This window comes from Sandarakinorhabdus sp. DWP1-3-1 (genome assembly GCF_049896705.1).
Lineage (GTDB): Bacteria > Pseudomonadota > Alphaproteobacteria > Sphingomonadales > Sphingomonadaceae > Sandarakinorhabdus.
Genome location: NZ_JAFCUV010000002.1, coordinates 275,405 through 383,884, shown reverse-complemented (window position 1 = coordinate 383,884; position 108,480 = coordinate 275,405). Strand labels below are relative to the sequence as shown.

Sequence of the window (108,480 nt, the reverse complement as noted above, 5' to 3'; positions counted from 1 at the left end):
GCCGCCGCGCAACGCGGGTCGCGGGGCTTGCCCAGCGCGAGCCGGTGACGGAGGCGCTGACCGTCGAGCACTGGTTCGACCTGGCGTCGCTCAGCAAGGTCATCGCGACCACGACGATGATCCTGCGCCTTGCGGATGCCGGGCGGCTCGACCTCGACCGGCCGCTGACCGACGCCATTCCCGACCTCAGGCAATATGATGTCGCCAATGCCGCCGAGCGCCGGCTGACGTTTCGCGACTGCCTGGCGCACCGCACCCATCTGCCGGCGGTCGAACCCATCTACACCTATGGCGACGATCCGGATCGGCTGCGCGCCTTCATCCTGCAACGCGAATGGCGGGCCGGCCCGCCGGTCTATTCCGACATCAATTTCCTGCTGCTCGGCATCGCCATCGAAAGGCTGACCGGGGGTCCGCTCGACGCCCGGCCGCTGGCGGCGGGGCTGAGCTGGGGGCCGCCGCCCGGGCCGGCCGTCGCCACCGAGCACTGCCGCTGGCGCGGCCGGGTGCTGAAGGGCGAAGTGCACGACGAGAACTGCTTTGCGCTGGGTGGCCGCACCGGCCATGCCGGGCTGTTCGGTACCGTCACGGCGGTGCTCGATTTCGCCGCCGGCCTCATGGATGGCAGCGGTGCGTCACCGGCGATGCTGGCAGCGATCCGCACGCCGGTGGCCGGCAGCCGCAGTTGTGGCTGGGAACTGCGCCACCCGGGCTGGTCGGGCGGCGATGCGTGCACGCCGGGCACCATCGGCCATACCGGCTTTACCGGCACCGGGTTGTGGATCGATTTCGCCCGGGGCCTGGCCTGGACGCTGCTGACCAACCGCGTCCACCCCAGCCGGCATTCCGACAGCGGTATCGTCGCGCTGCGGGCCGCGACCGGCGACAGCATCGTCGGCGCGTTCGACAGCGGTGCGCCCCGAGCTACAGCATGATCGACGCCGACAGCTTGAAGGTGCGCGGTGCGCCCTGCAGCAGTGCGGCGCCGAAGCTGTCGAACGATGACGCCCAGAACCGGCGATTGGCGACATTGTCGACATTGAACCGCAGCGTCAGCGGCATGTCCCCGATGATGGCGACATAGCGCGCGCCGACATCGAAGCGCGTCCAAGACGGGATGGCGAGGGTGTTGGCGGCGTTGACCTGTTGCTTGCCGGTATGGACACCGCGCCCGGTCAGCGTCAGCGCCGGCAGGAAGGGCAGGTCCCATTCCAGATTGGCGTTGAGCAGGTAATCGGGCACGCCGATGGCGCGATTGCCGTCGTTGGCGCCGCCGGCGGTGTTGCGCAGCTTCGCATCGTTGATGGAGCCGCCGGCGATGACGCGCAGGCCGGCACCAAGCTCGCCGTCGAGGCTGAGTTCCAGGCCGCGGTTGCGCTGGGTGCCGAACACGCCGAAGCGCTGGCCGGCCGCGAGATTGCCTGGCGCGACCGGCACCGCAAAGGCGCTGGGCTGTTCGGTCTGGAAGGCGGCGAGCGAGGCGTTGAAGCGCCCGAAGCTGACCTTCCCGCCGACTTCATATTGCGTCGACCGATAGGGGGCGAAAACCTCGCCGGGGTTGACGATGGTCGGGTCCACCGGTGCGGTCGGGCCCTGCGCCAGGCCCTCGATGCGGTTGGCGAACAGCGAAACGCCAGCGACGGGCTTGATGACGAGGCCGATCACCGGCGTCACGGCCGATTCGTCGTAGCCGCCGGTGAGGCTGCCATCGGCGTAGGAATAACTGTCGATGCCGATCGTCTGTAGCCGCATGCCGGCGGTCAGCAGTACGCGATCGTCGAAGGCGCCGATGGTGTCGGAGACGAAGACGCTGCCGAGTCTGGTGCGCTGGATCGCGAACGGCTCGTCGAGATTGCCACCGACAAAGCCGGTGCCGGGCAACGGGACCGGCGCCGCATTGTAGAGATTGGTGGCGAAGCCAGCAAAGCCGCCGAGGAAATCATAGGCGTTGCGGTTGACCTGCCAGATCTTCGACGCGCCGATATTGACCTCGTGGCTGATGCCGCCCGCCTTCAGCTTGACGCGCAGCCCGGCCTGGGCCGTCTCGTTGTTGTCGGTGCGCGGCACGAACAGTGCGCTTCCGGCTGCGGCGCCGGTGACGGCATCGGTGACGGTGATGCCGCCATAGATACCATCCTCCGACCCGTCGCGGGCGCCGAAGGCGGCATAGAGCAGGGCGTTGTCCGCCAGATCATATTCGCCGCGCACCACGCCGAAGACGTCGCGCAATGTCGAATAGGTCCAGGGCTGGCCGTAATTGGCGTCGGCGGCCGGCACGGCGGGGATCGTGGCGGTCGCGACCGTGACCTTGGGGCGGAGTTGGCGCACCTTGACCTGCTGGAAGGCGAGATCGAGCGACACACGGGCGCGTTCGCCGCGCACGTCGAAGGCGCCGCCGATGACATAGGCGCTGCGGAATTCATCGTCGATCGCGACATCGCCGCTGCGCCCGGCACCGTTGATGCGGACGCCGAACATGCCGTCGGCGGAGCGACGCCCGACATCGAAACTGCCGCCGAAATGCGCGCCGGAGCTGTAATTTGCCGTCACCCGGGTCAACGGCGTGTCGCCGGCACGCTTTGGCACCAGATTGACGCTGCCGCCGATGCCCGAGCCACCGGGGGCTGCGCCGTTGAGAAAGGCGCTGGCGCCGTTGAGCACCTGGACCTGCTCATAGAGCTCGGGCGCAATCAGCTGGCGCGGGGCGAGGCCATAAAGACCATCGAAGCCGACATCGTCACCGAACAGGGTGAAGCCCCGGATGACGAATTGTTCGGCGGCGTTGCCAAAGCCATAGGTAGTGCGCACCGACGGGTCGTTTTCCAGCACCTGGCCGAGCGTCTGCGGCTGCTGGTTGAGGATCAGCGCCTCGCCATAGGATTTGATGCTGAACGGCACATCGCCGGCGGGCTTGTCGCCGAGGATGCCGACGCGACCGGCGCGGATGACCTGGGTCTCGTTGGCCTTTTGCGCGGTGACGACGATTTCGGCCGGATCGGCCTCGGCGGCAGTCGCAGGCGCGCCGAGCATGGTGGCGGCAAGCAGGACAGCGCGGCACGTGTAGGGGGACAATCTGATTACTCCGGTTGGGATGGTTGATCAGCCGCGACGCAGCCAGGCGCGGACGACGATGACGACGGGGACGGCGAGCGCGACCCATGAAACGAAATTGCGCAGGCCATCGCCGGTCAGGGCGCTGACGAGGCCGATGAGCGTGACGCCGGCGATGGCGGCGGGCACGGCGAGGACCGTGCCAAGCCGCCGGGGGCCCGATCGCCGTCGCTGGGTGCCGCTCAAGACGGCATCGCCGCAGCGCCGGTCTCGATTTCGGCAACCCGCGCCGCGGTGCCGCCGCGGCGGCGGCCAAGCCACAGGTAGAGCCCGGAGCCGAGGACGATGATCGTCAGCAGGTCGAGCGCCGCCCACAGCAGCTTCATCGGCAGGCCGCCGTAATCGCCGAAATGCAGCGGTTGGGAGATCAGCAGCGCCTGGGCATACCAGGGCAGCGGCCGTACATCGGTCAGCACGCCGGTTTCGGCATCGACGAGCGCCGGCGTCAGCATGCGTTCGGTCAGCGGCGTGCCGCCCTGGAGGAATACCGCATAATGGTGTCCGGAGCTGAAGGCGCCGCCGGGAAAGGCGATGAATTGCGGCGTGCTGCCCGGCCGGGCGGCGCGCGCCGCGGCCATTGCACGATCGACCGAACCATGCCGTTCGGGCGCCAGCGCCGGTCGCCCGGCATAGGCCGCGGTCATCGTCGCCAGCTCGCCGCGCTGCCACAGCTGGATGATCGGCGTCGCCAGCGTGTTGATGACGCCGGTCAGGCCGACGACCAGCGCCCAGGCCAGAACGACGACGCCGAGCAGGTTGTGATAGTCGAGCCAGCCGACCCGGGCGCTGCGGCGGCTGCGGATCGTGCCGAAATCGAGGCGGCGCATGAAGGGCGCATAAAGCACGACACCCGAGACGAGCGCGATGCAGAACAACAGGCCCATGAGGCCCAGGAACAGCATGCCCGGCAGGCCGAGGAACATGTCGGTGTGCAGTTCGAGCAGGAAATGCATGACGCCGCTGTCCTCGACGGCGCCGGCGGTTGCTCCGGTGGCACGGTCGAAGATCTGGATCGTCATCGTTTCGGGCGGCGCGTCGGGTGACGGCCCGGTGGTGACGGTCAGCAGCGGGCGATCATTGTCGAACGCCATGAACAGCGGCACTTCGCCGGGGCGCTGCGCCAGCGCCATGGCGAGCAGCGTGTCGAGCGGCAACAGGCCGGGGCCGTTGCCCGACGACGCGAGGCCGACCATGCCGACGGCAGGGGCCTGGCCGGTGAGCGCGTCGATCTCGTCATGGAATATCAGCGGCAACCCCGTGACGCAGAGCATGAGCAGGAACGCCGTGCACACGATGCTCGACCATTTGTGGACGAGGAACCAGGCCCGGATCCCGGCCCGTGTCATGCGTCGAACGCAACCGACTGGAGACTTCTGATAATCATTATCGTTAGCGGATAACCGAGCGGCGGCCGCGCGACAACCCGGTTTTATACGGGGTCGTTTCGTTCTGCCTGCTCGACTTCGGGCCCCGGTGCCGTTTATGCCGGCGCATAATGTTCCGGGCAAAGGCGGTTATGGTGTCGCGATTTCCTGCCGCGCTGGCGGCCATGTGGCTGGCGGCGAACAGCGTCGCCGCGCGGGCCGACGATACCCAGCTGTGGGGGTCGCTGATCGCGCAGGGGCCGGTTGCATCCGGGCCGGGCGCCCGGCCCTTCGTGTGGCTGGAGGTGCAGCCGCGTTTCGACGAGAACATATCGCGCCGCGGCGAGCTGATCATCCGCCCGGGCTTCGGCATCCGCCTGGCGCCGGATCTGCTTGTCCTCGCCGGTTACCACTACCAGAATGCGGCGCGCGACGGCGCACCTTCGGTGATCGAGCATCGCATGTGGCAGCAGCTGACGCTGCCCCTGGTCCGCGATCCGGAGCGGATCGTACTGCTGACGCGGCTGCGGCTGGAACAGCGCATCGTCAACGGCCGCCAGGACCTGGGCTGGCGGGCGCGCGCCATGCTCAGGCTGCAACTGCCGCTGTCCGGTCGCGGCAGCGCCGGGCCGCTATTCTGGAGCGAGGCGCTCGTCGGCCTCAACGATACCGATTGGGGCCAGCGCAGCCGCGTCCAGCAGGTCCGGGCGTTCGGCGGCGCGCTGGTACCACTGAATGCGCGGCTCAATCTCGAGGCCGGGTACATGGCGCAAATTCTGCGGGGTACCGGTCCCGACCGCATCAACCACGTCGCCAATATCGCGCTCAACTACCGGCTGGGCGACTGATGGCCGCCTAGAATGGGAAGAAGTAGGGGATGATGGCGACGCCGACCACCCAGGTGATCAGGTTGAGCGGCACGCCGATGCGAACGAAATCCATGTACCGATACTTGCCGAGCTGGAACACGAGCACGTTGGTCTGGTAGCCGAAGGGCGTCGCGAAGGCGGCACTGGCGGCCATCATCACGCCGATCAGGAACGGCCGCGGGTCGACGCCCAGGCTTTCGGCGAGCGCGACGGCGATCGGGGTGACGAGCACGGCGACCGCGGCATTCGACAGGAATTCGGTGGCGAACAACGTCACGCCGTAAAGGACCGCCAGCGCCGTCCAGGGCCCGAATGGCCGGGTGATATCGATGAGCATCGCCGAAGCCGATGCGGCAAGGCCGGTCAGCTCGATCGACAGGCCGACGACGACCATGCCCCCGATCAGCAGGAGAACTTCGGGCCGCAGCCCGGCATAGGCCTCGTCGGGGCTGATCACGCGCAACAGGATAAGCAGGACGGCGCCGGCAAAGGCAGCGGCGGCGATCGGCGCGACGCCAAGGGCTGCGGCCGCGATGACGGCGACGAACACGGCGACCGAGATGGCGCCTTTCTTGACGTCGAGGGGTCGCTCGACGGCAAACAGGGCCAGGTCGCCCAGCGTACCGTCGCCGGTCTGTTCGGGCAGGTCCTCGGATGGCTGCGACGTCTCGTCGTCCCGGCCCAGCAGGCGGCCGCCGGCGAGCATGAGGTAGAGGCCACCGGCCGCAGCGACGATCAGCCCGACGGGGGTGATCTCGAAAATGCTGAAGACCGGCTGCCCGGCGTTGCGGGCCATGTCGTTGACCAGCAGGTTGGTCGAGGTCCCGATGAGGGTGCAGACGCCGCCCATGATCGTGATGTAGCTCAACGGGATCAGGAAGCGTTTCGGCGACACGTTGAGCGAGATGGCCACGTCCCTGACGACCGGTGCCGCAAGGACCACGATCGGTGTGTTGTTGAGAAAGGCCGATGCGCCGCCACACAGCAGGATGACGAGCCACAGGCCAAGCTGGCCGAGGCGGCTGCACAGCGCGATGGCCTTGCGGATCAGCAGGCCGAGGAATCCCGACAGCTCGATGGCATAAGCAATGACGAACAGGCAGGCGAGGGTGATGATCGCCGGGCTGGCAAACGCTGCCTGGACTTCGACCGGCCGCACGACGCCCAGCAGCAGCAGCGCGGCCGCACCCGCCAGTGCCGTCACGTCCGACCGCAGCTTGCCATGGATCAGGACGGCAACGACGACGACCAGGACGGAAAGTGCCGCGATCTGATTGAAGTTCATCGTCTCGAGTGACCTTCACGGCGGCGTGCCGTCAAGTGTCACGTTGCGGGCTTCATCCGGTTCAGAGGCGTGCTATCGTCGGGCTGATGGCATTTCGGGCAATTCTGGAGTCGGGTCGATCGGGCGCGCGCGCCTTGGCGATGCTGTCCGCGCTTCCGTTGGCGGTGACAGCATGTGACCGCAAGGCGCCTGAGCCGCCGGCGACCCCGAAAGCGATCGAAGCGCCGCCGCCCCCGGTCATCAAGCCACCGCTGCCGGCGGCGATCCCCACCCTTGGACGAAGCGACCTCGTTGTTGCCGCTGCGGCCGCTGCATCGACCTTTGCCGAGGGACGCCGGGTGACCGGGAAAGACGCGATGGTCGGACAGCGCTTTGTCGTCCGCATCCCATTCGGGTGCACCGGACCGACCCCGTCGGACGCGCCCGTGCCAGGCCTTACCGGCTGGGCCCCGACCCCCGACGGCAAGGCGATCCAACTGTCGCTCGAGCCGGCGGATTGGGTGGCGGCGCCGCTGTTTGCCGCCCCCGATGCTGCCGCGCGTTGGGAAGCGATCGAAGGTTTCTGGATCCCGCGGCCATGGCTCGCCGCCGAAACATGCCCCCGTCCGGTGGCCGACCAGATTCAGCCGCCGGGTGCGGCTTCACCGCAGTCCGTCGGGCTTGCGGCCGTCTTCGAGCGCGACGGCTCCCGCATCGGCCGGCGCGACGGCCGCGCCTATGTTTCCAACATCAGAAGCACTGGCGAGGGGCCACCCCTGCCGCCGACCGGCGGCTATCGCCTCGTGCTCGCCGGACGCATCGCCGCGTTCCCTGACGGCCAAGCCTTTGCTTGCCGCGCCGCCAGCCCCGACCAGCGGCCGGTCTGTGTCGCCGCAGTCGAGCTCGATCGCGTGGCCTTCGAAGCCGAGGAGAGGGTGATTTCCGAATGGCGCCCGGGCTGACCTGCGCCCGCCATCGGCATGACCGGGCGCAACTGTCGACAGCAGCTTGGCCGTGCGCGGCGGGGCGCCGGGTGGCCTGCTATTTGCCGCGCCGGTCCCGGGCGGCGCGCAATTGCCGGATGTAGTCGGCGACGGCCTGGGGTTCGTAGGGGCGACCGAGGCGCGGGCCGTCATCGCAGATCTGCGCGGCGGCATCGGCAGCGGCCTTGGCGCTGCCGGCAATGGCGACTTCCAGCTCGGGTCGGTTGCGGCGCACCCAGGTAGCGAGACCGAAGCCGTTGAGCGAACCATCGACGGTGGCGCTGCAGAGGATGACGTCGACAGGGTCGACCGCGTTCAGAATGACGAGGGCCTCGTCCGAGGTGGCGGCCTCGATCACCCGATGCCCGCAGTCGCGCAGGAATGCCGTCAGGGCAAGCCGAACGGTGACCTCGCTGTCGACGAGCAGGACCGCCGACGCCTTGCCGGCGGTTTCAACGCTCGCCACGCGACAAGGCCCTTTCCAGCGCGTCGGTGATCTGCAGCATGTCGAAAGGCTTGGCGACAAAGTCCCTTGCGCCGCGGTTGATCGCCTCTGCGGGATGCAGCGTACCGGAGCACAACACAACCGGAAGTCCGGGCCGGTCCTTCGTCACGACCTCGAGCAGCCCCAGTCCATCGAGGCGTCCCGGCATCCTGACGTCGCTCAGCACGATATCGATGGGCACGCCCGACCGGACGACTTCGGCGGCTTCATCGCCGCTTGCCGCACAGATGACGTTGTAGCCGCGGTCGAGCAGTTCGTCGGCGAGCATGGCCCGGATCAGAACCTCGTCCTCGACAAGCAGCACGGTACTCGTCGTGGACAGATCCTTGCCCGACGCAACGTCACCTTCGCTCAAAATCACAATCCGCCCCCACAAGGTCTGAACGCCCGAACGGCGAGGCGGGTCCATGACCATGTACGATACGACATGGCGCACGTTTGAGCGCCGGCGGGCAAATGCTGCAAGTCTGCGACGGCGGGCGACGCCGCGGCACGTTGCCACCACCGCCGGACGACGGCCCGCCGTGGGGCGCGGCGGCGGCCGCTGGTATCAGGGCTGATCGCCACGCCGGCCTGCCCAAATCGGCGCTGCTCAGGCACCGTCCAGTTCGCAGATCGCGGCGATCGTGGTGGACAACGACCAGCGCACGCCTGCGGGGGCATATTCGGTCACCCCGGTGCCGCCCAGGTCGCCAGCCAGGCTGCTGCCGGTCAGGCGCGTGCCGAAACCTGTTCGTGTCGGTGGCACGACCGGCGGGCCGCCCTGCTCCCGCCACGTCAGCTCGACGCCCGGCGAGCTGCCCGGCGTGATCGCCCAGTCGATGGCGACGGTACCGACATCGTTGGACAGGGCGCCGTATTTCACCGCGTTCGTAAACAGCTCGTGCAGCGCCATCGACAATGCCAGTGCCGCCCGTGCCTTGAGCTCGATCGGCGGCCCGGCAATGCTGACCCGAGCGCTGTCGGCAAGATGGACGAGCACCGCGCCTTCGATGATCGCGGCGATCGGCGCCGCCACCCAGCTGGTTTGCGTCAACAGATCATGGGCATGCGCCAACGTGATCAGGCGGCTGCTGATCGCAGCGCTTGCCTCCGCCGGCGTGGCGACAGCACGCAATGATTGGCTGACGATGCCCTGCACAACGCCAAGCGTGTTCCGCACCCGATGCTGGAGTTCGTTGTTGAGCAGCCGGCGGTGTTCCTCCGCCGCCTTTTCTGCCGAAATGTCCCGGACCGTGCCGACCAGCCGGCGGCGTTCACCCGGGGCCTTCAGCACCTGCGCGCGTGAGCGCAGCCAGCGATGCCCGCTGCCGTTTGTGGGGCGGACCCGATATTCGATGTCGAGCCGGTTGTCGCCGCCGTCCGCCAGCGCGGTGGCGACGGCGCCAGCAAAGGCAGCGCTGTCGTCAGGATGGACATGCGCCAGGAAAGCGTCGAACGGCATTTCGGCCGTTTCCGCGTGGCCGAGCAGCTCGCGCGCCCGGGCATCGCCGTAGAGCACGCCCGTGCCTGGCACGGCTTCCCAGGCGCCGAGTTCGGCTGCATCGAGCGCAAGCCGGGCCCGGGTCTCGCTTTCGCGAAGTTCCTTCTCGTCGGCCTGGCGTTGCATGAGCATGCGGCGCAGCTCGAGCTGCGTCATGATCTGGCGTCCGAGCACCTCGAGGGTCATGCGCTGGAGCGCGGTGATGCCGTCGGGACGCGGCACGGTATCGAGAACGCACAGCGTGCCGAGCGGCAGGCCGTCGACCGTCCTCAGCAACACGCCGGCATAGAATCGCAGGCCGCCGTCGACGGCGACGAGCGGGTTGCAGGCAAAGCGCGGGTCTTCCGTGGTATCGGGCACCACCATCAGCCGGCTTTCCAGAAAGGCATGGGCACATATCGAGACGTCGAGCGGCAACTCGCGCGCGCCGATGCCGATTTCGGCCTTGAACCACTGACGTCCTTCGGCGATCAGGTTGACGACCGCGATCGGCGTGCCGAATGTCGCGGCAGCCAGTGCGGCGACATCGTCGAAATCCGCCTCGCGCGGCGTGTCGAGGATGCCGTAGCTGTCGAGCGCGCGCAGTCGCGCGTCCTCATCCCAGGGAAAGCAGCCGGTAGCGAAGGGCGAGAGGAGCTGCGTGACCATGATCGGCGCGATCTACCACACATCGCGCAGGTAAGAACCCTTGGTCATCTCATAAGGCATTGCGGCCATTCGCCTGACCTTTGCCCGAGCTGTATCATTCAAAGTCCGATCGACCGGCGCATTGTCAACGGTCAAGCTTGTCCGCCGCGGGACCGCCATCGAACCTCGAGCGTCTGGTGCACCCGGCAGGAGTCGAACCTGCGACCTCTGGTTTAGGAAACCATTGCTCTATCCTGCTGAGCTACGGGTGCGCGGGCCCAGCCTTTGCCATGCACGGCGCAACTTGCCAACCATCAGCCGTCGGAGCGGACCAGTGGCGTGAACGGCAGCGGCATCACGGCAATGCCATCCTCGGCAAGGGCGCGCGCCTCGGCCGGTGTCGCTTCGCCATAAATGCTGCGCGGCGGCAGGTCGCCATCGTGGAGGGCGCGCGCGGTTATGGCGAAGTCGCCGCCGACATAGTCCGACGCCGCTTCGAGCTTGCGCTGCGCCGCCAGCAGCGCGGCGCGTCCGTCGGCATCGCCGCTGTTGCCCTTGGCGCCGACCGCCGGGGCCATGACCGCCTTGCCGACATCGACATTGCCGCACAGCGGACAGGCGATCAGGCCGCGGGCGCGCTGGCTTTCATAATCCTCGCTGGATCCGAACCAGGCTTCGAAGACATGGGCGCGGTCGCAGCGCAGGTCGAAGACGATCACGGCCGGTCAGGCGGTCGTAACGGTGAAGGCGCGGGCATGATCCAGCGCCGGCACGCGGCCACGCGCCTCCGCCACCAGGTCGAGATCGAGATCAATTACCGAGCTGCCGGCAGCTTCACCCATGTCGAGCAGCACCTCGCCCCAGGGGGCGACGACCAGCGAATGACCATAGGTGGCGCGGCCGTCGGCATGGTCACCGGTCTGGGCGGCGGCGACGACGAAGCAGCCGGTTTCGACGGCACGGGCGCGCAGCAGCACATGCCAATGGGCAGCGCCTGTCGGGCGGGTGAAGGCGGCGGGCACCGACAGGACCGTAGCGCCGGCGCCGGCCAGCGCCCGGTGCAAAGCCGGAAAGCGCAAGTCGTAGCAGATGGTCAGGCCGAGCGTGCCCCAGGGCGTCGCCGCAGCGACGGCGGTGCCGCCAGGCCGATAGGCGGCCGATTCGCGATAGGTTTCGCCGCCCGGCAACTGCACGTCGAACAAGTGGATCTTGTCATAGCGCGCACGGATCTCGCCGCTGTCGTCGATCAGGAAGCCGCGATTGACGAACAGGTCGCCGCCGACCGCCAGCGCCAGGCTGCCGAGATGGACCCAGACGCCGTGCGCCCGCGCCGCCGCGCGCACCGCAGCGAGCACGGCATCGGCGTCTTCGCCGACGACATTGGTGCGCGCGCGGCGGCGATCCTTGTCGAGATAGCCGCTCATTTCCGGCGTGAAGACGATTTGCGCCCCCTGCCCGGCCAGGCCGGCGATCGCCGCCGCCAGCGACACCGCCTCGACAGCCGGATCGATGCCCGTCGTCGTCTGGACGATGCCGATGCGCAGCGTCATGCCGCCAGGAGCGGATCGAGCTTGCCGGCGCTTTCGAGGGCGGCAAGGTCGTCGCTGCCGCCGATGTGGCGCCCGTCGATGAAGATCTGCGGCACGGTCATGCGGCCGCCCGAGCGCTCGAGCATTTCGGCGCGCGCCGGGCCGCCCATCGAGATGTCATGTTCCTCGAACGCCGCACCCTTTTTCGACAGCAGCGCCTTGGCGCGGGTGCAATAAGGGCAGAGGAACTTGGTGTAGATTTCGATCTTGGGCATGGGATTACTCCGGGTCGGCAGCGGCGGCCTGCCTGATGGGTTCAGCTTCGCGCACTGCGCGCGCAAAGGTCAATACGTGGACGTCACGGGCGCCGGCGCGGCGCAGCAGCCGTGCGCAGGCATCGGCGGTCGCGCCACTGGTCATGACATCGTCCACCAGCACAATGCGGCGGCCGGCGACGCGGTTCCGATCCGGCACCCGGAAGGCGCCGCGAACATTGGCGATGCGCGCCTTGCGGCCCATGCCGCGGCTTGCCGGCGTCGGTTTGACGCGTTCCAGCGCATCGATGGCGAGCGGTGCGCCCGAAATCCGTGCCAAGGCGCGGGCCAGCAGCGCCGACTGGTTGAAGCCGCGCCGCCACAGCCGACCGCGGTGCAGCGGCACCGGCACCAGCAGGGCGTCGCCATCGAGCCACGGCGCCGCCGCGCGCGCCATGTGCGGCGCCATCACCGACACCAGATGCTGGCGATCGCCGTGCTTCAGCGCCAGCAGCAGCTTGCGCGCCGGGCCGCCATAGACCAGCGCGGCGCGGGCCGCGGCATAGCGCGGCGGTTCGGCGAGGCAGGCGCCGCATTCGGCAGCCGGCCCCATGTCGTGTTCGAACGGCGTGCCGCAACGGGCGCACATCGGTGCGGTGATGAAGCGCAACTCCTGCCAGCAGGCGACGCAGAAGCGCCCATCGTCGGCTACCATGGCGCGGCAGCCGGGGCAGCGCGGCGGCAGCACCAGGTCGAGGAGATAGCGCAGAATTGACGGCAGCCCCATGCCGGCAATCCTAGGCGCGATCGGCGTTGAACGGTAGCGCGGCGGCGTCTAACGGCAGCGCATGTCCGAACCCTTTGATCGTGCGCTGCGCCGGCGCCGCCATGCCGCGGCGGCCGCGGGGTTTGCGCGCGCCGAGTTCCTGCACGCCGCGATGGCCGAGGAGCTGCGCGAGCGCGTCGCCGGCGTGGCGCGCGACTTTGCCGATGTGCTCGACCTGGGTGGCCCGGCGCCGGCCTGGTCGGGCGCGACGCGGCTGGCGCTGGCGCCGGGCAGCGCCGATGTCGTCGCCGATGAGGACAGACTGCCGTTCGCCGACGCGAGTTTCGACCTTGTCGTGTCGGTCGGCGCGCTGGCCAGTGTCAGCGACTTGCCCGGCGCGCTGGTGCAGGTGCGCCGCGTGTTGCGACCGGACGGGCTGTTCGTCGCCGCCTTTGCCGGCGGCATGACGCTGGCGGAGCTGCGCGAGGACCTGATCGGTGCCGACATCGCCGCGATGGGCGGGGCCGCGGCCAGGATTGCGCCGATGGTCGAGGCGCAGGCGGCGGCGGGGCTGCTGCAGCGTGCCGGCTTTGCCATGCCCGTCGCCGATGTCGAGCGGTTGACGGTGCGCTATGGCTCGCTGTTCGGCTTGCTCGACGACCTGACCGCGATGGGCGCGCGGTCGCCGCTGGCCTCGCGGGTGCCCATCGGCCGCGCCGGCCTCGGCGACGCCGCCACGCGCTTTGCTGCCCGCGCCGTCGACGGCAAGACGCCGGTGACGGTCGAGATCCTCCATCTCGCCGGTTGGGCGCCGGCGCCAGGCCAGCCGGTGCCGTTGAAGCCCGGCAGCGCCACGACCAGCCTGGCGGCGGCGCTCGGCAGCCGCATCGGCGAACCCGGCAAGCGCGACTGACGATGCACCCGTCGCTCGCCGAACTTGGCCCGCGCATCTGCATCATGGGGCCGTCGAACAGCGGCAAGTCCACGCTGGCGCGGTCGATCGGCCGGGCGCGCGATATGCCGGTCGTCCATCTCGACCAGCTGCACCATCGACCAAACACCGATTGGGAGCCGCGCCCGCTCGCCGAATTCATCGCGCTGCATGATGCGGCGATCGCCGGCGAGCGCTGGGTGATGGACGGCAAGTATCGCGTCTGCCTGCCGCAGCGCCTGCAGCGCGCCACCGGGCTGATCCTGCTCGATGTCGGAACCCTCACCAGCCTCGTCCGCTATCTGCGGCGCACCTGCTTCGAAACGGACCGCGCCGGGGGCCTGGAGGGCGGCGGCGAACATATCAAATGGGAGATGCTACACCATATCCTGGTCGCCGGCCGCGCCAGTTGGCGCGGCTATGAGGCGCGGCTGGCCACGGTCGCGCTGCCGGTGGTGCGCCTGCCCAACCCGCAGGCGCTGGCCGATTTCTACCGCGACGAACGCCTGACGCGCTGACAAGACGCAGACATCAGGTCGCGACAGGCGGCCGGCAGTCGGCCATGATGCCATACCGGGGGGGTCGCCATGAGCCTGACGCAACTGATCTACTGGTCGCAGCCGTTCGGTTTCGACGACGCCATGCTCGACGGCATCCTGCTGCAGGCGCGGCGCAATAATCCGCGCGACGGGTTGACCGGTGCGCTGATCGTGCGTGCCGACCTGTACCTGCAACTTATCGAGGGCCCCGAGGCAGCGATCGATGCGACGTTCGCCCGGATCGCCCGCGACGACCGGCATCTGCAGGTCACCAAGATCTGCCACGGCCCTGCCGCCGAGCGGCTGTTCCCGGCCTGGTCGATGCGCGACGACCCGGTGAAAAGCTGGATGTGGACCGCCGCCGACGTCGCCGACGGTGCCGTCGAGCGTGCGACACCGGCCGAGGTGCTGGCGATGTTCGAGCGGCTGGCGGCGGAAACAAGCTAATCCCGGTCAGGGGCGCCGAGCGGAAAATAGTGGCGATAGGGCCGCGCTTCCTCCACGGCGCGAGCGAAGGAGGGCCGCGCCAGCAAGCGGCTGCGATAAGCGCGCAGCACCGGATAGGCCGCGGCGATCGGATGCACCCAGTCGGCGTAGAACAGCGACGGCGCAGCGGCGCAGTCGGCGAGGCTGAAACCGTCGCCGGCGGCCCATTCGCGACCCGCCAGCCGGGTTTCCAGCCACGCATAGGCCTTGTCGAGTGCCGCCGCCGCTTCGGCCAGGGCGACATCCTTGCGGCCGCCGTCGCCGCGCAGTGCCTCGGCGACCGGCACCTGCATGGCCGACATCACGTGATTGTCGAAGAACCGGTCGAGAAAGCGCACTTCGAGCGCCGCCGCAGGGTCGCCGGGGATCAACCGCACCGGGCCGGGGTGATGCAATTCCAGATATTCGATGATGATGGTCGATTCGATGACCGCCGTGCCCGCATCGACAAGCACCGGAAAGCGCCCGAGCGGCCACAGCGCCTTCAGCGCATCGGCGACCCCGGGGGTTTCGAGGTGGCGATATTCGAACCGCAGGTCGTTCTCGTACAGCGCCACCAGCACCTTCTGGCAGTAGGACGAGAAGGGGTGCGAATAGAGCCCGAGCGACATCGGCACACCTCCTAGAGCGCGATCAGCGCGACCTGCCGACCATAGTCCGCTTCGCCGCGATGGGTGGTGCGACGATAACTGAACCAGCGGCCATCGTCGGGATAGGTATCGATGCCGAGCGCGACGACGGTGCGGACGCCGGCATTGGCCAGCCGCATGGCGACAAAACCCTCCAGATCGAACTGGAAATGGCCTGCCCTGCCGCCGCTGAAGAAACCGTCGTGTGCCGGGCTGTCGGCGATGAAGCGGTCGCGAAAGCCGGCATCGACCTCGTAGCTGGCACGCGCGATGCACGGCCCGATGGCGGCGACGATGCGATCACGCCGGGCGCCGAGCCCGACCATCGCCGCGACAGTGGCGCCGGCGATGTCGTGGAGCGCGCCTTTCCAGCCCGAATGCGCCGCGCCGATGACGCCGGCTTCGACATCGGCGAGCAGGATCGGTGCACAATCGGCGGTCAGGATGCCGAGCGCCAGGCCGGGCGTCGCGGTGACCATCGCATCGGCATGGGGGCGTTCGGCATCGGGAAAGGCGGCGGTGACCGGCACGACGATGTTGCTGTGGATCTGGTGCAGCGTCACCAGCGCTGCGCCAGGCGCGACTGAAGTGACGGCCCGGTGGCGGTTCTCCCGCACCAGCGCGGGGTCGTCGGACGAACCCAGCCCGACGTTGAGACTGGCAAAGATGCCATCCGACACACCGCCCTGCCGCCCGACAAAGCCATGGCGCACGCCCAGCGCCGACGCGGTGACATGCGGCACCGTCACAGGATCGCCCGACACAGGACATCCTCGTCGGCCTGGTCGCCGACCATGAAGCGGTACGGCGCGATCTCGACAAAGCCGTGGCGGGCATAGAAGCGCCGCGCCCGCGGATTTTCGGTGAACACCGACAGCCAGATCTCGTGCGCGCCGCGCGCCCGCGCCGTGTCGAGCGCCCAGCGGGTCAGCACGTCGGCGATGCCGACGCCCTGCCAGGGGCGGAAGATGTAGAGCTGGCGCAGTTCCATGGCGGGCTCGCGGGTCTCCGCGGGCAGTTTCAGGCGGCCGATCTTGCAGAAACCGACGGGGTTGCCGCCCGAAAGGGCAAAGTGCACGGCGATTTCGGGATCTGCGAGTTCGGCGCCATAGGCGGCATCGGTACCGCTGGCGAGAAAAGCATCGAGATTGGCGATCGAATAGAGGCTGCCGAAGGTTTCGATGAAGGTGGCGCGGGCGATGCCGCCGAGCACGGCACCGTCCCCTGGGCCCGCATCGCGATAGGTGATCATGTGTCGAACCCCGCCGGTTTCGGCCAGTGCGGCGCCGACAGCGCCATGGCCTTGAACAGATTGCCCATCTGTGTCGGTGCGGTGAGCCGCACCAATGCCGCCGCGATGCCACCTGCCGCATCACGATTGCGCGACTGCAAGGCCGCAGCGCGCGCCTCGATGCCCAGCCGCGCCAGCCAGACCCCCTGCGGCACCGGGCCGGACACCCGCAAGGCGCCGGCGGCGCGGGCGAGGGCGGTGAAGTCGACATGGGCGGTCAGGTCGCTGTCTCCCGGTGCGGCAAAGGGATCGGCCATGCTGTGGTTGCGAAGCGCCTGCAAAGTATCGCCGGCAACCGTATCGGCATAGCCATAGTCGATGATCAGCGCCGCTCCGCCCTGCCGGCGCAGGCGGTCGCCGATGACCGCGGCGATGACGTGGCCGGCGGGCGAGGCTTCGCCGGCCGGCGTGCCGGGTGCGGGAATGACGGCCGCGGCAAAGCCATCGCCGGCAATGGCAGCGGCGCGCTCACCGCCGGCGCCGTCGAACTGGCGAATCGGGAGGGCATCGAAGAATTCGTTGGCAATGATGATCACCGGCAGGTCGTCGGGCACGTCGCTCAGGCTGTCGTACCAGTCCGCGACGACTCGCCCGGCCTGCTGCGCACGCAAGGCCGGGCTGGTTTCGACCAGCGCCAGCGGCGCCGCAAAGCCCGGCACCCGCGCCAGCACACGCAGCGCGTCGGCGATCAGCGTGCCGCGGCCAGGGCCCAGCTCCACGAGCCGCACCGCCGGTCGGCCGGCGCGCAGCCACAGGTCGCCGATCCAGCCGCCGATGATCTCCCCGAACATCTGGCTGATTTCCGGCGCGGTGACGAAATCGCGGCCGAGCGGGTCCGGCCCGGTGTAGTAGGCGGCGTTGCAGGCGGCCATCCAGTGATCGAGCCGCAACGGGCCGTCGCGGGCGATGCGGGCCCGGAGCACCGCGGCGAGGTCGCTCACGCCGGTTTTTGGTCGGCGTCCGGCACTGGCGCCGGCAGCGGCGGCCGTGCCAGTGCCCGCGCCAGCAGGATGGCACCGATGATCGTCATCGGGATGGTCAGTGTCTGGCCCATGGTCAGGCCCGTCGACAGGAAGCCGATCTGGACGTCGGGTTCGCGGAAGAATTCGACGATGAAGCGCGACACGCCATAGGCGACGCCGAACACCCCGGCGAGCAGCCCCGGCCGCAGCCGCGCCCGGGTACCCCAGAACAGCATGGCCATGATGCTGAACAGCAGCACGCCCTCCAGCGCGAATTCGAACAGCTGGGACGGATAGCGCGGTTCCGGACCGGCACCCGGAAAGATCACGCCCCAGTCGGTGCCGGTGGGACGCCCCCACAGCTCGCCGTTGACGAAATTGGCGAGGCGGCCGAGACCGAGGCCGATCGGCGATACCGTCGCGACATAGTCGAGCACCCGGAGCCCGTTGACCCGGTTGGCGAGGCCAAAGCCGATGCAGCCGAGGATGACCCCGGCGATGCCGCCATGGGAAGACATGCCGCCGTCCCAGACCCGCAGGATATTGAGCGGTTGGGCGACATATTGGGGCAGGTTGTAGAACAGCACATAGCCGAGCCGGCCGCCGATGATGACGCCGAGCGTTGCCCAGGTGATGAAGCTGTCGAGCTGCTCACTGGTCATCGGCGATCCCGGCAGCTTGATCATCTTCGCCAGCAGCCACCAGCCGATGACGATGGCGGCGATATAGCTCAGGGAATACCAGCGCAGCGAGAACGGCCCCCAGCCCCCGAATGGCCCGATGGTGAACACTTCGGGACGCAGCGGCAGGGTGGCGAAATCCACGGCAATGTGGGTCAGGTGAAGCAACCTATGCGCCTTTTGTCAGCTTGCCGTGACCGGCGGCCGGCACCATAAAGCCGGAATAACAGAACGCCAGAGGGGAGACACGGCAGATGGCCGACCTGGAGACATTCCGCGCCGAGACTCGCGAATGGCTGGAGGCGAATTGCCCCGCCGAGATGCGCACGCCGATCACCCGCGATGCCGACGTCTGCTGGGGCGGTCGCAAGGCGAAACTGTCCGAACCGCAGCGGCTGTGGATGGACCGCATGGGCGAACGCGGCTGGACGGTGCCCGAATGGCCGACCGAATATGGCGGTGGCGGCCTGTCGAAGGACGAGGCCAAGGTGCTCGACAGCGAGATGCGCCGCATCAAGGCGCGATCGCCGCTGTCGTCGTTCGGCATCTGGATGCTGGGCCCGGCGCTGCTGAAATACGGCAATGAGGCGCAGAAGAGGGAGCATCTGCCCAGGATCGCGCGCGGCGAAATCCGCTGGTGCCAGGGCTATTCGGAGCCGGGCGCCGGGTCCGACCTCGCCGCGCTGCGCACGTCCGCCGAGGACAAGGGCGATCATTACCTCGTCAACGGCAGCAAGGTCTGGACCAGCTATGCCGACAAGGCGGACTGGATCTTCTGCCTCGTGCGCACCGATCCGACGGTCGCCAAGCACCTCGGCATCTCGTTCCTGCTTTTCGACATGGACAGCCCGGGCGTGTCGACCTCGCCGATCAAGCTGATTTCGGGCGCCTCCCCGTTCTGCCAGACGTTCTTCGACAATGTCGAAGTGCCCAAGGAAAACCTGATGGGCCAGGCCGGCAAGGGCTGGGACATCGCCAAATATCTGCTGACCCATGAGCGCGAGATGATCGGCGGCAGCGATTCGACCGGCGGCGGCATGCGCGACGGCGTCAGCCAGATCGCCAAGCGGCAGATCGGCCTCGATGCCGCGATCCTCGCCGATACCGGCCTTCGCACCGACATCGTCCGCCACGAGATCAACGCCTGGGCGTTCGCGCTGACGATGGAGCGGGTGAAGGACGAGGCCAAGGCCGGCCAGGGCGTCGGTGCGCTGTCGTCGATGCTGAAATATTACGGCACCGAGCTCAACAAGGACCGGATGCAGCTGCTGATGAGCGTCAACGGCAGCGATGGCCTGGTCTGGGAAGGTCCCGGTGAAGGTGAGGGCGACCTGGCTCGCAACTGGCTGCGCAGCCGTGCCAATTCGATCGAGGGCGGCACCAGCGAGATCAACCTCAACATCATCGCCAAGCGCGTGCTGGAATTGCCGGGGGCCTGATCGCTCCCCTCCCGCCTGTGGGAGAGGCTGGGGGTGGGGGAGTCTTCACCCGCAAAATCCGTCCGTTCGCAGCATACCCCAACGACCCCTCCCGCAGGCAGGAGGGGAGCAGGAAGAAGTAAAATGGCCCTAGTTCTCACCGACGACCAGAAGATGATCCGTGAATCGGCCGACGGTTTCTTCAAGACCGAGGCCCCCGTGAACCAGCATCGTGCGCTGCGCGATGCCAAGGACGCCACCGGCTTCGACCGCGACACCTGGGGCAAGATGGCCGAAATGGGCTTCGCCGGCGTACTGGTGCCCGAGGAACATGGCGGCGCCGGCTTCGGCCACGTCGCCGCCGGGCTGATCATGGAGGCCATCGGCCGCAACCTCAGCGCCGCGCCGATGCTGTCGACGGCGGTGCTCGGCACCACGGCGCTCGTCGCCGGCGGCACGCCTGACCAGCAGGCGAAGTATCTGCCGCTGATCGCCGAGGGCAAGCGCCTGTTCGCCCTCGCCGCGGATGAGGCGGCGCGGCACAATCCGGCACATGTCACCACCACCGCGACGCCGTCGGGCAACGGCTTCCGGCTCAATGGCACCAAGAGCTTCGTCCTCGACGGTCATGTCGCCGACACGCTGATCGTCGCGGCGCGCACCTCGGGCGATGACAGGGACAAGGACGGCATCACCCTGTTCCTTGTCGACGCCAAGGCCGCCGGCGTCGCCGCCGAACGTCGGTCGATGGTCGACAGCCGCAACGCCGCGCGCATCACGCTTGCCGATGTCCAGGTCGATGGCGCCGATGTGCTGGGCGATGTCGGCGGCGGCTTTGCCATTCTCGAGACGGTACTCGATGCCGGCCGCGCCTGCCTCGCCGCCGAAATGCTCGGCGTGTCGTCGGAAAGCTTCACCCGTACCGTCGATTATCTGAAGCAGCGCGAGCAGTTCGGCCAGAAGATCGGCAGCTTCCAGGCGTTGCAGCACCGCGCCGCACACCTTTTCTGCGAGGTCGAGCTGGCCCGTTCCGCCACATTGCGGGCGCTTGTCGCGCTCGATGAAAAGGACGATCGCGCGCCGATGTTCGCGTCACTGGCCAAGGCCAAGTCCGGCGAAGTCGCCAAGCTGGCCACCAACGAAGGTGTCCAGATGCACGGCGGCATCGGCATGACCGACGATTTCGACATCGGCTTCTACATGAAGCGCGCCCGCGCCGCGCAGGAGACCTTCGGCGACATCGCATTTCACGGCGACCGGCTGGCGCGGCTGATGGGCTACTGACCGTCCTGCCCCCGAGGCGGAGGAAGGACGATGTTGCAAATGGCGCTAGGCATGCCATTTAGGCCGCGACCAAGAGGCGGACCAACCGCCCGCCATCGCCATGCCTGGGGAATGCCATGAAGTCCGCGCTCGATACTGCCCTCGATACCGTCATTTCGGGCATTACCGCTGCCGGCGGGCCGCTGGCCGTCGGCGAGGTGTCGGTGCGCGGCGCCACCCTGCCCGGCTTCACCGCCGCGCCGCCCTCGATGCGCGAATATTTCGCCTTCTTCTTCGCAGCCAACGCCACCAAGGAGTTCCTCGTCTATGGCGATGAACGGCTGACCTTTGCCGAGGTCCATGCCCGCGGGCTGAAGTTCGCCGCCATGCTGCAGCATCGCCACGGCATCGCCAAGGGCGACCGCGTCGCCATCGCGATGCGCAACTATCCCGAATGGGTGGTAGCGTTTGTCGGCGTCCTCCATCTCGGCGCCATCGCCATCCCGATGAACGCCTGGTGGACGGCCGAGGAACTCGACTACGGCCTCAAGGATTCCGGCGCCCGTCTCGCCATCGCCGACGAGGAGCGCGCCCGCCGCCTCGCCACATTGTCGTGCATCGCCAAGGTGCTCACCGTACGCACTTCGGCCGAGGTCGCCACCAGCCTGGGCTTTGCCCGCACCGAGGACGAGCTCGCGGCAGCGCCCGACAGTTGCTGGTTCCTGCCCGAGATCGCGCCGGAGGACGACGCGACCATCATGTACACGTCGGGCTCGACCGGCAGCCCCAAGGGCGCCGTGTCGACGCATCGTGCCATCGTGTCGGGCGCCATGAACTATCTCGTCGCCGGGCTGGCGCTGCTGAACCTGTCGCAAGCGTCGGGCGCCACCATGCCCGACCAGCAGGTCATGCTGCTCAACGTGCCGCTGTTCCACATCACGGGATCGGTGCCGGTGCTGCTGGTATCGGTCGCCATCGGCCGCAAGATGGTCATCATGCACAAATGGGATGCCGGCGAGGCACTGCGGCTGATCGAGAAGGAGCGCGCGACCTATTTCGTCGGCGTGCCGACCATGAGTCTCGAACTGATGCAGCACCCGGACCATGACAAATACGACCTGTCGTCGCTGGTCGACATCGCCAGCGGGGGCGCGCCGCGGCCGGCCGAGCATGTCGAGCGCCTCGCCAGGACCTTCGTCGGCACCAATCCGGTGCAGGGCTATGGCCTGACCGAGACCAACGGCGTCGGCGCCGGTAATTTCCGCGACAATTATCGCGCCAAACCCGCCTCCACCGGCCGCGCCGCGGCGCCGCTCGTCGAACTGCGCATCGACCAGGGCGACGGTCCGGTCGGCGCCGGGGCACCGGCGGGCACCGTCGGCGAGGTCTGCATCCGCACCGTCTGCAACTGCCGCGGCTATTGGAACAAGCCCGAGGCCACCGCTGCCGCCTTTCCGGGTAATGGCTGGTTCCGCAGCGGCGACCTCGGTTACCTCGACGAGGACGGTTACCTGTTCATCGTCGACCGGAAGAAGGACATCATCATCCGCGGCGGCGAGAACATCAGCTGCCAGGAGGTCGAATCGGCGATCTACACCCACCCGGCGGTCGCCGAATGCAGCGTCTTCGGCCTGCCCGACGACCGGTTGGGGGAGATCGTCGGCGCCGTGGTTTTTGTGAAGCCGGGCTCGACACTGGAAGCCGCCGATCTTTACGACTTCATCGCGCGCGACCTCGCCAGCTTCAAGCTGCCGGCAAAGATCTGGCTCAACCCCGAGCCCTTGCCCAAGCTGGGTTCCGCCAAGATCGACAAGGTGACACTGAGGACGCATTATCGCGCGGTGCACCTGGGCAAGGCTGCCTGAGTCGGATTGTTACGGGAGAACGACGATGTTCACCACGATGCTCGAAGGTACCAGGGACGACTGGGGCCAAATCGCCAAGGCGCATATGGAGCACCAGGTGTCGGCGGCACCGCAGCAGATCATGGAGTCGTTGCGCCGACTGGAGACGATCGAAGTCGGTTTCGGCGCCAACCAGCTGCAGCACAGCCTGATGACGGCGACGCTCGCCCGCCGCGATGGCGCCAGCGACGAGGAAATCGTCGCTGCGCTGTGCCACGATATCGGTAAGCTGATGAGCATCCCCAACCACGGCCCGATCGCCGCCGAAATCCTGAAGCCCTATGTTTCCGAGGATCTGTACCACGCCGTCAAATGGCATCAGGATTTCCAGGGCAAATATTATTACGAGTATCTCGGCAAGCCCGCCGACATGCGCGAGCGGTTCAGGCAAGAGCCCTGGTTCGCCACGGCCGAAAAGCTGGTCGACCGCTGGGATGCGCCGGCATTCGACCCGGCGTATGACAGCGACAGCCTGGAAAGCTTCGAACCCGAGGTGACCCGAGTGTTTTCCCGGCCCGTCCGCGCTTATTGATGCATCCGGAACGATCGGGGCTACCCCCGGAACGTTCCTGCACAACGGGCGTTCTTCCGTGGCAGTGCGACATCCGTCGCTCCTTTGCTTCGGAGTCAAGCCATGTTGATCAACATCATCATCACCCTCATCGTCGTCGGCGTGCTGCTCTGGCTGGTGAACACCTACCTGCCGATGGACGGGAAGATCAAAAGCATCCTGAACATCGTCATTGTCATCGCCGTCGTCATCTGGCTGTTGCGTTCGCTCGGCGTTCTCGGCGGGCTCGGCTGATCCTGTTCGGAGCCGATAGCCGCCAAACTGCGGCTGTCGGCTCCCTGCGCTCGATATGAAGCTGGTACATTGGGGACGGGCCCGAACCAGGAGCTCTGTTCCGCTGCCGGTTTCCCATATGCTCGGCCCGGCGATGATTTTGCTGGTCGTCCGCACCTGACGCGGCTCGCTCGCTATTCCCCGATCTGTTCCGGGATATAGTCGCCCTCCGCCCGGTCGGCGAACTTGGTGATCTGCTTGTGGAAGGTCAGCGGCACGCTGCCCGTCGACCCGTGGCGCTGCTTGGCGACGATGACTTCGGCGAGGCCGAAGATCTTCTCGGCCTTTTCGCGCCATTTCAGATGCTTGTCGGCTTCTTCGGGGTCGGGCTGTTTCAGCGCGTGGTAATATTCCTCGCGATAGACGAACAGCACGATATCGGCGTCCTGCTCGATGGTGCCCGATTCGCGCAGGTCCGACAGCTGCGGTCGCTTGTCCTCGCGCGCCTCGACGGCACGGCTGAGCTGCGACAGCGCCAGCACCGGCACCTGCAGTTCCTTGGCGAGCGTCTTCAGGCCGCGGGTGATCTCCGAAATCTCCTGGACGCGGTTCTCGGCGGCGCCCTTGGCCGACCCCTGCAGCAGCTGCAGGTAATCGACGACGATCAAACCGATCTCGCGCTGCCGCTTCAACCGCCGGGCGCGGGTGCGCAGCGCCGCGATGCTCAAGGCCGGCGTATCGTCGATGAATAGCGGCAGTCCCGACAGGTCGCCGGCAGCGCGCGCCAGCCGGTTGAACTCGTCCTGGCTGATCTTGCCCATGCGCAGCGCCTCGCTGTTCACGCCGGATTGCTCGGCAAGCACGCGCGTCGCCAGCTGGTCCGACGACATTTCCAGGCTGAAGAACGCGACCGCGGCGCCGCTCGATTTCTCGGGGTCGATATTCCGCGCCTGGTCCTGAACGAAGCGCTGGGCGCAGGCAAAGGCGATGTTGGTGGCAAGCGCCGTCTTGCCCATCGCCGGACGGCCGGCGAGGATGACAAGGTCGGACTTGTGCAGGCCGCCGATCTTTTCATTGAGGGCGTTGAGCCCGGTCGTATAGCCCGACAGATGGCCGCCCGATTTCATGGCGCGGTCGGCCATTTCGATGGCTTCGCGTGTCGCCTGGCCGAAGGTCTTGACGGCCCCGGCGACTTCGCCCGCCTCGGCGACCTTGTAGAGCGCCATTTCGGCGCTTTCGATCTGCTTCAGCGGCTCGACATCAGTCGAGGTGTCGGCGGCGCTCACCGCCATCTCGCGGCCGACGCGAATCAGCTCGCGCAGCAAGGCCAGGTCATAGATCTGCTGGGCAAAGTCCTTGGCGGCGATCAGCGCGCCCGAATGTTGGGTGAGCCCGGCGAGATAGGCCGGGCCGCCCATCTCGATCATCGCCGGATCGGCCTCGAACAGCGGTTTCAGCGTCACCGGGGTCGCCGCCATCTTGCGATCACTCAGCCGCAGGATCGCCTCGTAGATGCGACCATGGAGCGCCTCGGCGAAATGCTGCGACCCCAGCCGCATCATGACATCTTCGACCAGGCGATTGTCGATCATCAGCGCGCCGAGCAGCGCGGCCTCGGCCTCGAGGTTCTGCGGCAGGGTGGCGGTGTCGGCGGCGGGTTCGACGATGCGAAGCGGGATCGGGGAAATCATGCCGGCATAGTCGCGCAATGCGACGTCCGGGGCAACGCCATGCGCTGCCAAGACCGGGGACAGGTCTGTGGACGAACCGGTATAACCGCCTCCGGCAAAGGGGGTCTGGGGCCAAGGGCCCAGCCGCCGGAGGCTCGTACCGTGACTTTTCGCGCCCACCCCGCTAGACGCCCCCGACCATGACCAACACCGCACGTTCCGCCGCCCGTCTCGGGGCCGTCCAGGCGCTATACCAGCGCGAGATGAACGGCGACGCCGTGCCGCGGCTGCTGCATGAATTCCATTCCCACCGGCTGGGGCAGGAAATCGAGGGCGCCGACTATGCCGAGGCCGACACGGCGTTCTTCGACGACCTGGTGACCGGCGTTGCGGCGCGGCAGGACGAGCTCGACGCGCTGGTATCGGCGGCGCTGGCGACGGGCTGGACGCTCGACCGGCTCGACAAGCCGATGCGGGCGCTACTGCGCGCCGCGACCTATGAGTTGGTGGCGCGCGCCGATATCGCGGCCGCCACCGTGATCAACGAATATGTCGACGTGTCCCACGCCTTCCATGCCGAGAAGGAGGCCAAGTTCGTCAACGGCCTGCTGGACACGGTGGCGCGGCGGGTGCGCGGCTGACATGGCCGAGCGCGACTTCATTCGGTCGCGCCTCGCTCCCCTTGCCACCAGTGCCGCGGCGCGTGGCCTTGCCGACGATGCCGCCGTCTGGGCACCGCCGCTGGGCCGCGAACTCGTCTTTACCCATGATGTGCTGGCCTGCGGCGTGCATTATCTGCCATCCGACCCGCCATCCGACATCGCCTGGAAGCTGCTGGCGGTGAACCTCTCCGACCTGGCCGCGATGGGCGCAACGCCGGCGGGTGTGCTGATGGGGCTCGGGCTGTCGCCGGCGGAGGATGACGGCTGGCGAGACGCCTTTACCGCCGGGCTGGGCCGGGCGCTCGATCACTTCGGCGTGGCGCTCTGGGGTGGCGACACGGTCACCGGGCTTGCCGCGGCGGTGCTCGGACTGACAGCGGTCGGCCATGTCGCGCCGGGCCGGACGCTCGGCCGCAGCGGCGCGCAGCCTGGCGATGACGTCTGGGTGTCGGGGACGATCGGCGATGCCGGGCTGGGTCTGGCGATCGCGCAGGGGCTGGCGCCGATGGACAAGCGGCTGCTCGCCCGCTTTCGGCGACCGGAGCCGCGGCTGGCGTTGGGCCATGCGCTGATCGGGGTGGCCAGCGCCTGCATGGACGTGTCGGACGGCCTGCTGATCGATGCCGACCGGCTGGCGCGCGCGAGCGGCGTCGCCATCACGATCGACCTGGCGACGTTGCCGGTTTCGACACCTGCCGCGACCGATGCCGAGCGGTTGGCGCGGGCCACTGCCGGCGACGACTACGAGCTGTTGTTCACCGCCGCGCCGGGTGCCGCCATCCCGGCGGGCAAGATCGGGGTCACGCGGATCGGCACGGTAGGCAATGGCGCCGGGCTGTCGCTCGCCGGCGGGCTGGTGACGCCCGCACGACTTGGCTGGGAACATTAATCGGGGCGCCGCTTGCCTTACCCCCGGCGCTTTGCCATGACCTTGACGAACGGACCGGCGCTGCGTCGCTTCGACGCGGAAATCACGTCGGCGAACGCTTGGGGACCTGGCCTATGAACACCGTGCTGATCGCGATCCTCTGCGGTGTCGCTGCCGTCCTCTATGGCATCATCACCTCCCGGCAGGTTCTTGCCGCCTCGCCGGGCAACGCCCGCATGCAGGAGATCGCCGCGGCGATCCAGGAAGGTGCCAGCGCCTATCTGACCAAGCAGTATACCGCGATCGGCATCGTCGGCGTGATCGTCGCTGTCGTCGTCGCGGTATTCCTCGGCGTCTATCCCGCCATCGGTTTCGTCATCGGGGCGGTGCTGTCGGGTGTCACCGGCTTCATCGGCATGAACATTTCGGTGCGTGCCAATGTCCGCACGGCCGAGGCCGCGCGCAACTCGCTGCAGGCCGGGCTGACCATGGCGTTCCGCTCGGGTGCCGTCACCGGCATGCTCGTCGCCGGCCTCGCCCTGCTCGCCATCGCCGGCTATTTCTACTTCCTGACCTCGACCGGCCTCGATGCCACCAGCCGCGAAGTCATCAACGCGCTCGTCGCGCTCAGCTTCGGCGCCTCGCTGATTTCCATCTTCGCGCGGCTCGGTGGCGGCATCTTCACCAAGGCCGCCGATGTCGGTGCCGACATGGTCGGCAAGAACGAATTGGGCTTCGACGAGGACGACGATCGCAACCCCGGCGTCATCGCCGACAACGTCGGCGACAATGTCGGCGATTGCGCCGGCATGGCCGCCGATCTTTTCGAAACCTATGTGGTCACCATCGGTGCCACCATGGTGCTCGTCGCGCTGCTCGTCGGCGGCACCGATGCGGCCCGGTTGATGACGCTGCCGCTGCTTGCCGGTGGCGTCTGCATCCTGACCAGCATCATCGGCACCTATTTCGTCCGGCTCGGCGGCGGGACCATCATGGGGGCGCTGTACAAGGGTTTCATCGCCACCGCGCTGCTGTCGGTGCCGGCGCTGTATTTGGCCACCAACATGATCTTCCCCGACATGAACGCCGTGATTTCGGTCAAGGTCGCCAGCGCCGAAGCTGCCGCCGCCGTCGCCGCGCCGACCGATTTCACCGCGATGGCACTGTTCTACTGCATGCTCGTCGGGCTCGCGGTGACCGGGCTGATCGTCTGGATCACCGAATACTACACTGGCACCGAATATCGCCCGGTGAAGTCGATCGCCAAGGCATCGGATTCGGGCCATGGCACCAACGTCATCCAGGGTCTGGCCGTGTCGATGGAATCGACCGCGATGCCCACCATCGTCATCGTTGCCGGCATCATCGCCAGCTTCCAGCTTGCCGGCCTGATCGGCATCGCCTTTGCCGCCACCGCCATGCTGGCGCTGGCCGGCATGGTCGTCGCACTGGATGCCTATGGCCCGGTCACCGACAACGCCGGCGGCATCGCCGAAATGGCCGGCCTGGATGGTGAGGTCCGCGAACGCACCGATGCGCTGGATGCGGTCGGCAACACCACCAAGGCTGTCACCAAGGGCTATGCCATCGGCTCGGCGGGTCTCGCTGCGCTGGTGCTGTTCGCCACCTATACCGAGGATCTGCGCCAGTTCTTCGCCGATGTGCCGGTCGATTTCACCCTGTCGAACCCCTATGTCGTCGTCGGGCTGCTGCTGGGCGCGCTGCTGCCCTATCTGTTCGGCGGCATGGCGATGACGGCGGTGGGGCGCACGGCGTCGGCCGTGGCGCAGGACATCCGCGCCCAGTTCAAGGAGAACCCCGGCATCGCCGATCGCAGCGTGCGGCCGGACTATGCCCGCACCGTCGGCCTCGTCACGGCGGGTGCGATCCGGGAAATGATCATTCCGTCGCTGCTGCCGGTGCTGGCGCCGGTCGTTGTCTATTTCGTCATCACAGCCGTCTCGACCCAGGGTAACGGCTTTGCGGCCTTGGGCGCACTGCTGATGGGCGTCATCGTCTCGGGGCTTTTCGTCGCCATCTCGATGACGTCGGGCGGCGGCGCCTGGGACAATGCGAAAAAGGTCATCGAGCAGGGCGCCTATGGCGGCAAGGGCTCCCCGGCCCACCAGGCCGCGGTGACCGGTGACACCGTCGGCGACCCGTACAAGGACACCGCCGGCCCGGCGGTGAACCCGATGATCAAGATCACCAACATCGTCGCGCTGCTGCTGCTGGCGGCGCTGGCGGGGCACTGATCGTTTCCACCTACCGCGTCGAAATGCTTTCAAACCGGTAAGCATGTTGTAGCCTGCGCATCGGGAAGGTGGGCATGCAGCGACAGGTGATCACGCCGGGCATCTGGTGGCAGGCACGCCGGCTCGAGGCGTCGGCCCTGACGCCCGGGATGAGGATCGTGCGCTGGGCCTCCCTGGTCGCCGTTCTGTTGAGCGCGATCACCGTCGCCTTCGACTGGAGTGCGATCGTTGCCGTGCTCGCCGCCCCTGGAGCACTGCTCGATCGCCTGCTGGCTCTGGCGCTCCAGCAAAAGCTGCAGGTCGTGCTGCTGATGCTGTCGGCCGCGCTGCTCGTTGCCAATGCCAAGCAGGCGGCCTGGCTCGAGCCCTATGGCGAACAGCAACTTCTCAATACCGAATGGGGACAGGCCAAGATCGCGGCCATCGTCATCAAACCGGCCAATCCGGACGAGCGCATTGTGCATCGGCTGCGAGCGGGATGGCACAACAAGGCTTGGAACCGGCGGCTGGTCGAGCTGTCATTCCTTGACGACGCGTCGGCTGGCCCGCGCTGGTCGCTGGCTGCGGCGCCCTGGGTACCGGCCGATCCCCTCGACGAGGACCTGCGCCGCTATGCCATTCGCCGGGTACTGCGTGCCGGCGCCAGACTGACCAACGACCCCAAGCTACGCCTCGCCGGTGATCTGGACCTTCGTTGCGCATCGGGGGACACGGGTTCGGGCCGTAACCTCATCCAAAATACGGATTATGTCGCGTCCCTGGCCACCGACCAGTTGGCGTTCACGCGGGTGTTCCGCGCCGCCAGTGCCGAACAGGTCATCCATGATCCGATCGCGGCGTTTCTGGCGCCGGTCCTCAGCGGCAGCCGATACCGGCTCCGCCGCCTGTCGGAATGCGTCAACATCTCAAACCAGCTCGGGGCGTCGACGCTGGCATTCACGGTCGATGGCCATCTGCTGCTGACCAGCCAGACACCGCGCAATGCGCAAAGCCAGGGCATGCTGGCCCCCAGCGGCTCGGGCTCGATGGACAAGGGCGACCTTGGCGGCGCCGGCGAAGGCACCCTCATCACGCTGGTGCAGAATGCGGCCGCGCGCGAGTTGCTGGAGGAGTCCGGCGTTGGCCATCGGCTGCCGCCCGGCATGACCCTCGCCGCGTTTGCCGCTGACCATGTCCGGGTTTTCGGTTTCGGCCGCATGATCCACCGTGCCGGAAAACCCGAATTCTATTGCCTTGCGGTGCTTCCCTTCACGTCGGCCGAAGTCAACGGCATGGACGTGCTCGCCCGCGAGCGGCCGTTCACCGACAAGACCGAGATCGTCGGGATTTGTCCGGTCGACCCGGCCGCGCCGATCGGCCCACAGCTGATGAGCCTGTGCCGCTTTTTCACGTCTCCGCAGGCGGGCGGTCAGCAGGGACAGCGGGCATCATTTCCACTCTACCACGCCCTTGCCATGTTGCAGGAGATCATCGCGGATGGAGGCATCCACGGGGACAGCCTGGCCAGCTTCCTGCAGGCACGACTGGCCCGTCGTTGAACAGCGACGCGCTCCTGGAAGCGCCGGTCCGTGCCGCGGATTGCCCGGGGACCCGACTTCTGTTAATGAGCAGGGGTCCATCGGCAAGGGAGGGGCAAAGATGACCAGTATCGCATTGCTCGCTGTCTCCCGGCGCCGCGTTGGCCTGCGCCGCAAGTCGGCCTGACTGGCCGCCTGGCGCGACAGCGCCCGACCGATCCGGTGCTGCCGCGCCACCCCCTCCACCGATAGACCAGAGGCACACGCGCTACAGCCGCGTGTGAAATGAAATGAACCCGTCGCAGGATCGCGACACGGCCCCGATGCGGCACGTGTTCGCCTTTGTCTTCCATCATTGGGCGCAGCAGCGTGGCCGCGCGCTGGTGATTATCGGCGCCATGTCGCTGGCCACCGTCACCGAGATCTTCGTGCCGGTGGAGGCCGGCAAGCTGGTCGACGCGCTGGCAACCGGCGCCGCCGGGCGCGACGCGGCGCTGTCGGCCTTTGCCACCATGGCGGCGCTGGGTGGGGCCATGGTGGTGCTGCGCCATATCGCCTGGTGGAGCGTCGTGCCGTTCACGCTCGGCATCATGCGCAACGTGGCGCAACAGGCGTTCCACCGCGTGCAGCGGCTGTCGACCGACTGGCATGCGAACAGCTTTGCCGGTTCGGTGCAGCGCAAGATCACCCGCGGCATGTGGTCGTTCGATTCGATCGACGATGTCGTGCTGCTGGCGCTGCTGCCCTCGCTGACGGTGCTGGTCGGATCGATGCTGCTGCTGGGGGCCCGGGCGCCGGTGCTGGGCGCGGTCATGGCGGTCGGTGCCGTCGCCTATATCGCGCTGACGGTGACGCTGGCGGCGCGCTGGATCGCGCCGGCATCACGGCTGTCGAACGCTCTCGATACCAGGATCGGCGGCGTGCTCGCCGATGCCATCGGCAGCAATGCCGTGGTCAAGGCCTTTGCCGGCGAGGCGCGCGAGGACCAGCGGCTGTCCCGCACGGTGGCCAAATGGCAGCAGCGGACGCGCCGGACGTGGAATCGCCATACCTATGCCGGCACCGGGCAGCTCGCGCTGCTGTGGTTGATGCGGCTGTCGGTGACCGGGACAGCGCTTTGGCTGTGGTGGCAGGGCCGGGCGACGCCGGGCGACGTGACCTATGCGATCACTGCCTATCTGGTGGTGCATGGTTACCTGCGCGACATCGGCCAGCATGTGCATCACCTGCAGCGGGCGGTGAACGAGATGGAGGAACTGGTCGCGCTGCACGATGTGCCGCTGGGCATCGCCGATCATGACGGCGCGACGCCGATCGCGGTGCCGAACGGGGAAATCCGTTTCGACAATGTCGGCTTCCGCTATGGGCCGCACGTCGCGCCGCTGTACCAGGGGCTCGATGTGGTCATTCCGGCGGGCCAGCGGGTCGGCCTTGTCGGGCGATCGGGATCGGGCAAGACGACCTTCGTCAAGCTGATCCAGCGGCTTTACGAGGTGACCGATGGCCGGCTTACCATCGACGGCCAGGATGTCGCCATGGCGACGCAGGAGTCACTGCGCCGGCGGATCGCCATCGTGCCGCAGGAACCGATCCTGTTCCACCGCAGCCTTGCCGAAAACATTGCCTATGCCCGGCCCGAAGCGAGTCTTGCCGAGATCGAGGCGGCGGCGCGGCTGGCCAACGCGCATGATTTCATCGCGAAACTGCCCAAGGGCTATGGGACACCAGTCGGCGAGCGCGGCGTCAAGCTGTCGGGCGGGGAGCGGCAGCGTGTGGCGCTGGCACGCGCCTTCCTCGCCGATGCGCCGATCCTGATCCTCGACGAGGCAACGTCCAGCCTCGATTCGGAGAGCGAGAGCCTGATCGCCCAGGCGATGGAGCGGCTGCTGGTCGGCCGCACCTCGATCGTCATCGCGCATCGGCTGTCGACCGTCAGGAACCTCGATCGCATCCTGGTCTTCGAGGCCGGCAAGATCGTCGAGGACGGCACCCATGATGGCCTGCTGCAGCGCGAAGACGGCCATTACCGTCGGCTTTTCGACCATCAGGAGGGCAATATCATCGCGCTGGCGGCAGAGTAGCCGCCGTTACCGCAGGCGGCGCGCCAGCCAGGCCGCCGCCTGCCCCGGCGTCTGCTTGTCGGCGTCGCGATCGGCCTGCCAATTGGCCTCGCGCATCAGCTCGACCGGGATGCGGTGGTCGAGGCCAGCCAGCCTGGCCGCCAGGTCCGACCGGCGCGGTCCGACCAGCAGCAGTGCGTCATAGGCCGGCAAGGCGCCGCGCGGGTCGGTGAGCAGCACCAGCCTTTCGGCGGCGATGCGACCGTCTGAGGAAAAGGCGGTGATGACGTCGGCGTCGCCGCCGGTCAGCGCGCGGACCATCAGCGTCGGCGTATAGGCGGTCAGCGCCTTGAATTTCAGCCCATAGACGCGCTGCAGCGCTGCCCATTCCGGCCGCTGCTGGAACTCGATATCGGTGGCGAGGCGAAGCTGGGGTGCCCGGTCGGCGAGATCGGCAAGGCTGGTAATGCCGAGCCGCGCGGCGGCATCGCCGCGCATGGCCAGCGCATAGGCATTTTCAAAACCCAGAGAGGCCGCGACCTGCACCTTGTGCCGCGCCGGCAACTCGCGGCGCAGGATCGCGAGCATCTCGGCGCGCGGCTCCGCGTCGGTCCGATGCAGCACCGCATCCCACAGCGTGCCCGAATAATCGATATAGACATCGATATCGCCGGCAGCGAGCGCCCGGAACGCGACCGCCGAGCCGAGGCCGGAGCGCACCGTCGCCGGGATGCCCTGGGCCCGCAGCCGTTCGGCGATAAGTTCGGCGAGGATATATTGCTCCGAAAAGTTCTTGGCCCCGACGACGACCGGGCGCGCAGCGCTGGCTGGCGGCCGGGCGCTCGCCTGCCAGCCGAGCACCGCGATGACCAGTACCACGAGCAGCGCAAATCCGGTCGCCGCGCGACGCGGCTGCCCCCGCGCCAGCCCGGTTTCGGCCTGCGCCAGAGCCACATCGACGATGATCGCCAGGCCGGCCGCGGCCAGGCAGCCTGCGGTGACCAGCGTCCAGTCTTCCAGCTGCAACCCGGCAAAGATCAGGTCACCCAGGCTTTTCTGGCCGACAGTGGTGGCCAGGGTCGCGGCGCCGATCGTCCAGACTGCGGCCACCCGCAGCCCGCCCATGATGATAGGCGCCGCCAGCGGCAATTCGACCTGCAGCAGGCGCTGACGCCGCGTCATGCCGATGCCATCGGCGGCGTCGAGCGTTTCGGGCGCGACGCTCGCCAGCCCGTCGCTGCCGCCGCGCAGCAGGGGCAGCAGCGCGTAGAGCGCCAGCGCCAGCAAGGATGGCAGCAGGCCGAGCGCCGGCACACCGAACCCGGCCAGCCGTTGCGTCAGCCCGCCGACAAGCAGCAACAGCGGGTAGAACAGTGCCAGCAGCGCCAGCGCCGGGATCGTCTGCACGACGCCTGCCGCCGCGAGCACCCCGGCGCGCAGCCGCGGCCGCGCCGCCATCAGCAGCACCAGCGGCACCGCCACCGCGATCGCCAGCGCCAGCGCCGCCGCCGACACGCCGAGATGCGCCGCCAGCCGGTCGGGCAGCATGGCGAGGGCGCGGGACCACTGCGCGTTCATCGCGGCATCGGAACTTGCGCATTCATGCGGGCAGAATCCCTGCGATGCGCCGCGCCTGGTCGACAGGCGCCGCGACAAGCGCCTGCACCGCCGGATGCGTGCTGCGCACCAGTTCGGCCGGCGTGCCGTCGGCGACGATCCGCCCGCAATCGAGAACGATGATGCGATCGGCCCGGGTCAGCGCATCGGCGAGGTCGTGGGTGACCATGACGATGGTCAGGTCGGCCACGCGATGGAGCTCGCCGAGCTTGTCGCCGAGGCTGGCGCGCGTTTCGGGGTCGAGCGCGCCAAAGGGTTCGTCGAGCAGCAGCAGCCTGGGTTCGGCGGCCAGCGCCCGCGCCAGTCCCACCCGACTCGCCTGGCCGCCCGACAGCTGGCGCGGGTAGCGACCGGCGAAATCCTGCGGCAGCTCGACCAGATCGAGCAGCGCATGCACGCGGGCCGCCATCGCCGCCGCATCGGCCCCCAGCAAACGCGGCACTGCGGCGATGTTTTCGGCCACGGTCCAGTGCGGGAACAGCCCGACGCCCTGGATGGCATAGCCGATGCCGCGACGCAGCGCCGGCGCGTCGGCAGCCGCGATGTCGGCGCCATCGATCCGCACGGCGCCGGTGTCCGGGACCAGCAGCCGGTTGGCCAGCCGCAACAGCGTCGTCTTGCCGGCCCCCGACGCCCCGGTCAGCGCCACGAAGGCGCCGGCGGGGATGGCGAGGTCGATGCCGTCGAGAACCGCGTTGCCGCCGCGGCTGATGCCGATGCCGGCGAATTCGAGGCGGGGAACGGCCATTTGTGACGACCTTGGCGGCACCGCGCCGGCGCGGCAAGCCGCAGCAGCGGGCTGGCGCCATCGGCGGCTTTCGGGCAAGGCGACGCGCGTGCCCCTGTCCCAGCTTTCGCCCTTCCTGCTGTTCGTGATCGCCCTCGCCGCCGGGGCGCTGGCGGCGCTCGGTTTTGCGCCGTCCGATGCCTGGCCACTGACGATGGTCGGCATCGCCGTGCTGCTGGCGCTGATCGATGCCGCCCCGACGCGTCGCCGCGCGGCGCTGTGGGGCTGGCTGTTCGGGGTCGGCCATTTCAGCCTGGGGCTGACCTGGATCGCCGAGGCCTTTACTTATCAGGCCAAGATGCCGGCGGCACTCGGCTGGGTGGCGGTCATCGGCCTGTCGATGTTCCTCGCGCTTTACGTGGCGCTGGCCGCGGTGCTGGCGCGGACGCTGGCGCGGACCGCGGCCGGGCGCGTGCTGGTGCTGGCGGCCGGCTGGATGCTCGGTGAATGGCTGCGCAGTTGGGTGCTATCGGGCTTTGCCTGGAACCCGCTGGGGGTCGCCTGGCTGTCGGCGCCGGGGGTGGCGCAACTGGCGGCATTCGGCGGCTCGCTGGCGCTGTCGGGGCTGATGGTCGTCGCGGGCGGCGCGCTGTGGCTGGCGTCGCGCCAGGCCGGGCGAGGTGCCGCGGCCGGTGGCGTGCTGGTCGCGGCCGCAGCTGTTGCCGGGCTGGTGCTCGATCGGCCGGTCGAAGCGCCCGACAACCCGATGGTCTATCTGATCCAGCCAAACATCGGTCAGGGTGACAAATACACGCCGGGTATCGAGGCGGCGCATCTGCAGCGCTACCTGGTGATGACCCGCGCGGCGCTGGCGGAGCGCGGCAGCCGGCGCGGTGCGCTGGTGCTGTGGTCCGAATCGTCGGTGCCTTATCTGGTCGAGGAAGATCCGCAGGCACGGTCCGTGCTCGCGTCTGCTTTGGGCTCCGACGACCTGCTGCTCTTCGGCGGCGTGGCCGCCATCCGCGACGCACGCGGCGAGATCGTGGAATTGACCAACAGCCTGTACGTCATCGACGCCCGCGGCCGCCTGCACGGCCGCTACGACAAGGCGCATCTGGTGCCGCTGGGTGAGTATGTGCCGGCACGCGCGCTGATGACCCGCATCGGCCTCGCCCGGCTTGCCCCGGGCGACATCGATTTCCGCGCCGGCCCCGGCCCGCGCACTTTGGCGCTGCCCGGCGGCTTCGGCAGCGTCGGGGGGCAGATCTGCTATGAAATCATCTTTCCCGGCGCCGTGGTCGACCCCGCGCGGCGGCCGGGCTGGATCGCCAACATCTCCAACGATGCCTGGTTCGGCGGCAGCGGCCCGCCGCAGCACCTGGCGCAGGCCCGGATGCGCGCCATCGAGGAAGGCCTGCCGATCGCCCGTGCTACGCCGACCGGCATCAGCGCGGTCATCGACGGCCGCGGCCATCTGTCGGCCGTCATTAGCCCGCGCCAGGCCGCGACCAGCGCGGCACGACTGCCGGCGACGCTGCCGCCGACGCTTTTCGCCCGCCATGGGCACCTGATCAGCGGCGGATTCGGGCTGTTGCTGCTGGTGGCGGGGCTTGCCGTGGACCGGCGGCGATCGAGGGCCGACCAATAGTTTCTGTCATATAAAGCTATCTTTATGCCCCTTGCGCCAAGGCGCGCTGCCGCCTAGACGCCGACGGCTAGTTTTTACGAAATGGACCAAACCCCATGGCGCGTTCCTCCTTCCTGTTCACCAGTGAATCGGTCTCCGAAGGCCATCCCGACAAGGTCGCCGACCAGATTTCCGATGCCGTCGTCGACCTGTTCCTGTCGAAGGACCCCGAAGCCCGCGTCGCCTGCGAAACGCTGACGACCACCAATCGCGTGGTCCTCGCCGGCGAAGTCCGCGGCCAGGGCATGATCGACAAGGACGGCAACTGGGCGCCGGGCGCCCAGGAGGAAATCCAGACTGTCGTGCGCGATACGGTGAAGCGCATCGGTTACGAGCAGGATGGCTTTCACTGGCAGAACCTGCACTTCGAAAACCATCTCCACCCGCAGTCGGCGCATATCGCCCAGGGCGTCGATGCCAGCGGCAACAAGGATGAAGGCGCCGGCGACCAGGGCATCATGTTCGGTTACGCCACCGACGAGACGCCCGACCTGATGCCGGCGACGCTGTACTATTCGCACAAGATCCTGGAGCGTATGGCCGCCGACCGCCACAGTGGCAAGGCGCCGTTCCTGGAGCCCGACGCCAAGAGCCAGGTGACGCTCGCCTATGAAAACGAAGTGCCGGTGCGCGCGACGGCGCTCGTCGTGTCCACCCAGCACGCGGTCGATTATTGCCAGCCCTGGGAAGACGGCGCCGACAAGGGCGGCGATGCCGGCAAGTACGCGACGCTGCGCGATTATGTCATGTCAGTGTTCCACGATGTGCTGCCCGACGGCTTCATCACCGACGAGACCGTCATCCACGTCAACCCGACCGGCCGCTTCGAGATCGGCGGCCCCGACGGCGATGCCGGCGTCACCGGTCGCAAGATCATCGTCGACACCTATGGCGGTGCCAGCCCACACGGCGGCGGCGCGTTTTCGGGCAAGGATCCGACCAAGGTCGATCGCTCGGCGGCCTATATCACCCGCTATCTCGCCAAGAACGTCGTCGCCGCCGGCCTTGCCCGCCGCTGCACGATCCAGTTGAGCTATGCCATCGGCGTCGCCGAGCCGTTGAGCGTCTATGTCGACCTGCATGGCACCGGCACTGTCCCCGAAGCGACGCTGGAGGAGGTGCTTCCCAAGCTCGTCCGCCTGACGCCGCGCGGCATCCGCACGCACCTTGGCCTCAACAAGCCGATCTACCAGCGCAGCGCGGCCTATGGCCATTTCGGCCGCCAGCCCGAGGCCGACGGCGGCTTCAGCTGGGAAAAGACCGATCTCGTTGAAAAGCTGAAGGCTGCCGTCGCCTGACAATGGCGTGAATTTGCGGTAAACTGCGTCCTTCCAGTGATGGGAGGACGCCGATGTACCGTGCCGTTGTCTTGGGCTTGCTGGCGATGCCGGCGCTGGCCGCGTCGCCGGCATTCCCGCCGGCCGATACTGCCGCCATCTACAAGGCGGCCGGGTTCGCCATGAAGGGCAAGGCCGTCGTCGATTGTGCCGCCGGCGATGCCAGCTGGCCGCGCTCGAACTTTGTCATCGAGGCGATCGACCTCAGCGGCGACGGCAGGCCAGAGGCCGTGCTGAGCGAAGGCAACATTGCCTGCTATGGCCGCGACGAGACAGGATTCACGATCCTTGCCCGCAATCCAGACGGCAGCTGGCGCAAGATCGGCGCCAGCACCGGAGGGATCATGCCATTGAAGACGCGCCACAACGGCTGGCTCGATATCGAATATGGCGGGCCGGGGCTGCAGAAGCAGCCGGTCATGCGCTTCGACGGCAAGGTTTATCGCTAGCGGCCCGCCCCCGCGACCCGGCTATTCCGCCGCGATCGCGCGCGCCCGATTGTACGAATAGGAGAATTCGGCACCGTCAAGGTCGATGACCGGGAATTCGTCGCGTTCGCGCCAGTAATCCTGGCTATGCTGCCATTCGCGCTTGTTGCCGCGCTGCGGTAGCTGGCCCTGGCCACGCAGGATGTAATTGGCGTTGAAATCATCGGTGTCGATCCAGCTCGACAGCGGCATGTTATGGTCTTCGGGGCGCAGTTTCGGTACCACCGCGGTTGCGCCCTTGGCCTGCATATGGGCGAGCAGCCGGCTGACGAAATGGCTGATCATGTCGGCGCGCAAGGTCCAGCTGGCGCGCAGATAGCCGAATACCCAGACCATGTTGGGCACGCCGGTGAACATCATGCCGCGATAGGTCACGGTCTTGCTGAAATCGAGCGGCTCACCATCGATGCTGAACTGAATGTCACCGAGCACGCACAGGTTGAAGCCGGTGGCGGCGACGATGATGTCGCCGTCGACCGTGGTGCCGTCCTTCATCAACAGGCCGGTTTCGGTGAAGGTCTCGATCTCGCCGGTCACCGCCCCGGCCTTGCCTTCGCGGATCGCCGTGAACAGGTCGCCATCGGGCACGAATGCCAGTCGCTGCCGCCACGGGCGATAGTTCGGCGTGAAATGCTTCATGTCAAAGCCCTCGGGCAGCAGCGCCTGGACGCCGCCGATCAGCTCGGCGGCGACGACATCGGGCTCCTCGGCGCAGCGGCGGACGGTGACGTCCTGGTCGAAATTGACCTTGCGGCGGACGATCTCGTGAATCCAGCTCTCGTCGATCGCCAGTTGCCGCAGCATGTCGGCGGTTTCGTTGGCGTTGCTCGCGGGGAAGAAATAGGTCGGCGAGCGCTGCACCATCGTGACATGCGCCGCGGTCTTGGCCATCTCGGGGATCACGGTGGCGGCCGTGGCGCCCGATCCGATCAGGATGACGCGCTTGCCGGCGTAATCGGTGGTCTCGTCCCATTCCTCGGTGTGGAGGATCGGGCCCTTGAACCTGTCCATGCCCGGCCAGTCGGGCATGAAGCCCTGGCGGTGGCGGTAATAGCCCTGGCACATCCACAGGAAATTGGCGGTAAACGTGCGCGTCTCGCCCGACGCGATGCGCGCGACCAGCGTCCAGGTCGCCGTCTCGCTCGACCAGCTGGCAGTCTCGATGCTGTGGCCATAATGAAGGTTGGGGCCGAGGTCGTTCTCGTCGATCATCTCGCCGAGATAGGCCTGGATTTCGGCCGCCGTGGCGATCGGCGGGCCGACCCAGGGCTTGAAGTGAAAGCCGAAGGTATAAAGGTCGCTGTCCGACCGGATGCCGGGGAATTTGTGGGTGAGCCAGGTGCCGCCATAGCTGCCTTCGCGCTCGAGCACGGCAAAGCTGGTGCCGGGCAGATTGTGCTTGAGGTGCCACGCGGCGCTCAGCCCGGAAATCCCGGCACCGACGACCAGCACGTCGACATGCTGCGTGTCGGCAGCGACGCTGGCACGGGTCATCGTATCGGTGTCAGACATGGCACTCTCCCCATCATATGTCGGCTGAGACTAGCCCGGCGAACTGGCGTCGCCTTGATCGACATCAAACCCCGCATGCTTTCCAAATGCAATCCGCTGCGGCATGGCGGCAGATGATGCTTACCGATCCCGCTACCACCCGCCGCCTGTATGGCCGCCGCACCGGTCACAAACTGCGCCAGGGCCAGGCGGCGCTGATGGAAGAATTGCTGCCGCAGCTGACGTTGCCCGATGCCGGCAGCCTCGATTCGCAGCGTCTGTTCGGTGACGACCGGCCGCTGTGGCTGGAAATCGGCTTTGGCCGCGGCGAGCATATGGCCGGGCAGGCGCTCGCCAACCCCCAGGTCGGCATCATCGGCGCCGAGCCCTTCCTCGATGGTATCGTCGGCGCACTGATGGAGATCGAAGGTCATGGCCTGACCAACATCCGGTTACACAATGGCGACGCGCTCGACGTCATCGACCGCCTGCCCGATGCCAGCCTCGACCGGGTGTTCCTGCTCCATCCCGACCCCTGGCCCAAGGTCCGCCATGCCAAGCGCCGCTTCGTCAACCCGGGGCCGCTGGCGATGGTGGCGCGCGTGTTGAAGCCGGGCGGCGAGTTTCGCGTCGGCACCGACCATCCGGTCTATTGCCGCTGGGCGCTGATGCAGATGGCGAAATCCGCTGATTTCGAATGGCTTGCCGAGACCCCGCTCGACTTCCAGGTCCGCCCCGACGACTGGCCGCAGACGCGATACGAGGCCAAGGCGCGACGGCTGGGCCATGAAGTCTGGTATTTCCGCTTCCGCCGCCGCTGATTGACCCCCGGGGCTTTGCGCTTTAGCCGTCGTTGCCATGACAACAGCCTATCTCGACTTCGAAAAGCCGGTGCAGACCATCCACGCCCGCGCCGCCGATTATCGTGCCGCCGGCGACGAGGCGGGCGCCAAGCACGCCGAGGGCGCTGCCCGCCGGCTGCTTGCCGAAACCTATGCCCGGCTGACGCCCTGGCAAAAGACGCTGGTCGCCCGCCACCCGAGCCGTCCGCATTTCGGCGACATGGTGAAGGCATTGGTCGAAGATTTCACGCCGCTCGCCGGCGATCGTGCCTTCGGCGAAGATTTCGCCATCATCGGCGGGCTTGGTCGGTTGCGGGGATCCGCCACGCCGGTGATGGTCATCGGCCATGAAAAGGGCAACGACACCACCACGCGCGTGAAGCACAATTTCGGCATGGGGCGGCCCGAAGGCTATCGCAAGGCGATCCGCCTGATCGAGCTTGCTGGCCGTTTCAACGTGCCGATCGTCACGCTGGTCGATACCGCCGGCGCTTTTCCCGGCCTCGATGCCGAGGAGCGCGGCCAGGCCGAGGCCATTGCCCGCGCCACGGAGGCCTGCCTGGCGGCACCGGTGCCGCTGATCGCCGCGATCACCGGAGAGGGCGGCTCGGGGGGCGCCGTGGCGCTCGCCGCCGCCGACCGGGTCATCATGTTCGAACACGCGGTCTATGCGGTGATCTCGCCAGAAGGCTGCGCCAGCATCCTGTGGCGCACCGCCGACAAGGCCAACAGTCATGCCCCCGAAGCCGCCGAGGCGATGCGCGTCACCGCCGCCGACCTGAAAAAACTCGGCGTCATCGACACCATCGTCACCGAGCCGCTGGGCGGCGCCCATCGCGACCCGGCGGCAGCCATCGCCTCGCTGACCATGGCGATTGCCAGCGAGCTGACGCCACTGCTCGCCATGGCGCCGCGGGACCTGCGCAAGGCGCGGCGCGACAAGTTCGTCGAGATGGGGCGGCACCTCTAGCCATGCCGCGGATCGTTTATGTCGCGGCGGCGGCACTTGTCGACAGCGCCGGCTATGTCCTGGTGGCGCAGCGGCCCGAGGGCAAGTCGCTGGCGGGACTTTGGGAGTTTCCCGGCGGCAAGCTCGAGCCCGGCGAAACGCCGGAGGTGGCGCTGGTCCGCGAGTTGGGCGAGGAACTCGGCATCAACGTTGTCCCGGCACAGCTGCGGCCGCTGTGCTTTGCCAGCCATGCCTATCGCGAATTCCACCTGGTGATGATGGTTTATCTGTGTCGCGCCTGGCTGGGCGAGCCGCTGGGCTTCATCGACCAGCCGGTGCAATGGTGCTCGCTGGAAGAGCTGGCGGCACTACCGATGCCGCCGGCCGACCGCCCGGTGCTGGCGGCGCTGGCCAAGGCGCTCACGCCCGGCGATTGACGGCTCGCGCCAGGCTGACCCTTCGTGTTGCCGTTGCGTGACGGCGCGGCTATGGCCAAGCCCAGTTGCACGGGGACGCACTCGACATGAAAATTCTGGCCGGCAACGGCAATCCTGAACTGGCACAGGCCATCGCCGATTATCTCGACATGACGCTGACCAGCGCGTCGGTGCGGCGCTTTGCCGATGAGGAGATCTTTGTCGAAGTCCATGAGAATGTCCGCGGCGAAGACGTTTTCGTCGTCCAGCCAACCGCTGCCCCCGCCAACGACAATCTGATGGAATTGCTGATCTGCATCGATGCGCTGCGCCGCGCCTCGGCCCGGCGCATCACCGCGGTGGTGCCCTATTTCGGCTATGCCCGGCAGGATCGCAAACCCGGACCGCGCACGCCGATTTCGGCCAAGCTCGTTGCCAACCTGATCACCAAGGCCGGTGCCGATCGCGTGCTGTCGGTCGATCTCCACGCCGGCCAGATCCAGGGCTTTTTCGATATCCCGACCGACAATCTGTACGCCGCCCCCGTCATCGCCGCCGATATCGAATCGCGTCTGGCGCGGCAGGACCTCGTCGTCGTGTCCCCCGATGTCGGCGGCGTCGTGCGCGCCCGGGCCCTGGCCAAGCGACTGGGCAACGCCCCGCTGGCGATCGTCGACAAGCGCCGCGAACGCGCCGGCGAATCGGAGGTGATGAACATCATCGGCGATGTGCGCGGCAAAATGTGCGTGCTGGTCGACGACATCGTCGATTCGGCCGGCACGCTGTGCAATGCCGCCGCCGCGCTGCTGGAGGCCGGCGCCACCGGCGCGACCGCCTATGTCACCCATGGCGTGCTGTCGGGCGGCGCCGTGGCACGCGTCGACGGGTCGGCGCTGACCGAGCTGGTCATTACCGATTCGATCGCTGCCGTCGCATCGGTACGGGCGGCGAAAAAGATCCGCCGCATCACCATCGCGCCGCTGCTCGCCGAAGCGATGCGCCGCACCAGCGAGGAAAGCTCGGTCAGTTCGTTGTTCGACTAGCGTCAGTTGCCAGTGGTGCGGTTGATAACCTTGCCGTCGGGCAGATAGACCTTCTCGGCCGTCACATACTCACCCTTGGGCGTGCAGATGCCGCCCGGGTCTCTGGCCCGCATTCTGGCGCAGAAATCGGTATCCGGCCGCTGCGCCTGGGCAAATACCGGGGTCGCCGCGACCGCGACAGCGATCAACAGGGTCGAAAGAAAGGTCTTGGTGGCCGTCTGCATCCGTGTTCTTTCAGGGGCCGTCGTCTGCCCAATGATGCTTTTATAACGTCACTGCTTTCGGAGCCATGAATATTCGGCGGCTATGCCGTGACACGCCGGGCGCCGGTCGCTAACCCTCGCTGCCGATGACGTCTTGCGATGCCCCATTGCCCGATACCCTGGCGCCCGACGCCAGCCGGTTGACGGTCGACACGGCGGCGCTGGTCGCCAACTGGCGCCGTTTCGCCCGGGCCGGCGCAGCGGCGGCCTGCGGCGCAGCGGTCAAGGCCGATGGCTATGGCCTCGGCGCCCGCCCGATCGCGGCGGCGCTGGTCGCGGCCGGCTGTCGCGACCTGCTCGTCGCCCATTGGCACGAGGTGGCGGCGCTGGGGCCGCAACCAGATGGCGTGCGCGTGGCGGTGCTGCACGGGGTCATGCCCGGCGACATGGCGCGGGCACTCGCCTCCCCCGCCGTGCCGGTGCTGGTCACCGCCGGGCAGGTGCAGGCGTGGAAGGTAACGGGCCGGCCGTGCGACGTGATGGTCGACACCGGCCTCAATCGCCTCGGCATCGACATTGCCGAGGCTCGCTCCGGCCTGCTCGACGGCCTCGCAATCGACACGCTGCACAGCCATCTCGCCTGCTCCGAGACACCCGCCAGCCCCGCCAACGAAGCCCAGCGCGCCGCGTTTGCCGACATCGCCGCCGTCGTTCCCGCACGTCGCCGGGCACTGGCCAATTCGGCCGGCATCGGCCTCGGCCCGGGCTGGCATTTCGATCTGACGCGGCCCGGCATCGGGCTGTATGGCGGCGGCGCGTCGCCCGATGCGCACCCGCTGGCGCCCGTCGCCGGCATCGCGACGCGAATCATCCAGCTGCGCGACGTGCCGGCGGGGGCGAGCATCGGTTATGGCGCGACCTATACCGCCGCAGGTCCGTTGCGCGTCGCCGTCGTCGCGCTCGGCTATGCCGACGGCTATCCGCGGTCGCTGTCGGATCGCGGCCGGGCGCTCGTCGACGGCGTGCCATGCCCGGTCGTCGGCCGTATCTCGATGGACCTCACCATCATCGACGTCAGCGCCGCCCCCGACCTCGCCGAAGGCGACTGGCTGACGATGGATTTCGACCTCGCCGGCTCGGCCGCGGCGAGCGGCCGCTCCGAATATGAGTTGCTCACCGGCCTCGGCGCTCGCTATGCCCGGGTGCATACATGAATCCCGTCACCACCATCGTCCATGCCCTGATCGCGCTCGGCAGCGTCATCATCGGGCTGTTCGGCGCCATCGGCCGGCTGGCGCGTTTTGCGCTGGCGGTCGTGACGCGGCTGGTGCGGCCGCCCTATTATCCCGCACAATTGTTCGAACAGATGCTGGTCATCGGCTATTTTTCGCTGCCCGTCGTCGGCCTGACGGCGCTGTTCACCGGGTCGGCGCTCGCCCAGCAGATCTATATCGGCGGCAGCCGCTTCAACGCGTCGTCGACCGTCCCTGCCGTCACCGTCATCGGTATCGTCCGCGAGCTCGGCCCTGTACTCGGCGGGCTGATGGTGGCCGGCCGCGTCGCCAGTGCGATGGCGGCGGAGATCGGCACGATGCGCGTCACCGAGCAGATCGACGCGCTGACGACGTTGCGCACCGATCCCTTCCGCTATCTCATCGGTCCACGCGTCGTCGCGGCCGTGCTGGTCATGCCGGTGCTGGTGCTGGCGTCGAACGCGCTCGGCGTCATGGGCGGCTGGCTGCTGGCGACACAGCGGCTCAACTTCAATTCGGCCGCCTATCTCAACACCACCGCGCAATATCTGAAATGGGACGACGTCGCCTCATCGATGGTCAAGGCGGCAGTGTTCGGTTTCTTCATCGCCTTGATGGGCTGTTATCACGGCTATCATTCTTCGGGCGGCGCCGCCGGCGTCGGGCGGGCAACCACCAATGCCGTCGTTTCAGCCTTCATCCTGATCCTGCTGTCGAACCTTATCATCACCGTGATCGTCTTCGGATCATGAGCGCCGACATCACCCTTGCCGGCGTCAGGAAGCAGTTCGGCCGCAAGGTCGTCCTCGACGGCGTCGATCTCAGCGTCAGCAACGGCGAATCGATGGTCATCATCGGCGGCTCGGGCACCGGCAAGTCGGTGATGCTGAAATGCATCCTGGGGCTGCTGCGGCCCGATGCCGGCAGCATCCGCGTCGACGGCGTCGAGAGCGTCGGGCTGAAGGGCAAGGCGCTGGCCGCCCATCAGGCGCGGTTCGGCATGCTGTTCCAGGGCGGCGCCTTGTTCGATTCGCTGCCCGTCTGGCGCAACATCGCCTTTGCCCTGCCGGGCAATGCCGCCAGCCGCCGCGCCGCCGCGATCGACAATCTCGCCCGCGTCGGCCTGGGCGCCGATGTCGCCGACCTGCGCCCGTCGGAACTGTCGGGCGGCATGCAGAAGCGCGTTGCGCTGGCCCGCGCCATCGCTGCCCGGCCCGAAATCCTGTTCTTCGACGAACCCACGACGGGCCTCGATCCGATCATGGCCGATGTCATCAACGATCTGATCCGCACGCTGGTCACCGACCTGAAGATCACTGCGCTGACCATCACTCACGACATGGCGAGCGCCAGGAAAATCGCCGATCGCGTCGCCATGCTGTACCAGGGCCGCATCGTCTGGCATGGGCCGCGGGGCGACCTCGACAGCTCGGGCAACGCGTTCGTCGACCAGTTCGTCCACGGCCGTGCCGAAGGGCCGATCAAGATGCCGGTGCGAACCCTGTGACGCCATTGTCGCCCGGTGCATCCGAGCTGTCGGCGCTGCTCGCCCGCGCCGCCGATGGTGATGCGGCGGCGTTCCAGATGTTTTATGACCGAACCGCAACGAAGCTGTTTGGCATAATCCTGCGTATCTTGGTCGAACGAGGTGAAGCCGAGGATGTGCTGCAGGAGGTTTACGTGACGGTGTGGCGCAAGGCGGCCGCCTTCGACCCCGCGCGGGCCAGCCCTGTCACCTGGGCCGCCACCATTGCGCGCAACCGCGCCATCGACCGGCTGCGCGCCCGCGGCAACCGGCCGTCGGCACCGCTCGAAGATGCCATGACGGTGACCGACGATCGCCCCGGTGCCGACGAGCTGCTGGCCACTGCCGGGGAAGCCACCCGGTTGAACAGCGCACTGGCGACCCTGGAGCCGCGCCACGCTGCCGCCATCCGCAGCTGCTATTTCGAAGGCGTGACCTATGAGGCGCTGGCGCAGCGCGAGGGCGTCCCCGTCGGCACGCTGAAAAGCTGGGTGCGGCGCGGGCTGCTGCGGCTGCGGACGGAACTGTCATGACCGGGCCTGCCGACATGAACGACGCGCTGCCCGACGGCATGACGCCGGATGCGGCACTGGCGCTCGATTTCGCGCTTGGCGTGCTGCCGCGTGCCGAACATCGCGCCGCCGAGCTGCGACTGCTGTCGGACCCGGATTTCCGCGCCGCAGTGGAGGCCTGGCAGCGGCAATTGTCGCCGCTGGATGCCGGGACACCTGGCGTGGCGCCCCCGCCGCAGGTCTGGGAGCGAATCAGCGCCGACATCGCGCCGGCACCTGCCCGCCAGCCGGCCAGACCAGCGCGGCGCAGCCTGTGGGACAATGTCGCACTCTGGCGTGGCTTTGCCTTTGCCGGCGTCGCCGCCGCGGCTATCGCGATCGCCCAGGTCGGACCGCCGCCGCCGGCCCCGGGCGCGCCGCCGCAGCTGCTCGTCGCAGCGCTCGCCGGTGCCGACGGCACGCCGCTGCTGTCGGCCGCCTATGATCCGTTGCGCGGCGCCGTGGTGCTGACGCCGGCGACGCAGCGCGACGACAAGGGCAAATCCGCCGAACTATGGGTAATCGAAGGCGAAAAGCCGCCGCGCTCGCTGGGTGTCATCGATATCCAGGGGCCGAACGCCCATGCGATTTCATCGAAGCGCCTCGCCGGCCTCGCACCCGGCGCCACGCTGGCGGTCTCGATCGAACCGCTGGGCGGCTCGCCGACGGGCCAGCCGACCGGGCCGGTCGTCGCCACCGGCAAGCTGGTTCCGGTCTGACCGGCAAGGACTCTGCGACATTTCGCGCCCGTCACGGATCGCAACTTCCGTCATTGTCCCTGCGTAACTGAACCGTCCGACCTCGGACCCGTGTTTCAAGGAGACTGATCGATGACTGCCACCACCAGCCTGCGGATTGCCATGCTCGCCGCTGCCGCCCTCGGCCTCGGCAGCGCGCCGCTGGCCGCCAAGACCGCCGCCACCAAGACCGTGATGGTCGGCGGTGCCGCGATGTACCCGACGAAGAACATCATCGAGAACGCCGTCAATTCCAAGGATCACACGACGCTCGTCGCCGCGGTCAAGGCTGCCGGGCTGGTGGAGACGTTGTCCGGTCCCGGGCCGTTCACGGTGTTCGCGCCGACGAACGCCGCCTTTGCCAAGCTGCCGGCCGGCACCGTCGAGAGCCTCGTCAAGCCCGAGAACAAGGGTACGCTGACGACGGTCCTCACCTATCACGTCGTCGCCGGCAAGATGGGCGCCAAGGACATCCTCGCCGCCATCAAGGCCGGCGGTGGCAAGGCCGTGTTGACGACAGTGCAGGGCGGCAAGCTGACCGCCTCGCTGATGGGCAAGACCGTCATGCTGACCGACGCCAAGGGCGGCATGTCGCACGTCACCATCGCCGATGTGAACCAGTCGAACGGGGTTATCCACGTCGTCGACACCGTGCTGATGCCGTAAACGCCTTTACCGATTGCGTTGCTCGGGCGGGCGGGTCGAAAGGCCCGCCCGCTTCGTTTCAGGGCAGCACGTTGACGCTGTCCCCCGGTGCCAGCAGGTCAAGCCAGCCCGCCAGGATCGCCCGCTCCACGGCGATGCAACCTTCGGTCGGGCGGCGGTCGGGCTGGGTGCAGTGCCAAAAGATCGCGCTGCCCAGTGGCGCCACCGGCGGGTTGTCGTTGTGGCCGAGCACGATGACGATGTCATAGGCGTGGTCATCGCGCCACAGCCGTTCGGCGCTGAAACCGTGGGGATGGCTGACGGGGCGATTGTACGCCGGATCGGCAGCAGCGTCGGACCAGCCGTCATCGGCCCGCAGCCAGCGCCACGGCAGACGCGTCGCGGGGGCTGCTGTCCTGTCGGGTCGGAGCAATGCTGCGCGCACCGGCCAGACGCCGAGCGGCGTCGCGCCATCGCCCTCGCGTTTGGCAGCGGCTGCGACGGCACCGCCCTTGCCGAACACGGCGGCAATCGTCTCGCCGAACGCCGTGATCGTGCCCGCCGCGACCGATGCCGTCAGCATCACAGCAGATGGCCCTGGCGATCGCGCTTGGTGCCGAGATAGGCGATGTTGTGCGGATTGGGCGGCATGCTGTGCTCGACGCGGGTGACCTTGAGACCATGCGCCGCCAGTCCGTCGACCTTGAGCGGATTGTTGGTCAGCAGCCGTACCTCGCCGACGCCGAGCTGCTGCAGCATCGCCGCGGCGAGGGTGAAATCGCGCTCGTCGGGCTCGAAGCCCAGCCGCGTGTTTGCATCAACGGTATCGAAGCCCTGGTCCTGCAGCGCATAGGCGCGCAACTTGTTGAGCAGCCCGATGCCGCGACCTTCCTGCTGCAAATAGAGCAGGATGCCACCGCCGGGGTTGGCGGCGATGGCGGCCAGCGCCGCGTGCAGCTGCGGGCCGCAGTCGCATTTCAGACTGCCCAGCACATCGCCGGTCAGGCAGGCGGAGTGTAGCCGCACCAGCACTGGCGCGGCGCGCGACGGATCGCCGATGACCAGCGCCAGATGTTCCGGGCCGCCGTCGCCAGGCCGGAACGCCACCACCTCGGTATCCTCCGCCGGCGCCAGCGGCAGGCGGGCGCGCGATGAAATCCGGACATCGGCGACGAGCGCCGGCAGCGCCAGCACTGCCGCGGTATCGGCAACGACCACCGGGGCGGCGCCGGCGATCGGCACGGCATAGACCGCCGGCAGCAGCGCCGCATGTTTCGCCAGCGCGATCGCCGCGCGCGCCGATTGGCGGTCGTCGCCGAGCGCCCGCGTCGTGAACGGGCCCTTGAACGGCGTCGCCAGGTCGAGCACCGGGTCGGCGACGGCGCGCGAGCCGGCGAGCTCGAGCCAAGTTGGGCGATCGACCCAGACCGGCTCCGGATCGTCGACCGCCGCCGCCAGCTGGTTGGTCAGGTTGAGCACCGCGCCGCGCCGCGCTGTGATGATCAGCCCGGCACGCGCCTGCGCCTCGAGCACCGCCAGCGTCGCCGCATCCGCCAGCTCCGCCGACAGCACCGCCAGCGTGCCGATGCCGACGATGCGGCCGCGGCGCAGCGCATCGCCCGCCGCCTCGGCGCGCCAGCCCGCGTTGCCGCTCACAGGTCGAGCGTCAGCAATTGTGGAACATGGTCGGACGGCTTGCCCCAGTCGCGCGCGTCTTCGATGACCTCGAATCGATTCGCCAGCGGCGCCAGCTCCGGCGACACCCAGATATGGTCGAGTCGCCGCCCGCGATCGGACAGCCGCCAGTCGGTGGCGCGATAGCTCCACCAGGTGAACAGCCGCTCCGGCGGCGCGATGAAGTGCCGGCCCATGTCAACCCAGTCGTGGCTCTGCTGCAGCGCCGCCAGGGCGGCAACTTCGATCGGCGTGTGGCTGACGACATCGATCAGTGCCTTGTGGCTCCAGACATCGCATTCGAGCGGCGCGACGTTGAAATCGCCGACGATGACGCTGGCATCGCGCAGTGATTCGGACCAACGCGTCATGCGGCCGAGAAATGCCAGCTTCTGCGCGAACTTGGGATTGAGCTGGGTGTCGGGCACGTCGCCACCGGCGGGGATATAGACATTCTCGATGAGCAGCCCGGCGCCGGGGCCGACCGCCAGCCGCGCCCCGATGTGGCGAGCCTCGCCATTGTCCTGCCAGTCGTAACGTCGTTCCTCGCGCATCGGGATGCGCGACAGCGTCGCGACGCCGTGATGCATGCGCTGGCCGTTGAGCAGGCGATAGCGATAGCCCATCGCCTCGAACATCGGATGCGGGAAGGCATCGTCCATCACCTTGGTTTCCTGCAGGCATAGCACGTCGGGCGCATGATCGCGCAGGAAGCGCTCGACGATGTCGAGGCGGAAACGCACCGAATTGATGTTCCAGGTGGCGATACGCAGGGTCATGGCCAGCGTGTAGGGGATGGCGGCGCCATCGTCACCTGTCGCTTGCGCGCGACAACCGGCAGAACCAGAACGCAAATAGACCCCCTGCTCCGGGGGCATGGAACAGGGGGCCATTTTTGCGCTCGTCACGCAGCAGGTGGCACTGGGTCGCAACCAGATAACAGGGGGCAAACTCCGGCTGCGGTGCCAACCGCCCTTGCGTTATGCCCCCGCGGACATTGACCCGACATGAACGATATTCAGAAAGATACGGCTCGTCGCCCCGATCGATGCAACTCATCGCTGAAACGCCATGTTTCGTCGCGAGCGTTATGATTTCATTAACTGTCTTTCGCGGCTGGGCCGGTTATGAGGACATATATGACCAGACCTCGTGCCCTGCCGGCCTTCGCCGCCTTCAACGCCATCGTCGCCCTGGCTTTCGGAACATTCGCCGCACACGGCATCAAGGATCCGCAGGCGCGCGACTGGATCATGACCGGCGTGCTGTTCCAGTTGCCGCATGTCGCCGCCGTCTTCGGGCTGCTCGCCTGGCGCAATTCGCCGCTGGTCGTGCGGCCGGCCTGGGCGCTCAGCATCGGCAGCTTCATCTTTGCCGTCGATCTCGATGCGCTGGCGCTCGGGGCACCGCGCATGGTCGCCGCCTTCGCGCCGATCGGCGGCTCGCTGATGATGATCGGCTGGTTCTGGATCGCGATCGTCGCACTGGTCATCGACAAGATCGAGCCGGAGTAACCCGTCTGCCATCCTGGCGGAGGCCGGGATGAGTGCTCTAGTCCCGATAGCTTGGATCGATCCGGTCGAGCTTGCGGATCAGCGCCGGCCACGCCAGCCCATTGGCCAGCATCCCGATCCCGCGCGTCTGGCCGGCGACCTTTTCGGGCGTACCCTGCGGCGGCATCGACAGGCCGTCGCGGCCAGCCGACAGGGCCGCCACCTGGGCCTCGCAGGCGCGTTCGATGAAATACAGCCGCAGGAAGCATTCGGCGACCGTCGCGCCCACGGCCAGCGTGCCGTGGTTGCGCAGGATCATGGTATTCTTGGTGCCGATGTCCTCGACCAGGCGCTCGCGCTCCTCGAGGTCGGTCGCGATGCCTTCATACTCGTGATAGGCGAGGTCGTGGCGGGCGATCAGGGCCGTCTGGGTGATCGGCATCAGCCCCTCGGTCATCGCGCTGACGGCCTGGCCGGCGCGGGTGTGGACGTGCATCACCGCCTGGGCATCGTCACGCGCCATGTGGATCGCCGAATGGATGGTGAAGCCCGCCGGGTTGGTGATGTACGGCGTCTCCATGACCGGATGGCCTTCGACATCGATCTTGACCAGCGACGACGCGGTGATCTCCTCGAACATCAGATTATACGGGTTGATCAGGAAATGATGCTCCGGCCCCGGGATGCGCGCCGAAAGGTGCGTGAAGATCATGTCGTCCCAGCCGTACAGTGCCACCAGCCGATAGGCGGCGGCGAGATCGACGCGGATCTGCCATTCTTCCGGCGTGACCTGGTCCTTGACGGTAGTGACCGGCTTCAATTGCGTAGCCATGCTGCGACTCCCAAGACGATTTTTGTCAGCCTGCCCCATTTTTGACGGCGCGGGAATAGGCACCGGTACGGCAGGCATCCGAACAATGGCGGACATTGTCCCAGTCGCGCGCCCATTTCTTGCGCCAGGCGAACGGCCGGCCGCACGTCGCGCAATCCTTCTTGGGCAGGTCGGCCTTGCGGCGCATCTTGGCCATATCCAAAGCTTACCTTAACAATTGTCACAAACCCGGCCTAATCGCGCCGGCGAACATCATATCCGGGGTGGACCAAATGTATCCTGCTATCGATCGTCGCGCCTTCCTTGCCGCCGGTGCCGCGGGGCTGCTGCTGCCGACGCGGCCGGCGCTGGCCGGACTTTGGGCCGACAAGGGCTTTACCCATGGTGTCGCCTCGGGCGCGCCGGGACCCGACTCGATCAAGCTGTGGACGCGTTATGCCGCCGCCGATGGCCGCGACACCGTGCTTAAGGTCGATGTCGCCACCGATGCCGGCATGGCCAACATCATCAAGCGCGCCGAAGCCACCGCCGGCCCGGCCAGCTGGGGCACGGCGCAGGCAGTGATCACCGGCCTGCCGAGCGGCGGCTGGGTCTTCTACCGCTTCACCGCACCCGACGGCAGCGTGTCGCCGATCGGCCGTACCCGCACGTTGCCCGTCGGTCCGCTGGCGCGCTTCAACATCGCGGTGTTCAGCTGCGCCAACAAGCCGTTCGGTTGGTTCAACGCCTATGCCCATGCCGCGGCGCGCAACGACATCGACCTGATCGTCCACACCGGCGACTATCTGTACGAATATGCCCGCGGCACCTATCCGAGCGCCGCCGAGTCGATGCCCGGCCGCGAGATCGAACCGGCGAGCGAGATGGTCCGGCTCGACGATTACCGCCAGCGCTATGCCAGCTATCGCGTCGATCCCGGCCTGCAGGAGCTGCACCGGCTGTTCCCGATGATCAACATCTGGGACGATCATGAAGTCGCCAACGACACCTGGAAGGGCGGCGCCCAGAACCACCAGCCCGAGGAAGGCGACTTCGGCGCCCGGCTGTCGGCCGCGACCCAGGCGAATCGCGAATGGTTGCCCCAGCCCGACCGTATGTACCACCGTTATGACATCGGCAACCTTGTCAGCCTGTTGACGCTCGACACCCGCAATACCGGCCGCGACAAGCCGCTGGAGCTCGGCCCGGCGCTGAAGGAAGGCAAGGCCGGCCTCGTCACCTTCCGCGACGGCGCCTGGAGCGATGCCGGCCGGTCGCTGCTCGGCGCCGAGCAGGAGGCATGGTTCGCCGACACGATCAAGGCATCGGTGAAGGACGGCCAGAAATGGCAGCTCGTCGCCCAGCAGATCGTCATGGGCAATCAATTTGCGCCCAAGGATGGGATGAGCCTGGTCGGCGCCGACGCCGACAAGCGCATCCAGGGGTATGTTGCCGCCGGCGTCATGGCGGCCGCGGCGGGTATCCCCAGCAACATGGACAGCTGGGGTGGCTACCCTGCGGCGCGCAAGCGGCTGTTGAAGGCCGCTCAGGTGGCCAATGCCGACATGGTGGTGGTGTCGGGCGACAGCCACAATGCCTGGGCCTTCGACCTCGCCGAAGGCGGCAAGCCGGCGGGTGTCGAGTTCGCCGGCCATTCGGTGACCAGCCCGGGCTATGAAAGTGCGCTCAAGGCCGATCCGGCGCGGGTCCGCGACGCGCTGGTGGCCGCCAGCCCGGAGATGACCTGGTGCGACACCAGCCGCCGCGGCTACATGACCGTCGCCTTCACCCCCGAATCGGCGCGTTGCGACTGGGTGTTCATGTCGACGATCAGGGAGCGGACGACGACGACCGGCACGGGCCAGGCTGCGACGGTGCAGCGCGGGCGCCGCAAGATGGTGCTCGTATAGCGCTTGCCCTGTCGTCCCGGGCTTGACCCCGGATAGCGGAGCAGCGAGGCAAGGCCGGTGATCGCCCTGCTTGCATTGCTCCTCGCCGCGACGCCCGGCCCGGTCTGCAACGCCGTCTGGCGCGATGATGCCCGCAATCGCGACGTGCCTGTGCGCGTCCGGATGCCCGCCGGCACCGGCAAGGTGCCGCTGGTGCTGTTCAGCCATGGCATGGGCGGGGACACCAGCGGTGGCACGCTATGGGCCAGCGCCTGGGCGGCGCGCGGCCTTGCCGTCATCCAGATGCAGCATGCCGGCAGCGACATCGCCGTCTATCGCGACGCGCCGACGCCGGCCGATGTGCCGGCGCGGGTACGCGGCGCCGCCACCGCCGAACAATTGCTGGCGCGGGTGGGGGACGCGCGCTTTGTCCTCAACGAGGTAGCGCGACGGCCGCGCGGGGGTGCCTGCAACCTGGCTCGCATCAATCCCGACCGCATCGGCTTTGCCGGCCACAGCATGGGCGCCTGGACGGCCCAGGCCCTCGCCGGGCAGCGCTGGGGCGGCGGCGTGACGCTGGCGGATCGCCGCATCCGCGCCGCGATCGCGCTCAGCCCGTCGGCACCGTTCGTCGGCGATCCAGCCGAAGCCTTTGGCAAAATCGGCATGCCGTTCCTGTCGATCACCGGCACCGAGGACGGCGCCCCGGCCCTGGCGTCGGCCGAAGTGCGCGCCGCCGCCGAGGCGGAGCGCACCGCGCCCTATCGCGCCATGCCACCCGGCGACAAATATCTGCTGGTCTTCGCCGACGCCGACCACATGGTGTTCAGCGGCAACGCCCGCCGCGCCGAACGCACGGTCGACCCGCATGTGAAGGCGGTAACGGCAGCAGCGACCACGGCCTTCTGGGGCGCGACGCTGCTCGGCTCGGCGAAGGACAAGGCGTTCCTCGCCAAAGGGCTGAAGGCACAGCTGGCGCCGGGGGACCGGCTGGAAACGAAGTAGCCGGCGGGAGAGATCGACTCCCTCAGCCCGCCACGACTCCCGCCAGGAATTCCTCGACATCCGCCAGCGGCACGTCGCGCGCCACGAACGCCTGCCCGATGCCGCGCGCCAGGATGAACGGCAGCATGCCGGCCTTCATCTTCTTGTCCTGCCGCATGTGGTGCACAAGCGTATGCGCCGGCGCGGCGAGCCCGAGCGCCTGCGGCGACAGGGTGAACCCGCAGGCAAGCAGATGCGCCCGTACCCGCGCCGTATCGCCCGCCGGGCACTGTCCGCGCTTCGCCGACAGGTCGAACGCCAGCGCCATGCCCAGCGCCACGCCTTCGCCGTGCAGCAGCCGGTCGGAAAAGCCGGCTTCCGCCTCGAAGGCATGGCCAAAGGTGTGGCCGAGGTTGAGCAGCGCGCGCACGTCGCCGGTCTCGCGCTCGTCGGCCGCCACCACCGCCGCCTTGGCCCGGCACGACACCGCGATCGCCTGCGCCTGTGCCGCGGCATCACCGCCCAGCAGCGCGGCGGCATTCTGCTCGCACCAGGCAAAGAACGCCGGGTCGCCGATCAGGCCGTATTTCACCACCTCGGCATAGCCGGCGCGCAGTTCGCGTGGCGGCAGCGTCTGCAGCACCTGCGGGTCGATCAGCACCAGCGCCGGCTGGTGAAAGGCGCCGACCAGGTTTTTGCCCGCCGCGGCGTTGATCGCCGTCTTGCCGCCGACCGACGAATCGACCTGCGCCAGCAATGTCGTCGGCACCTGCACGAACCTGCAGCCACGCCGAAGGATGCTGGCGGCAAAGCCGGTCAAGTCACCGATGACGCCGCCGCCCAGCGCCACCACGGCATCGCCGCGCTCGACGCCCAGCTGCAGCAGCCGTTCGGTGACATGGGCGAGCGTCGCCCAGTCCTTGGTCGCCTCCCCCGGCGGCAGCACGATCTCGTCGACGGCAATGCCCCCGGCGGCCAGCCCGGCCGCAAAGGCCGGCAGGTGCAATGCCGCGACATTGCTGTCGGTAACCAGCGCCAGCCGGCCGCGCGGCGCTAGTGGCCCGAGCAGCGGCGCCGCATTGCCGAGCAGCCCCGGCGCGATATGGATGGAATAGGCACGCTGGCCCAGCGGGACTTCGACGATCATGCAGGCGTTCCGCGGTTGGCCGCGGCGAGCGCGCGGACGATGGTGTCGACAGTTTCGCCGTGCGGCCCGGCCTTGCTGGCGATGCGCAGCTGGGCGGCGGCGTAGATCGGGTTGCGCACCGCAGCCAGCGACCGCAGCACCTCGCCGGGATCGCGGCCCTTCAGCAGCGGGCGGGTGTTGCGGCGGCGGACGCGGTCGACCAGCGTCGCGATATCGGCATCAAGCCAGACGACGAGCGCGCGTTCGAGCAGAAGTGCGCGGGTATCGTCCTGGATGAAGGCACCGCCGCCGGTGGCGATGACCTTGGGATCACCATCGACCAGGCGGGCGATGACCCGCCGCTCGCCATCACGGAAATGCGCCTCGCCGAAACGTTCGAAGATTTCGGCGACGCTCAATCCGCTCGCGGTCTCGATTTCGGCATCGGCATCGACGAAGGGCAGCCCCAGCCGCAGCGCCAGCCGCCGGCCGATTGTTGTCTTGCCGGCCCCCATCAGGCCGACAAGCGCCACCGGTCGCGCCGCGGCGGCGCGCAGATCGGGGTCAGCGCCCGGGATTTTGGCGTCGCACTCCATGTCGCCCCTCGCTATACACGGCGCGCGGCGCGGTGACAGCGGCCGTGACAGACGCGCAAGCACTTGCCCGAGGTTGGGGCGTGGAGATCGATGTTGCGGAATGAGGCGGTGGAGGCAAAGCGACAGGCCGAACCGCGCCGCCGTGCCTCGCGGGCCGCGCCCTGGCTGGCCGCCGCCGGCATCGCCGCGCTGGTCGCGCTGCCGGTCATCGGCCAGCAGAGCGACACCCAGCCCGCCGTGCCGCCATCCGAAACCGACACCGTGGCACCTCGGTCGCTGCTGCCCGACAGTTTCGATGCGCCGCCGGCGGTCGTTGCCCCGGCGCCCGACCTGCTGCCCGGCGATGCGACGGTCGTCACCGACGCGCCAGCGCCTGACCCGCTGTTGCCGGCGTTGCTACCGGCGGCGCCGCAGCAGGCCGATCCCTTTGCCATGACGGCGCCGACCGGGCGCGACATCACTGTCTTCGGCCCCTTGACCACCGCGGGCGGCGGCTATGGCCTTGCCACTTTCACGGGTTCGCGCGGGGCGTTCCTGTCGAGCCTTGCCTATCGCATGCAGGCACCGATCGCGTCGCGCTGGGCCGCCATCACGCTGCGCCGCGCGCTGCTGAGCGAAAGCGCCGCGCCCTGGGGCATCGTGCCCGGCGACTGGGTCGCGGCGCGGGCCTGGCTGCTGATGCGGATGGGGGAGATCGACGGCGCCAAGGCGTTGACCGACATGGTGCCCGTCGATCGCTATAGCCCCAACCTGTACCGGGTGTCGGCCCAGGTTTCACTCGCCGCCGCCGACATCAACGGCCTGTGCCCGATCGCCGGCACCGGGCGGCTGCTGTCGCGGGACCCGCTGTGGCAACTCGCCGTCGGCATGTGCGCCGCCGTGCAGGGCGACGACATCACGGCCGCGCGGCTGTTCGATGCGCTGCGTGCCGACGACAAGATCGTCGAACCCTTCGACGTGCGATTGGGCGAACGCGTCGCGACGATCGCCGGCGGGGCCGGCCGGGCGACCAATATCGACTGGAACGAGGCACCGGCGCTGACGCCTTACCGCTATGGCGTGGCGACCGCCGCCGGCGTGCAGGTGCCGGCCGACAAGCTGGCGGGGCTGGGTCCGGCACGATTCGGCTGGCTGGTGCGGGCTCCGGGCGTCGCGGCGGATGTCAGGCTGGCGGCGCTGCGCCCGGCGGCGGTGCTCGGCACCGTGTCGGCGGCCGAGCTGGCCAGCGGCATCGCCGCGCTGTCGCCAGGCGACGCCGATGCCGACACGCCCGGCGGCCGGCTGCGCACCGCCTTTGCCGGCGCCAGCATGACCGACCGCCGCAATGCGCTGAAGGCGATCTGGGCCAGCGGCGGCCTCGACGATCGCTATGGTGCACTGCTGGAATCTGCGACCGCCGCGGCCAGGCTGCCGATCAGCGCCGACAGTGCCGCCGACAGCGGCGACATCGTCGCGGCGCTCGTCGCCGCCGGCATGACCGACGCAGCGCGGCGCTGGTGGCCGATCGCCGACAAGGCCGATGCCAAGGTACGCGCCGCCGCCTGGGCGGTGCTGGCACCCGTCGGTGCGGCGCCGGCGACGGCATCAGCCTTCGACAGCTGGCGATCGGACAGCGGCGCCGACGATCGCCGTGCCGCGATGATGCTGGCCGGCCTGGCCGGGATCGGCATTGCCCGCGGTGGGGAGTGGGACGGGCTGCGCGCCGACCTGCTGCCCCGCGCTGCCAACAGCTGGACGCGGGGGATCGACGCCGCCGCCGCCGCCGGACGGACGGGGGAGGTGGCGCTGCTCGCCGCCACCGGACTACAAGGCGGCTGGGCCGATGTGCCGCCGCTGCACCTTTACCACATCGTCGCGGCGCTGGTCCGCGTCGGCCGCGGCGACGAGGCCCGTCTGATTGTTGCGGAGGCGATGACCCGGGCATGACCGCAGCGGGCCCCGATGATGCCCGCCTGATCGCCCTGTTCCTTGACATGCTGGCCGCCGAACGCGGCGCCGCGCGCAACACGCTGCTCGCCTATGGCCGCGATCTCGAACAGGCCAGCGCCTGGCTCGATGGCCGGCTGGGCACCGCGCAAGCACCCGAGCTGGCGCAGCTGTCGGCGCACTGGGCCGGCTTGGCGCGGGCCTCGGCGGCGCGCAAGGGCTCGGCGGTGCGGCAGTTCCTCGCCTTCCTGCAATCGGACGGCATCCGCGCCGACAATCCAAGGCGCGACCTCGCCGCCGCCACCGCCGCCCGGCCGCTGCCGAAAACGCTCGACCCGCGCGATGTCGACCGGCTGTTCGCGGCACTCGCCGACCGGCTGGCGGCGCATCCAGGCGACCCGCGCACGCTGCGCCTCGCCGCGCTGATCGAGCTGCTTTACGGTTCCGGCCTGCGCGCCACCGAATTGGTGTCGATGCCGCGCCACGCGGTGCGCCCGGGCCGCGGCTTCATCGTGCTCGCCGGCAAGGGCGGCAAGGAGCGGTTGGCGCCGATCGGGTCGCGTGCCGAGGCGGCGGTGGCGGCACATGCTGCGCTGGTGCCGATCGCGGCGCGCCATCTGTTCCCGTCACGCAACGGCACGCACCTGACCCGGCTGCGGCTCTACCAGCTCGTCAAGGAACTGGCGGCGGCGGCCGGGATACCCCCCGATCGCGTGTCGCCGCATGTGCTCCGCCACGCCTTTGCCACCCATCTGCTCGAAGGCGGCGCCGACCTCAGAACACTGCAGACGCTGCTAGGCCACGCCGACATCGCGACAACGCAGATCTACACCCATGTCGCGTCGAAGGCGCTGGTCGAGCTTGTCAACGCGCGCCACCCGCTTGCCGACCGGAAAGCCTAGACCTTGCAGCCCTTGGCCCGCGCCGTGCCCTTCAGATAGGCGCGCCGCACCGATCCCGCATAGATTGCCGCCTGGGCGTATTTCTGGCGCGCCTCGGCACCCGACAGTCGGCGGATGACGCCGGAGAACGGAATGATGCCGCCGGCCGCCGATTCGCCGAGCGACAGCGCCTGTTCGGCGGGCGTCTTGTCCTTTTTCTGAAGTTGCGGCGAATCGACGTCGGGGCCCAGCACGCCGGTCAACTTGGTGATCGCCGTCTTGTACTGGGCACAGGTCCGGATGCCCTGCAGCGAATAGGGCGCGTCCATGATGCGCTCGATTTCGGGCGCCACCTTGGGCTTGATGATGTTGAGATCCTTCAACGGCCGCGAGCCGATGTTCTCCATCGTGTCGCCGACCTTGTCGATGTCGCTGCGCGGCTTTTCCTGGTTCTGGTCTTGGGCAGCAACGGGGACAGCAACGATCAAGGCTGCAAGTGCGAAAAGTAAAACAGTCCGGGACATGTCTGGTGACTCCTGTCGGTGATGCGAATGCTATGGCGCGACGCGCGGCAACTCAATGTGAACGGTCATAACGCGCCGCCAACAAACATGCTCCCGCCTGGCCGAGCCGTCGTGCACCCGTGCCGTACACCCTTGCCGCCGGCGCCGGCGCGGACTATAGGGCCGTCATCTCTACATGGGTAACCGCATGGAGGTCGGCCGGGAACGTTCCCGTCCGCCGCCGGAGGTGCTTGCAGGAACCGTATTGACCGACACCGCCCGCCTCGACGCGACGCTGAACGCCATCATCGCCCCCGTGGTCACCGACCTGGGGTTCGACCTGGTGCGTGTCCAGCTGTCGGGCAAGCCCGGCGACATGACGCTGCAGGTGATGGCCGAGGACCGCAGCACCGGCCAGCTGACGCTCGAGCAGTGCGCCGAGATCAGCCGCGCGCTCGACCTGCCGCTCGAGGAAGCCGACCCGATCGACGGTGAATATGCGCTGGAGGTGTCGTCGCCCGGCATCGACCGGCCGCTGACCCGGCCGACCGACTGGGACAAGTGGCACGGCCATGAAGTGCGGCTGAAGCTTGACCCGCCGGTCGACGGCCGCGCCCGCGCACACGGCGTGATCGAGGGCCGCAAAGATGATATGGTGACGCTGATGGTGAAAAGCGTCGGCCCGGTGGTGCTGCCGCTGGCCGCCATCACTGCCGCCAAGCTGGTGCTGACGCAAAAGCTGATCCAGGCGTCGAAGCCGCTGGATGCCGGCGGCGCCGACGAAGTGATCGAGACCGAAGACGCCGACAACGACAACGACGCCACCAACGATTCTGCCGAGGACTGACACAATGGCTACCGCAGTCACTGCCAACCGCGCCGAACTGATCGCCATCGCCGACGCGGTGGCGCGCGAAAAGTCCATCGACCGGACCATCGTCATCGAGGCGATGGAAGACGCCATCCAGCGCGCCGCCCGTGCCCGTTATGGCGCCGAGAACGACATCCGCGCCAAGATCGACCCCAAGGGCGGCGAAACCCGGCTCTGGCGCGTGCTCGAAGTGGTCGAGGAGCCCGAGGATTTCTTCAAGCAGGTGTCGCTGAAGGACGCGCTGAAGAAGGACAAGACCGCGGCGCTCGGCGATTTCATCGTCGATCCGCTGCCGCCGGTGGAATTCGGCCGCATCGCCGCCCAGGCCGCCAAGCAGGTCATCGTGCAGAAGGTCCGCGATGCCGAGCGCGACCGCCAGTATGAGGAATTCAAGGACCGCGCCGGGGAGATCATCACCGGCCTCGTCAAGCGCGCCGAGTTCGGCCATGTCGTCGTCGACCTGGGGAAAGCTGAAGGCGTCATCCGCCGCGACCAGCAGATCCCGCGCGAAGTGCTGAAGCCCGGTGATCGCGTCCGCGCGCTGATCGCCAGCGTCCGCCGCGAACCCCGCGGTCCGCAGATCTTCCTGTCGCGCGCCGCCGGTGATTTCATGAAGAAGCTGTTCGCCCAGGAAGTGCCCGAAATCTACGACGGCATCATCGAGATCAAGGCCGTCGCCCGCGATCCCGGCAGCCGTGCCAAGATCGGCGTCATCAGCCGCGATTCGAGCATCGACCCGGTCGGCGCCTGCGTCGGCATGAAGGGCAGCCGCGTCCAGGCGGTCGTCCAGGAATTGCAGGGCGAGAAGATCGACATCATCCCCTGGTCGCCCGATGTCGCGACCTTCGTTGTCAACGCGCTGCAGCCCGCCGAGGTCAGCAAGGTGGTCATGGACGAGGAAGACAATCGCATCGATGTCGTCGTTCCCGATGACCAGCTTTCGCTTGCCATCGGCCGCCGCGGCCAGAATGTTCGTCTCGCCAGCCAGCTGACCGGCCGTCAGATCGACATCATGACCGAAGCCGACGAGTCGGAGCGCCGCCAGAAGGAATTCACCGAGAAGTCGGCGATGTTCGAAAGCGAGCTCGACGTCGACGAGACGCTGGCGCAGCTGCTGGTCGCCGAAGGCTTCAGCGAGCTGGAAGAAGTCGCCTATGTCGACCTGTCGGAAATCGCCGCCATCGAAGGTTTCGACGAGGATCTCGGCGGCGAGCTGCAGAAGCGCGCCATCGAAGCGCTCGAGCGCCGCGAAGCCGCCGCCCGCGAGGAGCGCACTGCGCTCGGCGTCGAGGACGATGTCGCCGCCATCGAGGGGCTGACCGAGGCCATGCTCGTGGCGCTGGGCAAGAAGGGCATCAAGACGCTCGACGACCTGGGCGACCTTGCCACCGACGAGCTGGTGTCCAAGAACATCGGCGTGCTGCGCGACTTCGGCATTTCCGAGGATGACGGCAACCGCATCATCATGGCCGCGCGCGCGCATTGGTTCAGCGATGAATCCGCCGGGGAGGACGCACCCGCGGATGGAACACGATGAGCATCTGACGGCCGACACTGCCAACGTTTTGGGCCCTGCCGATGCAGGGCCCGAGCGTCGTTGCGTCCTGACCCAGGCGCATGGCCCCCGTGCGTCGCTGATACGGCTTGCCGTCGGACCCGACGAGCAGGTCGCGCCCGATTTCAACGGCAAGCTGCCGGGCCGCGGCGCCTGGATCGTCGCCGATCGCGCCATACTCGACGCCGCGATGACAAAGGGCAAGTTGAAGGGCGCGCTCGCCCGCGCCTTCAAGTCCAATGCGCTCAGGTTACCCGAAGACCTTGCCGACCAGATCGCCGCCGGGCTGGAACGCCGCGCGCTCGACCGGCTGGGCTTGGAAAATCGCGCCGGCAACCTGATATGGGGACATGAACGCATCGGCGAGGCGATCATCAAGGGCAAGATACGGCTGCTGATTCACGCCGGCGACGCCCGTCCCGACGGCGTCGGCAAGCTGGAGGCCAAGCGCCGCGGGGCCTCCCCCGGCACGCCATCCATCGTGCTGCCCGTTGGACGGGACCAATTGTCGATGGCCCTTGGCCGCGAGAATGTTGTACATGCCGCGATATCCGACGCTGTCAGCGCCGCGCGGGTGATGCAGGCGCTGGAACGCTGGGCAGCCTTCAACGGCGGCAAGGTGCACAAGGCAGACGACGAAGATGACGAAGAACAGGTCGCAGCGGCAGTTGCCGTGGCGGCCGCTGAAAGGCATTAGGCACGACTTGATGAGTGACGACAACAAACCCAAGCTCGGCATGCGAGCCCCCCTCGGCCTGAACAAGGCCGTCGAAGTGGGCAAGGTGAAACAGAGCTTCAGCCATGGCCGCACCAAGCAGGTCGTCGTGGAAGTGAAACGCGCGCGCGTGCTGCATCGCCCCGGCGATCCGGCACCCGTCGTCGAAGCGCCGGCACCCGTTGCCGCGCCGACGCCGCCGCCGGCTTCGCCGGTTTCGGCACCCGTGGCCCGCGCGCCGGAGCCGACGCCGGCTCCGGTTGCAGCGCCGACTCCGGCCCCGGTTGCGGCGCCGACTCCGGCGCCGGTGGCTGCCGCCCCGGCCCCCGAAGTCACGCCTGCGGCCCCCGCGCGCCCGGTGCCGCCGCCGGTGATGTTCCGCCCTGTCGAGCGCCAGCCGGCCCCGCAGCCCAAGGCGCCCGAGCCGGCGCCCGTCGTTGCCAGGGTCGAAACGCCCGCTCCGGCCCCGACGCCAGCGCCCGCCGCCGCACGCCCAGCTGTCAAGCCGCCGGTGCGTCCGCCGGTCCAGGAACAACGCCGCCCGGCCGCCACCGACCTGATGACCCGGCAGGAGCGCCAGGCGCTGTTGCTGCGCCAGGCCGAGGAAGACCGCCTGCGTTCGGCCGAGGAAGCGCGCATCCGCGAGGAAGCCGCCAGGGCCGAAGCCGCCGAAGCCGAGCGCCAGCGCCTCGAGGAGAAGCGTGCCCGCGAGGAAGAAATAGCCACCCGTCCCGATCCGGTGCCGAGCGACACGCCACAGACGCTGGTCGAGCTCGACGAGGAAGAGGAGCGGCTGCGCGTCCGCGCGCTGCCGGGTCGCAAGCCCGACCTCGCCGCCAAACCGGCCCGCCTGCGCATGGGCGACGATCGCCGCCAGTCGGGCAAGCTGACCGTCACCCGCGCGCTCGACTCGGATGACAGCGTCCGCACCCGTTCGCTCGCCGCGCTGCGCCGCGCCCGTGAAAAGGAACGTGGCCGTCTGGGGTCGCAGGCCAAGCAGGTCCGCGACGTCACTGTTCCCGATCGCATCACGGTCGCCGAGCTGGCGCACCGCATGGCCGAGCGCACGTCGAACGTCGTCCGCCTGCTCGCCCGCATGGGCGTGCCGTCGGCGGCCGTCGACGAGATAGACCAGGATACCGCCGAGCTGGTGCTGACCGAATTCGGCCACAACATCGTCCGCGTGTCCGAATCCGACGTCGAGATCGGCATGGTCGGCGGCGCCGATGTCGATGATCACCTGCTGCCGCGGCCGCCGGTCGTCACCATCATGGGCCATGTCGACCACGGCAAGACGTCGCTGCTCGATGCGTTGCGCGGCACCAATGTCGTCAAGGGCGAGGCCGGCGGCATCACACAGCACATCGGCGCCTATCAGATCACGACCAAGTCGAAGGAGAAGATCACCTTCCTCGACACGCCGGGACACGAGGCCTTCACCCAGATGCGCGCCCGCGGCGCCAGCGTGACGGACATCGTCATCCTGGTGGTGGCGTGGGACGACGGCATCATGCCGCAGACCATCGAGGCCATCCAGCACACCAAGGCTGCCGGTGTTCCGATGATCGTCGCCATCAACAAGATGGACAAGACCGGCGCCAATGCGGAAAAGATCCGCCAGGCGCTGCTGCAGTACGACGTGCAGGTCGAATCGATGGGCGGCGAGGTCCAGGATGTCGAAGTTTCGGCGACCCAGAAGACGGGGCTCGACGAGTTGATCGAGAAGATCCTGCTGCAGGCCGAAATCCTCGAGCTGAAGGCCAACCCCGATCGCGCCGCCGAAGGCAGCGTCATCGAAGCGCGTCTCGACAAGGGCAAGGGCGCGCTGGCGACGGTGCTCGTCCGCCGCGGCACGCTGAAGCGTGGCGACATCTTCGTGATGGGCCAGGAATGGGGCAAGGTCCGCGCGCTGGTCGACGACAAGGGCACCCAGGTAAAGGAAGCCACGCCTTCGATGCCGGTGGAAGTGCTCGGGTTGACAGGTGTTCCCGCCGCCGGTGACCCCGTCACCGTCGTCGAGAGCGAAGCCCGGGCCCGCGAGGTCGCCGACTATCGCGCCGGCCTCGCCAATGCCAAGCGCATCGAGCAGGAACCAGCCAACCTCGAGACGATGTTCTCGGTGCTGCGCCAGGCCAAGGCCCAGGTCTATCCGCTGGTCATCAAGGCGGATACGCAGGGGTCGGCCGAAGCCATTGCCGGGGCGGTCAACAAGATCTCGACCGATCTCATCAAGGCAAAGGTGCTCGCCGCCGGCGTCGGTGGCATCACCGAATCCGACGTGACGCTCGCCAAGGCCAGCGGCGCGCCGATCATCGGCTTCAACGTTCGCGCCAATGCCAAGGCCCGCGAGATCGCCCAGCGCGATGGCGTGGCGCTGAAATATTACGACGTCATCTACGACCTGATCGACGAAGTGAAGGCGGCGATGGCCGGCCAGCTGGGTCCGGAGGCACTGGAAACGGTCGTCGGCCGCGCCCAGGTGCTCGAAGTCTTCCAGGCCGGCAAGACCGGCAAGGCGGCCGGTATCCGCGTCACCGAAGGCTTCATCAAAAAGGCCCTGCGCGCCCGTGTCATGCGCGACGATGTCATCATCTACACGGGTGTCATCGCCTCGCTGCGCCGCTTCAAGGATGATGTCGCCGAGGTCAAGGCCGGCCTCGAATGCGGTATCACGCTGGAAGCGTCCTCGGACGTCAAGGCGGGCGACGTGGTCGAGACTTATGAAGTCGAGATGCGGGATCGGACACTCTAGCGCGGCCGTGCGCAGCGACCCGATTGCGCAGCGATCGGGGAGCAGTGCGCGGACTCGCGCGCGAGCGGCCGGCGGGGCGGCCGGATAACTCCGCCCGAACCCGTCCGACGGCGCGGCTTTGCCGCGACGCCCTTCTTTTTACTTTGAGCTAGGCATAAGTTTCACCATGGCCCGTGCCACCCCCGATTCCCAAGGCCGTTCGATTCGCCTCCAGCGCATCGGTGAACAGGTGCGCCATGCGCTCGCCGACGTCATCGGCCGCGGCGAGCTGCGTGACGAGTTGTTGCAGCGGACCATCGTGTCGGTCAGCGAGGTTCGCGTTACCGCCGACCTGCGCCACGCCACGGTGTTCATCAAGGCGCTGGGTGGCGGCGACGACCAGGCCGTCGTCAAGGCGCTGGCCAGCCACGCCCGATATCTGCGAGGCGAGGTCGCCCGCCAGATGGTCACCAAATACACCCCCGACCTGCGCTTCCGCGCCGACGAAAGCTTCGACGCCGGCGCCCGCATCGATGCCATCCTGCGCCAGCCGTCGATCGCTCGCGACCTGGAGCCGGCCGCCAAGCCGCGTCGCCTGTCGGACGTGCGCAACGAGGAAGACGCGCTTGACGACGACGGCTGAGCTGCACGTCCCGCTCGCCGACGGCACGCTGCGACTGGAACCGCTGGCCGAGACGCATCGCGAAGGCCTGCGCGCCGCCTGCGCCGCCGATAGCGAAATCTGGGCGATCTATTCGGTGTCGCTCCATGGCGACCATTTCGATCCCGGCTTCGCCATGCTGCTCGGCCGCGCCGCCTATACCGTGTTCGACGGCGACACGCTCGTCGGCTGCACGTCCTGGTACGACCATGACGCGCCGAACCACGCCGTCGCCATCGGCTTCACCTATCTTCACCCGGCAGTGCGCGGCAGCGGCTTCAACCTGCGGCTGAAGCGGCTGATGATCGGCCATGCCCGCGCCTGCGGCATCGTCCGCATCGTCTTCGATGTCGACGTGCGCAACACCCGCTCGCAAGCCGCGGTGCGCAAGCTCGGCGCTCGCCTCGACGGCATATTGCGTTCCAACAAGATCACCTGGACCGGCCATGTCCGCGACACCTGCGTCTTCTCGCTGCTGCCGGGCGAGGGATCCGACCTGCTTCGCGACGCATCTTGACCATCAACGGCTGGATCATCCTCGACAAGCCGCTGGGCCTGTCGAGCGCCCAGGGCGTGGCGGCGGTGAAGCGCATTGTGCGGGGTGTTGGCATCCGCCCTGATCGCATCGGCCATGGCGGCACGCTTGATCCGCTGGCCACCGGCGTGCTGCCGATCGCCATCGGGGAGGCGACGAAGCTCGCCGGGCGGATGCTCGATGCCACCAAGGGCTATGACTTCACGGTCAAATGGGGGGTGGCCACCACGACCGAGGACGCCGAGGGTGCCGTCGTCACCACGTCGGACCTGCGGCCGACCGAAGCCGCCGTCGCCGCGATCCTGCCGCGCTTTACCGGCCCGATCGCCCAGGTGCCGCCAGCATATTCCGCGCTGAAGATCGACGGCCAACGTGCCTATGCCCTGGCGCGGGCGGGCGAAACGGTGGAGCTCGCCACGCGTCATGTGACAATCCACGACCTGCACCTGCGCGAATCGACCCCCGAAGACGCGACCTTTTCGGCAACGGTATCCAAGGGCACCTATATTCGCAGCCTCGCCCGCGATCTTGCGCTGGCGCTGGGCAGCGTCGGGCATGTCACCATGCTGCGCCGCACCCGCGCCGGGCCGTTCCGGCTCGATCAGGCGATATCACTGGACAAATTCGAGTCGCTGGTGCAGGGGGCGCAGCTAGAACAGGTTCTCCTGCCACTGATGGCGGGGCTGGACGACATCCCGGCTCTCGCTATCGATCCCGAACAGGCGGCGGCACTCCGACAGGGGCGCAGGCTTTTCGGGCACCCCGCCTCACCCGGCACCTATCTCGCCTGCCTCGGACCTGTTCCCGTGGCGCTGGTCGAGATCGACCCAGAAGCGGTCCGGGTGCTCCGCGGGTTCAACCTCGAATAACAGGAGTATCCGATGTCGATTACCGCAGAACGCAAGGCCGACGTCATCAAGGGCAATGCCCGCGCCGCCAACGACACGGGTTCGCCCGAAGTCCAGGTCGCCATCCTTTCGGAGCGCATCGCCAACCTGACCGAACATTTCAAGACGCATGCCAAGGACAATCACAGCCGTCGCGGCCTGCTCGTCCTCGTCAACAAGCGCCGCTCGCTGCTCGATTATCTGAAGAAGATCGACAGCGCGCGTTACACCGATCTCATCGCGAAGCTCGGTCTTCGCAAGTAACCCGAACGGCCCCCGAACGGGGGCCGTTCGTCTATCCGGGTGCCGGCGATGGTCGCGGGCCCCGGACGGCAGGCACGGACCGCTGACGCGGCTGCCCGCCACACAGGCCGCGGGCCTGCAACCAGCCCGCACAGCGTTGCGACAATAGGGTCGCAGCGCGCACACGAAAGACGAACCATGTTCAATATTCATAAGCAGGAAATCGAATGGGGCGGCCGCAAGCTGACCCTCGAGACCGGCCACATCGCGCGCCAGGCCGATGGCGCCGTCCTCGCCACCTATGGCGAAACCGTCGTGCTCTGCGCCGTCACGGCCGCCAAGAGCGTCAAGGAAGGCCAGGATTTCTTCCCGCTGACCGTTCATTACCAGGAAAAATATTCCGCCGCCGGCCGCATCCCGGGTGGCTTCTTCAAGCGCGAGCGTGGTGCCACCGAGCACGAAACGCTGACCAGCCGCCTGATCGATCGCCCGCTGCGCCCGCTGTTCCCGGAAGGTTTCTACAACGAGATCAACGTGATCGCCCAGGTGCTGAGCTATGACGGCGAGAACGAGGCCGACATGGTCGCGATGATCGCTGCATCGGCCGCGCTGACCCTCTCCGGCGTGCCGTTCATGGGCCCGATCGCTTCGGCGCGCGTCGGTTTTGTCGATGGCGAATATATCCTCAACCCGACCAAGGCGCAGATCGCCGCCGGTCGTCTCGATCTCGTCGTTGCCGGCACCCATGACGCCGTGATGATGGTCGAATCCGAAGCCAAGGAGCTTTCGGAAGACGAGATGCTCGGCGCCGTGATGTTCGCCCATCGCGGCATCCAGCCGGTGATCGATGCGATCATCGGGCTCGCCGAAAAGGCTGCCAAGGACCCCTGGGAACTGGCCCTGCCCGACAACACCGCGATGCTGGCCCAAATCCGCAAGGCTGTCGGCAAGGACATTACCGCCGCCTACAAGCTGACCAAGAAGTCGGATCGCCAGCAGGCGCTCGGCGATGCCAAGGCCAAGATGAAGCCGCTGTTCGCGGATGCCGACAGCGCCACCCAGCAAAAGGCCGGCAAGCTGTTCAAGAAGCTTGAGGGCGAGATCGTCCGCGGCGCCATCCTGAAGGACGGCAGCCGCATCGACGGTCGCGACACCAAGACCGTGCGCCAGATCGAGGCGATGGTCGGCTTCCTGCCGCGCACCCATGGTTCGGCGCTGTTCACCCGCGGCGAAACCCAGGCGATCGTTTCGACGACGCTCGGCACCGCCGATGCCGAGCAGATGATCGATGGACTCGATGGCCTGCGTTACGAACGCTTCATGCTGCACTACAACTTCCCTCCGTACTCGGTGGGTGAAGTCGGTCGCTTCGGCGCTCCCAGCCGCCGCGACATCGGCCATGGCAAGCTTGCCTGGCGCGCCGTCCATGGCGTGCTGCCGACGAAGGAAGCGTTCCCCTATACGATCCGCGTGCTGTCCGACATCACCGAGTCGAACGGTTCGTCGTCGATGGCCACCGTCTGCGGCGCCAGCCTCGCGCTGATGGACGCCGGTGTCCCGTTGACGCGCCCCGTTGCCGGCATCGCCATGGGTCTGATCCTCGAAGGCAAGAACTTCGCCGTCCTGTCCGACATCCTGGGTGACGAAGATCACCTGGGCGACATGGACTTCAAGGTTGCCGGCACCTCGGAAGGCGTCACCGCCCTCCAGATGGACATCAAGATCGCCGGCATCACCGAGGAGATCATGCGGGTCGCGCTGGACCAGGCCAAGGCCGGTCGTGCGCACATCCTGGGTGAAATGGCCAAGGCGCTCGATCACACCCGCGAAGAAATGTCCTCCCACGCGCCGCGCATCGAAACGATGCAGGTGCCCAAGGACAAGATTCGCGACGTCATCGGCACCGGTGGCAAGGTCATTCGCGAAATCGTCGCGACGACCGGCGCCAAGGTCGACATCGAGGACGACGGCACCGTCAAGATCGCGTCTTCGGATCCGGAAAAGATCGCCGCCGCCCGCAAGTGGATCGAAGGCATCACGATGGAAGCCGAGGTCGGCAAGATTTACACCGGCAAGGTCGTGTCGATGGTCGATTTCGGTGCGTTCGTGAATTTCATGGGCGGCAAGGACGGCCTTGTCCACATCTCGGAAATCAAGAACGAGCGGGTCGCCAACGTCAAGGACGCGCTGACCGAAGGCCAGCAGGTCAAGGTCAAGGTCCTCGCCGTCGACGAACGCGGCAAGGTCCGCCTGTCGATGCGCCTCGTCGACCAGGAAACCGGCGAGGAAATCGCCGACACGCGTCCGCCGCGTGAAGGCGGCGACGACCGCGGCCCCCGTGGTGATCGCGGCCCGCGCCGTGATGGCGGCGGCCGTGACGACCGTGGCCCGCGCCGCGATGGCGGCGATCGTGGCCCGCGTCGTGACGGCGGCGACCGTGGACCCCGCAGCGAAGGCGATCGCAGTCCCCGTCCGGAGCGTGCGCCGCGTGAAGACGCTCCCCAGGAAGGCGGCAGCCTGCCCGACTTCCTGACCGGCTCACGCGACTGATCTTCGGCCCAGGCTGAATTGGAAAAGGGCTGCCCCGAAAGGAGCGGTCCTTTTTCACGTCATTGACTCACGTGCACGGCGCAACGCGTCTACCGGACCAGCCTTCCGGACGCGAGTTTACCGCGGGGCGGGCCGGCCATCGCGCGTCGCCGCAAAATCGACGACGCACATCGACCCATAAACCGGATGCGGACCGCAGCCGACGCCGGCATGGCGAAAGCGCGGGTCGAAGATCACGGCGCGATGCCCGCGGTTGGCGACGCCATCGTCGATAATCAGCTGGCGCACCACGGCGATCGGGTTGTTCGACCCATAGGCGATGGTTTCGGCGACATAGACGCCGCCGCCGCGCCGCGCGACACGATCGCTGGGGCTGCCGCCGTCGGCGGAGATATGCCCGACTTCGCCACGCCTGCTCTGCGCCGCGACATGGTCGACGGCGGCGAGCGTCAGCACCTCGGCTTCGGCCAGCGGCGACAACGGCGGCTGGCGCTCGACGAAGCGGATCGCCTCGTCGACGGCGCGCACACCCTCAACCGTGGTGCGATAGCCCGGGTCCGCCGGGTCATCGACGACCAGCCCGCGGAAGCTGCGGCGATAATCACGCAACACCTGCGCATAGGCCTGCGGCTGGGTGCGTGCATAGTTGATCTCGTCGAGAACCGCCGCATCGAGGGTGAGCGACGCGGCCGGGCTGCCGGCCAGCATCGCCATCACCGCCACTGCCAGCATCCGCATCCGCTACCTCGTCGATCCCCGCAGCCGTTACGCACGATCGCGGCTGAACCGGCGATGGCTGGCGGAATCAATCGATGCGGTAGTGGATCGGCTTGAAGCTGCCATTGTTCGATTGCAGCGCCGAACAGGCCGTCAGCCCGATGATCAAGTCGGTTTCGGCTTCGAGCACGATCCGGTCGCCGGCCTTGCTTAGCGGCGGCAACACCTTCAATTCGCCGGTCGTGCCGTCGACGGGCACGTTCATGAACAGGTTGAACGCCACCGGAATGCGATCCGGCACGATGCCATAGGGCGCCAAGGCCTCGGCCAGGTTGCCGAAACAGCCCCGATGCGGCTGTTCATCGCCATAGATGATGCGGAACGTATCGCGCGAGCACGGCGTCAGCAGGAAATCATGACGGCCGACCGTATCTTCGACGATCCGCAGCAGGATGTTTGACCGGTTCGAATAGATGGGATCGGGCGTCGTCAGATAGATGCGGCTGAGATAATCGAGCGTCCGGCCCGACGAGATCACCTCGTCGATGTCGTCCCGCACGAAGGCCAGCAGGTCGGCGACCTGTTCGCCCTGCGGATCGATGACGGTCAGCCGCTGGCCGCGATCGAGCGTGAAGGCCGCGCCGCTGCGCGGCGGAATCTCGTGCATCAGGCCTGTTCCATCTCGGCACCGGCACCGCGCCCGGCATAGGGGCATTTCCAGTCGCTGCCGACGGCCCGGCCGCTGTACTGGCGTGCTTCCGACGAATCGCCGTGGCGTGCCAGCATCGGATTCATCGAGCCGGCAAGCGCCTCGTCGCGCTGCAGTATCTTGGCGCGCAGCCCCTCATAGCGCTGCTGCCGGCGCAATTCCTCGAACTGGTCGTGGAGGTTGAACACCAGCGCCGGACGTTCGAAACGCCGCGCCGGCCGGCTGGCGCCAGGATGCAGGCCGACGACGAAAAACGCCTCCCCGCCAAAACTCAGCGAGAAATGCGGATCGTCGGGATCGTCGCTGACCCGCGGGTCGTGCGGCTGGCCGAACCAGATCGCGTCCTTGTCGGACAGCGACTGGACGCGCTCCCACAAATGCTGCTCGAACACCGACTCCTCGATTTCATCGGGGCCTTCGAAGACGACAACAAGGGACTGGAACAGTTCAGGCTCGGCGCGATAGTCGTTGGCGAGCGCGGTCAGCTGGGGCAGGATCCGCAAGTCGTCCCAGGCCGAGGTCAGGCTGCGGGCCACGACAATGCGCATGCGGCCCTTGCCAAGCGCCGACTTCGCGCCGACGCAGGGAAATTCGGGATTGCGGACGAACTCGCGAAACCTTTCCGCGAGCGGGTGGTCGTTGTGGGGGATCATGAAAGTCTCCTGACCACGCGAAACCAACAAGGACGCCAGATGTTCCCTTGCATGAGCCCCCTGTGGCCGTGCGCCGCGCATGATGGACTTGCGCTTTGTTCACAGTTGGGCCTTACAACAGCGCAATGCGCGCGGGGGCGCCAAGCTGGATTCAAAGACAATGCTCAACGGGCTGAAACAGATTGCGATGGGCGGCCGCCAGGTGTGGCCGCTGGTCGAAGGCGGCAAGGGCGTCGCCGCGACCAACCATCTGTCGTCGGGCGCCTGGGCCTTGGCCGGCGGCGTCGGCACGATCTCCGCCGTCAACGCCGACAGCTATGATCCGACCGGCCGCATCATCCCCCAGGTCTATCGCGCGCTGACCCGCCGCGAACGCCACGAGGAACTGGTCGATTATGCCATCGAAGGCGCTGTCCAGCAGGTGCAGCGCGCCTATGACATGGCATCGACCGAACTGCAGCGCGGCATCGGCGCCATCAACATCAACGTGCTGTGGGAAATGGGCGGCGCCCAGCGCGTGCTCGAAGGCGTGCTGGCGCGCACCAAGGGCCTCGTCAACGGCGTCACCTGCGGCGCCGGCATGCCGTACAAGCTGAGCGAAATCGCCGCCCATCACGAAGTTTACTATTACCCGATCATCAGCAGTGCCCGCGCCTTTCGCGCGCTGTGGAAACGCGCCTATTCCAAGGCGTCCGAATGGCTGGGCGCGGTCGTTTATGAAGATCCCTGGCTTGCCGGCGGCCACAACGGCCTGTCGAATGCCGAGGACCCGCGCGTGCCGCAGGACCCGTTCCCCCGCGTCCGCGACCTGCGCGCCACGATGCGCGAGGCCGGCATCCCCGATTCGACCCCGATCATCATGGCCGGCGGCGTATGGGCGCTGCGCGAATGGACCGACTGGATCGACAACCCGGAGCTCGGCCAGATCGTCTTCCAATTCGGCACAAGGCCTCTGCTGACCCAGGAAAGCCCGATCCCCGAAGGTTGGAAACAGCGGCTGATGACGTTGGAGGAAGGCGACATCCTCCTCCACAAATTCTCGCCGACCGGATTTTACTCGAGCGCAGTGCGCAACCCGTTCCTGCGCAACCTCGAGGGCCGTTCCGAACGCCAGGTCGCGTTCTCCACGACGGCAACGGGCGACCACCAGTTCCAGCTCGACGTCGGCGTCGGTCGCAAGAATTACTTCGTCACCCGCGACGACCTGCTGCACGCCCGCAGCTGGTACGGCGCCGGCTATACCGAGGCGCTGAAGACCCCTGACAACACGCTGATATTCGTGACACCGGACGACAAGGCGGTGATCCGCAAGGACCAATCGGACTGCATGGGCTGCCTGTCGCAATGCGGCTTTTCGAGCTGGGCCGACAACGATACCAACACCACCGGGCGACTCGCCGACCCGCGCAGCTTCTGCATCCAGAAGACGTTGCAGGACATCGTCCATGGCGGCGATACCGAGCAGAATTTGATGTTCGGCGGTCATTCCGCCTTCCGCTTTGCCAAGGACCCGTTTTACTCGAACGGTTTCGTACCAACCGTGAAGCAGCTCGTCGACCGCATCCTGACCGGCGACTGATCGCGGTTTAACCTTTGCGCTCGCGCTGGCGAATGACCGGGCTGTGGCAGGTCGCTCGCAACATGTGACGGCACCGGGCCGGGAAGGTGGCAGCGATGTTGGCGGCATTTGCATCGCTTGCCGTTGTCCCGTCGAACCCTAGGCTGGCGGCGATGACCGGCATTGCCGATACCGATCCGCACGGCTGGGGTGCGCTGATGTCGGCCGCCCAGGCCGGCGAGGCGGCGCCCTATCGCCGCCTGCTCGCCGAACTGCGGCCCTGGTTGCTGCGCTATTTCGCCCGCCGCTTGCCGCCGTCGGCGGTGGAGGATGCCGTGCAGGACACGCTGGTCGCCATCCATGCCAAGCGCCACACCTGGGATCCGGCGCGCCCGTTCGGGCCGTGGCTCGCCGGCATCGCCCGCTACAAATGGATCGACCGGCTGCGCAGTGCCGGGCGCCACGCCGCCGACGCACTGCCGGAGACGCTGTCAACCCCCGACCATGAAGCGGCGGTTACCAGCGCCGCCGCGCTGCGCGGGCTGATGGCGACGCTGAAGCCGGCACAAGCGGAGGTGATCCGGCTGGTCAAGATCGACGGCCTGTCGATCGAAGAAGCGGCGGCGCGCACCGGGCAGTCGGTGGCGCTGGTCAAGGTCAACATCCATCGCGGCCTCGGCCGACTGGCGCGATTGGTCGAAGGTAGCAACGATGCCGACTGAACTGACGCCGCGTGACCTGCTGATCGACGGGCTGGTGGCCGACCTGCGCCCGGTGCAGCCGCGCCGCTGGACCCGCGACGCGCTGCTGATCGTGGCGCTCATCCTGGTCGAGATTCCGCTGCTCATCGCCCTGCGCGGCATGCGGCCCGACATGCCTGCGGCAATGGGCGAGATGGCGTTCTGGTGGAAGCTGGCGGCGCTGGCGAGCTTTGCCGGCCTGTCAGGCGCGGCACTGCTGGTCTCGCTCGACCCGGCGGTGACCAACGGCCCGCGGCTGGCCCGGCTGTGGCGGGCGCTGGCCATCGTCGTGCCGGTGGCGCTGGGGCTCGGCTGGTTGATCGACGCGGCGACGCGGGGGCCGTCGCTCACCGCGCGGCTCGACTGGCGGGAGGGCGTGGATTGCCTCATCAGCATCTTCCTCCTGTCGCTGCCGATGATCGCCGCGCTGGTGGTGCTGATGCGGCGCGGCGCACCGACGAGGCCCGAACAGACGGCGCTGGCGGCCGGGCTGGCGGCGGCAGGCTTTGGCGCCTTCATCTTCGGCTTTCACTGCAGCCATGACGACCCGCTTTACGTCGCGGTCTGGTATGGCGGCGCCGTACTGGTGGTGGCGCTGCTCAGCCGCTGGCTGCTGCCGCGGCTGGTGCGCTGGTAACGGCCAGCCGCGAGCTGCGGCAAGGATCGGCCCGCCCGGGCCGGCCTGGACAAATATCGCGCTGCTGAGGCCCGACACCCGCGCCGCCGGCACGGCATAGCGGGCGCTGCCGCCGCTCCAGCGGCCGATGCGGACCAGTTCGCGCACGATATTGCGGTGGGGCAGGGTCCGGCCGCCGTTCTCGCCGGCCTTGATCGCCACCGCGACGCTGCGCGGGTCGTACCGGACCAGCCAGACATCCACGGGCTTTGCCGCGCTGCCGCCGAGGACGACCGTGTCGCCGGTCAGGCGCAGCGTCGGGCCGGCGTTGCCCCGGTCCGACCTGGCGATCAGCGCCGGCAGCGGCGCCAGCTTGTTCCCGAAGACTGTGGCGCGGCCGTTGACGACGACCTGCGGCGTCCAGACCTGGGCATTGCCGAAGGCCTCTCGGCGCGCTGCTGACGCACGCTGCGCGTTCGTTGCGCTGCGCTCCGGGGCGCTAGGCCCACCCCTCCAGCACCTGGTCCGGCGGCCGATGCCCATCGACCCAGACCCGGATATTGGCGATGACCTTCTCCCCCATCGCCTGGCGCCCTTCGAAGGTCGCGCTGCCCATGTGCGGGATCAGGACGACGCCCGGCAATTCCATCAGCCGCTGGTCGATCGCCGGCTCGTTTTCGAACACGTCAAGGCCGGCGCCGGCGATCTTGCCCGCCGCCAGCGCCTCGCACAGCGCATTTTCGTCGACGATCTCGCCGCGCGCCGCGTTGATGATATAGGCCTGCCGCTGCATCAGCGCGAATTGCCTGGCGCCGATCAGGTGATGCGTCTCGGGCGTGTGCGGGCAATTGATGGTGATGATGTCAACCCGCGCCAGCATGGCGTCGAGATTGTCCCACCAGGTCGCTTCCAGCTCAGCCTCCACCTCGGGCGGCAGGCGGTGGCGGTTATGGTAATGCACCGTTAGCCCGAAACCCCGCGCCCGCGTGGCAATGGCGCGGCCGATCCGGCCCATGCCGATGATGCCGAGCCGCTTGCCGGTGATGCGATGGCCGAGCATCCCCGTCGGTGACCAGCCGTGCCATTCGCCGGCGCGCACCAGCTTCTCGCCCTCCGCCAGCCGGCGCGGCACGCTCAGGATCAGTGCCATCACCATGTCGGCGGTATCGTCGGTCAGCACGCCCGGCGTGTTGGTGACGACAACCTTGGCGGCGCGCGCCGCGCCGAGATCGATATGGTCGACGCCGACGCCGAAATTCGCCAGCAGCTTCAGCTTGCCGGTTTCGCTCGCCGCCGAAAACACCGCGGCATCGACTTCGTCGGTGACGGTCGCCACCAGCACGTCGCTGCGGCGCGCCGCATCGGCGAGCTGTTCCTGCGTCATCGGTTCGTCGCCCAGATTGAGCTCGACATCAAAAAGCTCGGCCATCCGTGCCTCGACCGCCTGGGGCAGGCGCCGTGTCACGATGACCTTGGGCCGGGGACGCACGTTGGGAGCAGGCATGCCCAAAGGGTTGCCCCGTGCCGCCGGGTGCGTCAAGACATGGCGGTGCGCCACTGCCTCTCGACCGCCGTTTCTGGCCTGATCGCCGCCGCGGCGGTGGCGTTGCTCGGCGCCATGCCGGCTCGCGCCGCGGATGAGCGTGCCGACGGCACCACCACCCTGCCGATCCCGCGGTTCGTATCGCTGAAATCGAACAGCGCGATGATGCGCACGGGACCCGACGACCGCCGCTTTCCTATCGCCTGGGAATACAAGCGCCGCGGCCTGCCGCTCGAGATCATCCGCGAATACGGCATCTGGCGCCAGGTCCGCGATCCCGACGGCACCATCGGCTGGATGAACAAGTCGCTGTTGACCGGGGAACGCACCGGCTTTGTCACCGGCGGCATCCGCACACTCTACACCTCGCCCGACCTGCAGGCCCGTGTCGCCTGGCGTATCGAGCCGGGCACCGTCGTCACCATCACCCTGTGCGAAAACGTCTGGTGCCGCGTCTCCAACGCCGGCCGCTCGGGCTATATCCTGCGCAACCAGCTCTGGGGCACCTACCCCAACGAGGCGATCGGCCGTTAGGGGGTCGTCCGCCGGAACTTGATGATCCGGCCGTCGGGCGCCTTCAACATGGCGGCGCCGGTCCCGTCATAGGTGACCGTCCGCACTGCCTCCAGCGCGCCGAGAAACTTGCGCTCCATCTCCATCAGCGCCGGCGCGCACGCCATCATGGTGCTCGTGACAGGGCCCAGCGTCACCTTTGCACCGTCCTGCCGCCACGCGCCGCTGTAGCGGTTGCAGCCCGATCGGCCGCTGATGATGCCGGTGCCATGGTCACCGGGATCAAAGGTCAGGTCGACGCGGGCATCATCGATGACGCCGCCACCGTTGAGATCCTCCACCAGCCAGGGCCCGCCCTCGAGCGTGCCTGCGACCACCGGCTGCTGCCCCTTGGCGATCGCGACCGCCTTGCTGCAACCGCCCAGCAGCACGGGTGCCAGGACCGCCGTGCCGATCACCACGGCACACATGGCACCCACCCGCATCACGGGCGCGTGCACAAGAGGTCGGCCAGATAGTAAAGGCCGCGCTCGCTTTCGAGAATGAAGTTGGTGGCGCTGCGATAGCCGGCGCGGCGGCACAGGTCCTCCGCGGTCCGCTTGGCGCACCGCACCTCGGGCGCGCCGCTGGGGCAGGCCAGCGCACGTTCGCCGCCGAAGCGCGGCGCGGCGAAGAACCGCGCGTTAGTGCCGGCCAGCGAGGGCCCGCCGGGCGCAACCCCGGGCGGTGGCACGGCGGCACCGCTGCCCGCCTGCAGCCCGCGCACGGACCGGATGTTGAAGTTCAATCCCAGTGCGGCATCGACCGGATAGTCGGCGGCCAGTTCGATGCAGCGCCCCTTGAAGCGCGGTTCGGAGCACACCAGCCAGCGGCCGACGGCCTTGACACTGTGCGGGCCGAAGCCGGGCCGCACATCGCCTTCATCCATCGTGTAGGTGACGCTGTTGCCGCGATAGAAGGGCTTGGCGAACAGCGTAAGCGTCGCCGGTTGCGCAGACCGGGGCAGCGCCCGGGCAGCATCCGGCTGCGCCATGCTCGCGGCGAGCATCAGCATGGCAACGATGAAGGCGCTCCGGCCGGCAACGCTGGCGGTCGCGTCCGGCAAGGCCCGCGGGGCCGGCAGCGACATCAAGGCTTGCGGACTTTCAGCTCGTCGCGGATTTCGGCAAGCAGCACTTCGGACGGAGTCGGCCCGGCTGGCGCAACCTCCGCCGGCTTCACCAGCTTGTTGGCGGCCCGCACGATCTGGAAAATGATGAAGGCGATGATCAGGAAGTTCAGCACCGCCGTCAGGAATTTCCCATAGCCGAACATCGCCACGCCGGCCTTTTTCAGCGCGTCGTAATCGTTCGGCGACCCGGTATAGCCGGCGGGAATATCGCCCAAAACGACGAAGTGGCTCGAAAAATCGACGCCGCCGGTCACCGCGCCGATCAGCGGCATCAGCAGGTCGTCGGTCAGCGAGCTGACGATGCCGCCGAACGCAGCGCCGATGACGACCGCGACAGCCAGGTCGAGCACGTTGCCGCGAGCGATGAAGGTCTTGAACTCCTGGAACATGGATATCGCACCCCTATTGCAATCGCATGCGGCGCACTATGTATGCGGCCGTCCCGGTTCGGGTTGTGCCACGGTCGGCGCCGAACCGGAACGGGAATTTTGCGATGCCGCGCCGCGTGCCGGCCATGGAGGGGTAAGGTTATCATGGGACGTATCGCCAATCGCGCCACTCGCGCCACCCGCGCCGCGCTGCTTGCCGGCCTCGCACTCGGCCTGTCGGCCTGCGGCGTCAACACCGTCCCCACCAAGGAAGAGGCGGTGAAGGCGAAGTGGGGCGACGTCGAAAACCAGTACCAGCGCCGCGCCGACCTGATCCCCAATCTCGTCGCCACGGTGAAGGGCTTTGCTGCCCAGGAAAAAGATGTGCTGGAATCGGTTACCCGGGCCCGCGCTAGCGCCAGCCAGGTCACCCTCGACCCGTCGAAGCTGACCGATCCCGCGCAGGTTGCGGCGTTCGAGCAGGCGCAGGGCCAGGTCGGCAGCGCGCTCGGCCGCCTGCTCGTCACGGTGGAGAAATACCCCGAGCTGAAATCCAACGAGAATTTCCTGCAGCTGCAGTCGCAGCTCGAGGGCACCGAGAATCGCATCACCGTCGCCCGTCGCGACTATAACGCCGCGGTGCAGGACTATAACACCGAGATCCGCACCTTCCCGTCGATGATCGCCGCCAAGGTCATCTATGGGGCAAAGCCGATCGCGCCGTTCAAGGCGACGACCGTCAATGCGAACACGGCGCCGACCGTCGCATTCTGACGTCTTGCTGGCCGGCGCATGCCGCCGGCCCATCATCCGGGAAAAGAGGACGCTTGCCCATGGTTGCCGGGCATTTCGACGGGACCGCCGCCATGCCGCGTGACGGGGCGGCGGCGCGCGTCCTGCTCGTGCTGGCGCTCGTGCTGGGCCTCCTCGCCTGGCCGGCGCTTGCCGCGCCCAGTTTCCCAAAGCTGACCGGTCGGGTTACCGATGCCGCCAACATCCTGCCGGCCGCCACGGTCGCGGCGCTTGATGCGCGTCTCGCCGAACTGGAGACCACCACCACGACCCAGTTGGTTGTCGCCACCGTGCCCGATCTCCAGGGTTACGAAATCGACGAGTATGGCTATCAGCTCGGCCGGGCCTGGGGCATCGGGCAGAAGGGCACCAATAATGGCGCGCTGCTGATCGTCGCGCCTAACGATCGCAAGGTCCGCATCGAAGTCGGCTACGGCCTCGAAGGCACGCTGACCGATGCGCTGACCTCGCAGATCATCCGGCGCAACATCATCCCCTATTTCCGTGCCGGTGACATGGCGGGCGGCGTCAACGCCGGTGCCGATGCGCTGATCAAGCTGCTGGCGCTGCCACCCGAACAACAGGCGCAGGCGGCCGCCCAGGCCGCGGCAGCGCGGCCGGCGCGCGGCGAGGGCGGTGGCGGCTTTCCGCTGGGCACCATCGTCTGGATCGTCATCATCATCATCTGGCTGCTGGTATCGGTATCGCGCGGGCGCCGCGGTCGCTCGTCCGGCCCGGTCATCCTGTGGGGTCCGGGCCTCGGCGGCTGGGGCGGCGGTGGCGGCGGTGGCTGGGGCGGCGGCGGTGGTGGTTTCGGTGGCGGCGGCGGCAGCTTCGGCGGCGGCGGTTCGTCGGGAAGCTGGTAGATGCTGTTCACCGATCCTGATCGCGCCCGCATCGCCGAGGCCATTGCGACAGCGGAATCGCGCACCGCGGGTGAAATCGTCGTCATCGTAACGTCGGAACGGCAACGCTATCCCGCCACGGCGCTGTCGGTTGCCGCGCTGCTGGCGCTGGCGCTGCCCCTTGTCATGCTGCTGGCGGGCTGGTCGCCGGCCGGGCTGTTCGCCGATTGGGGCGATGCGGCAGCGGTCGACAACGTGCGCCACGCGCTCGAAACCGTCGTGTTGCTGCAGGCGCTGGTCTTCGTCGCCGTTCTGGCCGCCGTGTATTTCACCGGGCTCGGCCACACGCTGACCCCGCGGGGGCTACGCCGCGACCGCGTCCACCGCGCCGCGATGACGCAGTTCAAGGCGCGCGGGCTGGAGCAGACCAGCGGACGCACCGGCGTACTGATCTACATCGACGAACCCGAACATTTGGCCGAAGTCATCGCCGACACCGCGATCTATGCCAAGGTCGCGCCCGATCATTGGGTGGCGACCATCACCGCGCTGATCGACGGCATGAAGGCCGGGCGGCCGGCCGATGGCGTGGTCGCGGCAGTCGGGCTCGCCGCCGATGTGCTGGCGGCGCATTTCCCGTACCAGGCCAATGACGTCAACGAACTCGCCGATCACCTCATCGAGCTGTGACGCTCAGGCGTCGGGCGATCCGCGCCGGGCCGTGAAGACAAAGGCCGGCGGCCAGTTGCGCGGCTCGAAATCGACCGCGACATCGCCGAACGACCGCCGCAACTCGCGGAGCCAGCGTGTCGAATATTGATAGCCGACCATAGCCGCGCCGGGTGCCAGCACCCGGGCGGTCGCCGCCAGGATGCGCAGGCGGACACGCGGCGGCATGATCGAAAACGGCAGACTGGAGATTGCCGCATCGCAATGCTCTATCCCGGCGGCGGCCAGTGCCGACGCCACGGATTCGGCCGAGTCATGGACGACGGTAAGGCGCGGGTCGGGGATGGCGCGGCGCAGGAAGGTCACGAAATCTTCGTTGATCTCGAACGCGAACAGCCGCGCATCGGGGGCCATCTGGGCCAGGATCGCCCGGGTCACGACGCCGGTGCCGGGGCCATATTCGACGATCACTCGCGCCGTCGACCAGTCGAAACCGGCGAGCAGGCGCTGGGTCAACCGCCGCGAGCTCGGTATCATCGAGCCGATGCCGCGCGGATTGGCAAAGAAATGCCGCGCGAACAGCAGGCGCGGCCGGGCGCGGGTCACGGCTGCGATCACCAGCGGGTCGTGGCATGCCGGCGTTGGCTGTGCCCGATCATGCTGCGGCGCTGGACCGCGCGGCGGCACGCTTGTGCCATTCCGGAATCCAGGTGGCGCCAGCGGGCGGAGGCTGTCCCACCGAGGTGCCGAATTCGATAAAGGCGAGCAGCAACAGGTCGGCCAGGCTGTGGCGATCGCCGCATACCCAGGTACGGCCCTGCAACTGGCTGTCGAGCCACAGCAGCTTTTCCTGAGCGATGGCCTTCAGCTCGGCGGCTGCCTCGATGCTCAGCAAGGTCATGCGGCTGGCAAAAAGCCCGCGGCCCTCGACGGCGCGGAACGATGTCGTCATCGGCTCGACGATGGCAAGGTCAATGCGCCGCGTCCACATGCGGGTTTCGGCGCGATCCTCCGGCGTGGCGCCGATCACGGGACGGGCCGGCTGCACATCCTCGAGATATTCGACGATCGCCATGATCTCGGCAATGCAAGTGCCATCGTCGAGTTCCAGCGCCGGCAGTCCACCGGTCGGAACCTTGGCGAGATAGGCCGGCTGCCGGTTCTCGCCGCCCATCAGGTCGACGGTCACGGTATCGATCGTCATCTGCTTTTCGGCGATGGCCATCCGCACAACGCGCGGATTCGGCCCGATCGAATCATGCAGCTTCATGCCCTGTCTCCCAAGCGCCAGTACAGGCTCGCCGGGTTTCATGGGCAGACGGGGCGCTGCCGTCAACAGCAACGCCCCGCTGTCACGCGCTTTTAACGACGCACGTACCGCCGACGGCCATCGCGATCATAGCGATAGGGGCGGCCATCGGGTTCGTAATAGGTCCGATAGCCTTCGCGGTCCTCGTAACGATTGCGATCGTTGGTGACGGCGCCGATGATGGCACCCGCCGCCGCGCCCAGCGCCGCGCCGGCGACGACATTGCCGCCGGTAAGCGCCCCGACGGCCGCGCCGCCGGCCGCGCCGATGCCAGCACCCTTCAGCTCACGCGAGGCGCGCTGGTTGCCATACTGATCGGTGGTGCAGGCGGCGAGCGATGTCGCGGCGGTGAGCGCCAGCAGGCTGTTGCGAATGACGTTCATGGCTTGACCCTCTTTGTCGTTTAGCAAGGGTTTGAACCAGCAAGCCGGCGGAATGGTTCCGGGGCCGACGCTAACGAGCCAGTGCAGCGGCATTGCGCGCCTGGCTGGCGGCATCGATCGGCCAGCCTCGGATGACGACGGCGGCGCCCAGCGCCAGCAACGCCGGCGGGAACACGAACAGCGCCACCAGCCCGTCGATCGCGGCCGGGGTATTGGCCCCGCCGCGCTGCGGATCAAAGCCGATCAGGCCCAGTACGGCATAGCTGGCACCGACCGGAATCGCGTAGCCGAGCTTCTGCACCGCCACCAGCGCCGCATAGAACAGCGCGGTGCGATCCTGGCCGGTGCGCACCGTCTCGGCCTCCGACAGATCGGCCAGCATCGCCCGCATCAGGAACGCCGGCGCTACGGCGGGAAGCCCGGCCAGCGCCATGCCGAACGCCGCAATCGCGAACTGCTCGCGCGGGATCAGCATCGTGGCGGTCTGCAGCACCGCATAGATCAGCAGTGCCCAGGTGATCGCGCGGTGCTTGGAATAGCGGCGGGCGATGCGTACCCAGAACGGCGCTGCGACCAGCCCGGCGGCAAAATAGAACAGCAGCAGCGTGCTCGCCTGCGCCGGTGGATAGCCGCGCGCCGCTTCGAAGAAGAACAGCAGCAGCGCGCCCGACAGCCCGGGTGCAAGGCTCGACAACAGGTCGGCGAGCAGCAGCCGGCGCAGCAGCGGCAGCCGCATGACGCCGAAGATGTCGCCGATGCGGTGATGGCCGCCGGCGATGCGGTCGGGCTCCGGCACCCGCATGACGTTCCACAGCACCGCCAGCGGCAGCGCGATGATGATCGTCCAGCCCATCGCCTGCACGCCGACCGCCGCATCCTTGCTGCCGGCCAGGGCCTGCGCCGCCGGCGGCACCGCGAGAATGAGGAACAAACCGGCGAGATTGGTCATCTGCCAGGCACCGAAGATGCGCGACCGTTCGTGATAATTGTCGGACAGCACCGCCCCCCAGGCGGTGTGGGACACCAGCGCCGCCGAAAATCCGAGGTACATCAGCAGCAGCCCGGCAAGCGCCCGCGGCGGCCCCAGCCCCGGCGACGCCATGAACACCGCATAGACGCCGGCCATCATCATCGCCGCACCGGCGACGAGCCAGGGCCGGAAGCGGCCGAAACGGCTGTGCGTGCGGTCGACAAGATGGCCAATGACCGGATCCATCGGCACGTCGATGATGCGGACAAGGAAAAACAGCAGCCCGACGACGGCAATATCGAGGCCCAGGGTGCCGGCATAATAGGGCGGCAAGTAAACCACCACCGGCAGGCCGACCGCGGCGATGGGCAGGCACGGTGCGACAAAGGCCGCGAGCGTCCCGTTCTTTACTTTCACAAACCCTCCCAAGGTCGGCCATCCTTGTGGCGGCTCGATGTTTCAGGCGCAAGCCAAGCCTTTGCCGGAGTCAAAATCCCGCCTAGGCTAGAGCCAATCGTCCGTTAACCCTGGGGTCCGTCTTGAAAATCACTCTCGTCCTCGCGGCGCTCGCCACTGCCGCGCCGGCCACTGCCGAAACGCTGGCGATCCGCGCCGGCCGGGTCATCACCGACGCCGCCAAGCCGGCACGCGGCGCCTCGACGATCATCGTCACCGACGGCCGCATCACCGCGATCAACGACGCCGCCGCGCCGATCCCCGCCGGCGCCACCGTGATCGACCAGTCCAGCCGCACACTGCTGCCCGGACTCATCGACGCCCATGTCCATCTCGGCGGTGGCCCCGACAAGCCATTCTGGAACGAAGCCATCGAAACCGACGAGCACCAGGTTGCCAACGGCCTGTCGAACGCCCGCATCACCGCTCGCGCCGGCTTCACCACCGTTCGCGATCTCGGTTCGGCGAAGGCGGCGGGCTTTGCCGTCCGCGACGCCATCGCCGAAGGGCTGTTCCCCGGCCCGCGTATCGTCGAGGCCGGGACCGCCATCTCGATCATCGGCGGCCATGGCGATGTCTCGGGCTATCGGCCGGAGGTCAACGCCGCACTGGCGTCGAACAACACCTGCACCGGCGCCGACCAATGCGCCGCCCGGGTGCGCGAGGCCTCGCAGCGCGGCGCCGATGTCATCAAGATCACCGCCACCGGCGGCGTGCTCAGCCAGCAGGGTCGCGGCCTCGGCCAGCATTTCACCGATGCAGAAATGGCGTCGATCGTCAGCACGGCGCATGGCCTCGGCCTGAAGGTCGCGGCCCATGCCCATGGCGCCCGCGGTATCGAGGCCGCCGCCCGCGCCGGGGTCGATTCGATCGAGCATGGCACCTTTGCCGACGCCGCGGCGATCAAGGCGATGGTCGCCAACAACACCTGGTATGTGCCGACGCTGATGGCGCTGGTCGGCATCGAGGACCGGCTCGGCAAGAGCATCTACACACCAACCGTCGAGAAAAAGGTGCGCGAGACGCTCGCCATCCGCGGCCAGGCGCTCGCCGCCGCGGTCAAGGCCGGGGTGAGCATCGCCTATGGCACCGACAGCGCCGTCTATGAACACGGCCGCAACGGCGAGGAAGCCGGCCAGATGGTCAAATACGGCGGCATGACCCCGCGCGCCGTGCTGGTGTCCGCGACCAGCGGCGCCGCCGAACTGCTCGGACTGTCGAACGAAACCGGCACGCTGGCGGTCGGCAAGGCCGCCGACATCATCGCCGTCGACGGCGACCCGCTGGCCGATGCCGGCGTGCTGGCCAAGGTGAAATGGGTGATGGCGCGCGGCAAGGTCATCGACTGACCGGCCCGGACGGGCTTGCGCCCGCCTGTCGCTGTCCTGTAACAACAACACACGTCTGTTCGGAGTCCGTACCCATGCGCCTGCGTATCGCGTTGCTGCTCGCCGCCTGCCTTGCCTCGCCATCGCCCTTGGTCGCCCAGCCGGCGGCGACCGCCGCCGCGCCGGCCAGCAAGGCCGCAACCGACCTGCGCGCGCTGTTCAACGCCAGCGACGAGGCCAGCTTGGCCCGCAATCCGATTTTCGGCATCTTTCGCGGCGACCTGCGCCGCGCCGACCAGTTCGGCGACTTCATCTCCGACGCCTATATCGCCGCCGAGAAAAAGGCCGTGGAGGACGACCTGAAGGCACTCGCCGCGATCGACCGCAGCGCCCTCGATGCCAATGACAAGGTCAGCTACGACGTCTTCAAATGGCAGCGGAGCAACGATCTCAAGGGGTTCGATCCGGCGATCATTGCTGCCACCATCGGCCGGCCGATCGATCATTTCACCGGCTTCCACACGTTTTTCCCCGAGCTCCAGTCCGGCGAGGGCGCCGCGCCGTTCAAGACCGTCAAGGATTACGAGGACGGGTTGAAGCGCATCGACGGTTTCGTGACCTATCTCGATGCTGCCATCGGCCGCTTCCGCCAGGGTGCCGCCGCCGGCGTGGTCCAGCCGAAGCTTGTCGTCCAGAACGTCATCGATCAGCTCGACAATCTGTTGGCGCCCAAGCTCGACGACGCGGTGATGATGAAGCCGGTTGCCAAATTCCCGGAAGGCCTCGCCGCCGCCGACCAAGCGCGGCTGAAGGCGGCTTATTCCGCTGAAGTCGGCAACAAGGTCAATCCGGCGCTGACGCGCCTGCGCGACTATCTCAAGACCGAATACATGCCGGTGGCGCGCAGCACGGTCGGCCTGTCGGCGATGCCGGGCGGTGACAACCTGTACCGGTACCTGATCGCATCGACGACGACGACCGACATGACCGCCGACCAGATCCACAACATCGGCCTTGCCGAGGTCGAGCGCATCACCAAGGGCATGGAGGCAGTGAAGGCCCAGGTCGGCTTCAAGGGCAGCAACAAGGAATTTTTCGAATTCATCCGCACCGACCCGCAGTTCAAGCCCAAGTCGAAACAGGACCTGACCGACCGCTATTATGCCGTCGGCAAGCGCGTCGACGCGGTCGTCGGCAACCTGTTCTCGACGCTGCCAAAGGCGCCGCTCGAAATCCGCCCGGTGCCGGCGTTCAAGGAAAAGACCGACGCCGGGGGCAGCTATCAGCAGGGCACGCCCGACGGCTCACGGCCCGGCGTCTTCTATTTCAACACCTATGACCTGCCGTCGCGGACGACCCCGGGCATCGAAACGCTCTACCTCCACGAAGCCGTGCCGGGCCATCATTTCCAGATCAGCCTCGCCCAGGAGAATACAAGCCTGCCGCCGTTCCAGCGCTTTGGCGGCAACACCGCCTTTGTCGAAGGCTGGGCGCTGTATGCCGAGAGTCTCGGGCCCGAGCTCGGCATGTTCAAGGATCCTTATTCGCTCCAAGGCCGCTATGACGACGAGATGCTGCGCGCCATGCGCCTCGTTGTCGATACCGGCCTGCATTCCAAGAACTGGACCCGCGACCAGGCGATCGCCTACATGCTCGACCACAGCGCGATGGGCAAATCCGACGCCACGGCCGAGGTCGAACGCTACATCGCCATGCCGAGCCAGGCACTGGCCTACAAGATCGGCCAGCTGACCATCAGCCGCCTGCGCGCCAAGGCTGAAAAGGCATTGGGCCCGAATTTCGACATCAAGGGCTTTCACGCCCAGGTGCTGATGACGGGGGCGCTGCCGATGGCAGTACTGGAGAAGAAGGTGGATGATTGGGTCGCAGCGCGGCAACGCGCAGCGTAGCTGCGCGCGACTGGCGCAAGACCGGCCGGCGGGGCGGTCGGCCTCCGCCGGCCGGACCCGTCCGACGTCAGCGCGGGCTTTGCCCGCGCCCTGCCTGCGCTCCGCCCTAACCCAAATTCCCGAATGCCTGCAGCCGCCTTGCCAGCACCTGCGCCGCCTTGGCATCGCCCGCCTTCAGCGCCGCGGCCAGCTGCACGCCCTGGCCGCGCACCAGCGCCTCATAACCGTCCCGCGCCAACAACTGCCCGATGCCCTGCAGCGCCGCCGCCGCCCGCTTCGCATTGCCCTTGTCGAGGTCCATGAGCGTCATGGCGTAGAAAACGCGGTGCACCGGCTGCGTCGGCTCGAGGCGGAATGCCTGGGCGAAGCCCTTGTCGAACTCCGCTTCCTTGGCGCCGAGCATCGTGCCGGCCATGAAGCCGCCCAATGTCGCGATCGCGCCGCCGTGCCAGCCGGCGACCGCAGCCCAGGCCAACGCCATGTCGGGATGCGCGGCCTTGACCGCTTCGAAGCGCTTGCGGGCCTCCTTTCCGAGCCCCGGGGAACGCGTCAACTTGGCGCGGTAACCGATGGCGACGGCTTTTTGCAGCTGCGCCTCGGGGTTGGCAGGCGCCTTGGCCAGCGCCGCGTCGAAGTCGCGTTCGGCCGCGGCGACCAGATCAAGCGCGCGCGCCTTGTCCCGCGTGTCATAGGCCGCGATCGCCAGCTGCGCCCGGCCGGCGAGCAGCAGGCTGGCGACGGTATTTTCGGCGCGCCCCTGGGCGGCGGCGGAAGGCCAGCGTGCCTCGCGGAACGACGCGGCGGCATCGGCCAATGCGGGCGTGGCGAGCGTCAGCAGCAATGCAGCAGCAAGCGATTTCATGCGGCGTCCTTCGCAAGCGCGCCGGCGATCAGCGCGCGGGTTTCATCGAGCCCGTAGAGCGCGATGAACGACCCCATACGCGGCCCCTGTGAACTCCCGATGAGCGTTTCGTAAAGCGCCTTGAACCACTCGCGCAGGTTTTCGAAGCCGGCGGCCTTGCCGGCCTCATAGACTTCATACTGATAGGCCTCGGCCTCGGCACCCGGCCCGACAGCCGCCAGCCGCGCATCGAGATCGGCCAGCGCCGCCGCCTCCTGCGCGGTCGGCGCGCGGCGCCGGAGCGTCGGCACGACGAAATCGCGGGCATAGCGCGCGGCATGGTGCACGAGCCGATCGAGCGCCGGATGCGTCGCCGGCCCGGTGCCCGGCGCCTGGCGTGCGACATAGGCCCAGAGCCGGGCCGGATCATCGGTGGCTGCGACTGACGCAAGGTTGAGCAGCAGTGAAAAGCTGATCGGCAGGTCGGCGGCCGGCGGCGTGCCTTCGTGGATATGGTGGACCGGGTTGCCGAGTTGCTGCTCGATCGGCTGGCCGGGATATTTGCCGAGGAAATCGCCATATTCGTCGATGGCACGCGGAATGACGTCGAAGTGCAGCCGCTTGGCCTTGCGCGGGCTCTGGAACATGTAGAGCGCCAGCGACTCGGGCGGGCCGTAGTCGAGCCATTCCTCGATCGTCAGGCCGTTGCCCTTCGACTTGGAAATCTTCTGCCCCTCGGCATCGAGAAACAGCTCGTAGTTGAATCCCGCCGGAGGCTCTGCGCCGAGCACCCGGGCAATCCGCCCCGACAGCAGCACCGAGTCGATGAGGTCCTTGCCGGCCATCTCATAATCGACGCCAAGCGCCACCCAGCGCATCGCCCAGTCGACCTTCCACTGCAGCTTGCACGCGCCGCCGGTGACCGGGACAGTTACCGTCTCATTTGTCTCGGGGCGGATATAGCTGACCGTGCCCGCCGCAGCATCATGCGCTACGATCGGCACCTGCAGCACGATGCCACTGACCGGGTCGATCGGCAGGAACGGCGAATAGGTCGCCCGGCGCTCGGGGCCGAGGGTGGGCAGGATGACGTTGATGACCGCATCATAATTGGCGAGGATCTTTAGCAGCGTCGCGTCGAACATGCCGGACCGATAGCATTCGGTCGACGAGAGGAATTCATATTCGAAGCCGAAGCCGTCGAGAAACGCCTGCAGCCGGGCGTTGTTATGCGCGCCGAAACTTGGGTGGGTGCCGAATGGATCGGGCACCTGGGTCAGCGGCTTGCCGAGATTGGCGCGAAGCAGCTCGGGGTTGGGGATGCCGTCCGGCACCTTGCGCAGCCCGTCCATGTCGTCCGAAAAGGCGATCAGCCGCGTCTTGACCCCCGGCGCCATCGCCTCGAAGGCGCGCCGCACCATGGTCGTGCGGGCCACCTCACCGAAGGTACCGATGTGCGGCAGCCCCGAGGGGCCGTAACCGGTCTCGAAGATGACGCCGCCCTCGGGAAAGTCGTCCGGATAGCGCGCCAGCAGCTTGCGCGCTTCTTCATAAGGCCAAGCCTTGTTTTCCAGCGCTGCGGCACGAAGTTCGGTGGCGTTGCTCATCTGTTCCGTCTAGTCCTTGTCCTCATGTTCTGTGGCGGCTCAACCTTGCAGGCGCAACCCTCGGGCGTGGCATGAGCTATCCCGCGCTCACCGCCACCCACGCCGGGGTGTGGATCGCCGATGCCGACGGTCGCACCACCGGCGTCGGCCGAGGGGAGGCGATCCGCCGCGCCGGCGACACACCGCACCTGCTGCTCAATGCCCCCGTCGTCGCCAGCCGTCTCGGCTATCCCGAACTGTCGGGCCTCGACCTGCTCGAACTGTTCGCCTTCATCCACCCGGCGCGGTTCGCGGTGCCGACGCCGCGCGGGCTGGCGGCGGCGCTTGGGCTGGATCCGCCGCAGGGCGACAGCGATGCCGGCTTCCTCGCCCGCGCCGCGGCGGCGCTGCTCGACACCGCCGATGATCCGGCCTGGCCCGAACGCCATGGCGCCTGGAGCATCCTGCAATCGCTCGGCCGCCAGCGCTGGGCCTGGGCGCCGGTGCTCGCCCGCCGCATCCGCAAGCCCGACGCCCCCGAACGATCGGTGTTCACCACCCTGCCGAAGTGGGAGGAGGAAGCCCCCCGCCCGGCGCCGCACACCATCGCGCTGACCGACAACGTCATCGACGCCCGGCTCGACGCCATGCTCGGCCCGGGTGCCGAGCGCCGCGAGGGCCAGCGCGCCTATGCCCATGCCGCCGGCGCCGCCTTCCAGCCGCGCCAGAGCGTCAACGCGCCGAACATGGTGCTGGCGGAGGCTGGCACCGGCATCGGCAAGACTCTCGGCTATCTCGCCCCCGCCAGCGGCTGGGCGCGGGCGGCGGAGGGCACCGTCTGGCTGTCGACCTATACCAAGGCGCTGCAGCGGCAATTGGACCAGGAGGCGGCGCGCGCCTACCCCGACCCGGCCGAAAAACGTACCCGCGTCGTCGTCCGCAAGGGCCGCGAGAATTACCTCTGCCTGCTCAACCTCGAGGACGCCGTTCAGGGCGGCTTCGCCAATCGCGCCCAGGTCTTTGCCCAGTTGGCGGCGCGCTGGGCCGAATACAGCCGCGATGGCGACATGGTCGGCGGCGACCTGCCTGGCTGGTTGCCGGCGCTGTTCGGGCGAACGAGCTTTTCCGGGCTTACCGACCGACGCGGTGAATGCATTTATGCCGGCTGCCCGCACTACCGCATCTGCTTCATCGAGCGGGCGACACGCGCCAGCGCCCAGGCCGACCTCGTCATCGCCAACCATGCGCTGGTGATGATCAATGCGGCGCGGGGCCGGGCCGAAGGCGTCGCGCTGACCCGGCTGGTGTTCGACGAGGGGCATCACCTGTTCGACGCCGCCGATGCGACCTTCGCGGTCGAACTGTCGGGCCGCGAGGCCGTCGAGTTGCGCAACTGGCTGCTTGGCCCGGCCACCGCCAACCGCGGTCGCCGGCGCGGGCTGGCGGCACGTCTTTCCGACATCGCCAGCTATGACGAACCGGCGGCAGCGGCGATCGAACGCATCGGCGCCGCGGCGCGCGTGCTGCCCGGCGACGGCTGGCTGCAGCGCGTCGGCGGCGGCACGCCGGAGGGCCCGCTGGAGACATTGCTCGCCGCCGTGCGCGGGCAGGTGCTGGCGCGATCGGAGGGCAAGTCCGGCACCGACGCCGGCTACAGCCTCGACACCGAAGTCGCCGAGGTGCTGCCCGCCGTTGTCGAGGCGGCGGGGGAAGCAGCCTCGGCTCTCGCCCGCATCAGCGCGCCGATGGCAGCGCTCAAGACGCGGCTCGAAGGCTTGCTCGAGGATGCGCCCGACTGGCTCGACGGCAGCGCCCGGGCGCGCGTCGATGGCGCCATTGCCGGGCTGCGGCTGCGCGCCGAGACGATTGCCGCCTGGACCGGGCTGCTGGCGCGCCTGGGTGGCGCCGCCGACCCGCAGTTCGTCGACTGGTTCGCGCTGGAACGAATCGACGGGCGCGAGTTCGACGTCGGTATCCACCGCCACTGGCTCGACCCGATGCAGCCCTTTGCCCGCGTCGTCCTCGAACCCGCCCACGGCGTGCTCGTCACCTCGGCCACCCTGCGTGCCCGCAGCGACGGCGACGATTGGGCCGATGCCGATGCCCGCACCGGCGCCAGCCAGTTGACCCTCCCGGCCCGCCATTTCGCCGCCACCAGCCCGTTCGACTATGCCGGCAACGCCCGGGTCCTCGTCGTCACCGACATCAAGCGCGGCGACAATGCGGCGCTCGCCCATGCCTATCGCTGCCTGATCGAGGCCGCCGGCGGCGGCACGCTCGGCCTGTTCACCGCCATCGCCCGGTTGAAGGCGGTGCACGCCCGCATCGCCGATCCGCTCGCCCGCGCCGGGCTGCCGCTTTATGCCCAGCATGTCGATCCGATCGAAACCGGCACGCTGGTCGATATCTTCCGTGCCGAGCCCCGCGCCTCGCTGCTGGGCACCGACGCGCTGCGCGATGGCGTCGATGTGCCCGGTGCCTCGCTGCGGCTGGTGGTGATGGAGGGCGTGCCCTGGCCGCGGCCGACGGTGCTCCACGCCGCCCGGCGCGCGGCCGGCGGCGGCACCGCCTATGACGATCGCGTCACCATGGGCCGGCTGGCGCAGGCGTTCGGCCGGCTGATCCGCCGCGCCGACGATCGCGGCACCTTCGTCCTCATCGGCCCGGCCGTGCCGTCGCGGCTGCTGGCCGCCTTTCCGCCCGGCACGCCGATCGACCGCGTCGGCCTCGACGCGGCCGTCAGCCTGGTGGCAGCGGCACATCATGGCTTGCCTCTGCCCGCCGACCCGCGCCAAGGTGTGGCGGGGACCAGCCGCTAGGGATTTCGGGTGAAGACGCTGACGTTGCTGCGGCACGCCAAATCCGGGTACGATGATCCGCTGCTGCGCGATTTCGACCGGCCGCTGAACGATCGCGGCCGCCAGGCGGCGACGGTCGTCGGCAAATGGCTGCGCAAGGCCCAGACCCGCGGCGACATGCCGGAATTCGACCATGTCGCTGCCTCGCCGGCCGTGCGCTGCAAGCAGACGATCGATGGCGTCGAGGTCGGGCTGCGCGGCCGACTGGCGCCGATCTACGAGACGCGCATCTACCTCGCCTCGTCCGCGACGCTGACCGAGCTCGTTGCCGGCTTTGCCGACCATCACCAGCATGCGCTGCTCGTCGGCCACAACCCGGGCCTCGAAGACCTGCTGCTGGAGCTGGTACCGCCCGGCGACCCGCTGCGCGCCGAAGCCGAATTGAAATACCCGACCGCGACGCTGGCCCGACTCGACCTGCATATCGACAATTGGGCCAAGGTCGACGGCGGCCGCGCCACGCTGACGCATTTCATCCGCCCGCGCGATCTCGATCCGTCGCTGGGCCCCGACGATTGATTAACCACGATTGTAGCTAAGTCGCGCGGCGCCACCGCCGTGATACGGGGTAGATGCAGTTTCGTCCGGGGGGCGAGCCACCGCCGCCGCGCACCCCTCGCGCGGCGGCGGTTTTCTGCTATTGGAGCGCCGTCGCGTTCCCGCGGCCGGGATCGTGTCTGCATGCCGAGGTGGTTGATTGCCGGATTTGTCGTCATGATCGCCAGTGCCGCCGGCGCCGCCCCGCCGGGTGCCCCCAAATCCGCCGCGCCGCTGCCGCCACCGGCGCCGCCGATCGTCATCGCCCATCGTGGCGCCAGTGCCGACCGGCCCGAACACACCCTCGCCGCCTATACAAGCGCCATCGAACAGGGTGCCGACTTCATCGAGCCCGACCTGGTGCCGACCCGCGACCACCAGCTCGTCGCCCGCCACGAGAACGAGATCTCCGGCACCACCGATGTCGCCGCCCATCCCGAATTCGCCGGCCGCAAGACGACCAAGACCATCGACGGCGCCAGCGTCACCGGCTGGTTCACCGAGGATTTCACCCTCGCCGAGTTGAAGACGCTGCGCGCGCGTGAACGCCTGCCGCAGCTGCGCGCCGCCAACGCCGGCTTCGACGGGCAGTTCGCCATCCCGACGCTCGACGAGATCGTCGCGCTGGCCAAGGCCGAAAGCGCCCGCACCGGCCGCACCATCGGCATCTACCCCGAAACCAAGCACCCGAGCTATTTCCGCGGGCTGAACCTGCCCCTCGAGCCGGTGCTGCTGGCGACGCTGGCCCGCACCGGCTGGACGACCGCGGCCAGCCCGGTGTTCATCCAGTCGTTCGAGGTCGGCAATCTGAAGGCGCTGCGCAGCCAGACCAAGGTGCGGCTGATCCAGCTGGTCGATGCCGGCACGTCGGCCGACGGCGCCAGCTATGATGCCATGGTGACCCCCGAAGGCCTGAAAGCCATCGCCGCCTACGCCGATGGCATCGGTCCCAATCGCGACCGCGTCATACCGCGCAGCGCCGCCGGCGACCTGGGTGCGCCGACGCCGCTCGTTGCCGACGCCCATGAAGCCGGGCTGCAGGTCCACCCCTGGACCTTCCGGCCGGAAAACTACTTCCTGGCCAAGGCCTTTCGTTCGGGCAGCAACCCGCAGGATCGCGGCGACGCCGCGGGCGAAATCCGCGTCTACCTCGAAACCGGCATCGACGGCGTGTTCAGCGACCTGCCGGCAGCGGCCGTGGCGGCCCTGTCACCGCCGCAATAGCCAAGGGCGCCCTCAGAAAGAGCGGTCACCCCGGCGAAGGCCGGGATGACGGACTTCATTTCTGGCCACGCAGGTTCAGGCGTCGGGCCAATCCGCCAGGAAGTTGATGTTCGCCATCGCGATCGGACGGCCACGGTCGAACTGCCAGGCGCGGCTGCTGACATTGATGATCCGACGTCCCAGCCGCGTCACTTCGGCGGCGGCGATGGTGTCGACCGGCGTGCCCTCGCGCATGAAATCGGCGGTCACCGTCACCGGGCGCAGGCGCGGCAGCTTGTCGGCGTCGGGCTGCGCCACGATCACCGCCGCCAGCCCGGCGATCTCCAGCAGGCCGGCGATGGCGCCGCCGTGCAGCCGCCCCGGCGCCCCCACCAGCCCGATGCTGAACGGCATGATCAGCCGGACCTCGCTGTCGTCCTGTTCATAGCGCAGGTCGAGCAGCCGGGCGTAGGGCAGCATGTCGAGCCGCCCATGCCGTTCGTCGCGCAACGCGCGGGCGAGCGCGGTGCTGGTCATGCCGGCACCTCCACAGCGCGGCTGATGATGAAGGTGCCCGCCATGTTGGCGATCGGCCGGTCGGGATCGCCGTCATGGGCGATGCCGCGGACAAAGGCGATCTGGCGCGTCAGCCGATAGCAGCTGGCGCGGCCGACCACAGTGGCACCCGTCGTCGGCCCTCGCAGATAGTCGATCCTGAGGTCGATAGTGGCGATCGGCGCGAACTCGCCCAGCGCCATGTGCACCGAAAAGCCCGCGGCCGAATCCATCAGCGTGAAGATCGCCCCCGATGCGATGATGCCATAGTCGGGGTCGGCGAGCTGCTGGTCGGCGAACGGCATGGCGAGTTCCGCCCAGTCCGGGCCATGGGTGCGATAGGCGATGCCGAGCGCCGCCAGATGCGGCACGCCCGACAGGAAATGCTGGACGAAACGCTGCTGGCGCTCTTCCGCCGTGCCCCGATCGGTCACGCCGCCTCGCGGGCGAGATCGCCGATGCGCGCGACCATCGACGCGAGACCCTGGGTACGATTGGACGACAGGTGCTTCGACAGGCCGAGGGCATCGAGCCTTGTCCGAATCTCGGTGGTGTCGATTTCCGCGGGCGCCCGGTCGTCGGCAAGCATCAGCACCAGCGCGACCAGCCCCTTGACGATGGCGGCGTCGCTGTCGGCGGCGAAATGCAGCCGGCCGGCGGCGTCGGCTTGCGGATGCAGCCAGACCTGGCTGGCGCAGCCCCGCACCCTTGTCGCCTCGGTCTTGAGCGCGGCGGGCATCTGCGGCAAGGCGCGACCGAGGTCGATCAACAGGCGGTAGCGGTCGTCCCAGTCGTCGAGGGCCTCGAATTCGGCCTCGACATCGTCGAAGGTGGCGATGGTCATGCGGGCGGTTTGCGACCCGCGACGCGGCGGGTCAAGTCAGAGCTCCACCCCTGCGGCGATGGCTTCGAGCTTGCGGATGCGTTCCTTCAGGTCGGCGAGGTCGATGCGCTGGCCAATGGCCGGCAGGTCGGCGGCGTGGCCGCGGCCCTGTTCGAGCTCATGGGTGCGCAGGCGCAGCCAGCCCGCCCAGGCCCAGGCCGAAAAGCCGGCGACAAGGCCGAGCCCGGCAAGGCTGGCGGTGCTGAGCACCAGGAGCGATTCGATGGGTGGCATGGTCTGATCCTCCCTGGGTTCGGGGTCACTGGTTCTTGAGAGCGTCGATCTCGTCCGACAGGCGCTTGGCCGGGTCGGTCGCCAGGCGTTCGAGCACCTGGATGCGATCGTTGAGGCGGGTGACTTCGGCGCGCAGCCGGGCGGCTTCGACGTCGTCGACCTGCTGGGCCTGCATTGCCTCCATGCGCCGGCCCTTCCGGCCACCGCCGCCGATGTTGACGCCGTACTTGGCGCTGGCAACGCGGCCGACCGTGACAATCGCGACGATCAGGACAACCATTTCAAACGGATTCATTGTAACTCTCGCAAGGCTTGAGGGGTGCGACCTTCAAGGATCCTAGTTGATCTGTTTGGGCGGCAGGCGGTCGATCTCGTCCGCCAGCCGGCTGCCGCGGTCGGTGGCGATGCGTTCCAGCACCTCCAGCCGGTCCTTGACGCTGCCGACCAGCGCCCTGAGCTCGGCATTCTCCTGCGCCAGCAGCTTGACGCGCTCCTGCGTCTCGCCACTGCTGGCCGGCAGCAGGGGCTTGCCCCAGCTGCTTTCGAGCGGATAGCCGTTCTTTACCTTGATCCAGGTCGTCATCACCCAGCCGATGGTGCCGATGAAGACGGCGCTGACGCCGATGGGGGCAAGTGCCTCGATGATGCTGGGGTCGAGTGGCATGGCGCTGTCCTCAATTCAGCTTGGCGGGGGCGCCGCGCAGGTTCTCGATTTCGAACGTCAGATCGTCTCGGCGATCGGTGACGATGCGGTTCAGCGTGGCGACATGGCTCTCCAGCCGTTCGATCTTGGCGGCATATTGCGCCGCCTGTTCGCCGGCGACGGTGGCGGCGAGATCGAGCTGCTTTTCCTTCAGCTTCATCCAGCGCTTGGCGACGCTCCCCAAGATGGCAGCAAACACGATCGCCAACACGACGAAGGGGAACAAGTCGGAAGCATCGACGAACATGATGGCTACTCCTTGGCCGCCGAGCGCAGCGTCGGAACGTCGCGCAGGCTCTCGATCTGCGCAGTCAGCCCTTCGTTGCGGTCGGTGACGATGCGATTGAGCACGGCGACATGTTCCTCCAGCCGTTCGATCTTGGCGGCATATTGCGCCGCCTGTTCGCCGGCGGTGCGGGCGGCGAGGTCCATCTGCTTTTCCTTCAGATCGGCCCAGCGCTTGAACATCTTGTTGCCGATGCCGCCGACAATGGCGACGATCGGGATCGAAACCCCCAGGATCGGGATGAGAAGGGCGAGTTCGCTCATGTCGGTGATTCCCCGTTGGCCGTGCGTCAGCGCAGCTTTTCAATCTCGGCCGACAGACGGTTCGGCGTGTCGGTGGCGATCCGCTCGAGAACCGCGGTGCGTTCCTCGATGCGGCCGATCTTGTCGCGCAGCATGGCGTTTTCGCGCTCGAGGATCGCGTTCTGCCGCTCCAGCTCGCCATCGGCCTGCTTGTGGGTTGTCCCGCCCCACTCGTTCTCGATCGGATAGCCGTGGCGGGCTCGGATGGCCGTGGTGATGACCCAGGCGATGAAACTCATCGCGATGATGGCGAGGACGAAAGCTGGCGAACCGAACGACATGATGTGTCTCCCCCGACCGGCGCGTTAGCGCAGCTGGTCGATTTCCTTGGCAAGGCTGCTGTTCGACGTCGTCACATAGGCCTCGATATCGCGCAGCCGGCGGTCGGCGTCGCGGAAGGCGGCGTTGACATCGCGGACGGTGCGCTGCGGCGAGACGCGGACACTCTTCCAGAATTGCCGGTCTTCCAGGCTCTCGTTGTAGAGCATCGAGGGCTTGGGATCGGCGATGAAGCCGATGGCGAGATAGACCAGCGGCAGGAAGCCGACGCCCATGATGGTCAGGGCGGCAAAGCCGACGCGGACCCAGGTGGCTTCCCAGCCGAAGTAATCGGCGATGCCCGAGCAGACCCCCATGAAGCGCTTGTTGCGCTTGTCGAGGTAGAAGCGGGTGCGGCGAACGCTCATGGTCGGTGTCCCTGTGCGACTTGTGTCAGGCGGGCTGGCTGTCGGCGACGAGGCCGATGACCAGATAGATGAGGATGGGCGAGCCGAAGCCGAGCAGGCTGGCGGCGACGAAGCCGACGCGGAGCCAGACGGTCTCGATCCCGAAATAGTTGGCGAGACCGGCGCAGACGCCCATGATCTTGCCGTTGGCCTTGTCGAGCCGGAAGGGAGAGTTCAGAGCCATCGTCTTGTCCTTTCTGCGCTTTTCAGCGCTGAAACTTGCTGATCTTGCCGGTGTCGTCGCTGGCCGACAGGTCGGTCAGGCGACCGTCCTTCCAGGTCGGGTCCTCGGCGGCGATGATCCGTTCGATCGAATTCAACCGGCCATCGAGGCGCCGTGCCATCTCGTGGAGATCGTCGAGCAGCATCTCGTCCTGCTGGCTGATGCCGCGACCCGATTTCCAGCGGGTCAGATAGTGGAGGATCATCCACGGCAGTCCGATGAACAGCATGCCGACGATGACGATGGGGAGGAGCACGTCTTCCATGACGATCAGCCTTCCGTCTTGCCGAGCCGCGCCTTCATCGCCGCCAGTTCGGCGGAGACTTCGTCGTCGGCGGTCAGGTCGGCGAACTCATCGGCGAGCGTGCGCGGCGGGCCACCGATCGACAGCGCATCGGCGCGGCCTTCGGCCAGATCGGCGCGGCGCTCCAGGATCTCGAAGCGGGCGAACGCCTCGTCGACCCGCGGGCCCTTGGTCATCTCGATCAGCTTCGACCGGTTGGTCGCCGATTCGATGCGGTTGAGGATGACATTCTGGCGGGTGCGCGCTTCACGCAGCTTGCCCTCCAGCTTGTGGATGTCGGCCTCGTTGAGCGCCAGGCCCTGGTCGAGCGCGGCGCATTCGCCCTGCATCTGGTCGACAAAGCTCTTGGCCTTGCCCTTTTCGACGAGCGCGGCCTTGGCCAGGTCCTCGCGGCCCTTGCTCAGCGCCAGCTCGGCCTTTTCGGCCCAGCTCGCCTGTGCCGCTTCGGCACGGACGATGGCGCGGCGCATCTCCTTCTGATCGGCGATGGTGCGGGCCGCGGAAGCGCGAACCTCGACCAGCGTTTCCTCCATCTCCATGATGATCATGCGGATCATCTTGGCCGGGTCTTCGGCCCGATCGAGAAGGTCGGTAACGTTGGCGGCGATGATATCGCGGGTTCGCGAGAAAATGCCCATGATCGAAAGCTCCAGTTCTAGTGCAAGAGGTGGGCCGGCGGGGAGGGCGGGGAGAGGGGGCATCCCCGGCCGTGGCCCGCCGGCCATCGTCAGCGCGTTACGCAACGCCGACGATATCCGAATTGGCGGCAACCTGCACGCCCGTCGTGATGGCGGGGGCGGTTGCGGCCAGGAGGAAGGTGCTGCCCATCAGGACCGCGGCGACGACGCCAACCAGGTTGCGGAAGGCGGCGGTGGTGTTGGACAGATTGATCATCGAAGTCTCCTGTGGGTTCAAGGTCTGTGGCGCCCGGCGGTTCGTCCGGTTGCTCATGCCAAGAGCTTTGCATGAGCCGTGCCAAGTGGCATTGATCTTGTAACTTGCTGATATTATTGAAATCGCACGGACCTCAAACGATTTTTCAGTGTGAACGCTTGCTGAATGTTGGGAATTTGCACTAACTTGCAGTCATGGCCAAACCAGCCCCGCTGATCGGATCGTCGTCGATCTTTCTCGATGCGGTCGAACGCGCCTCGGCGGCGGCCCCGCTGAACCGTCCGGTCCTGGTCATCGGGGAGCGCGGTACCGGCAAGGAGCTGATCGCCGAACGCCTGCATCGCTTGTCCCCGCGCTGGGGCGGACCGCTGGTTTCACTGAATTGCGCGGCACTTCCCGAGAACCTGATCGACGCCGAACTGTTCGGTTACGAGGCCGGCGCCTTCACCGGCGCCCAGCGCGCCCGCGCCGGGCGATTCGAGGATGCCGATGGCGGCACGCTGTTCCTCGACGAGATCGCCACCCTGTCGCCGGCGGCACAGGAACGCCTGCTGCGCGTCGTCGAATATGGCGAATTGACCCGCATCGGTTCCAACCGCGCCATCGCCGTCGATGTCCGGCTGGTCGGCGCCACCAACGAGGACCTGCCGGCGCTGGTCGATCGCGGTCGGTTTCGCGCCGATCTTCTCGACCGCCTGAGCTTCGAGGTCGTCACCCTGCCGCCGTTGCGGGAACGCGCGGAGGATATCGAGGTCCTGGCGCTGCATTTCGCGCGGCGCATGGCGGCCGAGCTCGGCTGGTCGGGCTTTCCGGGCTTCACGGCCAAGGCCACGGCCTGCCTCAACGAGCATCCCTGGCCGGGCAACGTCCGCGAACTGAAGAACGTCGTCGAACGCTCCCTCTATCGCTGGGGCGATGCCGAAACGCCGGTCGGCCGCATCATCGTCGACCCGTTCGAAAGCCCGTGGCGGCCGCTGGCACTGCCCGGCATCTCCGCCGCCCCCAGCCGCCAGCCGATCGACCCGCGCGGCGAAACCGCCGCCCAGCCGCCCCCGACACTGCAGAGCGTGTCGGATTTCCGCGCCGCGGTGCATGCCTATGAACGCGAGATCCTGGTCGCCGCGCTCGAACGCTGCCGCCACAACCAGCGCCGCACCGCCGCCGCGTTGGCGCTGAGCTATGACCAGCTGCGCCACGCCATGAAGCGCCACGAACTGCTGACGGCGGAGCCCAACGGTTAGGTCGCGCCTAATCCTCGAACTTCACCCCGTGCTTCATCAGCAGCGGCAGCTGCGTCAGGATGAAGGCCATGGTGATGAAGATCGAAGCCGCCTTGAACCAGGTCCACTGGTCGAAGGTCAGCACCTGCCGCAGCACCTCGTTGGCGACCATCATGCCGAGGAAAAACAGCGCCCAGTTGCGGTTGAACTTCATCCAGCCGGCGGCGTCCAGCGTCGGAAACGCATCGCCGAACACCAGCTTCAGATAGGGCTGCTTGCGGATCATGCCGACCAGCAGGATCAGCGCGAACACGCCATAGGTGATTGAAAACTTGATCTGCAGGAACTTCACGTCGCGCAACCACAGCGTGATGCCGCCGAGAATCAGCGCGATGACACCCGAAAAGATCAGCACCGGCGGGATATGCCGCGTTTTCACCCAGGACACCGACATCGCCACCGCCATCGCCACCATGAAGGCCAGCGTCGCGGCAAAGGGCCCGCCCAGCTTGTTGGCGACCAGCAGCACCACCAGGGGACCATAGTCGATCGCCAGTTTGAGGCCGGTCGGCAGGGCGGGACGCTGGGGCGCGGGACGGGGGGCGGCTTCGGTCATCGCGCTTCCCATAGGGCGATTCGGAGACAAGCGAAACCGCCCGGTCATCCCGGCACAGGCCGGGACCCATGAACCACCAACGATGCCGCACGAGAGCCGCCGGCGGGATGACAATCGAGACGGCCGCAGCTAGCGTGCCGCCGTGCCACCCGAACCCCTGATCGTTGCCGACCTGGCGTGCCGCCGCGGCGACCGGCTGCTGTTCGAGGGGCTGTCGTTTCGCGTCGAACCCGGCACTGCACTGCACCTCGAAGGCCCCAACGGCAGCGGCAAGTCGAGCCTGTTGCGCCTCCTCGCCGGCCTGCTGGCACCCGCCGCCGGGAGCATCACCGGCGGCGGCAGTCGTGGTTTCCTGGGGCACGACGTCGCGCTGAAACCTCGCATGACGCTCGGCGAGGAACTGGCGCACTGGGCCCGGATCGACGACGGCCGCCAGCGATTGCCCGGCGCCATGGCGGCGATGAACGTCGCGGCGCTGATTGAGGTGCCCTGCAAGCACTTGTCGTCCGGCCAGCGCCGCCGGGCCGGCCTGGCCCGAGTGCTGGCCAGCGGCGCCGACCTCTGGCTGCTCGACGAACCGACGGCCGGGCTCGACACGGCGTCGGCGGCGCTGCTGGCGTCGGCCATGGTCGCGCACCGCGCCACCGGCGGCATGATCGTCGCGGCGGTGCACGGCGACATCGGCCTCGATACCCCGCAGCGTCTGCAGCTCGGCTGATGTTCCTGACCCTCGTCCGCCGCGACCTGACGCTCATCGCCCGCTCCCCGGCGCTGTGGATGCCGGTGATGTTCTTCGTCCTCGTCGCCGCGCTGTTCCCCTTTGCCGTCGGCCCCGATGCCCGTCTGCTCGGGCGGATCGCACCGGGCGTCGTCTGGGTCGCGGCGCTGCTTGCGGCGCTGTTGCCCGTCGAAACGCTGGTCGCACCCGATCTCGATGACGGCACGCTCGACCAGCTGGCGTCGCGCGGCATCGCCATGGAACTCGTCGCCGCCGCCCGTATCGTCGCGCACTGGCTGGGCTTTGCGCTGCCGCTGCTCGCCGCGCTGCCCATCGCCGCCATCCTCGTCGGCATGGACAGCACCACGGCCAAGCAGCTGGCGCTGGCGCTGCTGCTCGGCACGCCGGCGCTGGCGGCGCTGGCGGTGGTCGCCGCCGCCCTGACCGCGGGGCTGCGCGGCGGCGGTGCGCTGGCCGGGCTGATCATCCTGCCGCTGGCGCTGCCGATCCTGATCTTCGGCGTCGCCGCCGCAGCGCCGGGCGCCTTGAAGCTGCTCGCCGCCGCCAGCCTCGTCTCGATTGCCGTCGCGCCTTTCGCCGCTGCCGCCGCCATGCGCCAGGACTGACCAGCCCAGCTTATGCCGGCATCCGCCGACAGCGGGTTTCGCGCCGGCCGCTTACCGCCTAAAGCCCCGCCCATGGCCACCACCGTCCTCGACCCGCCCGCCGCGGCGCCGGCGCTGCCGCACCGGCTGGCCTTTCCCGCCATGGTGCTGGGCAGCGCCGCGCTGGCCTTCGGCCCCTGGCTGGTCCGCCTGGCCGATGTCGCGCCGGTATCGTCGGCGTTCTGGCGGCTCGGCCTTGCCATCCTGCCGCTGGCGCTGCTGGCGCGCTTCATCGGCAAGCCGATGGCCGTCGGCACCGTCGATCGCCGTGTGCTGCTGCTCGCGGCTGTCGCCGGGCTGTTCTTCGCCGCCGATGTCGCGCTGTGGCACTATGGCATCGTTCGCACGACCCTCGCCAATGCCGCCTTGCTGTCGAATGCCGCCAGTTTCCTGCTGCCGATCTGGGGCTTCGTCGTGCTCGGCCACCGGCCCGGTCGCAAGGCGCTGTTCGCCATCGGGTTCGCGCTGGCCGGAACGCTCCTGCTGGTCGGACGCAGTGCCGAGCTGTCGCCGCAGCATCTGGCCGGCGACCTTTTCTGCCTTGGCGCGGCGCTGCTCTACACCGGCTATCTGATCGTCATCGACCGGCTGCGCGGCACCGTCGCGGTGTTTCCGCTGCTGGGGATGGCGACGGCCTTTGGCGCGGTGGGCCTGCTGCCGGTCGCGCTGCTGCTCAGCGACGGTGCCTTCTGGCCGCACGACTGGACGCCGCTGCTGCTGCTGGCGCTCGGCAGCCAGGTTATCGGCCAAGGGCTTGTCGTATTCGCCGTTGGGCATCTGAAGCCGCTCGTCGTCGGATTGACGCTGCTGGTGCAGCCCGCCGTCGCGACCGCCATCGGTGCGCTGCGCTTCGGCGAAGTCCCTGGCCCGGTCGAGCTCGGCGGCGCCGCGCTGGTGGTCGTGGCGCTGGTCCTCGTCCGCCTGCCCGAGCGCCGCTAGGCGGCCACCCGCTCCCGCGCTGCCGCCAGGATCATGTCGCTGGCCTTCTCCGCGATCATCACCGTTGCGGCATTGGTATTGCCGCTGACGAGGCGCGGCATGACCGACGCATCGACGACGCGCAGGCCGTCGACGCCGCGCACCCGCAGCTGCGGGTCGACGACGCTCATCGGATCATCGGCGCGGCCCATCTGGGCGGTGCCAACGGGGTGGTACAGCGTCGAGCCGCGCTCCTGCGCATAGGCGAGCAGCGCGGCGTCGCTTTCCACCGCCACGCCCGGCCAGGTTTCCGCCGCCATCCACTGGCTGAGCGCCGGTTGCGACGCCAGCTTGCGGGCCCAGCGCAGCCCCGCGACGATGGTCGCCTGATCGACGGGGTCCGACAGATAGTTCGGCCGGATCGACGGACGATCGAGCGGTGCCGCCGTCTTGATGTGGATCGTACCCCGGCTCTCAGGGCGCAGCTGGCACGGCGCGATCGTCAGGCCGGGATGCTTTTCCATGACCATCTGGCCCTGGTTCACATACGCCTCGACGTCCATCGATCCCGGAAGGATGTGATACTGGACATCGGGACCCGACAACCCCGGCCGGGTGCGGACATAGGCCTGGATATGCGCCGCCGACAGCGTCAACAGCCCTTTGCGCTGGGTCGCATAGCGCGCGACCTCGCGCACCAGCCGCCAGCCGCGGCTCAGCTCGTTGACCGAGATGCAATCCTTCAGCTTGAACGCCGTGCTGACCATGTAATGGTCCTGCAAATTGGTGCCGACACCCTTCAGCGCCTGCACCACCGGCACGCCCGCCGCCGCCAGCACCTCGGGGTCGCCGATGCCCGACAGCTCGAGCAGTTGCGGGGAATTGACCGCGCCGCCCGACAGGATGACCTCGCGCCGCGCCCTGGCCTCGATGCTGCGGCCGTTCTGGGAATAGCGCACCCCCGTCACCCGCTTGCCGTCGAAGGTCACCCGTTCGGCCTGGGCATGGATCTGCAGCGTCAGGTTCTTGCGGGCCAGTGCAGGCCGCAGATAGGCCATCGCCAGCGACCAGCGGCGGCCGTTCTTCACCGTCATCTGGAAATAGCTGATGCCGTCCTGCGCCTCGCCGTTGACGTCGTTGTTGTAGGGGATGCCGGCCTCGACACCCGCCTTGATGACGGCATCGGAAATCGGATGGCTGTCGCGCGGGTCGGACACGTTCAGAGGGCCGTCGCCGCCGTGCCATTCGTCCTTGCCCAGCCGTTCATTGCCCTCGGCCCGGCGGAAATACGGCAGCACGTCGCTGTGGCTCCAGCCTGTGCAACCCAGTTGCGCCCATTGGTCGAAATCCGCCGCCTGGCCGCGCACGTACAGCAGACCGTTGATCGACGATGATCCGCCCAGCACCTTGCCGCGCGGCCAGACATGCGGGCGATTGCCCGATGTCGGGTCGACCTCGGTTTCGTACAGCCAGTTGACCTTGGGATCCTTCAGCGTCGTCGCATAGCCGATGGGAATATGGATCATCGGGTTGGTGTCCTTGCCGCCCGCCTCGAGCAGCAACACCGTCGCGGTACCGTCGGCGGTCAACCGGTTGGCAAGGACACAGCCGGCGCTGCCGGCGCCGACGACGATATAGTCGAATTCCTGCATGGCGATGTCCCCGTCGCCTTGTCGGCGATCGCGGGCAGCATACAGGGCGGCCGGCGCGGGGCCAGCCCCCATGTCGACGCCCATTCAGGCCAGGCCGGGGCCGGCGTCACCGCCGGCCCCGATCCGGTCAGCCGGCGACGACCGGGGTACGGGCGCGACGCCGCATGCCGGCGCCGACCAGGCCAAAGCCGAACACGATCATCGCCCATGCTTCGGGTTCGGGGATGAAGCTGCCCGCACCGTCGCCGGGAATGGCGACGGCATTCACGCCGATGTTCGCCAGCAACGTGCCGCGCGTCGGCCCGTCGTTGCGCACGGTTTCGGCCGTGAAGTCGCCGAAGCCGAACGCGCCGTTGGTCGAATAGATTTCGAACAGGCCAAGATCACGCCCCGAGAACGGCTCGTCGTAGTTGAGGTCGGGGCCGGTGTAGGTGAAGGTGACGTTGGCCAATGTCGGATCGTCGGTGGGCAGGACATTGGCAGGGGTGAGGCCGAGCAATTGCGTCGAGAATTCGAAATTCGCCGGCAGGTTGCCGACGCTGTCGAACCCGGCGATGTCGTAAAGTGTGAAAAAGCTGCCCGACAGCGCTGCCGCGTCCGAAGCCAGCGTCGCGCTGTAGGTGTACAGATAGGTGCCGTTCCCGGCATCTGTCGGATCGCCGACAAGTGTCGGGATGATGGCGGCATTGGCCGATGTCGTCGCAAGCATCGCTGCGATGCCAAACAATAACTTTTTCATGAAGTCCTCCATGGTTAGTCCCCATGGCGATACTTTGCAATTGCCGTACCATATTTGTTGGCGACGCGTGATGAAGTCGCTAACGTTCGATATAGCCGTCGTATTGGCGATAGTCTTTTCGGCTCGCGGACAATTACGCCTGCAAACATTGTAAAGTAGCTCGACACCCTGTTACGCCACTATAATTAACCGTTCTCGTTGTGCTCGCCGAAACTACCCAGATATGTCGCACGCGCACTGCTGGCGATCGATTCGACATCGTTCTCGCAATGACCGACAGCAGATCACGCCGGGGGGTGCCGTCATTCCTTGGCTGTCGCCTTCTTGCGCGGCGCCTTCGCCTTGGCGGGCGCCGCCTTGGTCGCCGGCTTCTTTGCCGCAGCACGCTTGGCCGCGGGTTTCTTCACCGGCTTCTTGCCCTTCGACGGCATCGCCGCACGCGCGTCGATCAGCGCTGCCGCATCGGCCAGGCCGATGGTCATGCCGTCCTCGGTCTTCGGCACCGTCGCATTGGTGGTGCCATCGGTGATGTACTGGCCGAAGCGGCCAGCCATGAGCTTCATCATCAGGCCCGATGCCGGATGCGCGCCGATTTCGCGCAGCGGCGCCATCGTGCCGCGCGCCCGCGGGCCGGCGGCGGCCGCCTCCGCCAGCTTGACGACGGCGGCGTTCATGCCGGTCTCGAACACTTCGGCGGTCGACGTCAGCCGCGCATATTTGCCGGCATGCGCCAGATAGGGTCCATAGCGGCCGATGCTGGCGGTGATCGGCTCGCCGCTTTCGGGGTGCGTGCCGACCGTGCGTGGCAGCGACAGCAACTGCAGTGCCAGCGGCAGGTCCTCGGGCCCGGAGACCGGTGCATCCTTCGGGATGGACGCGCGCGGCGGCTTTTCGGCATCGCCGCGCTGGACATAGGCGCCGAAGCGACCGGCGCGCAGCGTCACCGGCTCCCCCGTTTCGGGATCGCTGCCGAGCAGCACGGGGCCCGCGTTCTCTTGCGCCCCTCCCTCGCCCGCGAACTGGCGGGTATAGCGGCATTCCGGGTAGTTGGAGCAGGCGACGAACGCGCCGAACTTGCCGGTCTTCAGGCTCAGCCGGCCGTTGCCGCAGGTCGGGCACAGCCGCGGGTCGCTGCCATCGGCCTTGGGCGGAAACAGCATCGGCGCCAGGAACTCGTCGAGCGCGACCGTCACGTCCGACGGCTTCAGCTCGAGGATTTCCTTGGTCTTGGGCTCGAAATCGTCCCAGAAATCGCGCAGCACCTTCAGATAGTCGAGATCGCCCGCCGACACATCATCGAGACGCGTCTCGAGGTCGGCGGTGAAATCATAGCCGACATATTTTTCGAAGAAGCGTTCGAGGAACGCCGTGACCAGCCGGCCCTTTTCCTCCGCCCAGAAGCGGTTCTTTTCGACCCGCACATAGGCCCGGTCGCGCAGCGTCTGCAGGATCGCCGCATAGGTCGACGGCCGGCCGATGCCGAGCTCCTCCAGCCGCTTGACCAGCGACGCTTCCGAAAAGCGCGGGGGTGGCTCGGTGAAATGCTGCTTGGCGGCAACGTCGGCGACCTGGCAGCGATCGCCCTGCACCAGCCGCGGCAGGCGCCGGCCCTCATCGTCGTCGCTGTCGGACGGCAGGTCCTCGTTGGTCTCGGTGTAAACGGCGAGAAAGCCCGGCGACAGCACGACTTGGCCAGTGGCGCGCAGTCCGGTGGTGCGCGCCTCGTCGAGCAGGTCGATGCTGCTCCGCTCC

The 108,480-nt window shown here is 67.9% G+C and carries 119 protein-coding genes, 1 tRNA gene and 1 pseudogene (2 of these 121 only partly in view); 59 read left to right on the top strand and 62 right to left on the bottom strand.

Going from position 1 to position 108,480, the window contains the following annotated elements:
• Positions 1 to 935: the 3' portion of a serine hydrolase domain-containing protein gene (locus ACP7AI_RS11295; protein ID WP_426167370.1), read on the top strand. The gene continues 100 nt to the left of window position 1, outside the view; the window shows 935 of its 1,035 coding nt (coding positions 101–1,035); its start codon lies off the left edge, out of view; the stop codon is at positions 933 to 935.
• On the opposite strand, the gene ACP7AI_RS11290 is transcribed toward ACP7AI_RS11295, so the two are convergent.
• The 3 genes from ACP7AI_RS11290 to ACP7AI_RS11280 all read right to left on the bottom strand — a co-directional run bounded on the left by ACP7AI_RS11290 (position 925) and on the right by ACP7AI_RS11280 (position 4,457).
• On the bottom strand, positions 925 to 3,030 hold the full coding sequence (locus ACP7AI_RS11290) for a TonB-dependent receptor (RefSeq protein ID WP_426168322.1): 2,106 nt from the start codon (positions 3,028 to 3,030) through the stop codon (positions 925 to 927). The genes ACP7AI_RS11295 and ACP7AI_RS11290 overlap by 11 nt on opposite strands.
• A gap of 69 nt (positions 3,031 to 3,099) precedes the next feature.
• Positions 3,100 to 3,297: a hypothetical protein gene (locus tag ACP7AI_RS11285; protein ID WP_426167368.1), complete on the bottom strand. Its 198-nt coding sequence runs from the start codon at positions 3,295 to 3,297 to the stop codon at positions 3,100 to 3,102.
• Complete coding sequence (locus tag ACP7AI_RS11280; RefSeq protein WP_426167366.1) at positions 3,294 to 4,457, bottom strand: PepSY-associated TM helix domain-containing protein; 1,164 nt, start codon at positions 4,455 to 4,457, stop codon at positions 3,294 to 3,296. Before ACP7AI_RS11280 ends, ACP7AI_RS11285 begins: the two co-directional genes overlap by 4 nt.
• 173 nt (positions 4,458 to 4,630) lie before the next feature.
• On the opposite strand from ACP7AI_RS11280, the gene ACP7AI_RS11275 reads away from it, so the two are divergent.
• Positions 4,631 to 5,323, top strand: coding sequence for a DUF2490 domain-containing protein (locus ACP7AI_RS11275; protein ID WP_426167364.1), 693 nt, complete (start codon positions 4,631 to 4,633; stop codon positions 5,321 to 5,323).
• Between the two features lie 7 nt (positions 5,324 to 5,330).
• Here the strand turns inward: ACP7AI_RS11275 and ACP7AI_RS11270 are convergent, their stop codons facing one another.
• Entirely contained in the window at positions 5,331 to 6,629 is a 1,299-nt protein-coding gene (locus ACP7AI_RS11270) for an SLC13 family permease (protein WP_426167362.1), read from the bottom strand.
• An 8-nt stretch (positions 6,630 to 6,637) separates the two neighbouring features.
• Here ACP7AI_RS11270 and ACP7AI_RS11265 point away from each other — a divergent pair, with 8 nt between their 5' ends.
• The gene (locus tag ACP7AI_RS11265) at positions 6,638 to 7,570 is read left to right on the top strand and encodes a hypothetical protein (protein ID WP_426167360.1); all 933 of its coding nucleotides are present in this window, start codon (positions 6,638 to 6,640) and stop codon (positions 7,568 to 7,570) included.
• Between the two features lie 79 nt (positions 7,571 to 7,649).
• Here ACP7AI_RS11265 and ACP7AI_RS11260 read toward each other — a convergent pair whose 3' ends face one another.
• The 8 genes from ACP7AI_RS11260 to ACP7AI_RS11225 all read right to left on the bottom strand — a co-directional run bounded on the left by ACP7AI_RS11260 (position 7,650) and on the right by ACP7AI_RS11225 (position 12,776).
• The gene (locus ACP7AI_RS11260) at positions 7,650 to 8,057 is read right to left on the bottom strand and encodes a response regulator (RefSeq protein ID WP_426167358.1); all 408 of its coding nucleotides are present in this window, start codon (positions 8,055 to 8,057) and stop codon (positions 7,650 to 7,652) included.
• Positions 8,044 to 8,511: a response regulator gene (locus ACP7AI_RS11255; RefSeq protein ID WP_426167356.1), complete on the bottom strand. Its 468-nt coding sequence runs from the start codon at positions 8,509 to 8,511 to the stop codon at positions 8,044 to 8,046. Before ACP7AI_RS11255 ends, ACP7AI_RS11260 begins: the two co-directional genes overlap by 14 nt.
• A gap of 177 nt (positions 8,512 to 8,688) precedes the next feature.
• The gene (locus tag ACP7AI_RS11250) at positions 8,689 to 10,227 is read right to left on the bottom strand and encodes a sensor histidine kinase (protein ID WP_426167354.1); all 1,539 of its coding nucleotides are present in this window, start codon (positions 10,225 to 10,227) and stop codon (positions 8,689 to 8,691) included.
• A gap of 174 nt (positions 10,228 to 10,401) precedes the next feature.
• Positions 10,402 to 10,478 (bottom strand) — tRNA-Arg (locus ACP7AI_RS11245).
• A 42-nt stretch (positions 10,479 to 10,520) separates the two neighbouring features.
• A complete protein-coding gene (locus tag ACP7AI_RS11240; protein ID WP_426167352.1) occupies positions 10,521 to 10,925 on the bottom strand; it encodes a DUF1178 family protein in 405 nt (134 codons plus the stop codon).
• 6 nt (positions 10,926 to 10,931) lie between these two features.
• Positions 10,932 to 11,750, bottom strand: coding sequence for a carbon-nitrogen hydrolase family protein (locus tag ACP7AI_RS11235; protein WP_426168319.1), 819 nt, complete (start codon positions 11,748 to 11,750; stop codon positions 10,932 to 10,934).
• Positions 11,751 to 11,752: 2 nt separating this feature from the next.
• Entirely contained in the window at positions 11,753 to 12,010 is a 258-nt protein-coding gene (gene grxC / locus ACP7AI_RS11230; RefSeq protein WP_426167350.1) for a glutaredoxin 3, read from the bottom strand.
• A 4-nt stretch (positions 12,011 to 12,014) separates the two neighbouring features.
• Positions 12,015 to 12,776: a ComF family protein gene (locus tag ACP7AI_RS11225; protein ID WP_426167348.1), complete on the bottom strand. Its 762-nt coding sequence runs from the start codon at positions 12,774 to 12,776 to the stop codon at positions 12,015 to 12,017.
• 61 nt (positions 12,777 to 12,837) lie between these two features.
• Between ACP7AI_RS11225 and ACP7AI_RS11220 the strand changes: the two genes are divergently transcribed.
• From ACP7AI_RS11220 to ACP7AI_RS11210, 3 genes are all read left to right on the top strand, one after another.
• Positions 12,838 to 13,668 (top strand): class I SAM-dependent methyltransferase, encoded by an 831-nt coding sequence (locus ACP7AI_RS11220; RefSeq protein WP_426167346.1) that lies wholly within the window; start codon positions 12,838 to 12,840, stop codon positions 13,666 to 13,668.
• 2 nt (positions 13,669 to 13,670) lie between these two features.
• Positions 13,671 to 14,204 (top strand): AAA family ATPase, encoded by a 534-nt coding sequence (locus ACP7AI_RS11215; protein WP_426167344.1) that lies wholly within the window; start codon positions 13,671 to 13,673, stop codon positions 14,202 to 14,204.
• Positions 14,205 to 14,273: 69 nt separating this feature from the next.
• Entirely contained in the window at positions 14,274 to 14,672 is a 399-nt protein-coding gene (locus tag ACP7AI_RS11210) for a BLUF domain-containing protein (protein ID WP_426167342.1), read from the top strand.
• On the opposite strand, the gene ACP7AI_RS11205 is transcribed toward ACP7AI_RS11210, so the two are convergent.
• The 5 genes from ACP7AI_RS11205 to lgt are packed head-to-tail and all read right to left on the bottom strand — an operon-like array spanning position 14,669 to position 18,441.
• Positions 14,669 to 15,322, bottom strand: coding sequence for a glutathione S-transferase family protein (locus ACP7AI_RS11205; protein ID WP_426167340.1), 654 nt, complete (start codon positions 15,320 to 15,322; stop codon positions 14,669 to 14,671). The genes ACP7AI_RS11210 and ACP7AI_RS11205 overlap by 4 nt on opposite strands.
• 11 nt (positions 15,323 to 15,333) lie before the next feature.
• Positions 15,334 to 16,104 carry a peptidoglycan editing factor PgeF gene (pgeF, locus tag ACP7AI_RS11200; protein WP_426167338.1) on the bottom strand — a complete coding sequence of 257 codons (771 nt, stop codon included), beginning with the start codon at positions 16,102 to 16,104 and terminating at the stop codon, positions 15,334 to 15,336.
• Positions 16,086 to 16,592, bottom strand: coding sequence for a GNAT family N-acetyltransferase (locus ACP7AI_RS11195; protein ID WP_426167336.1), 507 nt, complete (start codon positions 16,590 to 16,592; stop codon positions 16,086 to 16,088). Before ACP7AI_RS11195 ends, pgeF begins: the two co-directional genes overlap by 19 nt.
• Entirely contained in the window at positions 16,589 to 17,572 is a 984-nt protein-coding gene (locus ACP7AI_RS11190) for a class I SAM-dependent methyltransferase (RefSeq protein ID WP_426167334.1), read from the bottom strand. The genes ACP7AI_RS11195 and ACP7AI_RS11190 overlap by 4 nt, the downstream gene beginning before the upstream one ends.
• Complete coding sequence (lgt, locus tag ACP7AI_RS11185) at positions 17,569 to 18,441, bottom strand: prolipoprotein diacylglyceryl transferase (RefSeq protein ID WP_426167332.1); 873 nt, start codon at positions 18,439 to 18,441, stop codon at positions 17,569 to 17,571. The genes ACP7AI_RS11190 and lgt overlap by 4 nt, the downstream gene beginning before the upstream one ends.
• Positions 18,442 to 18,527: 86 nt before the next feature.
• Between lgt and ACP7AI_RS11180 the strand changes: the two genes are divergently transcribed.
• The 5 genes from ACP7AI_RS11180 to ACP7AI_RS11160 all read left to right on the top strand — a co-directional run bounded on the left by ACP7AI_RS11180 (position 18,528) and on the right by ACP7AI_RS11160 (position 23,663).
• Positions 18,528 to 19,712 (top strand): acyl-CoA dehydrogenase family protein, encoded by a 1,185-nt coding sequence (locus ACP7AI_RS11180; protein ID WP_426167330.1) that lies wholly within the window; start codon positions 18,528 to 18,530, stop codon positions 19,710 to 19,712.
• 123 nt (positions 19,713 to 19,835) lie between these two features.
• Entirely contained in the window at positions 19,836 to 20,975 is a 1,140-nt protein-coding gene (locus ACP7AI_RS11175) for an acyl-CoA dehydrogenase family protein (RefSeq protein ID WP_426167328.1), read from the top strand.
• 116 nt (positions 20,976 to 21,091) lie between these two features.
• Positions 21,092 to 22,819 carry a class I adenylate-forming enzyme family protein gene (locus tag ACP7AI_RS11170; RefSeq protein ID WP_426167326.1) on the top strand — a complete coding sequence of 576 codons (1,728 nt, stop codon included), beginning with the start codon at positions 21,092 to 21,094 and terminating at the stop codon, positions 22,817 to 22,819.
• Positions 22,820 to 22,844: 25 nt separating this feature from the next.
• Complete coding sequence (locus ACP7AI_RS11165) at positions 22,845 to 23,390, top strand: HD domain-containing protein (protein WP_426167324.1); 546 nt, start codon at positions 22,845 to 22,847, stop codon at positions 23,388 to 23,390.
• A gap of 102 nt (positions 23,391 to 23,492) precedes the next feature.
• Complete coding sequence (locus tag ACP7AI_RS11160; protein ID WP_426167322.1) at positions 23,493 to 23,663, top strand: Thivi_2564 family membrane protein; 171 nt, start codon at positions 23,493 to 23,495, stop codon at positions 23,661 to 23,663.
• A 173-nt stretch (positions 23,664 to 23,836) separates the two neighbouring features.
• Here ACP7AI_RS11160 and ACP7AI_RS11155 read toward each other — a convergent pair whose 3' ends face one another.
• The gene (locus ACP7AI_RS11155) at positions 23,837 to 25,333 is read right to left on the bottom strand and encodes a replicative DNA helicase (protein ID WP_426167320.1); all 1,497 of its coding nucleotides are present in this window, start codon (positions 25,331 to 25,333) and stop codon (positions 23,837 to 23,839) included.
• Between the two features lie 179 nt (positions 25,334 to 25,512).
• Here ACP7AI_RS11155 and nusB point away from each other — a divergent pair, with 179 nt between their 5' ends.
• The 5 genes from nusB (at position 25,513) to ACP7AI_RS11130 (ending at position 32,695) form a co-directional block, all read left to right on the top strand.
• Positions 25,513 to 25,953 carry a transcription antitermination factor NusB gene (gene nusB / locus ACP7AI_RS11150; RefSeq protein WP_426167318.1) on the top strand — a complete coding sequence of 147 codons (441 nt, stop codon included), beginning with the start codon at positions 25,513 to 25,515 and terminating at the stop codon, positions 25,951 to 25,953.
• Between the two features lies 1 nt (position 25,954).
• A complete protein-coding gene (thiL, locus tag ACP7AI_RS11145; protein WP_426167316.1) occupies positions 25,955 to 26,863 on the top strand; it encodes a thiamine-phosphate kinase in 909 nt (302 codons plus the stop codon).
• A gap of 113 nt (positions 26,864 to 26,976) precedes the next feature.
• Complete coding sequence (locus ACP7AI_RS11140; protein ID WP_426167314.1) at positions 26,977 to 29,097, top strand: sodium-translocating pyrophosphatase; 2,121 nt, start codon at positions 26,977 to 26,979, stop codon at positions 29,095 to 29,097.
• Positions 29,098 to 29,171: 74 nt separating this feature from the next.
• Positions 29,172 to 30,635 (top strand): hypothetical protein, encoded by a 1,464-nt coding sequence (locus ACP7AI_RS11135; protein WP_426167312.1) that lies wholly within the window; start codon positions 29,172 to 29,174, stop codon positions 30,633 to 30,635.
• Positions 30,636 to 30,937: 302 nt separating this feature from the next.
• A complete protein-coding gene (locus ACP7AI_RS11130; protein ID WP_426167310.1) occupies positions 30,938 to 32,695 on the top strand; it encodes an ABC transporter ATP-binding protein in 1,758 nt (585 codons plus the stop codon).
• Positions 32,696 to 32,701: 6 nt separating this feature from the next.
• On the opposite strand, the gene ACP7AI_RS11125 is transcribed toward ACP7AI_RS11130, so the two are convergent.
• Both ACP7AI_RS11125 and ACP7AI_RS11120 read right to left on the bottom strand, forming a co-directional pair.
• Entirely contained in the window at positions 32,702 to 34,252 is a 1,551-nt protein-coding gene (locus tag ACP7AI_RS11125; protein ID WP_426167308.1) for an ABC transporter permease/substrate-binding protein, read from the bottom strand.
• Between the two features lie 22 nt (positions 34,253 to 34,274).
• Positions 34,275 to 35,039 carry an ATP-binding cassette domain-containing protein gene (locus ACP7AI_RS11120; RefSeq protein ID WP_426167306.1) on the bottom strand — a complete coding sequence of 255 codons (765 nt, stop codon included), beginning with the start codon at positions 35,037 to 35,039 and terminating at the stop codon, positions 34,275 to 34,277.
• Between the two features lie 88 nt (positions 35,040 to 35,127).
• Here ACP7AI_RS11120 and lnt point away from each other — a divergent pair, with 88 nt between their 5' ends.
• From lnt to ACP7AI_RS11105, 3 genes are all read left to right on the top strand, one after another.
• On the top strand, positions 35,128 to 36,666 hold the full coding sequence (gene lnt, locus ACP7AI_RS11115; protein WP_426167304.1) for an apolipoprotein N-acyltransferase: 1,539 nt from the start codon (positions 35,128 to 35,130) through the stop codon (positions 36,664 to 36,666).
• 95 nt (positions 36,667 to 36,761) lie between these two features.
• The gene (metK, locus tag ACP7AI_RS11110) at positions 36,762 to 38,003 is read left to right on the top strand and encodes a methionine adenosyltransferase (RefSeq protein ID WP_426167302.1); all 1,242 of its coding nucleotides are present in this window, start codon (positions 36,762 to 36,764) and stop codon (positions 38,001 to 38,003) included.
• 53 nt (positions 38,004 to 38,056) lie between these two features.
• Positions 38,057 to 38,491 (top strand): hypothetical protein, encoded by a 435-nt coding sequence (locus ACP7AI_RS11105; RefSeq protein ID WP_426167300.1) that lies wholly within the window; start codon positions 38,057 to 38,059, stop codon positions 38,489 to 38,491.
• A gap of 21 nt (positions 38,492 to 38,512) precedes the next feature.
• Here the strand turns inward: ACP7AI_RS11105 and ACP7AI_RS11100 are convergent, their stop codons facing one another.
• Positions 38,513 to 40,042, bottom strand: coding sequence for a flavin-containing monooxygenase (locus tag ACP7AI_RS11100; RefSeq protein WP_426167298.1), 1,530 nt, complete (start codon positions 40,040 to 40,042; stop codon positions 38,513 to 38,515).
• 113 nt (positions 40,043 to 40,155) lie between these two features.
• Here ACP7AI_RS11100 and trmB point away from each other — a divergent pair, with 113 nt between their 5' ends.
• From trmB to ACP7AI_RS11080, 4 genes are all read left to right on the top strand, one after another.
• Positions 40,156 to 40,842 carry a tRNA (guanosine(46)-N7)-methyltransferase TrmB gene (trmB, locus tag ACP7AI_RS11095; RefSeq protein WP_426167296.1) on the top strand — a complete coding sequence of 229 codons (687 nt, stop codon included), beginning with the start codon at positions 40,156 to 40,158 and terminating at the stop codon, positions 40,840 to 40,842.
• A gap of 37 nt (positions 40,843 to 40,879) precedes the next feature.
• On the top strand, positions 40,880 to 41,833 hold the full coding sequence (locus ACP7AI_RS11090) for an acetyl-CoA carboxylase carboxyltransferase subunit alpha (RefSeq protein WP_426167294.1): 954 nt from the start codon (positions 40,880 to 40,882) through the stop codon (positions 41,831 to 41,833).
• 2 nt (positions 41,834 to 41,835) lie between these two features.
• Positions 41,836 to 42,249, top strand: coding sequence for an 8-oxo-dGTP diphosphatase MutT (gene mutT / locus ACP7AI_RS11085; RefSeq protein ID WP_426167292.1), 414 nt, complete (start codon positions 41,836 to 41,838; stop codon positions 42,247 to 42,249).
• An 86-nt stretch (positions 42,250 to 42,335) separates the two neighbouring features.
• Entirely contained in the window at positions 42,336 to 43,271 is a 936-nt protein-coding gene (locus ACP7AI_RS11080; RefSeq protein WP_426167290.1) for a ribose-phosphate pyrophosphokinase, read from the top strand.
• A 2-nt stretch (positions 43,272 to 43,273) separates the two neighbouring features.
• On the opposite strand, the gene ACP7AI_RS11075 is transcribed toward ACP7AI_RS11080, so the two are convergent.
• The gene (locus tag ACP7AI_RS11075; RefSeq protein WP_426167288.1) at positions 43,274 to 43,495 is read right to left on the bottom strand and encodes a hypothetical protein; all 222 of its coding nucleotides are present in this window, start codon (positions 43,493 to 43,495) and stop codon (positions 43,274 to 43,276) included.
• 125 nt (positions 43,496 to 43,620) lie between these two features.
• Here ACP7AI_RS11075 and alr point away from each other — a divergent pair, with 125 nt between their 5' ends.
• From alr to ACP7AI_RS11045, 6 genes are all read left to right on the top strand, one after another.
• Positions 43,621 to 44,688, top strand: coding sequence for an alanine racemase (alr, locus tag ACP7AI_RS11070; protein WP_426167286.1), 1,068 nt, complete (start codon positions 43,621 to 43,623; stop codon positions 44,686 to 44,688).
• A complete protein-coding gene (locus ACP7AI_RS11065) occupies positions 44,685 to 45,479 on the top strand; it encodes an MlaE family ABC transporter permease (RefSeq protein ID WP_426167284.1) in 795 nt (264 codons plus the stop codon). The genes alr and ACP7AI_RS11065 overlap by 4 nt, the downstream gene beginning before the upstream one ends.
• Entirely contained in the window at positions 45,476 to 46,234 is a 759-nt protein-coding gene (locus tag ACP7AI_RS11060; protein ID WP_426167282.1) for an ABC transporter ATP-binding protein, read from the top strand. Before ACP7AI_RS11065 ends, ACP7AI_RS11060 begins: the two co-directional genes overlap by 4 nt.
• Entirely contained in the window at positions 46,231 to 46,785 is a 555-nt protein-coding gene (locus tag ACP7AI_RS11055; RefSeq protein WP_426167280.1) for a sigma-70 family RNA polymerase sigma factor, read from the top strand. The genes ACP7AI_RS11060 and ACP7AI_RS11055 overlap by 4 nt, the downstream gene beginning before the upstream one ends.
• Positions 46,782 to 47,522 carry an anti-sigma factor gene (locus ACP7AI_RS11050; RefSeq protein ID WP_426167278.1) on the top strand — a complete coding sequence of 247 codons (741 nt, stop codon included), beginning with the start codon at positions 46,782 to 46,784 and terminating at the stop codon, positions 47,520 to 47,522. Before ACP7AI_RS11055 ends, ACP7AI_RS11050 begins: the two co-directional genes overlap by 4 nt.
• A 111-nt stretch (positions 47,523 to 47,633) precedes the next feature.
• On the top strand, positions 47,634 to 48,206 hold the full coding sequence (locus tag ACP7AI_RS11045; RefSeq protein ID WP_426167276.1) for a fasciclin domain-containing protein: 573 nt from the start codon (positions 47,634 to 47,636) through the stop codon (positions 48,204 to 48,206).
• A 58-nt stretch (positions 48,207 to 48,264) separates the two neighbouring features.
• Here the strand turns inward: ACP7AI_RS11045 and ACP7AI_RS11040 are convergent, their stop codons facing one another.
• From ACP7AI_RS11040 to ACP7AI_RS11030, 3 genes are read right to left on the bottom strand one after another with little or no spacing between them, the layout of a single operon-like run.
• The gene (locus tag ACP7AI_RS11040) at positions 48,265 to 48,768 is read right to left on the bottom strand and encodes a L,D-transpeptidase family protein (RefSeq protein WP_426167274.1); all 504 of its coding nucleotides are present in this window, start codon (positions 48,766 to 48,768) and stop codon (positions 48,265 to 48,267) included.
• Positions 48,768 to 49,841 (bottom strand): GTP cyclohydrolase II, encoded by a 1,074-nt coding sequence (ribA, locus tag ACP7AI_RS11035; protein WP_426167272.1) that lies wholly within the window; start codon positions 49,839 to 49,841, stop codon positions 48,768 to 48,770. Before ribA ends, ACP7AI_RS11040 begins: the two co-directional genes overlap by 1 nt.
• Positions 49,838 to 50,644, bottom strand: coding sequence for an exodeoxyribonuclease III (locus ACP7AI_RS11030; RefSeq protein WP_426168316.1), 807 nt, complete (start codon positions 50,642 to 50,644; stop codon positions 49,838 to 49,840). Before ACP7AI_RS11030 ends, ribA begins: the two co-directional genes overlap by 4 nt.
• 354 nt (positions 50,645 to 50,998) lie before the next feature.
• On the opposite strand from ACP7AI_RS11030, the gene ACP7AI_RS11025 reads away from it, so the two are divergent.
• Positions 50,999 to 51,373, top strand: coding sequence for a DUF423 domain-containing protein (locus ACP7AI_RS11025; RefSeq protein ID WP_426167270.1), 375 nt, complete (start codon positions 50,999 to 51,001; stop codon positions 51,371 to 51,373).
• A gap of 37 nt (positions 51,374 to 51,410) precedes the next feature.
• Here ACP7AI_RS11025 and ACP7AI_RS11020 read toward each other — a convergent pair whose 3' ends face one another.
• Entirely contained in the window at positions 51,411 to 52,184 is a 774-nt protein-coding gene (locus tag ACP7AI_RS11020; RefSeq protein ID WP_426167268.1) for a class II aldolase/adducin family protein, read from the bottom strand.
• A gap of 25 nt (positions 52,185 to 52,209) precedes the next feature.
• Entirely contained in the window at positions 52,210 to 52,380 is a 171-nt protein-coding gene (locus ACP7AI_RS11015; RefSeq protein WP_426167266.1) for a DUF2256 domain-containing protein, read from the bottom strand.
• 76 nt (positions 52,381 to 52,456) lie between these two features.
• Here ACP7AI_RS11015 and ACP7AI_RS11010 point away from each other — a divergent pair, with 76 nt between their 5' ends.
• Both ACP7AI_RS11010 and ACP7AI_RS11005 read left to right on the top strand, forming a co-directional pair.
• On the top strand, positions 52,457 to 54,073 hold the full coding sequence (locus tag ACP7AI_RS11010; RefSeq protein WP_426167264.1) for an alkaline phosphatase D family protein: 1,617 nt from the start codon (positions 52,457 to 52,459) through the stop codon (positions 54,071 to 54,073).
• Between the two features lie 57 nt (positions 54,074 to 54,130).
• A complete protein-coding gene (locus ACP7AI_RS11005; RefSeq protein ID WP_426167262.1) occupies positions 54,131 to 55,057 on the top strand; it encodes an alpha/beta hydrolase family protein in 927 nt (308 codons plus the stop codon).
• A 22-nt stretch (positions 55,058 to 55,079) separates the two neighbouring features.
• On the opposite strand, the gene aroB is transcribed toward ACP7AI_RS11005, so the two are convergent.
• Together aroB and ACP7AI_RS10995 are read right to left on the bottom strand one after the other, a co-directional pair.
• A complete protein-coding gene (aroB, locus tag ACP7AI_RS11000) occupies positions 55,080 to 56,183 on the bottom strand; it encodes a 3-dehydroquinate synthase (RefSeq protein ID WP_426167260.1) in 1,104 nt (367 codons plus the stop codon).
• On the bottom strand, positions 56,180 to 56,758 hold the full coding sequence (locus ACP7AI_RS10995; protein ID WP_426167258.1) for a shikimate kinase: 579 nt from the start codon (positions 56,756 to 56,758) through the stop codon (positions 56,180 to 56,182). The genes aroB and ACP7AI_RS10995 overlap by 4 nt, the downstream gene beginning before the upstream one ends.
• Positions 56,759 to 56,848: 90 nt before the next feature.
• Here ACP7AI_RS10995 and ACP7AI_RS10990 point away from each other — a divergent pair, with 90 nt between their 5' ends.
• Positions 56,849 to 58,684, top strand: a complete 1,836-nt coding sequence (locus tag ACP7AI_RS10990; RefSeq protein ID WP_426167256.1) for a hypothetical protein — start codon at positions 56,849 to 56,851, stop codon at positions 58,682 to 58,684.
• A complete protein-coding gene (locus ACP7AI_RS10985; RefSeq protein WP_426167254.1) occupies positions 58,681 to 59,586 on the top strand; it encodes a tyrosine recombinase in 906 nt (301 codons plus the stop codon). The genes ACP7AI_RS10990 and ACP7AI_RS10985 overlap by 4 nt, the downstream gene beginning before the upstream one ends.
• Here the strand turns inward: ACP7AI_RS10985 and ACP7AI_RS10980 are convergent.
• Positions 59,583 to 60,053, bottom strand: a complete 471-nt coding sequence (locus ACP7AI_RS10980; protein WP_426167252.1) for a hypothetical protein — start codon at positions 60,051 to 60,053, stop codon at positions 59,583 to 59,585. The two genes, ACP7AI_RS10985 and ACP7AI_RS10980, sit on opposite strands and share 4 nt — an antisense overlap.
• Positions 60,054 to 60,333: 280 nt before the next feature.
• On the opposite strand from ACP7AI_RS10980, the gene ACP7AI_RS10975 reads away from it, so the two are divergent.
• From ACP7AI_RS10975 to pnp, 9 genes are all read left to right on the top strand, one after another.
• Positions 60,334 to 60,915, top strand: a complete 582-nt coding sequence (locus ACP7AI_RS10975) for a ribosome maturation factor (RefSeq protein ID WP_426167250.1) — start codon at positions 60,334 to 60,336, stop codon at positions 60,913 to 60,915.
• Positions 60,916 to 60,919: 4 nt separating this feature from the next.
• The gene (gene nusA / locus ACP7AI_RS10970) at positions 60,920 to 62,476 is read left to right on the top strand and encodes a transcription termination factor NusA (RefSeq protein ID WP_426167248.1); all 1,557 of its coding nucleotides are present in this window, start codon (positions 60,920 to 60,922) and stop codon (positions 62,474 to 62,476) included.
• Positions 62,463 to 63,191, top strand: a complete 729-nt coding sequence (locus ACP7AI_RS10965; protein WP_426167246.1) for a DUF448 domain-containing protein — start codon at positions 62,463 to 62,465, stop codon at positions 63,189 to 63,191. Before nusA ends, ACP7AI_RS10965 begins: the two co-directional genes overlap by 14 nt.
• 10 nt (positions 63,192 to 63,201) lie before the next feature.
• Positions 63,202 to 65,961 carry a translation initiation factor IF-2 gene (gene infB, locus ACP7AI_RS10960; protein ID WP_426167244.1) on the top strand — a complete coding sequence of 920 codons (2,760 nt, stop codon included), beginning with the start codon at positions 63,202 to 63,204 and terminating at the stop codon, positions 65,959 to 65,961.
• Between the two features lie 166 nt (positions 65,962 to 66,127).
• Positions 66,128 to 66,583 (top strand): 30S ribosome-binding factor RbfA, encoded by a 456-nt coding sequence (rbfA, locus tag ACP7AI_RS10955; RefSeq protein ID WP_426167242.1) that lies wholly within the window; start codon positions 66,128 to 66,130, stop codon positions 66,581 to 66,583.
• The gene (locus tag ACP7AI_RS10950; RefSeq protein ID WP_426167240.1) at positions 66,567 to 67,118 is read left to right on the top strand and encodes a GNAT family N-acetyltransferase; all 552 of its coding nucleotides are present in this window, start codon (positions 66,567 to 66,569) and stop codon (positions 67,116 to 67,118) included. Before rbfA ends, ACP7AI_RS10950 begins: the two co-directional genes overlap by 17 nt.
• A gap of 2 nt (positions 67,119 to 67,120) precedes the next feature.
• Positions 67,121 to 68,005: a tRNA pseudouridine(55) synthase TruB gene (truB, locus tag ACP7AI_RS10945; protein WP_426168313.1), complete on the top strand. Its 885-nt coding sequence runs from the start codon at positions 67,121 to 67,123 to the stop codon at positions 68,003 to 68,005.
• A 12-nt stretch (positions 68,006 to 68,017) separates the two neighbouring features.
• Complete coding sequence (rpsO, locus tag ACP7AI_RS10940) at positions 68,018 to 68,287, top strand: 30S ribosomal protein S15 (RefSeq protein WP_426167238.1); 270 nt, start codon at positions 68,018 to 68,020, stop codon at positions 68,285 to 68,287.
• Positions 68,288 to 68,464: 177 nt separating this feature from the next.
• Complete coding sequence (gene pnp / locus ACP7AI_RS10935) at positions 68,465 to 70,816, top strand: polyribonucleotide nucleotidyltransferase (protein ID WP_426167236.1); 2,352 nt, start codon at positions 68,465 to 68,467, stop codon at positions 70,814 to 70,816.
• A gap of 117 nt (positions 70,817 to 70,933) precedes the next feature.
• On the opposite strand, the gene ACP7AI_RS10930 is transcribed toward pnp, so the two are convergent.
• From ACP7AI_RS10930 to gntA, 3 genes are all read right to left on the bottom strand, one after another.
• A complete protein-coding gene (locus ACP7AI_RS10930) occupies positions 70,934 to 71,554 on the bottom strand; it encodes a CAP domain-containing protein (protein WP_426167234.1) in 621 nt (206 codons plus the stop codon).
• A gap of 67 nt (positions 71,555 to 71,621) precedes the next feature.
• Entirely contained in the window at positions 71,622 to 72,200 is a 579-nt protein-coding gene (locus ACP7AI_RS10925; RefSeq protein WP_426167232.1) for a DUF1989 domain-containing protein, read from the bottom strand.
• Complete coding sequence (gntA, locus tag ACP7AI_RS10920) at positions 72,200 to 72,895, bottom strand: guanitoxin biosynthesis heme-dependent pre-guanitoxin N-hydroxylase GntA (protein ID WP_426167230.1); 696 nt, start codon at positions 72,893 to 72,895, stop codon at positions 72,200 to 72,202. Before gntA ends, ACP7AI_RS10925 begins: the two co-directional genes overlap by 1 nt.
• A 160-nt stretch (positions 72,896 to 73,055) precedes the next feature.
• Between gntA and ACP7AI_RS10915 the strand changes: the two genes are divergently transcribed.
• The 3 genes from ACP7AI_RS10915 to ACP7AI_RS10905 all read left to right on the top strand — a co-directional run bounded on the left by ACP7AI_RS10915 (position 73,056) and on the right by ACP7AI_RS10905 (position 75,830).
• Positions 73,056 to 74,474 (top strand): NAD(P)H-dependent flavin oxidoreductase, encoded by a 1,419-nt coding sequence (locus ACP7AI_RS10915; RefSeq protein WP_426167228.1) that lies wholly within the window; start codon positions 73,056 to 73,058, stop codon positions 74,472 to 74,474.
• A gap of 95 nt (positions 74,475 to 74,569) precedes the next feature.
• On the top strand, positions 74,570 to 75,175 hold the full coding sequence (locus ACP7AI_RS10910) for a sigma-70 family RNA polymerase sigma factor (protein ID WP_426167226.1): 606 nt from the start codon (positions 74,570 to 74,572) through the stop codon (positions 75,173 to 75,175).
• Positions 75,165 to 75,830, top strand: a complete 666-nt coding sequence (locus ACP7AI_RS10905) for an NrsF family protein (protein WP_426167224.1) — start codon at positions 75,165 to 75,167, stop codon at positions 75,828 to 75,830. Before ACP7AI_RS10910 ends, ACP7AI_RS10905 begins: the two co-directional genes overlap by 11 nt.
• A gap of 57 nt (positions 75,831 to 75,887) precedes the next feature.
• On the opposite strand, the pseudogene ACP7AI_RS10900 reads toward ACP7AI_RS10905, so the two are convergent.
• Both ACP7AI_RS10900 and ACP7AI_RS10895 read right to left on the bottom strand, forming a co-directional pair.
• Positions 75,888 to 76,352, bottom strand: a pseudogene (locus ACP7AI_RS10900) (DUF1223 domain-containing protein); the annotation flags it as partial.
• Positions 76,309 to 77,313 (bottom strand): 2-hydroxyacid dehydrogenase, encoded by a 1,005-nt coding sequence (locus ACP7AI_RS10895; RefSeq protein ID WP_426167222.1) that lies wholly within the window; start codon positions 77,311 to 77,313, stop codon positions 76,309 to 76,311. The pseudogene ACP7AI_RS10900 and the gene ACP7AI_RS10895, both read right to left, overlap by 44 nt.
• Positions 77,314 to 77,352: 39 nt before the next feature.
• On the opposite strand from ACP7AI_RS10895, the gene ACP7AI_RS10890 reads away from it, so the two are divergent.
• Positions 77,353 to 77,886, top strand: a complete 534-nt coding sequence (locus ACP7AI_RS10890) for an SH3 domain-containing protein (protein ID WP_426167220.1) — start codon at positions 77,353 to 77,355, stop codon at positions 77,884 to 77,886.
• On the opposite strand, the gene ACP7AI_RS10885 is transcribed toward ACP7AI_RS10890, so the two are convergent.
• The 3 genes from ACP7AI_RS10885 to mscL are packed head-to-tail and all read right to left on the bottom strand — an operon-like array spanning position 77,883 to position 79,425.
• Positions 77,883 to 78,323 (bottom strand): META domain-containing protein, encoded by a 441-nt coding sequence (locus tag ACP7AI_RS10885; protein ID WP_426167218.1) that lies wholly within the window; start codon positions 78,321 to 78,323, stop codon positions 77,883 to 77,885. The two genes, ACP7AI_RS10890 and ACP7AI_RS10885, sit on opposite strands and share 4 nt — an antisense overlap.
• A 26-nt stretch (positions 78,324 to 78,349) precedes the next feature.
• On the bottom strand, positions 78,350 to 78,994 hold the full coding sequence (locus tag ACP7AI_RS10880) for a hypothetical protein (RefSeq protein ID WP_426167216.1): 645 nt from the start codon (positions 78,992 to 78,994) through the stop codon (positions 78,350 to 78,352).
• Complete coding sequence (mscL, locus tag ACP7AI_RS10875; RefSeq protein WP_426167214.1) at positions 78,994 to 79,425, bottom strand: large conductance mechanosensitive channel protein MscL; 432 nt, start codon at positions 79,423 to 79,425, stop codon at positions 78,994 to 78,996. Before mscL ends, ACP7AI_RS10880 begins: the two co-directional genes overlap by 1 nt.
• A 144-nt stretch (positions 79,426 to 79,569) precedes the next feature.
• Here mscL and ACP7AI_RS10870 point away from each other — a divergent pair, with 144 nt between their 5' ends.
• Genes ACP7AI_RS10870 through ACP7AI_RS10860 form a run of 3 tightly spaced genes read left to right on the top strand, consistent with a single transcriptional unit; the run spans position 79,570 to position 81,731 of the window.
• Positions 79,570 to 80,178: a LemA family protein gene (locus ACP7AI_RS10870; protein WP_426167212.1), complete on the top strand. Its 609-nt coding sequence runs from the start codon at positions 79,570 to 79,572 to the stop codon at positions 80,176 to 80,178.
• 59 nt (positions 80,179 to 80,237) lie between these two features.
• A complete protein-coding gene (locus tag ACP7AI_RS10865; protein WP_426168311.1) occupies positions 80,238 to 81,062 on the top strand; it encodes a TPM domain-containing protein in 825 nt (274 codons plus the stop codon).
• Positions 81,063 to 81,731, top strand: coding sequence for a TPM domain-containing protein (locus ACP7AI_RS10860; protein WP_426167210.1), 669 nt, complete (start codon positions 81,063 to 81,065; stop codon positions 81,729 to 81,731).
• 3 nt (positions 81,732 to 81,734) lie between these two features.
• On the opposite strand, the gene ACP7AI_RS10855 is transcribed toward ACP7AI_RS10860, so the two are convergent.
• The 4 genes from ACP7AI_RS10855 to ACP7AI_RS10840 all read right to left on the bottom strand — a co-directional run bounded on the left by ACP7AI_RS10855 (position 81,735) and on the right by ACP7AI_RS10840 (position 84,789).
• Positions 81,735 to 82,328: a class I SAM-dependent methyltransferase gene (locus tag ACP7AI_RS10855; protein ID WP_426167208.1), complete on the bottom strand. Its 594-nt coding sequence runs from the start codon at positions 82,326 to 82,328 to the stop codon at positions 81,735 to 81,737.
• 37 nt (positions 82,329 to 82,365) lie between these two features.
• Positions 82,366 to 82,980, bottom strand: a complete 615-nt coding sequence (locus tag ACP7AI_RS10850) for a glutathione S-transferase family protein (protein ID WP_426167206.1) — start codon at positions 82,978 to 82,980, stop codon at positions 82,366 to 82,368.
• A 92-nt stretch (positions 82,981 to 83,072) separates the two neighbouring features.
• Entirely contained in the window at positions 83,073 to 83,402 is a 330-nt protein-coding gene (locus ACP7AI_RS10845) for a YMGG-like glycine zipper-containing protein (RefSeq protein ID WP_426167204.1), read from the bottom strand.
• A 70-nt stretch (positions 83,403 to 83,472) separates the two neighbouring features.
• Positions 83,473 to 84,789, bottom strand: coding sequence for an MFS transporter (locus ACP7AI_RS10840; protein WP_426167202.1), 1,317 nt, complete (start codon positions 84,787 to 84,789; stop codon positions 83,473 to 83,475).
• 122 nt (positions 84,790 to 84,911) lie between these two features.
• On the opposite strand from ACP7AI_RS10840, the gene ACP7AI_RS10835 reads away from it, so the two are divergent.
• Both ACP7AI_RS10835 and ACP7AI_RS10830 read left to right on the top strand, forming a co-directional pair.
• A complete protein-coding gene (locus ACP7AI_RS10835) occupies positions 84,912 to 86,177 on the top strand; it encodes an amidohydrolase family protein (protein ID WP_426167200.1) in 1,266 nt (421 codons plus the stop codon).
• 74 nt (positions 86,178 to 86,251) lie between these two features.
• On the top strand, positions 86,252 to 88,066 hold the full coding sequence (locus ACP7AI_RS10830) for a DUF885 domain-containing protein (protein WP_426167198.1): 1,815 nt from the start codon (positions 86,252 to 86,254) through the stop codon (positions 88,064 to 88,066).
• Positions 88,067 to 88,172: 106 nt separating this feature from the next.
• Here the strand turns inward: ACP7AI_RS10830 and ACP7AI_RS10825 are convergent, their stop codons facing one another.
• Together ACP7AI_RS10825 and ACP7AI_RS10820 are read right to left on the bottom strand one after the other, a co-directional pair.
• Entirely contained in the window at positions 88,173 to 88,928 is a 756-nt protein-coding gene (locus ACP7AI_RS10825) for a hypothetical protein (protein ID WP_426167196.1), read from the bottom strand.
• Positions 88,925 to 90,514 carry a lysine--tRNA ligase gene (locus ACP7AI_RS10820; RefSeq protein ID WP_426167194.1) on the bottom strand — a complete coding sequence of 530 codons (1,590 nt, stop codon included), beginning with the start codon at positions 90,512 to 90,514 and terminating at the stop codon, positions 88,925 to 88,927. The genes ACP7AI_RS10825 and ACP7AI_RS10820 overlap by 4 nt, the downstream gene beginning before the upstream one ends.
• A gap of 71 nt (positions 90,515 to 90,585) precedes the next feature.
• On the opposite strand from ACP7AI_RS10820, the gene ACP7AI_RS10815 reads away from it, so the two are divergent.
• From ACP7AI_RS10815 to ACP7AI_RS10805, 3 genes are all read left to right on the top strand, one after another.
• Complete coding sequence (locus ACP7AI_RS10815; protein ID WP_426167192.1) at positions 90,586 to 93,312, top strand: ATP-dependent DNA helicase; 2,727 nt, start codon at positions 90,586 to 90,588, stop codon at positions 93,310 to 93,312.
• 9 nt (positions 93,313 to 93,321) lie between these two features.
• Positions 93,322 to 93,870 carry a SixA phosphatase family protein gene (locus ACP7AI_RS10810; RefSeq protein WP_426167190.1) on the top strand — a complete coding sequence of 183 codons (549 nt, stop codon included), beginning with the start codon at positions 93,322 to 93,324 and terminating at the stop codon, positions 93,868 to 93,870.
• A gap of 195 nt (positions 93,871 to 94,065) precedes the next feature.
• Positions 94,066 to 95,112, top strand: coding sequence for a glycerophosphodiester phosphodiesterase (locus ACP7AI_RS10805; RefSeq protein WP_426167188.1), 1,047 nt, complete (start codon positions 94,066 to 94,068; stop codon positions 95,110 to 95,112).
• Between the two features lie 75 nt (positions 95,113 to 95,187).
• On the opposite strand, the gene ACP7AI_RS10800 is transcribed toward ACP7AI_RS10805, so the two are convergent.
• From ACP7AI_RS10800 to ACP7AI_RS10735, 14 genes are all read right to left on the bottom strand, one after another.
• Entirely contained in the window at positions 95,188 to 95,628 is a 441-nt protein-coding gene (locus ACP7AI_RS10800) for a PaaI family thioesterase (protein ID WP_426167186.1), read from the bottom strand.
• Positions 95,625 to 96,080, bottom strand: coding sequence for a PaaI family thioesterase (locus ACP7AI_RS10795; RefSeq protein WP_426167184.1), 456 nt, complete (start codon positions 96,078 to 96,080; stop codon positions 95,625 to 95,627). The genes ACP7AI_RS10800 and ACP7AI_RS10795 overlap by 4 nt, the downstream gene beginning before the upstream one ends.
• Positions 96,077 to 96,490 (bottom strand): SufE family protein, encoded by a 414-nt coding sequence (locus ACP7AI_RS10790; protein WP_426167182.1) that lies wholly within the window; start codon positions 96,488 to 96,490, stop codon positions 96,077 to 96,079. The genes ACP7AI_RS10795 and ACP7AI_RS10790 overlap by 4 nt, the downstream gene beginning before the upstream one ends.
• A 36-nt stretch (positions 96,491 to 96,526) precedes the next feature.
• On the bottom strand, positions 96,527 to 96,763 hold the full coding sequence (locus ACP7AI_RS10785) for a hypothetical protein (RefSeq protein ID WP_426167180.1): 237 nt from the start codon (positions 96,761 to 96,763) through the stop codon (positions 96,527 to 96,529).
• Positions 96,764 to 96,788: 25 nt separating this feature from the next.
• Positions 96,789 to 97,058 (bottom strand): hypothetical protein, encoded by a 270-nt coding sequence (locus tag ACP7AI_RS10780; RefSeq protein WP_426167178.1) that lies wholly within the window; start codon positions 97,056 to 97,058, stop codon positions 96,789 to 96,791.
• Between the two features lie 42 nt (positions 97,059 to 97,100).
• Positions 97,101 to 97,427: a hypothetical protein gene (locus tag ACP7AI_RS10775; protein ID WP_426167176.1), complete on the bottom strand. Its 327-nt coding sequence runs from the start codon at positions 97,425 to 97,427 to the stop codon at positions 97,101 to 97,103.
• A 10-nt stretch (positions 97,428 to 97,437) separates the two neighbouring features.
• The gene (locus ACP7AI_RS10770) at positions 97,438 to 97,713 is read right to left on the bottom strand and encodes a hypothetical protein (RefSeq protein ID WP_426167174.1); all 276 of its coding nucleotides are present in this window, start codon (positions 97,711 to 97,713) and stop codon (positions 97,438 to 97,440) included.
• A gap of 5 nt (positions 97,714 to 97,718) precedes the next feature.
• Positions 97,719 to 98,015, bottom strand: a complete 297-nt coding sequence (locus ACP7AI_RS10765) for a hypothetical protein (protein ID WP_426167172.1) — start codon at positions 98,013 to 98,015, stop codon at positions 97,719 to 97,721.
• 26 nt (positions 98,016 to 98,041) lie between these two features.
• Positions 98,042 to 98,335, bottom strand: coding sequence for a hypothetical protein (locus ACP7AI_RS10760; protein WP_426167170.1), 294 nt, complete (start codon positions 98,333 to 98,335; stop codon positions 98,042 to 98,044).
• Between the two features lie 24 nt (positions 98,336 to 98,359).
• The gene (gene pspC, locus ACP7AI_RS10755; protein WP_426167169.1) at positions 98,360 to 98,740 is read right to left on the bottom strand and encodes an envelope stress response membrane protein PspC; all 381 of its coding nucleotides are present in this window, start codon (positions 98,738 to 98,740) and stop codon (positions 98,360 to 98,362) included.
• Positions 98,741 to 98,765: 25 nt separating this feature from the next.
• On the bottom strand, positions 98,766 to 98,963 hold the full coding sequence (locus tag ACP7AI_RS10750; RefSeq protein WP_426167167.1) for a PspC domain-containing protein: 198 nt from the start codon (positions 98,961 to 98,963) through the stop codon (positions 98,766 to 98,768).
• A gap of 22 nt (positions 98,964 to 98,985) precedes the next feature.
• Positions 98,986 to 99,267, bottom strand: coding sequence for an envelope stress response membrane protein PspB (pspB, locus tag ACP7AI_RS10745; protein ID WP_426167165.1), 282 nt, complete (start codon positions 99,265 to 99,267; stop codon positions 98,986 to 98,988).
• A gap of 5 nt (positions 99,268 to 99,272) precedes the next feature.
• Positions 99,273 to 99,944 carry a phage shock protein PspA gene (pspA, locus tag ACP7AI_RS10740; RefSeq protein WP_426167163.1) on the bottom strand — a complete coding sequence of 224 codons (672 nt, stop codon included), beginning with the start codon at positions 99,942 to 99,944 and terminating at the stop codon, positions 99,273 to 99,275.
• Positions 99,945 to 100,041: 97 nt separating this feature from the next.
• Positions 100,042 to 100,200, bottom strand: a complete 159-nt coding sequence (locus ACP7AI_RS10735; protein ID WP_426167161.1) for a hypothetical protein — start codon at positions 100,198 to 100,200, stop codon at positions 100,042 to 100,044.
• A gap of 194 nt (positions 100,201 to 100,394) precedes the next feature.
• Between ACP7AI_RS10735 and pspF the strand changes: the two genes are divergently transcribed.
• Positions 100,395 to 101,441 carry a phage shock protein operon transcriptional activator gene (gene pspF / locus ACP7AI_RS10730; RefSeq protein ID WP_426167159.1) on the top strand — a complete coding sequence of 349 codons (1,047 nt, stop codon included), beginning with the start codon at positions 100,395 to 100,397 and terminating at the stop codon, positions 101,439 to 101,441.
• Positions 101,442 to 101,448: 7 nt separating this feature from the next.
• Here pspF and ACP7AI_RS10725 read toward each other — a convergent pair whose 3' ends face one another.
• Positions 101,449 to 102,036, bottom strand: a complete 588-nt coding sequence (locus ACP7AI_RS10725; protein ID WP_426167157.1) for an inner membrane-spanning protein YciB — start codon at positions 102,034 to 102,036, stop codon at positions 101,449 to 101,451.
• Positions 102,037 to 102,178: 142 nt separating this feature from the next.
• Here ACP7AI_RS10725 and ccmA point away from each other — a divergent pair, with 142 nt between their 5' ends.
• The 3 genes from ccmA to ACP7AI_RS10710 all read left to right on the top strand — a co-directional run bounded on the left by ccmA (position 102,179) and on the right by ACP7AI_RS10710 (position 104,358).
• A complete protein-coding gene (gene ccmA, locus ACP7AI_RS10720) occupies positions 102,179 to 102,754 on the top strand; it encodes a heme ABC exporter ATP-binding protein CcmA (RefSeq protein WP_426167155.1) in 576 nt (191 codons plus the stop codon).
• Positions 102,754 to 103,380: a heme exporter protein CcmB gene (gene ccmB / locus ACP7AI_RS10715; protein ID WP_426167153.1), complete on the top strand. Its 627-nt coding sequence runs from the start codon at positions 102,754 to 102,756 to the stop codon at positions 103,378 to 103,380. The genes ccmA and ccmB overlap by 1 nt, the downstream gene beginning before the upstream one ends.
• 72 nt (positions 103,381 to 103,452) lie before the next feature.
• On the top strand, positions 103,453 to 104,358 hold the full coding sequence (locus tag ACP7AI_RS10710) for a DMT family transporter (RefSeq protein ID WP_426167151.1): 906 nt from the start codon (positions 103,453 to 103,455) through the stop codon (positions 104,356 to 104,358).
• Here the strand turns inward: ACP7AI_RS10710 and ACP7AI_RS10705 are convergent.
• From ACP7AI_RS10705 to topA, 3 genes are all read right to left on the bottom strand, one after another.
• Positions 104,355 to 105,989 (bottom strand): GMC family oxidoreductase, encoded by a 1,635-nt coding sequence (locus tag ACP7AI_RS10705; protein WP_426167149.1) that lies wholly within the window; start codon positions 105,987 to 105,989, stop codon positions 104,355 to 104,357. The genes ACP7AI_RS10710 and ACP7AI_RS10705 overlap by 4 nt on opposite strands.
• 127 nt (positions 105,990 to 106,116) lie before the next feature.
• Positions 106,117 to 106,728, bottom strand: coding sequence for a PEPxxWA-CTERM sorting domain-containing protein (locus ACP7AI_RS10700; protein ID WP_426167147.1), 612 nt, complete (start codon positions 106,726 to 106,728; stop codon positions 106,117 to 106,119).
• A gap of 302 nt (positions 106,729 to 107,030) precedes the next feature.
• Positions 107,031 to 108,480, bottom strand: the 3' portion of a protein-coding gene (topA, locus tag ACP7AI_RS10695) for a type I DNA topoisomerase (RefSeq protein ID WP_426167145.1). Its footprint extends 1,154 nt past the window's final position; only the last 1,450 of its 2,604 coding nucleotides appear in the window; its start codon lies beyond the right edge, outside the window; the stop codon is at positions 107,031 to 107,033.

Bases quoted from the DNA above. Each gene is read 5' to 3' on its own strand.
- ACP7AI_RS10770 (WP_426167174.1), bottom strand. From the start codon at position 97,713: ATGTTCGTCGATGCTTCCGACTTGTTCCCCTTCGTCGTGTTGGCGATC.
- ACP7AI_RS11160 (WP_426167322.1), top strand. From the start codon at position 23,493: ATGTTGATCAACATCATCATCACCCTCATCGTCGTCGGCGTGCTGCTC.
- ACP7AI_RS10990 (WP_426167256.1), top strand. From the start codon at position 56,849: ATGTTGCGGAATGAGGCGGTGGAGGCAAAGCGACAGGCCGAACCGCGC.
- ACP7AI_RS11290 (WP_426168322.1), bottom strand. From the start codon at position 3,030: ATGCTCGGCGCGCCTGCGACTGCCGCCGAGGCCGATCCGGCCGAAATC.
- rbfA (WP_426167242.1), top strand. From the start codon at position 66,128: ATGGCCCGTGCCACCCCCGATTCCCAAGGCCGTTCGATTCGCCTCCAG.
- ACP7AI_RS10895 (WP_426167222.1), bottom strand. From the start codon at position 77,313: ATGCCTGCTCCCAACGTGCGTCCCCGGCCCAAGGTCATCGTGACACGG.
- ACP7AI_RS11105 (WP_426167300.1), top strand. From the start codon at position 38,057: ATGTACCGTGCCGTTGTCTTGGGCTTGCTGGCGATGCCGGCGCTGGCC.
- ACP7AI_RS10865 (WP_426168311.1), top strand. From the start codon at position 80,238: ATGGTTGCCGGGCATTTCGACGGGACCGCCGCCATGCCGCGTGACGGG.
- ACP7AI_RS11195 (WP_426167336.1), bottom strand. From the start codon at position 16,592: ATGATCACCTATCGCGATGCGGGCCCAGGGGACGGTGCCGTGCTCGGC.
- trmB (WP_426167296.1), top strand. From the start codon at position 40,156: ATGATGCTTACCGATCCCGCTACCACCCGCCGCCTGTATGGCCGCCGC.
- ACP7AI_RS11255 (WP_426167356.1), bottom strand. From the start codon at position 8,511: ATGGTCATGGACCCGCCTCGCCGTTCGGGCGTTCAGACCTTGTGGGGG.
- ACP7AI_RS11015 (WP_426167266.1), bottom strand. From the start codon at position 52,380: ATGGCCAAGATGCGCCGCAAGGCCGACCTGCCCAAGAAGGATTGCGCG.
- ACP7AI_RS10705 (WP_426167149.1), bottom strand. From the start codon at position 105,989: ATGCAGGAATTCGACTATATCGTCGTCGGCGCCGGCAGCGCCGGCTGT.
- ACP7AI_RS11210 (WP_426167342.1), top strand. From the start codon at position 14,274: ATGAGCCTGACGCAACTGATCTACTGGTCGCAGCCGTTCGGTTTCGAC.
- mutT (WP_426167292.1), top strand. From the start codon at position 41,836: ATGCCGCGGATCGTTTATGTCGCGGCGGCGGCACTTGTCGACAGCGCC.
- rpsO (WP_426167238.1), top strand. From the start codon at position 68,018: ATGTCGATTACCGCAGAACGCAAGGCCGACGTCATCAAGGGCAATGCC.
- ACP7AI_RS10790 (WP_426167182.1), bottom strand. From the start codon at position 96,490: ATGACCATCGCCACCTTCGACGATGTCGAGGCCGAATTCGAGGCCCTC.
- ACP7AI_RS10985 (WP_426167254.1), top strand. From the start codon at position 58,681: ATGACCGCAGCGGGCCCCGATGATGCCCGCCTGATCGCCCTGTTCCTT.
- ACP7AI_RS10815 (WP_426167192.1), top strand. From the start codon at position 90,586: ATGAGCTATCCCGCGCTCACCGCCACCCACGCCGGGGTGTGGATCGCC.
- ACP7AI_RS11010 (WP_426167264.1), top strand. From the start codon at position 52,457: ATGTATCCTGCTATCGATCGTCGCGCCTTCCTTGCCGCCGGTGCCGCG.
- ACP7AI_RS10930 (WP_426167234.1), bottom strand. From the start codon at position 71,554: ATGCGGATGCTGGCAGTGGCGGTGATGGCGATGCTGGCCGGCAGCCCG.
- ACP7AI_RS10800 (WP_426167186.1), bottom strand. From the start codon at position 95,628: ATGACCAGCACCGCGCTCGCCCGCGCGTTGCGCGACGAACGGCATGGG.
- ACP7AI_RS10860 (WP_426167210.1), top strand. From the start codon at position 81,063: ATGCTGTTCACCGATCCTGATCGCGCCCGCATCGCCGAGGCCATTGCG.
- ACP7AI_RS11140 (WP_426167314.1), top strand. From the start codon at position 26,977: ATGAACACCGTGCTGATCGCGATCCTCTGCGGTGTCGCTGCCGTCCTC.
- ACP7AI_RS11225 (WP_426167348.1), bottom strand. From the start codon at position 12,776: ATGGGGCTGCCGTCAATTCTGCGCTATCTCCTCGACCTGGTGCTGCCG.
- ACP7AI_RS10725 (WP_426167157.1), bottom strand. From the start codon at position 102,036: ATGACCGAAGCCGCCCCCCGTCCCGCGCCCCAGCGTCCCGCCCTGCCG.
- ACP7AI_RS11180 (WP_426167330.1), top strand. From the start codon at position 18,528: ATGGCCGACCTGGAGACATTCCGCGCCGAGACTCGCGAATGGCTGGAG.
- ACP7AI_RS11280 (WP_426167366.1), bottom strand. From the start codon at position 4,457: ATGACACGGGCCGGGATCCGGGCCTGGTTCCTCGTCCACAAATGGTCG.
- ACP7AI_RS11020 (WP_426167268.1), bottom strand. From the start codon at position 52,184: ATGGCTACGCAATTGAAGCCGGTCACTACCGTCAAGGACCAGGTCACG.
- ACP7AI_RS11165 (WP_426167324.1), top strand. From the start codon at position 22,845: ATGTTCACCACGATGCTCGAAGGTACCAGGGACGACTGGGGCCAAATC.
- ACP7AI_RS10750 (WP_426167167.1), bottom strand. From the start codon at position 98,963: ATGGCTCTGAACTCTCCCTTCCGGCTCGACAAGGCCAACGGCAAGATC.
- gntA (WP_426167230.1), bottom strand. From the start codon at position 72,895: ATGATCCCCCACAACGACCACCCGCTCGCGGAAAGGTTTCGCGAGTTC.
- ACP7AI_RS11025 (WP_426167270.1), top strand. From the start codon at position 50,999: ATGACCAGACCTCGTGCCCTGCCGGCCTTCGCCGCCTTCAACGCCATC.
- infB (WP_426167244.1), top strand. From the start codon at position 63,202: ATGAGTGACGACAACAAACCCAAGCTCGGCATGCGAGCCCCCCTCGGC.
- pspF (WP_426167159.1), top strand. From the start codon at position 100,395: ATGGCCAAACCAGCCCCGCTGATCGGATCGTCGTCGATCTTTCTCGAT.
- pnp (WP_426167236.1), top strand. From the start codon at position 68,465: ATGTTCAATATTCATAAGCAGGAAATCGAATGGGGCGGCCGCAAGCTG.
- ACP7AI_RS10700 (WP_426167147.1), bottom strand. From the start codon at position 106,728: ATGAAAAAGTTATTGTTTGGCATCGCAGCGATGCTTGCGACGACATCG.
- ACP7AI_RS11130 (WP_426167310.1), top strand. From the start codon at position 30,938: ATGCGGCACGTGTTCGCCTTTGTCTTCCATCATTGGGCGCAGCAGCGT.
- pspC (WP_426167169.1), bottom strand. From the start codon at position 98,740: ATGAGCGTTCGCCGCACCCGCTTCTACCTCGACAAGCGCAACAAGCGC.
- ACP7AI_RS11050 (WP_426167278.1), top strand. From the start codon at position 46,782: ATGACCGGGCCTGCCGACATGAACGACGCGCTGCCCGACGGCATGACG.
- alr (WP_426167286.1), top strand. From the start codon at position 43,621: ATGACGTCTTGCGATGCCCCATTGCCCGATACCCTGGCGCCCGACGCC.
- ACP7AI_RS11065 (WP_426167284.1), top strand. From the start codon at position 44,685: ATGAATCCCGTCACCACCATCGTCCATGCCCTGATCGCGCTCGGCAGC.
- ACP7AI_RS10845 (WP_426167204.1), bottom strand. From the start codon at position 83,402: ATGAACGTCATTCGCAACAGCCTGCTGGCGCTCACCGCCGCGACATCG.
- ACP7AI_RS11170 (WP_426167326.1), top strand. From the start codon at position 21,092: ATGAAGTCCGCGCTCGATACTGCCCTCGATACCGTCATTTCGGGCATT.
- ACP7AI_RS10870 (WP_426167212.1), top strand. From the start codon at position 79,570: ATGGGACGTATCGCCAATCGCGCCACTCGCGCCACCCGCGCCGCGCTG.
- ACP7AI_RS11155 (WP_426167320.1), bottom strand. From the start codon at position 25,333: ATGATTTCCCCGATCCCGCTTCGCATCGTCGAACCCGCCGCCGACACC.
- thiL (WP_426167316.1), top strand. From the start codon at position 25,955: ATGGCCGAGCGCGACTTCATTCGGTCGCGCCTCGCTCCCCTTGCCACC.
- ACP7AI_RS11135 (WP_426167312.1), top strand. From the start codon at position 29,172: ATGCAGCGACAGGTGATCACGCCGGGCATCTGGTGGCAGGCACGCCGG.
- ACP7AI_RS11250 (WP_426167354.1), bottom strand. From the start codon at position 10,227: ATGGTCACGCAGCTCCTCTCGCCCTTCGCTACCGGCTGCTTTCCCTGG.
- ccmB (WP_426167153.1), top strand. From the start codon at position 102,754: ATGTTCCTGACCCTCGTCCGCCGCGACCTGACGCTCATCGCCCGCTCC.
- ACP7AI_RS11080 (WP_426167290.1), top strand. From the start codon at position 42,336: ATGAAAATTCTGGCCGGCAACGGCAATCCTGAACTGGCACAGGCCATC.
- ACP7AI_RS11175 (WP_426167328.1), top strand. From the start codon at position 19,836: ATGGCCCTAGTTCTCACCGACGACCAGAAGATGATCCGTGAATCGGCC.
- ACP7AI_RS10850 (WP_426167206.1), bottom strand. From the start codon at position 82,980: ATGAAGCTGCATGATTCGATCGGGCCGAATCCGCGCGTTGTGCGGATG.
- ACP7AI_RS11125 (WP_426167308.1), bottom strand. From the start codon at position 34,252: ATGAACGCGCAGTGGTCCCGCGCCCTCGCCATGCTGCCCGACCGGCTG.
- ACP7AI_RS11090 (WP_426167294.1), top strand. From the start codon at position 40,880: ATGACAACAGCCTATCTCGACTTCGAAAAGCCGGTGCAGACCATCCAC.
- ACP7AI_RS10765 (WP_426167172.1), bottom strand. From the start codon at position 98,015: ATGAGCGAACTCGCCCTTCTCATCCCGATCCTGGGGGTTTCGATCCCG.
- ACP7AI_RS11205 (WP_426167340.1), bottom strand. From the start codon at position 15,322: ATGTCGCTCGGGCTCTATTCGCACCCCTTCTCGTCCTACTGCCAGAAG.
- pspA (WP_426167163.1), bottom strand. From the start codon at position 99,944: ATGGGCATTTTCTCGCGAACCCGCGATATCATCGCCGCCAACGTTACC.
- ACP7AI_RS10890 (WP_426167220.1), top strand. From the start codon at position 77,353: ATGGCGGTGCGCCACTGCCTCTCGACCGCCGTTTCTGGCCTGATCGCC.
- ACP7AI_RS11045 (WP_426167276.1), top strand. From the start codon at position 47,634: ATGACTGCCACCACCAGCCTGCGGATTGCCATGCTCGCCGCTGCCGCC.
- ACP7AI_RS10925 (WP_426167232.1), bottom strand. From the start codon at position 72,200: ATGCACGAGATTCCGCCGCGCAGCGGCGCGGCCTTCACGCTCGATCGC.
- ACP7AI_RS11270 (WP_426167362.1), bottom strand. From the start codon at position 6,629: ATGAACTTCAATCAGATCGCGGCACTTTCCGTCCTGGTCGTCGTCGTT.
- ACP7AI_RS11040 (WP_426167274.1), bottom strand. From the start codon at position 48,768: ATGCTGACGGCATCGGTCGCGGCGGGCACGATCACGGCGTTCGGCGAG.
- ACP7AI_RS11215 (WP_426167344.1), top strand. From the start codon at position 13,671: ATGCACCCGTCGCTCGCCGAACTTGGCCCGCGCATCTGCATCATGGGG.
- ACP7AI_RS10780 (WP_426167178.1), bottom strand. From the start codon at position 97,058: ATGAATCCGTTTGAAATGGTTGTCCTGATCGTCGCGATTGTCACGGTC.
- ACP7AI_RS10785 (WP_426167180.1), bottom strand. From the start codon at position 96,763: ATGCCACCCATCGAATCGCTCCTGGTGCTCAGCACCGCCAGCCTTGCC.
- ACP7AI_RS10965 (WP_426167246.1), top strand. From the start codon at position 62,463: ATGGAACACGATGAGCATCTGACGGCCGACACTGCCAACGTTTTGGGC.
- pspB (WP_426167165.1), bottom strand. From the start codon at position 99,267: ATGGAAGACGTGCTCCTCCCCATCGTCATCGTCGGCATGCTGTTCATC.
- ACP7AI_RS10735 (WP_426167161.1), bottom strand. From the start codon at position 100,200: ATGATCAATCTGTCCAACACCACCGCCGCCTTCCGCAACCTGGTTGGC.
- ACP7AI_RS10775 (WP_426167176.1), bottom strand. From the start codon at position 97,427: ATGCCACTCGACCCCAGCATCATCGAGGCACTTGCCCCCATCGGCGTC.
- ACP7AI_RS10905 (WP_426167224.1), top strand. From the start codon at position 75,165: ATGCCGACTGAACTGACGCCGCGTGACCTGCTGATCGACGGGCTGGTG.
- ACP7AI_RS11100 (WP_426167298.1), bottom strand. From the start codon at position 40,042: ATGTCTGACACCGATACGATGACCCGTGCCAGCGTCGCTGCCGACACG.
- metK (WP_426167302.1), top strand. From the start codon at position 36,762: ATGGCGCGTTCCTCCTTCCTGTTCACCAGTGAATCGGTCTCCGAAGGC.
- ACP7AI_RS11220 (WP_426167346.1), top strand. From the start codon at position 12,838: ATGTCCGAACCCTTTGATCGTGCGCTGCGCCGGCGCCGCCATGCCGCG.
- ACP7AI_RS10910 (WP_426167226.1), top strand. From the start codon at position 74,570: ATGTTGGCGGCATTTGCATCGCTTGCCGTTGTCCCGTCGAACCCTAGG.
- grxC (WP_426167350.1), bottom strand. From the start codon at position 12,010: ATGCCCAAGATCGAAATCTACACCAAGTTCCTCTGCCCTTATTGCACC.
- nusA (WP_426167248.1), top strand. From the start codon at position 60,920: ATGGCTACCGCAGTCACTGCCAACCGCGCCGAACTGATCGCCATCGCC.
- ACP7AI_RS11060 (WP_426167282.1), top strand. From the start codon at position 45,476: ATGAGCGCCGACATCACCCTTGCCGGCGTCAGGAAGCAGTTCGGCCGC.
- ACP7AI_RS10830 (WP_426167198.1), top strand. From the start codon at position 86,252: ATGCGCCTGCGTATCGCGTTGCTGCTCGCCGCCTGCCTTGCCTCGCCA.
- ACP7AI_RS10915 (WP_426167228.1), top strand. From the start codon at position 73,056: ATGCTCAACGGGCTGAAACAGATTGCGATGGGCGGCCGCCAGGTGTGG.
- nusB (WP_426167318.1), top strand. From the start codon at position 25,513: ATGACCAACACCGCACGTTCCGCCGCCCGTCTCGGGGCCGTCCAGGCG.
- ACP7AI_RS11075 (WP_426167288.1), bottom strand. From the start codon at position 43,495: ATGCAGACGGCCACCAAGACCTTTCTTTCGACCCTGTTGATCGCTGTC.
- ACP7AI_RS10820 (WP_426167194.1), bottom strand. From the start codon at position 90,514: ATGAGCAACGCCACCGAACTTCGTGCCGCAGCGCTGGAAAACAAGGCT.
- aroB (WP_426167260.1), bottom strand. From the start codon at position 56,183: ATGATCGTCGAAGTCCCGCTGGGCCAGCGTGCCTATTCCATCCATATC.
- mscL (WP_426167214.1), bottom strand. From the start codon at position 79,425: ATGTTCCAGGAGTTCAAGACCTTCATCGCTCGCGGCAACGTGCTCGAC.
- ACP7AI_RS10880 (WP_426167216.1), bottom strand. From the start codon at position 78,994: ATGTCGCTGCCGGCCCCGCGGGCCTTGCCGGACGCGACCGCCAGCGTT.
- ACP7AI_RS11120 (WP_426167306.1), bottom strand. From the start codon at position 35,039: ATGGCCGTTCCCCGCCTCGAATTCGCCGGCATCGGCATCAGCCGCGGC.
- ACP7AI_RS10825 (WP_426167196.1), bottom strand. From the start codon at position 88,928: ATGAAATCGCTTGCTGCTGCATTGCTGCTGACGCTCGCCACGCCCGCA.
- ACP7AI_RS10995 (WP_426167258.1), bottom strand. From the start codon at position 56,758: ATGGAGTGCGACGCCAAAATCCCGGGCGCTGACCCCGATCTGCGCGCC.
- ACP7AI_RS10710 (WP_426167151.1), top strand. From the start codon at position 103,453: ATGGCCACCACCGTCCTCGACCCGCCCGCCGCGGCGCCGGCGCTGCCG.
- ACP7AI_RS10760 (WP_426167170.1), bottom strand. From the start codon at position 98,335: ATGTCGTTCGGTTCGCCAGCTTTCGTCCTCGCCATCATCGCGATGAGT.
- ACP7AI_RS10805 (WP_426167188.1), top strand. From the start codon at position 94,066: ATGATCGCCAGTGCCGCCGGCGCCGCCCCGCCGGGTGCCCCCAAATCC.